Annotated in this window: 89 protein-coding genes, 5 tRNA genes and 1 other RNA gene (2 of these 95 cut by a window edge); 26 read left to right on the top strand and 69 right to left on the bottom strand. The window is 30.8% G+C overall.

The features are described 5' to 3' along the window. The 5 genes in view from murF to rsmH are tightly spaced (at most 35 nt apart) and all read right to left on the bottom strand, a layout consistent with a single transcriptional unit that may run on beyond the window. Nucleotides 1–334: the start of a UDP-N-acetylmuramoyl-tripeptide--D-alanyl-D-alanine ligase gene (gene murF / locus CBquer539_RS00705; RefSeq protein WP_500836553.1), read on the bottom strand. The gene continues 1,040 nt to the left of window position 1, outside the view; only the first 334 of its 1,374 coding nucleotides appear in the window; it begins with the start codon at nucleotides 332–334; its stop codon lies off the left edge, out of view. Next, nucleotides 331–1,836: a UDP-N-acetylmuramoyl-L-alanyl-D-glutamate--2,6-diaminopimelate ligase gene (gene murE / locus CBquer539_RS00700; protein WP_500836552.1), complete on the bottom strand. Its 1,506-nt coding sequence runs from the start codon at nucleotides 1,834–1,836 to the stop codon at nucleotides 331–333. The genes murF and murE overlap by 4 nt, the downstream gene beginning before the upstream one ends. 35 nt (nucleotides 1,837–1,871) lie before the next feature. Continuing rightward, nucleotides 1,872–3,566, bottom strand: coding sequence for a peptidoglycan glycosyltransferase FtsI (gene ftsI, locus CBquer539_RS00695; RefSeq protein ID WP_500836551.1), 1,695 nt, complete (start codon nucleotides 3,564–3,566; stop codon nucleotides 1,872–1,874). Nucleotides 3,567–3,594: 28 nt separating this feature from the next. Continuing rightward, a complete protein-coding gene (gene ftsL / locus CBquer539_RS00690) occupies nucleotides 3,595–3,909 on the bottom strand; it encodes a cell division protein FtsL (protein WP_500836550.1) in 315 nt (104 codons plus the stop codon). Further along, nucleotides 3,906–4,871, bottom strand: a complete 966-nt coding sequence (rsmH, locus tag CBquer539_RS00685) for a 16S rRNA (cytosine(1402)-N(4))-methyltransferase RsmH (RefSeq protein WP_500836549.1) — start codon at nucleotides 4,869–4,871, stop codon at nucleotides 3,906–3,908. Before rsmH ends, ftsL begins: the two co-directional genes overlap by 4 nt. A gap of 440 nt (nucleotides 4,872–5,311) precedes the next feature. Here rsmH and leuA point away from each other — a divergent pair, with 440 nt between their 5' ends. From leuA to CBquer539_RS00640, 9 genes are all read left to right on the top strand, one after another. Next, on the top strand, nucleotides 5,312–6,868 hold the full coding sequence (gene leuA, locus CBquer539_RS00680) for a 2-isopropylmalate synthase (RefSeq protein ID WP_500836548.1): 1,557 nt from the start codon (nucleotides 5,312–5,314) through the stop codon (nucleotides 6,866–6,868). Between the two features lie 20 nt (nucleotides 6,869–6,888). Then, nucleotides 6,889–7,989, top strand: coding sequence for a 3-isopropylmalate dehydrogenase (gene leuB / locus CBquer539_RS00675; RefSeq protein ID WP_500836547.1), 1,101 nt, complete (start codon nucleotides 6,889–6,891; stop codon nucleotides 7,987–7,989). Between the two features lies 1 nt (nucleotide 7,990). Beyond that, nucleotides 7,991–9,391 carry a 3-isopropylmalate dehydratase large subunit gene (gene leuC / locus CBquer539_RS00670; protein ID WP_500836546.1) on the top strand — a complete coding sequence of 467 codons (1,401 nt, stop codon included), beginning with the start codon at nucleotides 7,991–7,993 and terminating at the stop codon, nucleotides 9,389–9,391. A 17-nt stretch (nucleotides 9,392–9,408) separates the two neighbouring features. Next, a complete protein-coding gene (gene leuD / locus CBquer539_RS00665) occupies nucleotides 9,409–10,017 on the top strand; it encodes a 3-isopropylmalate dehydratase small subunit (protein ID WP_500836545.1) in 609 nt (202 codons plus the stop codon). 533 nt (nucleotides 10,018–10,550) lie between these two features. Further along, complete coding sequence (gene lptD, locus CBquer539_RS00660) at nucleotides 10,551–12,923, top strand: LPS assembly protein LptD (protein WP_500836544.1); 2,373 nt, start codon at nucleotides 10,551–10,553, stop codon at nucleotides 12,921–12,923. Nucleotides 12,924–12,998: 75 nt separating this feature from the next. Further along, nucleotides 12,999–14,258, top strand: coding sequence for a peptidylprolyl isomerase (locus CBquer539_RS00655; RefSeq protein ID WP_500836543.1), 1,260 nt, complete (start codon nucleotides 12,999–13,001; stop codon nucleotides 14,256–14,258). Between the two features lies 1 nt (nucleotide 14,259). Continuing rightward, the gene (gene pdxA / locus CBquer539_RS00650; protein WP_500836542.1) at nucleotides 14,260–15,279 is read left to right on the top strand and encodes a 4-hydroxythreonine-4-phosphate dehydrogenase PdxA; all 1,020 of its coding nucleotides are present in this window, start codon (nucleotides 14,260–14,262) and stop codon (nucleotides 15,277–15,279) included. Beyond that, the gene (gene rsmA / locus CBquer539_RS00645) at nucleotides 15,260–16,063 is read left to right on the top strand and encodes a 16S rRNA (adenine(1518)-N(6)/adenine(1519)-N(6))-dimethyltransferase RsmA (protein WP_500836541.1); all 804 of its coding nucleotides are present in this window, start codon (nucleotides 15,260–15,262) and stop codon (nucleotides 16,061–16,063) included. Before pdxA ends, rsmA begins: the two co-directional genes overlap by 20 nt. 368 nt (nucleotides 16,064–16,431) lie before the next feature. Continuing rightward, nucleotides 16,432–17,253 carry a symmetrical bis(5'-nucleosyl)-tetraphosphatase gene (locus CBquer539_RS00640; protein ID WP_500836540.1) on the top strand — a complete coding sequence of 274 codons (822 nt, stop codon included), beginning with the start codon at nucleotides 16,432–16,434 and terminating at the stop codon, nucleotides 17,251–17,253. Nucleotides 17,254–17,441: 188 nt separating this feature from the next. Here CBquer539_RS00640 and folA read toward each other — a convergent pair whose 3' ends face one another. The 8 genes from folA to ribF form a co-directional block, all read right to left on the bottom strand. After that, nucleotides 17,442–17,936: a type 3 dihydrofolate reductase gene (gene folA / locus CBquer539_RS00635; protein ID WP_500836539.1), complete on the bottom strand. Its 495-nt coding sequence runs from the start codon at nucleotides 17,934–17,936 to the stop codon at nucleotides 17,442–17,444. Between the two features lie 141 nt (nucleotides 17,937–18,077). After that, nucleotides 18,078–21,314, bottom strand: a complete 3,237-nt coding sequence (gene carB / locus CBquer539_RS00630) for a carbamoyl-phosphate synthase large subunit (RefSeq protein ID WP_500836538.1) — start codon at nucleotides 21,312–21,314, stop codon at nucleotides 18,078–18,080. Nucleotides 21,315–21,333: 19 nt separating this feature from the next. Then, nucleotides 21,334–22,476, bottom strand: a complete 1,143-nt coding sequence (gene carA, locus CBquer539_RS00625) for a glutamine-hydrolyzing carbamoyl-phosphate synthase small subunit (RefSeq protein WP_500836537.1) — start codon at nucleotides 22,474–22,476, stop codon at nucleotides 21,334–21,336. A gap of 243 nt (nucleotides 22,477–22,719) precedes the next feature. Further along, nucleotides 22,720–23,571: a 4-hydroxy-tetrahydrodipicolinate reductase gene (gene dapB, locus CBquer539_RS00620; protein WP_500836536.1), complete on the bottom strand. Its 852-nt coding sequence runs from the start codon at nucleotides 23,569–23,571 to the stop codon at nucleotides 22,720–22,722. Between the two features lie 267 nt (nucleotides 23,572–23,838). Then, a complete protein-coding gene (gene ispH, locus CBquer539_RS00615; protein ID WP_500836731.1) occupies nucleotides 23,839–24,774 on the bottom strand; it encodes a 4-hydroxy-3-methylbut-2-enyl diphosphate reductase in 936 nt (311 codons plus the stop codon). Nucleotides 24,775–24,938: 164 nt separating this feature from the next. Then, nucleotides 24,939–25,430: a signal peptidase II gene (lspA, locus tag CBquer539_RS00610; protein WP_500836535.1), complete on the bottom strand. Its 492-nt coding sequence runs from the start codon at nucleotides 25,428–25,430 to the stop codon at nucleotides 24,939–24,941. After that, nucleotides 25,430–28,261 carry an isoleucine--tRNA ligase gene (gene ileS, locus CBquer539_RS00605; protein ID WP_500836534.1) on the bottom strand — a complete coding sequence of 944 codons (2,832 nt, stop codon included), beginning with the start codon at nucleotides 28,259–28,261 and terminating at the stop codon, nucleotides 25,430–25,432. Before ileS ends, lspA begins: the two co-directional genes overlap by 1 nt. Next, on the bottom strand, nucleotides 28,258–29,232 hold the full coding sequence (gene ribF / locus CBquer539_RS00600) for a bifunctional riboflavin kinase/FAD synthetase (protein ID WP_500836533.1): 975 nt from the start codon (nucleotides 29,230–29,232) through the stop codon (nucleotides 28,258–28,260). Before ribF ends, ileS begins: the two co-directional genes overlap by 4 nt. Nucleotides 29,233–29,481: 249 nt before the next feature. Here ribF and rpsT point away from each other — a divergent pair, with 249 nt between their 5' ends. Continuing rightward, on the top strand, nucleotides 29,482–29,769 hold the full coding sequence (gene rpsT, locus CBquer539_RS00595; RefSeq protein ID WP_500836532.1) for a 30S ribosomal protein S20: 288 nt from the start codon (nucleotides 29,482–29,484) through the stop codon (nucleotides 29,767–29,769). Between the two features lie 58 nt (nucleotides 29,770–29,827). On the opposite strand, the gene dnaJ is transcribed toward rpsT, so the two are convergent. The 24 genes from dnaJ to rplU all read right to left on the bottom strand — a co-directional run bounded on the left by dnaJ (nucleotide 29,828) and on the right by rplU (nucleotide 59,798). Further along, entirely contained in the window at nucleotides 29,828–30,955 is a 1,128-nt protein-coding gene (dnaJ, locus tag CBquer539_RS00590; protein ID WP_500836531.1) for a molecular chaperone DnaJ, read from the bottom strand. Between the two features lie 125 nt (nucleotides 30,956–31,080). Further along, on the bottom strand, nucleotides 31,081–32,994 hold the full coding sequence (gene dnaK / locus CBquer539_RS00585; RefSeq protein WP_500836530.1) for a molecular chaperone DnaK: 1,914 nt from the start codon (nucleotides 32,992–32,994) through the stop codon (nucleotides 31,081–31,083). Nucleotides 32,995–33,325: 331 nt separating this feature from the next. Continuing rightward, nucleotides 33,326–34,627 (bottom strand): threonine synthase, encoded by a 1,302-nt coding sequence (gene thrC / locus CBquer539_RS00580; RefSeq protein ID WP_500836529.1) that lies wholly within the window; start codon nucleotides 34,625–34,627, stop codon nucleotides 33,326–33,328. Nucleotides 34,628–34,630: 3 nt separating this feature from the next. Continuing rightward, on the bottom strand, nucleotides 34,631–35,566 hold the full coding sequence (gene thrB, locus CBquer539_RS00575) for a homoserine kinase (protein WP_500836528.1): 936 nt from the start codon (nucleotides 35,564–35,566) through the stop codon (nucleotides 34,631–34,633). A gap of 21 nt (nucleotides 35,567–35,587) precedes the next feature. Beyond that, nucleotides 35,588–38,035, bottom strand: coding sequence for a bifunctional aspartate kinase/homoserine dehydrogenase I (thrA, locus tag CBquer539_RS00570; protein ID WP_500836527.1), 2,448 nt, complete (start codon nucleotides 38,033–38,035; stop codon nucleotides 35,588–35,590). Between the two features lie 902 nt (nucleotides 38,036–38,937). Continuing rightward, the gene (locus CBquer539_RS00565; RefSeq protein ID WP_500836526.1) at nucleotides 38,938–39,366 is read right to left on the bottom strand and encodes a DNA polymerase III subunit psi; all 429 of its coding nucleotides are present in this window, start codon (nucleotides 39,364–39,366) and stop codon (nucleotides 38,938–38,940) included. Between the two features lie 89 nt (nucleotides 39,367–39,455). Beyond that, entirely contained in the window at nucleotides 39,456–41,210 is a 1,755-nt protein-coding gene (locus tag CBquer539_RS00560) for a DEAD/DEAH box helicase (protein WP_500836525.1), read from the bottom strand. Between the two features lie 674 nt (nucleotides 41,211–41,884). After that, nucleotides 41,885–43,978 carry a polyribonucleotide nucleotidyltransferase gene (gene pnp, locus CBquer539_RS00555; RefSeq protein ID WP_500836524.1) on the bottom strand — a complete coding sequence of 698 codons (2,094 nt, stop codon included), beginning with the start codon at nucleotides 43,976–43,978 and terminating at the stop codon, nucleotides 41,885–41,887. 243 nt (nucleotides 43,979–44,221) lie between these two features. Then, nucleotides 44,222–44,491 carry a 30S ribosomal protein S15 gene (gene rpsO, locus CBquer539_RS00550; RefSeq protein WP_500836523.1) on the bottom strand — a complete coding sequence of 90 codons (270 nt, stop codon included), beginning with the start codon at nucleotides 44,489–44,491 and terminating at the stop codon, nucleotides 44,222–44,224. A 272-nt stretch (nucleotides 44,492–44,763) separates the two neighbouring features. After that, nucleotides 44,764–45,546, bottom strand: coding sequence for a tRNA pseudouridine(55) synthase TruB (gene truB / locus CBquer539_RS00545; protein ID WP_500836522.1), 783 nt, complete (start codon nucleotides 45,544–45,546; stop codon nucleotides 44,764–44,766). Nucleotides 45,547–45,569: 23 nt separating this feature from the next. Then, a complete protein-coding gene (gene rbfA, locus CBquer539_RS00540) occupies nucleotides 45,570–45,947 on the bottom strand; it encodes a 30S ribosome-binding factor RbfA (RefSeq protein WP_500836521.1) in 378 nt (125 codons plus the stop codon). Between the two features lie 101 nt (nucleotides 45,948–46,048). Next, the gene (gene infB / locus CBquer539_RS00535; RefSeq protein WP_500836520.1) at nucleotides 46,049–48,748 is read right to left on the bottom strand and encodes a translation initiation factor IF-2; all 2,700 of its coding nucleotides are present in this window, start codon (nucleotides 48,746–48,748) and stop codon (nucleotides 46,049–46,051) included. A gap of 32 nt (nucleotides 48,749–48,780) precedes the next feature. Next, nucleotides 48,781–50,295: a transcription termination factor NusA gene (gene nusA / locus CBquer539_RS00530; RefSeq protein ID WP_500836519.1), complete on the bottom strand. Its 1,515-nt coding sequence runs from the start codon at nucleotides 50,293–50,295 to the stop codon at nucleotides 48,781–48,783. A 496-nt stretch (nucleotides 50,296–50,791) separates the two neighbouring features. Next, a tRNA-Met gene (locus CBquer539_RS00525) sits at nucleotides 50,792–50,868 on the bottom strand. 68 nt (nucleotides 50,869–50,936) lie between these two features. After that, nucleotides 50,937–51,022: transfer RNA gene (locus tag CBquer539_RS00520), tRNA-Leu, on the bottom strand. 146 nt (nucleotides 51,023–51,168) lie between these two features. After that, nucleotides 51,169–51,453 (bottom strand): preprotein translocase subunit SecG, encoded by a 285-nt coding sequence (gene secG, locus CBquer539_RS00515; protein ID WP_500836518.1) that lies wholly within the window; start codon nucleotides 51,451–51,453, stop codon nucleotides 51,169–51,171. 153 nt (nucleotides 51,454–51,606) lie between these two features. Then, nucleotides 51,607–52,968, bottom strand: coding sequence for a phosphoglucosamine mutase (glmM, locus tag CBquer539_RS00510; protein ID WP_500836730.1), 1,362 nt, complete (start codon nucleotides 52,966–52,968; stop codon nucleotides 51,607–51,609). Nucleotides 52,969–52,984: 16 nt separating this feature from the next. Beyond that, on the bottom strand, nucleotides 52,985–53,830 hold the full coding sequence (folP, locus tag CBquer539_RS00505; RefSeq protein ID WP_500836517.1) for a dihydropteroate synthase: 846 nt from the start codon (nucleotides 53,828–53,830) through the stop codon (nucleotides 52,985–52,987). Between the two features lie 130 nt (nucleotides 53,831–53,960). Then, complete coding sequence (ftsH, locus tag CBquer539_RS00500) at nucleotides 53,961–55,898, bottom strand: ATP-dependent zinc metalloprotease FtsH (RefSeq protein WP_500836516.1); 1,938 nt, start codon at nucleotides 55,896–55,898, stop codon at nucleotides 53,961–53,963. Between the two features lie 63 nt (nucleotides 55,899–55,961). Beyond that, entirely contained in the window at nucleotides 55,962–56,588 is a 627-nt protein-coding gene (rlmE, locus tag CBquer539_RS00495; RefSeq protein ID WP_500836515.1) for a 23S rRNA (uridine(2552)-2'-O)-methyltransferase RlmE, read from the bottom strand. A 392-nt stretch (nucleotides 56,589–56,980) separates the two neighbouring features. After that, on the bottom strand, nucleotides 56,981–57,457 hold the full coding sequence (gene greA, locus CBquer539_RS00490; RefSeq protein ID WP_500836514.1) for a transcription elongation factor GreA: 477 nt from the start codon (nucleotides 57,455–57,457) through the stop codon (nucleotides 56,981–56,983). 330 nt (nucleotides 57,458–57,787) lie between these two features. Then, nucleotides 57,788–58,819: a GTPase ObgE gene (gene obgE / locus CBquer539_RS00485; protein WP_500836513.1), complete on the bottom strand. Its 1,032-nt coding sequence runs from the start codon at nucleotides 58,817–58,819 to the stop codon at nucleotides 57,788–57,790. Nucleotides 58,820–59,196: 377 nt separating this feature from the next. Continuing rightward, complete coding sequence (rpmA, locus tag CBquer539_RS00480; protein ID WP_500836512.1) at nucleotides 59,197–59,457, bottom strand: 50S ribosomal protein L27; 261 nt, start codon at nucleotides 59,455–59,457, stop codon at nucleotides 59,197–59,199. A gap of 14 nt (nucleotides 59,458–59,471) precedes the next feature. Next, a complete protein-coding gene (gene rplU / locus CBquer539_RS00475) occupies nucleotides 59,472–59,798 on the bottom strand; it encodes a 50S ribosomal protein L21 (protein WP_500836729.1) in 327 nt (108 codons plus the stop codon). A gap of 198 nt (nucleotides 59,799–59,996) precedes the next feature. On the opposite strand from rplU, the gene ispB reads away from it, so the two are divergent. Further along, complete coding sequence (gene ispB / locus CBquer539_RS00470) at nucleotides 59,997–60,968, top strand: octaprenyl diphosphate synthase (RefSeq protein ID WP_500836511.1); 972 nt, start codon at nucleotides 59,997–59,999, stop codon at nucleotides 60,966–60,968. Nucleotides 60,969–61,212: 244 nt separating this feature from the next. Next, nucleotides 61,213–61,746 carry an inorganic diphosphatase gene (gene ppa, locus CBquer539_RS00465; RefSeq protein ID WP_500836510.1) on the top strand — a complete coding sequence of 178 codons (534 nt, stop codon included), beginning with the start codon at nucleotides 61,213–61,215 and terminating at the stop codon, nucleotides 61,744–61,746. A gap of 71 nt (nucleotides 61,747–61,817) precedes the next feature. On the opposite strand, the gene tamB is transcribed toward ppa, so the two are convergent. From tamB to orn, 17 genes are all read right to left on the bottom strand, one after another. Further along, nucleotides 61,818–65,654, bottom strand: coding sequence for an autotransporter assembly complex protein TamB (gene tamB / locus CBquer539_RS00460; protein ID WP_500836509.1), 3,837 nt, complete (start codon nucleotides 65,652–65,654; stop codon nucleotides 61,818–61,820). Beyond that, the gene (locus tag CBquer539_RS00455) at nucleotides 65,651–67,171 is read right to left on the bottom strand and encodes an autotransporter assembly complex protein TamA (protein ID WP_500836508.1); all 1,521 of its coding nucleotides are present in this window, start codon (nucleotides 67,169–67,171) and stop codon (nucleotides 65,651–65,653) included. Before CBquer539_RS00455 ends, tamB begins: the two co-directional genes overlap by 4 nt. 46 nt (nucleotides 67,172–67,217) lie before the next feature. Further along, nucleotides 67,218–67,403, bottom strand: coding sequence for a hypothetical protein (locus CBquer539_RS00450; RefSeq protein WP_500836507.1), 186 nt, complete (start codon nucleotides 67,401–67,403; stop codon nucleotides 67,218–67,220). A 437-nt stretch (nucleotides 67,404–67,840) separates the two neighbouring features. Further along, nucleotides 67,841–68,596, bottom strand: coding sequence for a 3'(2'),5'-bisphosphate nucleotidase CysQ (gene cysQ / locus CBquer539_RS00445; protein ID WP_500836728.1), 756 nt, complete (start codon nucleotides 68,594–68,596; stop codon nucleotides 67,841–67,843). 290 nt (nucleotides 68,597–68,886) lie between these two features. Next, nucleotides 68,887–69,357 (bottom strand): 50S ribosomal protein L9, encoded by a 471-nt coding sequence (gene rplI, locus CBquer539_RS00440; RefSeq protein WP_500836506.1) that lies wholly within the window; start codon nucleotides 69,355–69,357, stop codon nucleotides 68,887–68,889. A gap of 53 nt (nucleotides 69,358–69,410) precedes the next feature. Next, nucleotides 69,411–69,638 carry a 30S ribosomal protein S18 gene (rpsR, locus tag CBquer539_RS00435; protein ID WP_500836727.1) on the bottom strand — a complete coding sequence of 76 codons (228 nt, stop codon included), beginning with the start codon at nucleotides 69,636–69,638 and terminating at the stop codon, nucleotides 69,411–69,413. 246 nt (nucleotides 69,639–69,884) lie between these two features. Further along, nucleotides 69,885–70,232 (bottom strand): 30S ribosomal protein S6, encoded by a 348-nt coding sequence (gene rpsF / locus CBquer539_RS00430; protein ID WP_500836505.1) that lies wholly within the window; start codon nucleotides 70,230–70,232, stop codon nucleotides 69,885–69,887. Nucleotides 70,233–70,406: 174 nt separating this feature from the next. Further along, nucleotides 70,407–71,153: a 23S rRNA (guanosine(2251)-2'-O)-methyltransferase RlmB gene (gene rlmB, locus CBquer539_RS00425; protein ID WP_500836504.1), complete on the bottom strand. Its 747-nt coding sequence runs from the start codon at nucleotides 71,151–71,153 to the stop codon at nucleotides 70,407–70,409. A 165-nt stretch (nucleotides 71,154–71,318) separates the two neighbouring features. Further along, nucleotides 71,319–72,617: an adenylosuccinate synthase gene (locus CBquer539_RS00420; RefSeq protein ID WP_500836503.1), complete on the bottom strand. Its 1,299-nt coding sequence runs from the start codon at nucleotides 72,615–72,617 to the stop codon at nucleotides 71,319–71,321. A gap of 155 nt (nucleotides 72,618–72,772) precedes the next feature. After that, nucleotides 72,773–73,798: a protease modulator HflC gene (gene hflC / locus CBquer539_RS00415; protein WP_500836502.1), complete on the bottom strand. Its 1,026-nt coding sequence runs from the start codon at nucleotides 73,796–73,798 to the stop codon at nucleotides 72,773–72,775. Further along, nucleotides 73,799–75,100, bottom strand: coding sequence for an FtsH protease activity modulator HflK (gene hflK / locus CBquer539_RS00410; RefSeq protein WP_500836501.1), 1,302 nt, complete (start codon nucleotides 75,098–75,100; stop codon nucleotides 73,799–73,801). A gap of 58 nt (nucleotides 75,101–75,158) precedes the next feature. After that, complete coding sequence (gene hflX, locus CBquer539_RS00405) at nucleotides 75,159–76,442, bottom strand: ribosome rescue GTPase HflX (RefSeq protein ID WP_500836500.1); 1,284 nt, start codon at nucleotides 76,440–76,442, stop codon at nucleotides 75,159–75,161. Nucleotides 76,443–76,937: 495 nt separating this feature from the next. Then, nucleotides 76,938–77,846: a tRNA (adenosine(37)-N6)-dimethylallyltransferase MiaA gene (gene miaA, locus CBquer539_RS00400; RefSeq protein ID WP_500836499.1), complete on the bottom strand. Its 909-nt coding sequence runs from the start codon at nucleotides 77,844–77,846 to the stop codon at nucleotides 76,938–76,940. Nucleotides 77,847–78,100: 254 nt separating this feature from the next. Further along, nucleotides 78,101–79,378, bottom strand: coding sequence for an N-acetylmuramoyl-L-alanine amidase (locus CBquer539_RS00395; protein WP_500836498.1), 1,278 nt, complete (start codon nucleotides 79,376–79,378; stop codon nucleotides 78,101–78,103). Continuing rightward, nucleotides 79,375–79,863 carry a tRNA (adenosine(37)-N6)-threonylcarbamoyltransferase complex ATPase subunit type 1 TsaE gene (gene tsaE / locus CBquer539_RS00390; protein WP_500836497.1) on the bottom strand — a complete coding sequence of 163 codons (489 nt, stop codon included), beginning with the start codon at nucleotides 79,861–79,863 and terminating at the stop codon, nucleotides 79,375–79,377. The genes CBquer539_RS00395 and tsaE overlap by 4 nt, the downstream gene beginning before the upstream one ends. Nucleotides 79,864–80,450: 587 nt before the next feature. After that, a tRNA-Gly gene (locus CBquer539_RS00385) sits at nucleotides 80,451–80,523 on the bottom strand. Nucleotides 80,524–80,669: 146 nt separating this feature from the next. Continuing rightward, nucleotides 80,670–81,209: an oligoribonuclease gene (gene orn / locus CBquer539_RS00380; RefSeq protein ID WP_500836496.1), complete on the bottom strand. Its 540-nt coding sequence runs from the start codon at nucleotides 81,207–81,209 to the stop codon at nucleotides 80,670–80,672. Nucleotides 81,210–81,791: 582 nt separating this feature from the next. Between orn and asd the strand changes: the two genes are divergently transcribed. Together asd and mscM are read left to right on the top strand one after the other, a co-directional pair. After that, nucleotides 81,792–82,673: an archaetidylserine decarboxylase gene (gene asd, locus CBquer539_RS00375; RefSeq protein ID WP_500836495.1), complete on the top strand. Its 882-nt coding sequence runs from the start codon at nucleotides 81,792–81,794 to the stop codon at nucleotides 82,671–82,673. Nucleotides 82,674–82,725: 52 nt separating this feature from the next. Beyond that, nucleotides 82,726–85,956, top strand: coding sequence for a miniconductance mechanosensitive channel MscM (gene mscM, locus CBquer539_RS00370; protein ID WP_500836494.1), 3,231 nt, complete (start codon nucleotides 82,726–82,728; stop codon nucleotides 85,954–85,956). 13 nt (nucleotides 85,957–85,969) lie between these two features. On the opposite strand, the gene efp is transcribed toward mscM, so the two are convergent. The 3 genes from efp to CBquer539_RS00355 all read right to left on the bottom strand — a co-directional run bounded on the left by efp (nucleotide 85,970) and on the right by CBquer539_RS00355 (nucleotide 88,655). Continuing rightward, nucleotides 85,970–86,536 carry an elongation factor P gene (efp, locus tag CBquer539_RS00365; RefSeq protein ID WP_500836493.1) on the bottom strand — a complete coding sequence of 189 codons (567 nt, stop codon included), beginning with the start codon at nucleotides 86,534–86,536 and terminating at the stop codon, nucleotides 85,970–85,972. 141 nt (nucleotides 86,537–86,677) lie between these two features. Continuing rightward, complete coding sequence (gene groL, locus CBquer539_RS00360; protein WP_500836492.1) at nucleotides 86,678–88,315, bottom strand: chaperonin GroEL; 1,638 nt, start codon at nucleotides 88,313–88,315, stop codon at nucleotides 86,678–86,680. A gap of 46 nt (nucleotides 88,316–88,361) precedes the next feature. Next, nucleotides 88,362–88,655 (bottom strand): co-chaperone GroES, encoded by a 294-nt coding sequence (locus tag CBquer539_RS00355; protein ID WP_250223288.1) that lies wholly within the window; start codon nucleotides 88,653–88,655, stop codon nucleotides 88,362–88,364. Nucleotides 88,656–89,066: 411 nt separating this feature from the next. On the opposite strand from CBquer539_RS00355, the gene cutA reads away from it, so the two are divergent. The 3 genes from cutA to metC all read left to right on the top strand — a co-directional run bounded on the left by cutA (nucleotide 89,067) and on the right by metC (nucleotide 92,298). Further along, complete coding sequence (gene cutA, locus CBquer539_RS00350; protein WP_500836491.1) at nucleotides 89,067–89,384, top strand: divalent-cation tolerance protein CutA; 318 nt, start codon at nucleotides 89,067–89,069, stop codon at nucleotides 89,382–89,384. 317 nt (nucleotides 89,385–89,701) lie between these two features. Then, nucleotides 89,702–89,774: transfer RNA gene (locus CBquer539_RS00345), tRNA-Phe, on the top strand. Between the two features lie 1,342 nt (nucleotides 89,775–91,116). Then, nucleotides 91,117–92,298, top strand: a complete 1,182-nt coding sequence (gene metC / locus CBquer539_RS00340) for a cystathionine beta-lyase (RefSeq protein WP_500836490.1) — start codon at nucleotides 91,117–91,119, stop codon at nucleotides 92,296–92,298. A gap of 215 nt (nucleotides 92,299–92,513) precedes the next feature. Here the strand turns inward: metC and CBquer539_RS00335 are convergent, their stop codons facing one another. From CBquer539_RS00335 to hldE, 3 genes are all read right to left on the bottom strand, one after another. Next, on the bottom strand, nucleotides 92,514–93,278 hold the full coding sequence (locus CBquer539_RS00335) for a 1-acylglycerol-3-phosphate O-acyltransferase (RefSeq protein ID WP_500836489.1): 765 nt from the start codon (nucleotides 93,276–93,278) through the stop codon (nucleotides 92,514–92,516). A 349-nt stretch (nucleotides 93,279–93,627) separates the two neighbouring features. Next, entirely contained in the window at nucleotides 93,628–94,284 is a 657-nt protein-coding gene (gene ribB / locus CBquer539_RS00330) for a 3,4-dihydroxy-2-butanone-4-phosphate synthase (RefSeq protein ID WP_500836488.1), read from the bottom strand. Between the two features lie 852 nt (nucleotides 94,285–95,136). After that, nucleotides 95,137–96,570 carry a bifunctional D-glycero-beta-D-manno-heptose-7-phosphate kinase/D-glycero-beta-D-manno-heptose 1-phosphate adenylyltransferase HldE gene (gene hldE / locus CBquer539_RS00325; RefSeq protein WP_500836487.1) on the bottom strand — a complete coding sequence of 478 codons (1,434 nt, stop codon included), beginning with the start codon at nucleotides 96,568–96,570 and terminating at the stop codon, nucleotides 95,137–95,139. A gap of 455 nt (nucleotides 96,571–97,025) precedes the next feature. Here hldE and CBquer539_RS00320 point away from each other — a divergent pair, with 455 nt between their 5' ends. Then, nucleotides 97,026–98,270 carry a tRNA CCA-pyrophosphorylase gene (locus CBquer539_RS00320; RefSeq protein ID WP_500836486.1) on the top strand — a complete coding sequence of 415 codons (1,245 nt, stop codon included), beginning with the start codon at nucleotides 97,026–97,028 and terminating at the stop codon, nucleotides 98,268–98,270. Between the two features lie 256 nt (nucleotides 98,271–98,526). On the opposite strand, the gene CBquer539_RS00315 is transcribed toward CBquer539_RS00320, so the two are convergent. Then, nucleotides 98,527–99,372, bottom strand: a complete 846-nt coding sequence (locus tag CBquer539_RS00315) for an undecaprenyl-diphosphate phosphatase (RefSeq protein ID WP_500836485.1) — start codon at nucleotides 99,370–99,372, stop codon at nucleotides 98,527–98,529. 129 nt (nucleotides 99,373–99,501) lie between these two features. Next, nucleotides 99,502–99,882: a dihydroneopterin aldolase gene (locus CBquer539_RS00310; protein WP_500836484.1), complete on the bottom strand. Its 381-nt coding sequence runs from the start codon at nucleotides 99,880–99,882 to the stop codon at nucleotides 99,502–99,504. A 123-nt stretch (nucleotides 99,883–100,005) separates the two neighbouring features. On the opposite strand from CBquer539_RS00310, the gene plsY reads away from it, so the two are divergent. Further along, complete coding sequence (plsY, locus tag CBquer539_RS00305) at nucleotides 100,006–100,593, top strand: glycerol-3-phosphate 1-O-acyltransferase PlsY (RefSeq protein ID WP_500836483.1); 588 nt, start codon at nucleotides 100,006–100,008, stop codon at nucleotides 100,591–100,593. Between the two features lie 23 nt (nucleotides 100,594–100,616). Here the strand turns inward: plsY and tsaD are convergent, their stop codons facing one another. Further along, on the bottom strand, nucleotides 100,617–101,642 hold the full coding sequence (gene tsaD, locus CBquer539_RS00300) for a tRNA (adenosine(37)-N6)-threonylcarbamoyltransferase complex transferase subunit TsaD (protein WP_500836482.1): 1,026 nt from the start codon (nucleotides 101,640–101,642) through the stop codon (nucleotides 100,617–100,619). 170 nt (nucleotides 101,643–101,812) lie between these two features. Between tsaD and rpsU the strand changes: the two genes are divergently transcribed. The 4 genes from rpsU (at nucleotide 101,813) to CBquer539_RS00280 (ending at nucleotide 106,343) form a co-directional block, all read left to right on the top strand. Beyond that, complete coding sequence (gene rpsU, locus CBquer539_RS00295) at nucleotides 101,813–102,028, top strand: 30S ribosomal protein S21 (RefSeq protein WP_500836481.1); 216 nt, start codon at nucleotides 101,813–101,815, stop codon at nucleotides 102,026–102,028. A gap of 164 nt (nucleotides 102,029–102,192) precedes the next feature. Further along, on the top strand, nucleotides 102,193–103,938 hold the full coding sequence (dnaG, locus tag CBquer539_RS00290; protein ID WP_500836726.1) for a DNA primase: 1,746 nt from the start codon (nucleotides 102,193–102,195) through the stop codon (nucleotides 103,936–103,938). 177 nt (nucleotides 103,939–104,115) lie between these two features. Continuing rightward, the gene (gene rpoD / locus CBquer539_RS00285; RefSeq protein ID WP_500836480.1) at nucleotides 104,116–105,954 is read left to right on the top strand and encodes an RNA polymerase sigma factor RpoD; all 1,839 of its coding nucleotides are present in this window, start codon (nucleotides 104,116–104,118) and stop codon (nucleotides 105,952–105,954) included. Nucleotides 105,955–106,268: 314 nt separating this feature from the next. Beyond that, a tRNA-Ile gene (locus CBquer539_RS00280) sits at nucleotides 106,269–106,343 on the top strand. Nucleotides 106,344–106,524: 181 nt separating this feature from the next. On the opposite strand, the gene CBquer539_RS00275 is transcribed toward CBquer539_RS00280, so the two are convergent. The 3 genes from CBquer539_RS00275 to rsmI form a co-directional block, all read right to left on the bottom strand. After that, the gene (locus tag CBquer539_RS00275; RefSeq protein WP_500836479.1) at nucleotides 106,525–107,079 is read right to left on the bottom strand and encodes a DedA family protein; all 555 of its coding nucleotides are present in this window, start codon (nucleotides 107,077–107,079) and stop codon (nucleotides 106,525–106,527) included. A gap of 528 nt (nucleotides 107,080–107,607) precedes the next feature. After that, nucleotides 107,608–108,014: RNase P RNA component class A (gene rnpB / locus CBquer539_RS00270), an RNA gene on the bottom strand. A gap of 36 nt (nucleotides 108,015–108,050) precedes the next feature. Then, on the bottom strand, nucleotides 108,051–108,944 hold the full coding sequence (gene rsmI, locus CBquer539_RS00265) for a 16S rRNA (cytidine(1402)-2'-O)-methyltransferase (protein WP_500836478.1): 894 nt from the start codon (nucleotides 108,942–108,944) through the stop codon (nucleotides 108,051–108,053). Nucleotides 108,945–109,491: 547 nt separating this feature from the next. Here rsmI and dolP point away from each other — a divergent pair. Further along, the gene (dolP, locus tag CBquer539_RS00260) at nucleotides 109,492–110,079 is read left to right on the top strand and encodes a division/outer membrane stress-associated lipid-binding lipoprotein (protein ID WP_500836477.1); all 588 of its coding nucleotides are present in this window, start codon (nucleotides 109,492–109,494) and stop codon (nucleotides 110,077–110,079) included. Nucleotides 110,080–111,309: 1,230 nt separating this feature from the next. Here the strand turns inward: dolP and rpsI are convergent. Together rpsI and rplM are read right to left on the bottom strand one after the other, a co-directional pair. Beyond that, on the bottom strand, nucleotides 111,310–111,708 hold the full coding sequence (gene rpsI / locus CBquer539_RS00255; protein WP_500836476.1) for a 30S ribosomal protein S9: 399 nt from the start codon (nucleotides 111,706–111,708) through the stop codon (nucleotides 111,310–111,312). A gap of 22 nt (nucleotides 111,709–111,730) precedes the next feature. Further along, nucleotides 111,731–112,162, bottom strand: coding sequence for a 50S ribosomal protein L13 (gene rplM, locus CBquer539_RS00250; RefSeq protein ID WP_500836475.1), 432 nt, complete (start codon nucleotides 112,160–112,162; stop codon nucleotides 111,731–111,733). A 532-nt stretch (nucleotides 112,163–112,694) separates the two neighbouring features. Between rplM and CBquer539_RS00245 the strand changes: the two genes are divergently transcribed. Both CBquer539_RS00245 and CBquer539_RS00240 read left to right on the top strand, forming a co-directional pair. Then, the gene (locus tag CBquer539_RS00245; RefSeq protein ID WP_500836474.1) at nucleotides 112,695–113,093 is read left to right on the top strand and encodes a Z-ring associated ZapG family protein; all 399 of its coding nucleotides are present in this window, start codon (nucleotides 112,695–112,697) and stop codon (nucleotides 113,091–113,093) included. Nucleotides 113,094–113,312: 219 nt separating this feature from the next. Further along, a complete protein-coding gene (locus tag CBquer539_RS00240; protein ID WP_500836473.1) occupies nucleotides 113,313–114,686 on the top strand; it encodes a Do family serine endopeptidase in 1,374 nt (457 codons plus the stop codon). Nucleotides 114,687–114,953: 267 nt separating this feature from the next. Here CBquer539_RS00240 and murA read toward each other — a convergent pair whose 3' ends face one another. Next, nucleotides 114,954–115,343, bottom strand: partial view of a UDP-N-acetylglucosamine 1-carboxyvinyltransferase gene (gene murA, locus CBquer539_RS00235; protein WP_500836472.1) — the 3' end only. 870 nt of this gene lie beyond the right edge of the window; only the last 390 of its 1,260 coding nucleotides appear in the window; the start codon falls outside the window, past its right edge — the gene reads right to left on this strand; the stop codon is at nucleotides 114,954–114,956.

Here is a 115,343-nt window from a genome sequence, read left to right as displayed (position 1 = left end):
TTTTACCGCTTGATCCGGTTATAGCAATAACCTGCAATGATACCTGTTGACGCACCCAATGAGCTAACATCATTAAAGCACAACCAGTATCAGAAACTATTAACTGAGGAACATCTAATAATAAATGATGATTTACCAGCAATGCTTGTGCGCCCGCAGCAATTGCTTGAGTTGCAAAATCATGACCATCGAAACGTTTACCCACTAATGCTATAAACATACATTGTTTATAGATAATATTTGAATTAATAGTAATTGCATGAATAACCAAATCCATACCAACGTGTTTGGCATTTAAAATTGGTGCTATTTCATGAAGACTAAACGGAATCATGATACATTGTTTTTTAAAATTTTTTTTACTATATCTTGATCAGAATGATATATCTGATTATTCCCGATAATTTGATATTTTTCATGACCTTTTCCCGAAATTAATACTACATCTTCCGAACATGCTTTAAAAATAGCAGTCCTTATCGCACAATAACGATTTTTAATAATTTTAATAATTTTATTGGAATGTGTTACACCACACATGATGTCATTTATAATTAATTGTGGGTCTTCAGTACGTGGATTATCATTAGTAATAATCACACAATCAGCGTATCTTTTTGCTACATAACCCATTACAGCACGTTTACTTGGATCTCTATCACCTCCACAACCAAAAACACACCATAGTTGACCATAAAAATATCGTCTAATGGAAATCAACACTTTTGCTAATGCATCAGGAGTATGCGCATAATCTACTATAATTGTAGGGTATCCATAAGAACGAAATACTTCCATTCTACCAGTTACTGGTGGTAACTGAGGTGATATATGTACTAATAATGATAAAGGATATCCTAACATTAACAATGCGCCTAAGGCCAATAATAAATTACTAACATTAAATTCTCCTAACAATTGACTATGAATCACTCCGCCGCCCCAACTTGAATCAAACACAATATCTGTCCCATAAATATGATAATTAACTTTAACTACACATATCCATTTACCTTTCCAAAAACATGGCAAATTTCCTGTTATTGTCACTGCGACCGCTTGAGGCAAATAATATAACCACCGACAACCAATAAGATCATCAGCATTAATCACATATTTTTCTACACATAATTCATCAAATAATCGCCATTTAACCATAGAATATTGCGTAATGTTGTCATGATAATCTAAATGATCATGACTTATATTAGTAAATATAGCGACTTTAAAATATAAAGCATCTACACGATATTGATTTAATCCGTGTGATGACACCTCCATAGCAACAAATATAATCTTATTTTGAACAAATTTAGCTAACATTTCTTGCGTATCAACGGCAGAGCATGTTGTATTATAGGACACAGACATATTATCTAACATTCCGTTTCCTAAAGTACCCATCACAGCACTTTTTTCTCCCAACAGTTGGACCCAACTAGCTAACAAATGTGTTACGGTAGTTTTGCCGTTAGTCCCAGTGACACCAATTAAATTCAAAAAACGTGATGGATGATTATAAAAACTACCTGCTATATTAGATAAATATCGTGGTAAATTATTAACACAAATTACAGGTATTTCATTTGAGTTATAATTATATTTTTTAGATATCGTTATATCATTCGAAGATTCTGATAAAACTGCCGTAGCTCCTTTTTTGATCGCATAGTCAATATACAATCTTCCATCGGTCTCAGAACCTTTAATTGCTACAAATAAATTTCCTGATACAATGTTACGACTATCTAATTGCATCCCCGTCAATGAAGGATTAATAAAATCATCAGAAATACACGGTGCAAGTAATTTATATAAATTATGTGAGTCACACATATAATTTGATTAAAAATATTTACACATTTATAAAGTTATTGTAAAAAATCTGGTGCTACATTCATTATTTTTAATGTATTACCCATAACTGCACTAAACACTGGTGCGGACACCGTACCTCCATAATAATGACCATTTTTGGGGTCATTTATGACTACTACTAAAGCGAATCTAGGACTGCTCGCTGGAGCTACTCCAGCAGTGCACGCAATATATTTATTAACATATTTTCCATGTAATCCAACTTTCTTAACAGTACCGGTTTTTACTGCAACTCTATATCCTTTAATCGCTGCTTGAGAACTACCGCTTGGCAATGATACACTTTCCATCATATCTAAAACAGTACGTACTAACGATCTCGGAAACACTTGATTTCCTAATACCGAAGAAGAATTAACTTTTACGATAGAAAGTGGCTTAGATACTCCCATTCCACCAATAGTAGCATAAACTTTAGCTAATTGTAATGGAGTAATCATTAAGCCATATCCATAAGCAAATGCAGCGCGTTCTATATCTGACCAACATCTATTATATGGATATATCCCGCTACTTTCTCCCACTAAACCTATATTTGTTGCTGTACCCATTCCAAAATTAGAATACGCATTAACTAAAACTGTTGCAGGCATAGCTAATGCTAACTTAGAAACACCAACATTACTAGATTTTTGTAATATCTCTCTAATAGTCAATTTACTGCGATACAGTACATCTTTAATTTGATGCCCATTGATCATATAAGGTGATGTATTAACAATAGTATCTGCTGTTATTATCTTATGTTTTAACGCTGCCATAATTACAATAGGTTTTACTGTTGAACCTGGTTCAAATGCATCAGTAATAGCGCGATTGCGCATAGCAGATTTATTAACAATAGATAAAAAATTATTTGGATTGTATGATGGACTATTTGTCATAGCTAGAATTTCTCCGGTATTAATATCTATCAATACTATGCTACCAGATTCTGCTTTATTTATATGTATAGCATTACTTAATTCGCGATATGCTAAATATTGCAGACGTTCGTCGATACTAAGAATAATATTTTGAGAGGCTTGACCGTTATTCAGAGCAATTTCTTCAACTGTTCGACCAAATCTATCTTTTCGTATCGCTCTTGTTTCGGCTTGACCAGTCAACCAAGCATCAAAACTTTTTTCTATACCTTCAATACCTTGGCTGTCTATATCCGTTACTCCTACCAAATGAGCAGTTGCATATCCAGCAGGGTAATGCCTTTTAGATTCTTGCTGTAAATGTACTCCTGGCAATTTAAGTTGACTAATGTATTTAGAAACAGAAGGATCAATCTGGCGTGCTAAATATACAAAATGTCCAGTATTATACTTATTAATGAGGGATGATAATTTATCTGATGATATAGATAACATTTCAGATAACGCCGTCCAACGACGTGTGTCAGCAGCAATGCCGCCATACTTATTAATTTCCTGAGGATCAACCCAAACAGAATCTGCCGGTATACTAATTGCCAATAATTGACCCATTCTATCAGTAATAATACCGCGGGTATACGGTGTACTTTGTACACGCAACGAACGCATATTACCTTCATTAATTAACTGATCAGAATAGATAATTTGCAAACAAGTTAATCTTAATAATAAAACGATTAATATAAAAAAAATACAACTATACAATAAATTGAAACGCTTGCTATTTAAAATTATTTGAAAATTATAAGGTTTAAACTTCATACAACATAAACTATATTATCATACAATTTTATTGAAACATATTATTCTGAGTTAGTTCTACGTAACACATGTGTAATCCATCTATAGCAATACGTTCAATACGCTTAGGGTGAGACAATATTTTTTCTTCAAGAATTAAGCTTCTCCACTCAGTATCTAAAATATTTTTTTCCAACATAAGTTTTTCACGATCCATAATCATGGATCTAGTTTGATGTGTTACTAAAATAACCAACATTGCTGATATTAATATCAGCAACAATAAAATCAATTGCCACTTACCATAAACATATAAATCATCATAAATGATACTAATAAGATTATATTGTTTTTTTTTCATCATGTTTGAGTAATTAATTTTTCAGCACAACGCAATATCGCGCTACGAGCACGTACATTTCTTCTAATTTCTTGCTTTGAAGGTATCAATTTTCCCATATTCTTTAGTTGACATGTATTGTTATATTTACTAAATATTTGATCATCTGTTAACGGAAGCTTGGGAGGTATAGACAAAACACAGCTATGTTCACGAATAAAGTATTTTACTAAGCGATCTTCTAAAGAATTGAAGCTAATTACCACCAATCTACCTCTCGGAGATAACATAACTAACGTATCTTGTAATACTTGCGTGATTTCTTCCAATTCATTATTAATGTACATTCTAATTGCTAGGAAACTCTTAGTTGCAGGATGCTTACGCGTCTTGCGGTACGGTATAATATCGCAGATTAATTTAGACAAAACGATTGAACGTATAATAGGTTTATATCGCCTTTCGGCTACTATAACTCTGGCGATATTTTTTGAAAATCGTTCTTCTCCAAAAGTCTTTAAAACCCAAGCAATATTTTCCTGAGATGCCTTTAACAACCATTCAGCAGCAGATCTTCCGCTGCTGACATCCATCCGCATGTCCAATGGACCATCTCGCATAAACGAAAATCCTCTGCTAAAATCACTCAGTTGAAATGTACTTACACCTAAGTCTAATAGAATACCATCTACTAATCCAATCCATCCCATATTTCTAACATGTGTATACATTTTAGAGAACGCACTATGCATAATAATAAATCTATCATCTTGTTCAGCAATAGATCTTCCAATTTTTATAGATGATAGATCTCTATCAATTGCCAATAAACGACCATGTTTATTTAATTTGGACAAAATTAACTTAGAATGACCTCCCAAACCAAACGTTCCGTCAATGTATATTCCCGTTGCGTTAACATTCAATGCCTGTATCGCTTCGTCTAGTAATACGCTTTCATGATTGTAGTTTATATTATAAAACATGCATATAATAATCAAAAATACAAATGGCCACATGTGTTTATTTTATACAACTAACACTTAATAATAAAAATTATTAAACATATGATATTCCATGATATTAAGTTTTTATAGAAATTTCGAAATTGGAATATATTGTATGTCCCATATTTAAATAGTAGAAAATCTGAATTTTTGTAGTTTAAAAAACCCACGGGACATATTATCATCACCAATAATAATAATGCAAATATTAATCCTAAAAGATTATTATAATATTTTCATGTTAATACCCTACTTCTGCTAGCATTAATAGTTGACAAACGATATTTAATAGACTTAAAATAAATTTAATGTAATAAATTATTATTTATATATAATATCATTGAATGTAGACTAGTACACCAGTAATAACGATATACTGCATATATTTATTCCTAACATTCATGCGACATGGAAAATTTATGAGTCAACGAGTCATTATTTTTGATACAACTTTACGAGACGGTGAACAAGCTCTACAAGCTAGCTTAAACGTAAAAGAAAAATTACAAATCGCTTTTTCTTTAGAACGATTAGGAGTAGATATTATGGAAGTTGGATTTCCAATATCTTCTCCAGGAGATTTTGAATCGGTGCATACAATAGCTCAACAAATAAAAGATAGTGTGGTATGCGCCTTAGCCAGATGTATTGAAAAAGATATTGACATTGCAGCAGAAGCATTAAGAATTGCAAAAAATTTTCGTATTCACGTATTCTTACCCACTTCAACTATACACATTCAATCCAAATTTAAAAAAAACTTTGATCAAATTATAGAAATGACCGTTCATGCAATACGTTATGCAAGAAAATACACTGATGATATAGAGTTTTCTTGTGAAGATGCTGGACGCACCAGTATAGATAATTTATGTCGTATTGTTGAAATTGCTATTCAATCTGGAGCAAGTACAATTAATATTCCTGATACGGTAGGTTACACCATCCCATATCAGTTTGGTCAAATTATTGCTTCTTTGTACAATCGTGTTCCTATCATTGATAAGGCTGTCATTTCTGTTCACTGTCATAATGATTTAGGAATGGCAGTTGGTAACTCTATTTCAGCTATACAAGCAGGAGCTCGACAAATTGAAGGAACTATAAATGGTATTGGTGAAAGAGCAGGGAATGCCGCGTTAGAAGAAATAATCATGGCCATTAAAATACGAGAGGATCTACTGAACGTACATACCAACATTCGATGTCAAGAAATTTATAGAACTAGTCAAGTAATAAGTCAATTATGCAATATGCCTATCCCAGCTAACAAAGCAATAGTCGGTGCAAATGCTTTCTCGCATTCTTCAGGCATTCATCAAGATGGTATATTAAAAAATAGAAAAAATTATGAAATTATGACACCAGAAAGTATCGGTTTAAAAGATGTTAAATTAAATCTTACATCGCGATCTGGAAGGGCAGCAGTAAAATATCACATGAAAGAAATGGGTTATCAAGAAAGTGATTACGACATGGACAAATTATATGATGTTTTTTTAGAATTAGCAGATAAAAAAGGGCAAGTATTTGATTATGATCTAGAAGCATTAGCATTTATTAATAATCAGCAAGAACAATCAGAATTCTTCAGATTAAAATGTTTTCATGTACATTCTAGTTCTTCTGGAATTGCTAACGCTTCAGTAAAATTATATTTCGGAAAAAACACATGTACTTATTCAACAACTGGTAATGGACCGATAGATGCAATTTATGAAGCATTAACTCACATTACTAAGTTACCTATAAATTTAGAGAAATATCAACTTAACGCAAAAGGACATGGTCGTAACGCATTAGGCCAGGTAGACATTGTTGTATCATATGAAGGACGTAATTTTCATGGAGTTGGATTAGATACAGATGTAATAGGATCTTCGGTAAAAGCCATGATTCATGTTTTGAATAATATTTGGCGTGCGAAACAAGTGATAATCCAGCGAAAACATATACAAAAAGATAATAACCAATAATTTAGAAAATTTAAATATTTATGAATAATAATTATCAGGTTGCAGTGTTACCAGGGGATGGAATCGGACCGGAAACTACAAGGCAAGTTTATAAAATTTTAAGAATGATAAAAAAACAATTTCAAATCAATATTGTTACTACAGAACACAAAATAGGAGGAGATGCAATTAATAGCGAAGGCACTCCTTTACCTAATAGTACTTTGAAATGTTGTGAACAATCAGATGCTATACTGCTAGGTGCAGTAGGCGGTCCGCAGTGGTCACATTTGAAAGGAGCGGAGAGACCAGAACAAGGGGCTTTATTAACTCTACGAAAACATTTTAATTTATTTGCTAATTTAAGACCTATATATCTTTCTGATACATTAAAAGAGTTATCTCCTTTAAATACAAACATCATTCCAAATGGAATCGATATTGTATTTGTACGCGAATTGACCGGAGGCATTTATTTTGGTAAACCGCAAGGACGTTCAGGTATAGGTGCAGATGAATATGCTTTTGATACTGCAATGTATCATCGTTTTGAAATAGAACGTATTGCTAATATTGCTTTTAAATTAGCTCAAAAAAGACGTAAACACGTGTATTCTATAGATAAAGCTAACGTACTACATACTTCTATGTTATGGAGAGAAGTAGTGTCACAGCTTTCAAAAAATTATCCAGATATTAAATTAGAACACTTATATGTCGATAATGCTAGCATGCAATTGATCAAAAACCCATCTAAATTTGATATTGTTCTATGTTCAAATCTATTTGGAGATATTTTATCTGATGAATGTGCTATGATAAGCGGATCAATTGGTACACTACCTTCTGCCAGTATTAATGAACACAGCTTTGGTCTGTACGAACCCGCCGGAGGATCTGCTCCGGATATAGCAGGAAAAAATATCGCTAACCCCATCGCACATATTCTTTCTACTGCGTTATTATTTAGATATAGTTTGAAATTAAATCATATTGCAATTGCAATTGAAGAAGCAGTTTCTGAAACATTAGCTCTGGGATATCGAACAATTGATATAGCAAAAAAACACGAAAAAAGCATAGGCACTAATGAAATGGGCAATATTATAGCTTCATTAATTCAAAATAAAAGAGAAAATTAATATGGGAAAGTCCTTATACCAAAAATTATACGATGTGCATATAGTTTATGAAAATAAAGATGATGTTCCAATATTATATATTGATCGACATTTATTACATGAAGTTACATCACCCCAAGCTTTTGAAGCGCTACGTTTAAGAAAACGTATAGTCAGACAACCAAACAAAACATTTGCCACTATGGATCATAATGTTCCCACTACAACAAAAAATATCAATGATTCTGGAAATATGGCTAAAGCGCAATTAGATAGATTAACAAAAAATTGTAAAGATTTTGGAATTACATTATTTGATTTAAACCATCCTTATCAAGGAATCGTTCATGTTTTAGCCCCAGAACAAGGTCTCACATTGCCCGGTATGACTATCGTATGCGGAGATTCTCACACTGCCACTCACGGAGCTTTTGGTGCTTTAGCTTTTGGAATAGGAACATCAGAAATAGAACACGTGTTAGCAACACAAACTTTAAAACAAATTAGATACAAATCAATGCAAATCAACCTTGTGGGCATCATCGCTCCTCAAATTACAGCCAAAGATATAATTTTAGCAATTATTGGAAAAATTGGACATGGAGGAGCATCTGGTTATGTAGTAGAATTTTGTGGTTCCATTATTACTCATTTAAGTATGGAAGAACGCATGACCCTTTGTAATATGGCTATTGAAATGGGAGCAACTTCTGCTTTAATAGCACCAGATAAAACTACTTATGATTATTTAAGGAACCGAAAATTTTCTCCAACTGGAAAAAATTGGGAACAAGCATTATTATATTGGAAAACTTTATATTCCGATCATGATGCTCACTTTGATAAAGTATTTGATTTCGATGTATCGAACGTTAACCCACAGATAACCTGGGGAACCAACCCTAGTCAAGTGATCTCTATTGACCAACCAATTCCATCACCAGAATCCTTTACAGATCCTATAGAACGTAATTCTGCTAAACGTGCTTTAATTTATATGCAACTTCAATCAAACACTTATTTAACAGATATATCTGTTGATAAAGTGTTCATAGGGTCATGTACTAACTCACGTATTGAAGATTTGCGCATAGCAGCAAAAACAATTCAAGGATGTCATGTTTCTAGCAATACACAAGCAATCGTAGTACCTGGATCTAAATTAGTGAAAAATCAGGCAGAACTAGAAGGATTAGACAAGATATTTATACAAGCAGGATTTGAGTGGCGTTTGCCTGGTTGCTCTATGTGTTTAGCTATGAACAATGATAAGCTCAATGTGGGGGAGCGCTGTGCTTCCACTAGCAATCGTAATTTTGAAGGCCGACAAGGCCGTGGGAGTCGTACTCATTTAGTAAGCCCGGCAATGGCGGCAGCTGCCGCCATTGCCGGGCACTTTGTAGATATCCGAAAAATCAAATAATATAAGGACACACACATATGACTCAATTTATTCAGCATACTGGTATAGTTCTGCCGCTTGATATTGCTGATGTCGACACTGATAGTATAATCCCGAAACAATTTTTAAAAGCTACAACTCGTGTTGATTTCGGATTACACTTATTTTTTAATTGGCGCTTTCTTGAGAATACTCCTAAAATTTTAAATCCAAGTTTTATATTAAACCAACCACAATACAAAAACGCCAGTATTTTATTAAGCCAAAGAAATTTTGGATGCGGGTCGTCTCGAGAACATGCAGTATGGGCGCTCATGGATTATGGATTCAGAGTTATCGTAGCTCCAAGTTTTGCGGATATCTTTCATAAAAACAGTTTCAACAATCGCTTATTACTTATAACTTTATCAGAACTAAAAGTTAATGAATTATTCAAAGAAATTTCAATACAAAAAAACGGTGCATCATTTACCGTGAATTTATACGAACAAATTATTTACACACATAATAAAAAGAAGTATTTCTTTGAAATAAATGACTTTTACAGACGTTATATGCTTAACGATCTTGACAATATTAATTTAACTTTACAATATAATGCCGCTATTAAGAAATACGAAGATAATCAACCATCATATTTAAAATAAATACGAACAATAGAAATATAAACACATTAGTTTACATATTTATATAAATTAAAACGCCAATAAAAACTAAAAATTATTAAAATTTATATTACAACTATAAGTAAATACATAATCAGAATATTAACAAATATTGATAATGCTCCTGTATTATTATATACAATAAATTTTAAATGATATAAAAACCAATATGAATACTAAAAATGGTATTTATACAAACAAGTAAAAATTTATAAAATAATTATATTTAATAGGTATTGTAATAGACAGGTATCGTTTTTCTTCTTGTATATAAATAAACAATATTTTGATAACGTGAAACATGCAAAAACAACTTAAAATACATATATATATTGTATATTTTTGAATTTTGATATTTGATATACATCATAGACTATTATTAATTTAATAATACAATACCTAGGAATCATGATATTTAATTTACATAAAACATTACTTAGTAACCACTGCATTATATATATTAAAATATATTTTATTAATCTGATCTCAAAAGAATTGTCATCTTTTAACAAAATATGCATCAAAATAGTATAACCCATGATATTAAGTTTTTTTTTCAAAACAGTATCATTAATTCAATTTTGTTAATATTCTGTACTCAAATTTATTTCTTAGCCCATGCATCTAATTATTTACCAATCTCCATAACTAACAATCTTTTTTTTTCAGATCAGCCCATATCCGTACAATCTGACAAATTAGAAATTTGTTATCCTAAAAAAATTCAGTTTTCTGGACATGTCAGTATGAAACAAGATAACAATATTTTAATGTCTGACGAATTAATAATATCACGTAATGAACAAGATGAACGATTATGTAATACACTGTACGCTTGTGGACATATTAACTATAAAAACGACTATATTGTATTAACCGGCACTCATGCTTGGATTAATTTTTATAATAAAAATATAGATATTCATAAAGGCACATATTATTTATTAGAATCACATATCCATGGAACAGCAAATTCGATAATGCAACGAGGAAAAAATCGTTATACCATTGTTAAGCAAGGAGAGTGTACTTTTTGTGTTGCAGGTAATAATTATTGGAATATAACAGGATCAGAAATGATTTATGATCATCATAAACATAATATAGATATCTGGAATGCTTATCTTAAAATAAAAAAAATACCAATATTTTATAGCCCCTATTTATCATTATCTTTGCGTCAAGATAATATTTTAGGGCATTATATGCCTAGCATTAAATACAGTAGTAAACATGGATTAGGGTTCAAAATACCTTGTCCTATTAATTTCTCAAAACATTACTCAGGCAGCATCTCTCCATGTTATACATCTAACCTAGGAACAAAATTAGAAACTGAAATACATTATTCAGTTAATCCAGGGACTGGATTATTAATTTTAAATTTCATGGAAAACAATAAAATGTATAATAAAAAAAATTATAATAATTATTACAACAGGTATTGGCAGTTATATTGGAAGCATAATGGCATCATAAATAAAAAATGGCATTTTCATTCTAACTATATCTCAGATACAGGTTCTAATAATTACATTGAAAATGTTAATATACCAACGTATGCGTACTCTAACAATAATTATGTAAATCAAAAAATTTTATGCAATTACAGCGATGAAAATTGGAACGCTAGCTTAGCTTATTTTGGAGTAGCAAATACTAAAAACATGACTATTCAAAATCATTGTAATTACAGCGCAGCACCTCAATTAGAATTCAATTCATATTACCATAACGTCAAATATAAACCGTTCAATCTAAAATTATTTAGTCAATTCACTCAATTTATACCTGTAAATTACTATTACCCAAAAACAATCAGAATTCACACAGAGCCAACTTTAAATTGCTCAGTAAATAATTACTGGGGTAATTTTAATACTGAAGCAAAATTAAACATAACACATTATCGACAAAAAAATATACATCACTACACCAAAAAACAGGATGCAGACTATCATTTACAAAATATAGTTAACCGTGTCATTCCACAATTTAAAATTAACGGAAAGATGATTTTTAAAAAAAAAACATACATTGTAAAAAAATATGAACATTTCTTAGAACCAAAATTACAATATTTATATGTACCGTATCGTTTTCAAGAACATATCGGTATGTACGATACCGATATGTTCCATATAGATCATAACAATTTATTTCGTACCAGTATATACAGTGGATTAGATCGTATTTTACCTCTTAATCAAATTACAGGAGATATAGCTATACGATGTTTTAAGAAAAAAAACGAATTACTTTACACATCTATAGGTTATATTTTTAATTTAAGAGAACTTCATGCCAAACATAATGTAAAAATAACTAAACATATACACAAAACTCCTAATATCATGCTATTTTCAGGAATAAGTCGTTGGAATATTAACGACTGTTGGAATATGAATACTGAAATGCAATATGATATGCAGTATCAGACATTGTCTTTTGGAACCATAATATTAGAATATATAGGAAAAAATAATCAAGTTTTGCAAACACATTATCGATATATCAATAAACAATATTTTGAAAAAATACTACCAAAAATTAATGAATCAATTTACCATAACACAATTGCTCAATTAGGGGTTCTTGCTTGTTATCCTTTATTTGATAACTGGAGAGTAAGTTGTTCACATTACCATAACATAAAAACTAACCAACTCATTGATCAAACAATAGGAATACAGTATTATACTCCATGTTGGGGAATTAATGTAGCTTGTGAACGAAAAATAGTTGATGGAAGACAACAATTATATCGTAATACATATGATAACAAAATACGATTAGACATTAAAATATATAGTTCTACAGCAGATTTCAAACCGAACCCATATAAAATGTTGAACGTAGGTATCTTGCCGTATCAGCATATGTTTTGAACTCATGTGTTTGTGTCACATGAGTTCAAAACATATACTTACAATATTATTAATTATATGAAATTTTGGAAAATATTGATTCTAATATTTACATTAAAAACAAATATTGTTTTTGGAGAATTAAAAACAGTAGATAAAATTGTAGCATTAGTAAATCATGATATTATATTAGATAGCGACGTCAGAAACAATATTTATATGATTCAAGATAACATCTGCAACATTAATAACCACGCATTACAGAATACTGCACATTATCCGGTAATTTTAGATCAATTGATCACAGACAATCTCATTTTTCAAGTAGCTGCTCAACAAAATATTAGTATTAACCATGATCAACTTAATCAGATGATTAATTGTATTTTAAATATATACGATATGACATTAGATCAATTCCGTATACACTTACATAATATTGGTTTAAGTTACGAAAAATATTATTTGCAACAATACCAAAACATGCTTAAAAAAAGCATATGCGATCGTGTTGTTTATCATCATGCTAATATGTTAACAACTGAAATCAATAAAATTACCAAAGAAACAAATGTTATTGATTTTAACAAACAATTTAAACTAAGGCATATTATATTGTCATTGCCGATACAACCAACAAAAAACCAAATAGATAACATAGAATATTTTGCGAAATTATTAACCAAAAAAAAAGAATTTAGTAATAATGTTAAAAAATTAATACATACACATTCCTATAAAAATATTATTCAAACAATTACAGCACAGAAAGCAGAATGGATTTCATGGAAAGACATACCAATTATTTTTGATAAATATTTACAAACAATACAAAAAGGTGATGTTATCGGCCCAATTGTATCTTATGATGGGATACATATTATAGAAATACAGGATATACGTTATAAACCAATTATATTACCTATAACTAAAATTAAAGCAAAAATATTTGGTATAAAAAATCCATGCGAAGATGTACACATAGTAAAGCAACTGTTGCAAATTAAAGAACGCGTGGAAAAAGGTAATACTACATTTGATATAGTTATTAAAGAAACACCAAAAAATATATGTTCTAATTATTATGAAGAAAATATAGCATATAGAGATTTAGACGATTTCGATCCATCAATTCGAAAAATTTTAATTCATTTAAAAAGAAATGAAATTAGTATACCAATATATACCTCCTGTGGGTGGTGTTTAATTCAGTTAATAGATGTATCTACATTAGATTACGACGAAATAATATATGAACGAACTTATTTATACTTGTTAAATAAAAAATTCGATGAAATTATGAAAAATTGGATTCAAGAATTACGATCAGCATCCTATGTTAAAATAATTAACTAAAATGATAAAAAAAAACGAACAATTTCGACGAATTGTCATTACTATAGGAGAACCAGCTGGAATAGGTCCTGATATAGTTATTATGAGTGCGCAAAGAAAATGGCCTGTAGAATTAGTGGTATGTGCAGATCCTAACTTACTGTTAGATAGAGCGAATCAAATAAATTTACCTCTAAAATTGCGTTCTTATCATTCTAAAAAAATAGCGTCTCCTTGTGTACCTGGAGAATTATCTATACTAAAAATGCTGCTTCCAAAACAATCTATACCCGGGCAATTAGACGTTAATAATAATAATTATGTTATTAATACTTTAACACGAGCGTCTCAAGGATGTTTAAATGGAGAATTTTCAGCATTAGTTACTGGCCCTATACATAAAGCTATCCTTAATAAAGGAAACATCTCATTCTGTGGGCACACCGAATTTTTATCTCAAATCAACAGATGCGAAAAAACTGTAATGATGTTAAGTAATAGAAAATTACGTGTTGCTTTAGCTACCACTCATATCCCTATATTATCTGTTCCGAAAATGATCACTCAAAAATCTCTTTGCGATACTATTTCTATTCTCGCAAAAGGATTAAACAAATACTTTAGTATTCCATGCCCTAAAATCTATGTATGTGGTTTAAATCCACATTCTGGAGAATCCGGTTATATAGGACAAGAAGAAATTAAAATCATTATACCTGCTTTAAATATTTTAAAAAAAAACATTAATTATAAACTAATAGGACCATTGTCAGCTGATACAATATTTCAACCGAAATATGTTCAACATGCAGACGTAATATTAGCTATGTATCATGATCAAGGATTGCCTGTGTTAAAATATTCTGGATTTGGGCAATCAGTAAATATTACTTTCGGTTTGCCCTTCATTAGAACCTCTGTGGATCATGGTACTGCTCTTGATTTGTCTGGAAAAGGAACAGCTATGCCTGATAGTATGATCATGGCTATTACAGTTGCAATTAGCATGATAAATAATTTTTATGAAAAAAATATACTATAAAAATCATCTTATAAAAAAAAAATGGAGCCAAGTATTTCTTAAAGACCAAAATACTATTGACACTATTATTAAAACTATCAATCCTAAAAAAAATCAAAAAATAATAGAAATTGGACCTGGATTAGGTGCATTAACCAAACAAATTTTAAATACTACAGATCTCGATTCACTAATATTAATAGAACGGGATTTCAATTTAGTCACTCGACTAATTCAAATGTTTAAAAAAAAAGTTAATGTTTTTTATCAAGACATAATGACAACAAACTTCTTTGAGTTATCACACCAATTTGGACAAAAACTACGATTGATAGGGAATTTGCCTTATAATATAGCCACAGAATTAATCATACATCTATTTAGATACATTAATGTAATCTATGATATGCATTTTATGTTTCAGAAAGAAGTAGCTACACGACTCTGCGCTAGCCCTAATAACAAGAAATACGGAAGATTAAGCATAATAACACAATATCATTGCAAAGTTATTCCATTATTATCAATACCAGCAACTGCATTTGTTCCTATACCAAAAGTAGAATCTATAGTAATACGTTTACTTCCACACACACATACTCCTTATCCGATAATTAATACACAACAACTATCATTACTTACACGATTAGCATTTAGCCAAAGACGCAAAACTATTCGCAATAGCCTATCTACATTTTTCAATGAAACAGAAATAACACAACAAGGAATCAATCCAGAATTACGAGCAGAAAATGTTACTATTGATCAATACTGCATACTAGCAGATATGTTAAAAAGGAAATAGATCTATTTATATAATGTTGTATCATAACATATATAATTATTTACAGTTGTATTTTAACTACTTAAATGCTATTATTTATGTGTATTAGTTGTGTTGTCACTTATTAATTTATTTCTACCAAATATACGATAATTAAACAACAAAATGGTGTAAAACTTTTTGGTTAAATTAGAAGATATTTAAAACAACATGCCGTCATTATAATTGATGACCTGTTATTAACAGAAACATATTTTCATGTTTTTATAAAATAGTATAGTATAAAATACTTTTATTACAGGTAAAAGTTTATATCTTCATATAAAGTATGAAAATTTGTGATGTATGTATTGATTAATTTTTATTTGAAACAAAATCTATAACAGAAAATGTCTACTTATTTCATCGGAGATGTCCACGGATGTTACCAAAATCTAATAACTATACTAGATCGTGTATCCTTTAATCCTAATGTTGACACCCTGCATTTCACCGGAGATTTAGTCGCTAGAGGACCAAATTCATTAGAAGTATTACGTCTAATACATACATTTAAAAACAGTGCTTGCCTAGTATTAGGCAATCATGAGTTGCATTTATTAAAAATATATTTTGGAATAAATCATAAAAAACATAAAGATTACTTCGATGCCATATTAAATGCTCCGGATCTAGAAGAATTAATTCATTGGTTACGTCATCAACCTATATTGTATATAAATGATAATAAAAAAATATTAATGACTCATGCAGGTATTAGTCCTAATTGGAATATTAGTGATGCTAAAAAATATGCCCGAGAAATAGAAGAAATTTTAGTCAGCGACTATTCTTTTCTACTTTTTAAAAAAGATATACATGAAAATATATCTAATATAACTCGAATAAATATTAATCAATTAAAACAAATAAAAAACAACATTAATATATTTACGCGAATGCGTTATATTGATTTAAATGGACAATTAGATTTAAAATACAAAGGAACTCCTAAACATGCCCCAAAGAATATATATCCGTGGTTTTATTTACCCAGGTTAACTGATCCTACATATGATATAATCTTTGGTCATTGGGCATCATTAGCGGACACACAAATTCCATCTGGTATTTATGGGCTAGATTCTGGCTGTTGCTGGGGAGGAACACTTACTTTATTACGATGGGAAGATAAAAAAATTATATGCGTACCCTGTACCCCACCAGCTTAATACTTCAAAAAATGATAATCCAGTTCAAGTTGAATGTAATAGTTCTTTATAAATATTATAAATAAATCAAAAATAAATTATCACCATATTTTAATTAGTCACTATTCTTTTTAAAGAGACATAATTTACTGATTTTCAATATTATTTCATTAATACAGAAAATTTATAATTCCACTATAATGTCGTCGTTAACAGCGCTCAAGAATTTTAAAATTTAAATAATCAAAACAATCTTCATTAATTTTGTAAAAACTATTAAATATAGATTGCCATTCTCTTACATCATAATTGGGAAACCAAGTATCGCCATCAATATCAATAATATTATGAATATATGTTAAATATAAACGTTGTGCATAAGGCAAAAAAATATTGTATACTTCACTTCCTCCAATTACCATAACTTCATATGCATCTTGTATTAAATATAAAGCATCATCTGTATTATCTACTATAAAAACATCATTGTAATTATTTAATAAATTACGACTTAAAACAATGTTCAGTCTATTTAATAACGGCTTATTACCCATAGACTCAAATGTTTTACGTCCCATAATAATTGGTTTGTATAAAGTATGATATTTAAACCACTTCATATCTATAGGCAAATGCCAAGGAATAACATTTTTTTTTCCAATTACACGATTGATGGTCAATGCAACAATTAAGCTAATAATCATTATTATACAATATTTAAGGTATATTAAATTAAATAAAACATTTTTAATAATATCTCTGATAATTACATACACAATACACCAATACCAACTTAACTAAAAGTATATAAATAATTATAAATTATATTAATATATTACTGCTTATTATAGTTGACACATTATTTTAGCATGCATATCTTGAATCGACACCACGTGTTCAGTAGTATCAATAGTTAGTGACGTGGCTGCAGCAAAACTACCATTTATTGTAGTAACATAATAAACATTATGTTGTAATGCGATACGGCACAACAATGTATTATTATTATTATTATTAATTTTATCTGTTAAAGTAGTATCAACAACGTAACTATATTCACCATTTTTAATCTTTTTGTGAATGTATGCATAAGTTATATGTACTGGTCTAATCATTTGAGAAACAATACCAACACTCTTTAACATCTCCGCTGTTTCATGTGTAACATCCAACATAAAACCATTTTGAATAAATTTAGCAACTAAATCTGCTGCTTTATCTACATCTCTTTCAGATAGTGATAACAGTACATCACCATGTTTTTTTATATTAAACTGACTACCTAATGTTGCTTTAGCAAATGCTTCCTCAAAAGTACGCCCAATACCCATTACCTCTCCTGTAGATCTCATTTCTGGTCCTAATTTCGGATTCACATCAATAAATTTATTGAACGGTAATACCACTTCTTTCACTGAAAAATAAGGAGGAATTACTTCTTTTAAAATACCTTGATCAGATAAAGACTGCCCAATCATTACTCGAGTGCCAATTTTTGCTAACGCCATACCAGTAGCTTTAGATACAAAAGGAACCGTACGTGATGCCCTTGGATTAATCTCAATAATGTAAATCTCATCTTTTTGTATTGCAAATTGTATATTTACCAAACCTTTTACATTAAATTTAAATGCTAGTTCTTTTACTTGACAACGTATCCTGTCTTGAATATTTTCGCTCAATGTATAAGCTGGCAAAGAACACGCTGAATCTCCAGAATGCACCCCTGCGTGTTCAATATGCTCCATAATTCCTCCGATAAACACCTGTTTTCCATCACAAATAGCATCTACATCTACTTCTATAGCATTTTCTAAAAAACGATCTAACAAAACCGGTGCATTATTAGACACTTTTATAGCGTTTTTAAAATAAAATAATAATTCTTTTTTGTTGTACACTATTTCCATAGCCCTACCTCCTAAAACATAAGAAGGCCTAACTATTATGGGATATCCTATATGTTTAGCTTGTTGTAAAGCTGACTGTATGGATACAACGGTAGCATTATCAGGTTGCTGTAATCCTAAACATTTTATTGATTGTCGAAATCGTTCTCTGTTTTCTGCATGGTCAATTGCATCCGAACTAGTGCCTATAATAGACATTCCAGCTGTTTCCAGTTCTTTAGCCAATTTTAATGGAGTTTGACCTCCATATTGAACAATCACACCTATTGGTTTATTAATACGTGTAATTTCTAAAATATCCTCTAATGTGATTGGTTCAAAATAAAGAATATCTGATATATCATAATCAGTAGAAACAGTCTCAGGATTACAATTCACCATCATTACGTTATATCCACTTTCACGCAATGTCAATGCTGCATGGACACAACAATAATCAAATTCAATACCTTGACCGATGCGATTAGGTCCCCCTCCTAATATCATGATAGATTCATGTTTTTCATTAAATTGAAATTCACATTCACCATCGTAAGTAGAATACATATAAGAAGTATCAGTAGAAAATTCTGCCGCACACGCATCTACATGTTTATATACAGGATGTATGTCATACATAAATCTTAACGTACGAATCTCATTTTCTGTCACACCTGTCAATTGCCCTAATCTTGCATCAGAAAATCCTTTCTTTTTAAGAAAATGTAACCGATGTCTATCAAGATATGATATACCTGCAGATATTACATCATTCTCTAATTGTACTAATTCTTCAATCTGAGCTAAGAACCAACGGTCAATATTAGTTAAATTAAAAACTTGTTCTAAAGATAGACCATAACGAAAAGCATCAGCAATATACCATATTCGATAACTGCTAGCATTTTTTAATTCATATGCTATAACATTAAACGCTTTAGGGTGATTTAAATTAACTTTAGGGTCTAATCCCGTTAATCCTATTTCTAATCCACGTATTGCTTTTTGTAAAGATTCTTGTTGACTTCGACCAATTGCCATCACTTCGCCCACTGATTTCATTTGAGTTGTCAATTTATTGTGTTGTTTTGGAAATTTTTCAAAATTAAAACGTGGAATTTTAGTTACTACGTAATCGATTGATGGTTCAAAAGATGCTGGGATATAACCACTCGTAATATCATTTGATAATTCGTCTAGAGTATATCCTACCGCCAATTTAGTAGCTATTTTTGCTATAGGAAATCCAGTTGCTTTAGACGCTAACGCTGATGAGCGAGAGACTCTCGGATTCATTTCAACAACAACAAGTCTCCCGTTATTTGGATTCACCGCAAATTGTACATTAGCCCCTCCAGTTTCTACTCCAATTTCACGTAATACCATAATTGCAGCATTTCTCATAATTTGATATTCTTTATCGGTTAAAGTTTGAGCTGGTGCCACAGTAATGGAATCACCAGTGTGAATACCCATAGGATCAACATTTTCTATAGAACACACAATTATACAATTATCTTTAATATCACGTATTACTTCCATTTCATATTCTTTCCAACCGATTAAAGATTCATCGATTAAAATTTCATGATGAGAAGATGAATCTAATCCATATATACAAAGTTTTTCAAATTCTTCTTGAGTATAAGCAACACCACCTCCGCTTCCTCCTAAAGTAAAAGAAGGACGAATAATACAAGGTAATCCTATTTCTTTCAACACCGTTATAGCTCCATCTATATCGCGTGCTACACTAGATCGTGCTGTTTCCAAGCCAATTTTTTTCATAGATTCCCGAAATTTTTGGCGATCTTCCGCTTTATAAATAGAATCTATCGTTGCTCCAATTGTTATAACATTAAATTTTCTTAAAATTCCGTGGCGTTCTAGATCCAAAGTGCAATTCAAAGCAGTTTGTCCGCCCATAGTCGGTAACAGTGCATCTGGATGCTCTTTTTCAATAATCTTATATATTATCTGCCATTGAAGCGCTTCAATATAAGTAGCATCAGCCATATCAGGATCTGTCATAATTGTAGCAGGATTAGAATTTACTAAAATAATACGATATCCTTCTTCACGTAGTGCTTTACAAGCTTGTGCGCCAGAGTAATCAAATTCGCAGGCTTGACCGATAATAATTGGACCAGATCCCAATAGCAAGATGCTCTGTATATCAGATCTTTTCGGCATATTACACTCCTCAAATTTATTATTGATTGCGGTAGTTTTTAATTAATTCAATGAAACGACCGAATAATGATGATGTAGCATCATGAGGCCCAGGACTAGCCTCGGGATGTCCTTGGAAGCTAAATGCAGGTTTATTAATATGACGAATACCCTGAAGTGTGCCATCAAACAATGAAATATGCGTTATTTTCAACGTATCAGGCAACGTTTCTTTATCTACGACAAAATTATGATTTTGAGTAGTAATTATAACTTTGTTCGTTTCTATATCTTTTACCGGATGATTAGCACCATGATGACCAAATTTCATTTTTATCGTTTTCGCTCCACTGGCCAAAGCCAGTAATTGATGACCTAAACAAATTCCAAACAGTGGGATCTTGGTTGTATTTAAAAAAGCTTGGATAGAATTAATTGCATATTCGTATGCATTTGGATCTCCAGGACCATTAGCTAAAAAAACACCGTCTGGTTGCATATCAATTATTTCTTGCGCTGTAGTATGTGCGGGAACCACAGTTAATAAACAACCGTAATCTACTAATATACGCATAATGTTGCGTTTAATACCAAAATCATATACTACAACACGATAAGGTAAATTTGATGGAGCAACAAATATTCCAGATTTAATATTCCAAGTACCTTGATTCCAAATATATTGTCGAGAAGTGCTTACTTTATGAGCAAGATTAAGTCCACGCAATCCAGGAAATTTACGAGCTTTATGTAATGCCAATCTGGCATCAGGCATATCGTGAGCAACAATACAGCCGTGTTGTATTCCTTTTTCTCGTATTAGCCGCGTTAACTTACGTGTATCCACTCCAGCGATGCCAACAATATTTTGTTGTACTAAATAATCTGAAAGAGTCAATGTATGACGAAAATTGCTAACAATAATCGCTAGATTACGAATAATAAGCCCTCTTATCTGAATGCAAGAAGATTCATTATCAGATTCATTGACGCCAACATTTCCAATATGGGGACAAGTTAATATTACTATTTGGTATGCATAAGAAGGGTCAGTGATTATTTCTTGATATCCAGTCATAGATGTATTGAATACTACTTCCCCTACCGTTTCTCCCTCTGCTCCTATTGAATGACCATAAAATCGATGACCATCTTCTAATACTAACAACGCCGGTTTCATCAAAGTACCTCTATTTTGGCAGTCAATTAATCATTAAATATATAATTTATATTTAATTTATTAGGTGAAATTGATGAGTCAGATATTAAATTATAATTACTATTATATTAGTTTAAAATAAAACATGTGTAAATAAAATTTACACATGTTTTATTTGTTATTATCAATATTAAAATTTTTTAAAAACATCAAATTATAATTACAAATGATACATAACCATGTTATTGTACGATTCTATCCGGTCCATCACAATAGTGTATTCATTTCCAAGATATCACTTATATCAAACAATCCTATTTTATTACGCCCTAACCAAATAGCAGCACGTAATGCTCCATGAGCAAAAATTGTACGATCCGATGCTTTATGTGCTATCTCTAAACGTTCTCCTAATCCTATAAATAAAACAGTATGTTCTCCAACAACATCTCCAGCACGTACCGAATGGATTAATATATCATTATCAGAAGATATTGATGAATGCGTCGTAGAATCAACATCACAATTCACACTTTTATCAGCTCGAGTAGATCGCAATGCCTGTGCAATAATATTTTTCATCATTAAAGCAGTCCCAGACGGTATGTCACGTTTCTTATTATGATGAGTTTCAATAATACTGATATCTGAAGTGCTACCTATAATTTGTGTAATCTTATATAATAATTTTGATACCAACGCTACACCTATACTAAAATTAGAAGAATAAACAATTCCTATTTTTTGAGATGTGTTGATAATAAAATTTTTCTGTATCTGGTTAAAACCAGTAGTACCAATCACTATATTTTTATTATTATTTGCACAAAATTTCAAATATTCTATGGATATATCAGGAGCAGTAAAATCAATCAAAACATCAAAATCATCTTTAATTAACTCAAGATTATCAGTAATTGTTACACCCAAAGTATTAGTTTTTGTCAATATCCCCACATCCATTCCACAAATTTTAGTATTTAAACGTGCTATAGCAGCTCCTAAAACAATTTCTTGACTAAATTGATTATCTCCTCCTTTCACAATACACGTAATTATTTCTTTACCCATACGACCAGTTATTCCCGTAACGGCAATACGAAGAAGTACATCGCCCATAATTTTTATATACCTTACATGATATTTATTACATACAGAAAAAATTTATGACTCTGATTGATTCTCATATAAAATATTAAATATACAATATATGAAATTTTTTAATAAATTTTAGTAATTAATTATTATTCTACTGAACACAATGTAACTAAATAACATTTAGCATTTTTATGTAATTTTCTATATCACTTTTCTTTTATCGTAATTTTGCTATTACCATAAAAATTAATGAATACATTATCGTCATGATATATATATATATATATATTAAATTTTAGGTATACCAAAAAACACATTTTCCTTTTGTCCAATCATTTCTTCAACAATAATATGATCTGAACTTAATACACGTAGTTTTTCAATAACTTGGTGTACTAAAATCTCTGGAGCTGATGCCCCAGCAGTAATACCAATATTATTCATCCCGCGTAACCAATTTCTTTGAATGTCGTTAGCACGCCCAATTAAATATGCAGTTTTGCCTATACGATGTGCTAGCTCCATTAATCTCACAGAATTAGATGATGTTCTCGATCCTACAATAAATATCATCTCTACCGTTAGAGCTAAATTTTTAAGAGCGTTTTGTCTATTAAATGTTGCATAACAAATATCATTTTTTCTAGGACCCATAATCTTTGGAAATCTTTGATGCAAAATTGATATAATCTCTTCAGCCTTATCTACCGATAAGGTTGTTTGTGTTACAAAAAATAAATTATTTGGATAATTAACCTGAAGTGACCGAGCGTCTGATGAAGATTCAACTAAATATATTTTTTCTCCATAATTTTTAGGAATATACTGTCCCATAGTACCTTCTACTTCGGGATGACCAGCATGACCTATTAATATAACCTCCATATTGTTATAATTAGCTCGGGAAACTTCCTTATGTACTTTAGTTACTAGCGGACAAGTAGCATCAAGTATTATTAAATCTTTAATTTTTGCTTGTTCCCGTATCTTTTTTGAAACTCCATGAGCAGAAAAAATTAGTACCGATCCATTCGGTACTTCATCTAGTCGTTCAATAAAAATAACACCTTTTTTAGATAATTGAGTAACCACATAACTATTATGCACTAACTCGTGTCGCACATAAACTGGGGCGCCATATATCTGTATAGCGTTCTCTACAATATTAATTGCTCTGTTTACCCCTGCGCAGAACCCACGAGGATTAGCCAATACGATTCTAATATCTACACCTTTATATACAAATAAATAAAAATAAATTAACCAGATTTGACACTTATATAAAATATAACAATTGATTTTCAAGAAATTTAGGTAATTAAATGCACTAAATGTGATAACACATATCTACCGCGTTATGAACATCGATATATATCGATGTTCATAATTTAAACTATTTGCACACAATCATAATAGCTTTTTACCATTAAAATAGCAATCCCTATACAAATTGTTGTGTCTGCAACATTAAAAGCAGGCCAATGCCAACTTTTAATGTATACATCAATGAAATCAACTACTGTTCCATGTAATATTCTATCACATAGATTCCCTAATGCCCCTCCAATGATCATAGCATAAGATATATTGCACCACTTAGAACTCTCAGTCAATCGACATAAAGTTATAATAAATACCGCAATGATCAATATTGTTATCCAAATGAATATCCAACGATAATGTAAATTAGCACTAGTAAATAATCCAAAAGCTAGTCCTGAGTTACAAATATAATAACAGTTAATACCAGGTAATACTGGTAATACCTCGCCAATCAAAAAATGCGTCTTTATCCAATATTTGGTTCCTATATCTAAGAACATTAATAATATAGATAACCACAACCATTGTAAATTTTTATAATTATATTTTTTATTCATTAAAAGAACCTACGTTTTTCCCCTGAACCAACTATGTTATTGAAGCAACGTGCACAAATATTTGAATAATTTTTATAATGATCAATATCCAATCTATAATGCCAGCAACGCAAACACTTTTTTCCTTTAGCTTTTTCTAAAAAAATTTTTAATCCTGGTGTTTCTTCTCGTTTGTCTTGAATTGTATTACATCCATTATAATAATCTAAAACTATAGCTGACGACGTCATTAATCCAAAAGAAAGTTCATTATCTAAGATACGTAACTTATTCGCCAGTTCTGGAGTAGCATATAAAACAACACTGGCATCTAAAGACCCACCAATAATACCACTAAGACGTGCTTGTTCAATTATTTTATTTACTTCACTTCTAACATATAAAAAAGTATTCCAATAATCACTATTCATAGTTTGTTGCGAATTTATACTAAATAATCCATCATACCATTCTTCAGTAAACACATATTTGGATCTATTTCCTGGGATATACCTCCAAATTTCATCAGCGGTAAAAGATAAAATTGGAGCAATCCAACGTACCATAGATTCAATGATATGATATAATGCAGTCTGGCAGCTGCGACGTGCTTCGCTATTTTTTTGTGTAGTATATAGTCGATCTTTAATAACATCTAAATAAAATGAGCCCATTTCCACTGAACAAAACTGCATAATCCGTTGTATTACATTATGAAAATTATATTTATTATAATCTGATATTACTTCTAATTGTACAGATAAAGCGCGATCTACCGCCCAACAATCTAATGCGATCATATTTTCTGGAAGATAAACGCAATCTTGTTCTGGATTAAAATCACTAATATTGGCTAAACAAAATCGGGCAGTGTTACGAATACGTCGATACACATCAGTGGTATGTTTTAAAATAGCATCCGAAATAGTCATATCTTTAGAATAATCAGAAGAAGCTATCCATAATCGCAAAATATCTGCTCCAAAATCCTTTATTATCTCCTGAGGACTAATGACGTTACCAAGAGATTTAGACATTTTGCGTCCCTGAGCATCTACGGTAAATCCATGAGTTAATATTTCTTTACAAGGGGCTTTACCTGTAATTGCAGTTGATACAATTAAAGACGACATAAACCAACCCCGATATTGATCTGCCCCTTCCAAATATAAATCTGGTAACTTTTGGTGATATTCTGATCTTTCTGGTATCACTGAATAATAAGTAGAACCAGAGTCAAACCACACATCAAGTGTATCCAACACTTTTTCATATTGATCTGCTTCATTTCCTATAATATCCTCAGATTTCAAATTCCACCACGCTTGTATTCCACGCTGTTCTACATGTTGTGCAACTATTTCCATTAATTCAAACGTACGCGGATGTAATATCTCAGTTTTTTTATGAATGAAAAGAGGTATCGGTACACCCCAAACACGTTGTCTTGAAAGACACCAATCAGGTCTATTAACAATCATTGTCCTAATATTAGATTTACCCTTATCTGGAATCCAGTGCACTTTATGTATTATTTGTAATAATTTATCTCTTAAATTATGTTTATCCATGCTTAAAAACCACTGTGAAGTAGATTTAAAAATAACAGGAATCGCATGACGCCAACAGTATGGATAACTATGTTTATAGTTGTAGTTCACATGTAATAAAGCACCCGACTGGCTTAATAAACTTATTATTATGTTATTTGATTGAAATACTTGTACACCATCTAACATAGGATGTATATTGGATATGTAGTAACCTTTATCATTTATTATATTAGTAGTGATTTTGAAATTATATTTTCGAGCTACAATATAATCATCCACGCCATGATTTGGAGCTATATGCACCACTCCCGTTCCAGAATCTAATGATACATGGCAACTCAATACGACAGGTATATCGAAAGGCATAAATGGATGTTGAAATCTTAACGATTCTAAAAAATTACCTGAAGTCTCCCCTAAAATCTTCCAAGAAGAGCATTGTATGCGTTGCATCACAATATCCACTAAATTAGCTGCAACAATTATATATTTATTATTGTTTATCGCAACTAATTGATACCTGTAATCCGGATGCACAGAAATCGCTTGATTAGCAGGTAATGTCCAAGGAGTAGTAGTCCAAATTACCAATTCAATGATTTGTTGACACAAATCAACATTAAATATTTTAGAAATACGAACATTATCTACCGCAGCAAAAGCAACATCAATAGCAGGAGAAAAATGGTTATTATATTCCACTTCTGATTCAGCTAACACAGAACCACATTGAAAACACCAATGTACAGGTTTAATTCCTTTATAGAAATAACCCTTAGATATAACTTTGCTTAAAGTACGAATAATATTTGATTCAGTCTTAAAATCCATAGTCAAATAAGGTTTCGTCCAATCTCCTAAGACACCTAACCTCATGAAATCTTTTTTTTGTATTTCTATTTGCTCCAAAACATAACTACGACAGATATTACGAAATTCATTTGGATTAATATTCATTCCCGGTTGTCCTATTAATCGTTCTACTTGTAGTTCAATCGGTAATCCATGACAATCCCAACCCGGGATATAAGGAGCATTATACCCCATGAAACTCTTATATTTAAGAACGATATCTTTCAGTACTTTGTTTACTGCATGACCTAAATGAATATTCCCGTTTACATAGGGTGGACCATCATGTAATAAAAATAGTTTTTTTTTGTTTTTCTTATGACGAATTGCTTCATATAAATTATCCTTATACCAACGTTCTAACACAACAGGCTCACACACAACTAAATTAGCACGCATAGAAAATGGTGTATGTGTCAAATTCAAAGTATTTTTATAGTCAGTCATTTATAAATTATTCCGTTTTTATAAATTTTGTTGATATTATTTTTGTTATGAAAATAACTACGTACTTTTATCATATCGTTCTTAATTTGATGCTGTAATGTTTTCACAGAATTGAAATATTGTTCATCACGTATTTTAACTAAAAATACTACTTTAATATGATAAGTATATAGATTTATAGATATATTTAACAAATGTACTTCTAATTTTTGTTGATTTTTTCCAGTAATTGTCGGGCGCATTCCCACATTAGCTATGCCCGGTAACGGAAGATTAGAGATGCCATATACTTCCACCGCGTATACTCCATGCACAGGTAATCGTTTACCTTGCAATGATATATTAGCCGTAGGAAACCCAAGCTTACGACCTAATTCATCTCCATGCACTACTCGACCAGAAATACAATAAGAATGCCCAAGTAACAATTCAGCATCTACAATTCTATTTTCTATTAAAGCCATGCGTATCGCAGTACTACTTATTCTTTGATTTTTTGCATCAAGATAAGTGGCAGTACGTATTACTTTAAAACCCTCATGTTTACCCATTTTTTTCAACAAAATAAAATCTCCTTTCCTAAAAGCACCAAACCTAAAATCATCTCCGATATAAACAAACCGCACTCCTAATTTACATATTAATATATTTTTAACAAAATTGTATGCTTCAATAGAAGCAAATTTTTTATTAAAAGTGATACACAAAATCACATCTACACCTGCTGTATATAAATAATTAACTTTATCTCTTAATCTAGTTAATCGTATTGATATTATATTAGATAGATATTCTCTAGGTTGTGGTTCAAAAATCATAACTACAACGGGTAATTTCAAATTTCTCCTTTCTTCTTGTAATGTTGAAATTAATGCTTGATGCCCGCGATGAAATCCGTCAAAATTACCAATAGTAAGTATACAACCTTTATGACGGGACTTTATATTATGTAATCCTCTAACAAATTCCATACTAAATTCAAATAAATTCTTAAGAAACATCATGTCATTAGTATATTTTTAAAATTATTGACTTATTTTATTAATTTAATTAAAAAATAATATAAATAATATGTCTTAAAATAGATTTTTAAAACAAAATATACTGAAAATATAATAGCAATCGTATTCGAACTATAAATAGTAATTGTAATATAGAATACAAAAATATAATATAGAATGTGCAATGTAATTAAAATTTAACACTTAGGAGTATTATAATTGGCTAACACTAAATCAGCTAAAAAGTCTTTTATACAATCAAAAAACCAACGTAGACACAATATTAGCCTCCGATCTATGTTACGTACTTTTATTAAAAAGGTATATACGGCGATTAAAACTAAAGAGAGAACAACGGCAATGACCGAATTTATTTCTATGCAAAAAATAATAGACCGCCAAGCCTGTAAAGGTTTAATTCACAAAAATAAAGCTGCTAGATGTAAATCTAGAACATATGCACGTATTAAGTCTATGGTTGTTTTATCAGAATCAGAAGATAAATAAAAAATATAAGTAATATTTAACATTGGTTATAAAATTACGACTATACCACATTCATTAATTAACTAGTGAGATCGTCGAAGAATTTTTTTACCCCATCAAAAAAGCTTTTAGATCTGGGGCTATTGCGATTCCCATGAGGCCCCCCTAAACTATCCGATAAATCTTGAAGTAGTTGTTTTTGTGTATCATTTAATTTAACTGGAGTTTCTACTACCACTCTACATAACAAATCTCCATGCCCGCCACTTCGCACTGATTTTACACCTTTTCCTCTCATACGAAATAATTTTCCAGTTTGTGTTTCAGGAGGAATTTTTAACTTAACTCTGCCATCTAAAGTAGGTACCTCGATTTCCCCCCCTAATGCTGCCATAGAGAAACTAATTGGTACTTCACAATAAAGATTTTTTTCCTCTCTATCAAAAATTGGATGTTTTCTAACTTGTACTTGAACATATAAATCTCCTGAAGGCGCACCATTTTTCCCAGATTCACCTTCACCCGATAAACGTATACGATCTCCTGTATTTACACCCGCCGGAATTTTAACAGAAAGATTCTTAGACCGTTCTACTCGTCCATTTCCACGGCATCTATTACAAATTTCTTTAATAATTTTTCCATGTCCATGGCATGCGGGACAAGACTGCTGCACAGAAAAAAAACCTTGACGTATCTGAACTTGTCCTTGACCATGACATGTCATGCAAGTAACTATTGCCGAATTAGATCTCGCGCCACTCCCGCAACATTTCTCACACGTTAATAAAGTTGGTATACATATCTCTTTAATAATTCCACGTACAGCGTCCTCTAAACTTAACTCTATGCTATAACGTAGGTCTGCACCTCTACCTGCGCGATTCCGTCTATTCCCTCCAAATATATCTCCAAATACATCACCAAAAATATCGTTAAAATCTGCCCCGCCTGAATTTACTGTCGACCCCATACTCCCTTGTTCAAACGCCGCGTGACCATACTGATCATAAGCTGCTCGTTTTTCTGCATCGCTCAATACTTCGTATGCTTCTTTAATTTCTTTAAATTTTGTTTCGGCTACAGTATTTCCTGGATTTCGATCTGGATGAAATTTCATTGCCAGGCGTTTATAGGACTTTTTGATTTCACGCTCATCCGCATTTTTGGAAACGCCCAAAATCTCATAATAGTCTGATTTAGCCATGGTTTTTCTTTATATCCCTCCGTATACCTCTTTATTAGGTATGTAACATATTTGTTTAATACAACATTTTAATTTACAATTTTAATATTGTTTTTCTGTTTCTACAAATTTAATTCTTTTAAATATCATTTTTTATTCTTTATTTCTTCAAATTCTGCGTCTACCACTTCTCCATTTGGATCAGCAGTACTATTAGAGGTTTGAGATTTAGATTGTTCCTTATTCTTTTGACTTGCTTCTAATAATTTTCCAGAAACTTTAATTAAAGACTGAATTTTAGATTCAATTTCATTTTTATCTTCATTTTTTACGACTAATTCTAGTTCTTTCAATGCATCTTCTATAGAAGATTTATCATCTAATGATATACTGTCACCTACTTCTTTTAATTGTTTTTTTGTGCTATGTAACAAATGATCAGCCTGATTACGAATTTGCACCAATTCTTCGAATTTACGATCTGATTCGGCATTAACTTCTGCTTCTTGAACCATTTTATTAATTTCTTCTTCATTTAAACCAGAAGAAGCTTTAATGGTAATTTTTTGTTCACGCCCGCTATTTTTGTCTTTAGCAGATACATGTAAGATACCATCAGCATCAATATCGAAAGTCACCTCAATCTGAGGTATACCACGCATTGCCGCTGCTATTCCATCTAAATTAAATTGGCCTAATGATTTATTATCACTTGCTCTTTTTCTTTCTCCTTGCAATACATGAATAGTAACAGCAGATTGATTATCTTCAGCTGTAGAAAAAATCTGACTGTGTTTAGTAGGAATAGTAGTATTTTTAGCAATTAATGAGGTCATGACTCCTCCCATAGTTTCAATCCCTAAAGACAACGGTGTCACATCCAATAACAATACATCTTTTACATCTCCAGACAATACTCCTCCCTGAACCGCCGCTCCAATAGCAACTGCTTCATCAGGATTGACGTCTCTACGTGGTTCCTTTTGAAAAAATTCAGTTACTTTTTTTTGCACAAGAGGCATGCGAGTCTGTCCGCCTACTAAAATAACATCATTTATATTAGATACAGATAAATTGGCATCCTTTAGCGCTACTTTTAGTGGTTCCACAGTACGATTGACTAAATCTTCTACTAGAGATTCTAATTTAGCACGAGTTACTCTAAAATTCATATGCTTCGGTCCAGTATTATCTGCTGTAATATATGGTAAATTCACATCAGTTTGATGAGAAGTAGATAATTCTATTTTTGCTTTTTCTGCTGCTTCTTTCAATCGTTGCATTGCCAAAGGATCATTATACAAATTAATATGCTGATCTTTTTTAAATTCATCTGCTAAATAATTTATTAAAAAACTATCAAAATCTTCTCCTCCCAAATGAGTATCTCCGTTAGTAGAGAGTACTTCAAAAGTTTTTTCTCCATCAACATCATCAATTTCAATAATAGAAATATCGAAAGTTCCTCCACCCAAATCGTATACTGCAATAGTACGATTACCCCTAGTTTCTTTATCTAAACCATAAGCTAATGCTGCAGCAGTCGGTTCATTTATAATACGTTTCACTTCCAAACCAGCAATACGCCCGGCATCTTTAGTAGCTTGACGTTGCGCATCATTAAAATAAGCCGGAACTGTAATAACTGCCTCAGAAATTTGCTCTCCGAGATAATCTTCTGCAGTTTTCTTCATTTTTTTCAAAATTTCAGCGGAAACTTGAGGAGGCGCCATTTTTTGACCTTTAACATCTAACCAGGCATCTCCATTATTAGCAGAAATTATTTTATACGGCATTATGTTAACATCACGCTGCACCTCTTCATCTTGAAACCGACGACCAATCAGTCGCTTAATAGCAAACAAAGTATTTTTAGGATTAGTAACAGACTGCCGTTTGGCTGGTTGCCCGACCAAAATCTCACCATCTTGTGTATAAGCAACAATAGAAGGAGTTGTACGATCACCTTCACTATTTTCTAATACACGAGGTTTATTCCCTTCAATAATTGCGACACAAGAATTGGTCGTGCCCAAGTCTATTCCAATAATCTTTCCCATCTAAACATCTCCACTAAAAAAATCGATTTAATCACACTATGCAACCTGATATGCGGTCGAAACTGTACTTTTCAACCTTAAAACAAGTTTGTTTTCAAAACTTTTCAAAAAACATTATACGAATTAAATATAATTCATGTTTTATGAATGTATCACTACCAAATCACTAAAACGAACCATATGGATGCGTAACAACAATATATTCACATAATTGCGACATAACTAATTATGTATTTATCATGATAATATATCAATATCAATTGCGTGCACCAACATAAACATACTAAATTTTAATATAACACATATACATTTGTAGTTTGTATATAATGTTTTAAGATGTTATTTTTAAAATTAAGCTACGTAACGAAGAAAAACATTTAGATATTTCATATGATAAAACAGGTAATTGCATACGTTCTTTTAATAAATCTGGTAATATTATTTGTATCTCTTTTCTTAAAAAAGACTCTACTAATTCTTTGAATTTGACGGGATGAGCAGTGCCAAGACATATACCAAATTCATCAGAATGCAATTGATCAGACAACAATCGATATGCTACAGCAGTATGAGGTTCAGAAAGATATCCTAAATCTGCAATTTCTTGTACCGTTTTTTTTGTAAGAACATCGTTAACACAACCATATTCTAATTCTTTAATTGATCTATTTTCTCGACGAAATAATTCTTCTATCCTGGGCCAATTATTAGGAGAACTTATGTCCATTGCGTTAGAAAACGTTGAAACAGCAGGATGAGGCTCCCAATAACCATACTTCAAAAATCTAGGCACAGTATCATTAATATTAGTAGCGGCAATAAATTTTTTTACTGGTAATCCACAAGATTGAGCTAACAATCCTGCGGTTAAGTTTCCAAAATTTCCACTAGGAACCGAAATAACTAATTTATCACGCATTTTATGGGGTAACTGCGATATTCCTTCAAAATAATAACAAATTTGAGCTAATAACCTACCAATGTTAATAGAATTAGCAGAATTTAAATCTAATGTTCGTCGTAGTATGTTATCATCAAAAGCTTGTTTAACTAAACGTTGGCATGAATCAAAATCTCCGTCCACCGATATAGTAGACACATTGCCTCCTAAAGTACAAAACAATTTTTCTTGTAATACACTGATTTTGTCTTTAGGATAGAGAATTATAACGTATATATTGCTTAATTTAAAAAAAGCATTGGCTACAGCTGCTCCTGTATCTCCAGAAGTAGCTGTAAGAATGACCATAGGCTTATCGAACCGATGATTAATTTTATTTAACATTTGCGCCATCAATCGGCTTCCAAAATCTTTAAAAGCTAATGTTGGCCCATGAAAAAGTTCCAAAATCGCAATATTCTTATTTACAAATACTAATGGCGCTGGAAAATTAAAAGCATTCCGAACACAACTTAATATACTATTTTTTGATAATTCAGATCCAATATATGTAAATAAGATATGCGCACTACGTTCTATAAAATTCATTTCCAACAGAGAATTTATTTCAAATATAGAGAATTTTGGAAGATCTACTGGAAAGAATAACCCCCTATTTTTCCCTAATCCTTGCAAAAGAGCTTGAGAAAACGTAACTTGTTCACTATGTTGCTTAATATTATATAATTTCATTAATTATTCCGCCATAATACGTGCTCCACGCCTATCTAGAGAACAAATTCGAACAAAACCAGAATCATTTTGTAAATAAAAATACGATAACCAATTAGAAATATCTTCTACCACATCGTAAGTATTACACAATACAAAAACTGTTGGACCAGATCCTGATATACCGCAAGATATAGCACCTTTTTTCAGAATGTTATGACGTATATCAGATAAATCAACTGGAAACAACTGCGCTCGATAAGGCTCCGCGATTATGTCTTGCATGCATCTAATTGCTAAATATTCTTGTTTAGTATGACAAGCATGTATAAATCCGGATAAATATCGACTATGATTAACACAATCCTCTCTATTATATTTATTTGGTAGTACTGATCGAGATGCCGCGGTAGATATTTTAATGCCTGGATACGCTATAATCCACAACCAATTATTGAAACTAGGAATTATCTGATCAACAGTATCACAATTCTGTAAAATCAAACGCGTGCTTCCCAAAAAACAAGGAGACACGTTATCAAAATGAATTGAGCCAGAAATTTTACCTTCCATTTCTCCCATTAATATAAGCAATTGATCTTTATTAAGCGGACGACCACAATGATAATTCATTGCTACGAATGCAGCCACTATAGAACAAGCACTAGAACCCAAACCAGAAGAAACAGGAACATTTTTTTCTAACTTAATACTGAAATAATATGTTTTTCCTAAAATTTCACAAAATTTCTTCCAACATTGGAATACGATATTTTCTTCTAATTGTGTTGGGAGCTGACTATAAAAACACCCTGTATTTTTTAAACTGAATGTATCAGCATTTTCAATACTGATACAATCTCCGAGTAAACTCTCATTTATTGGGGCGATTGCCATACCTAATGTATCAAATCCTACCCCAATATTACCGATAGATGCTGGGGCATAAACTCTAACCATATTCACACGTCCTTACTATTTTTATGACAAAGTGCGTAATAAATCTGCAAATACTCCTGCTGCTGTAACATCATTTCCTGCGCCGTAACCACGTAATACTAATGGTAACGGCTGATAATATCGTGTAAAAAAAGCAAGAGCGTTTTCTCCGTTTTTTACTTTAAATAACGGATGATTGTTATCTATGGATTCAATTTGAACGCGACATCGTCCTTGTTGTATATTCCCGACATAACGCAATACGTGTCCCAATTCATATGCTTTTTGAGCTTTAGTAAAAATAATATCATCTAATAAAGATAATTTTTTAAAAAAGCCACTCGTATCATTTTTACTTATAAAATTAAGTGGTACCACTGGATCAATTTGAACATCGTTTAACTCTAATTCATATCCAACTTCTCGTGCTAAAATTAATAATTTCCTAGCTACATCTATACCAGAAAGATCATCTCTAGGATCTGGTTCAGTGTAACCTTTCTGTTGGGCTAATAAAGTCGCAGCAGATAACGATAATCCCTCATCTAATTTCCCAAAAATAAATGATAAGGATCCAGATAGAATACCGGAAAAACTGATTAATTCATCTCCGGCATTTAATAAATTTTGCAGATTTTCTATAACTGGTAATCCAGCTCCGACATTAGTATCGTATAGAAATTTTCTTCGAGATTTTATCATCACATCTCTAAGTATTCTATACTGTTTCATAGATCCAGTATTAGCTTTTTTATTTGGTGTAATCACATGACAACCATTTAACAAGAAATCTACATAACAATTAGCTACATCGATACTACTAGTGCAATCCACAATAACTGGATTTAATAAATGGTTTTCTTTTATAGTTTCTATTAATTTCTTTAAATTACAAGATTCACACGTTCTTTTTAAAGATGACTGCCAACGATCTAAGTCTATCCCATTAATATCGACACACATAACTCGTGAATTAGTAATACCGCATACTCGTAAGTCAACATGTTTATTTTTTAACCAATGTCGTTGACGTCGAATTTGTTCTATTAAAGCAGTACCAACACCTCCGGATCCAATAATAAATACTTCTATCAATCGATCAGTGCTAAATAACATTTGATGCGCTACCCTAATTCCAATAGCAGTAACATTATTTTTTACCACCACTGAAATAGAACGTTCTGAAGATCCTTGAGCAATTGCGACAATGTTAATATTAGCACGAGCTAATGCTCCAAACAATTTGTTAGACAAACCCAGTTGAGTACGCATTCCATCACCCACAACTGAAATAATCGCAAGATCTCGTATCACATCTATCGGTTCTAAAAGTCCGTTTTTTAATTCTAAGTTAAACTCTTCATTTAATGAAGTACAAGCTTTTGATAATTCTTGATAAGGCACGCAAAAACTTATACTATACTCAGAGGACGATTGGGTAATTAATACTACTGAACATGTAGCTTTAGACATTGCAGAAAATACACGAGCAGCCATACCAATCATCCCTTTCATTCCTGGCCCAGAAATATTTAACATTACCATATCATTTAAATGCGTAATTCCTTTAACTATATTAGTTGAATCATTATTAATTGGTCCAATTAACGTTCCAGGGGCATTAGGTTTGAAAACATTTTTTATTAAACAAGGTATATGAAACTGAGCGATCGGTACAATAGTACGTGGATGTAAAATTTCAGCACCAAAATAAGAAAGCTCCATGGCCTCTTGGTAAGATAGTGAATGTAATAATTTTGCGTTAGGCACTTGATGTGGATCACATGTATAAATACCATCTACATCTGTCCAAATTTCACAACGACTAGCGCCTAAACAAGCTGCTAAAATCGCAGCCGAATAATCAGAACCATTGCGTCCTAAAGCAACTAATTCGCCCTGCTCATTACCCGCAGTAAATCCAGCCATTAACATAATATCTATATGAGAAATAGGTATATTTTTAATACGCCGAGCAGATTCTTCAATATTTACCATAGAGGTAAGATATTCTCCTCCTTGGGATATAAGATTATCCACTGGATTAATAACAGTTATTTGGAGATTTCTTGCGATTAAAAGATCTTGCATTAAGATAATAGACAATTTTTCCCCTAAACAAATAATATTAGCATTGACGTTATCTGGACAAAATTTTAATAACGCAATTCCATGTAGTAAATTTTTTAAATAAATAAATTCTTTTTCTAGTATACCCCGCAAGGTTACATGATTAAATCCTGATTGAACCTGAGCTATATCTTTCAACAAATTATTAAAAATAGTTTCTATATTATGAATATATTCACATACAGAAGCCCCATTTAATGCGAGATCAATGACCGATACTAAATAATTAGTAATCATTGCAGGTGCTGACAACACTACTGCTATTCGTTCTTTTTGAGCATTTTTTTCAAGAATATTGGCGACATGAATAAACTGATTTGCATTAGATAGTGAAGTTCCGCCAAATTTTAATACTCGCATGTTTTGTCTCCTAAATATGACTTTTATTGTCCGAAATCTTCATTAATAAAAAATAGACACGCACAAATCACGTAATATCTCTCCATATTATTACTGTATTTTTATGGATAAATATTATAACAAAAAGTTAAAAAATAGAATAAACACACATTATAATCAATTATATCATTATATGAATTAATATAATACTATCTATAATAAAAAATTTTATTAACAGATAATCAACTATTATTTAAGTTATATTAAAATTTTATTAGTGCAAAATATTTATTTTTGATATGAAAATGCTTAATACACATTTAAATACATATGTATAAGTACTTGTATAAAATATATATATGTCTATTAAAAGTGGATTATCTATGAAAATAGCGCGGTTTCATGTGGTATTTATACATTTGTACACTCAAATTTTCTTATATTGCACAAAAATATAACACAATACATTCTCATAAAAACATCAATAAAGAATAACATTCTATGGTTCTTTATAAAAGAATATTTATTTTTAATATAAAATATACTCTTGTGTTATTTGATATAATAATTTTTATTTCATTAATAAAAATTAAAAACTGGCAGGATTAATGATTAATAAAATCATTATGATTCACCTTTAATATCGTTGTAATTTTGTTGAACTACGTATAATATCAATTTTATATTTGTAAATAATTATAGACGTTTTTAATCAAAATGGTACACATACCCTTTCATTTATATTATAAATGCTTTTTAGTTTAACAATTATCGTTAAAAATTAAAATAATTTAACAGAACAGTATCTGCGATACAAATTTTGTTTATGTACCGATACATTATAAGTCAATTGATATTTATATATGACTATGTATATTATTGTACCCTCTGTTTTTCTACTGACACAATATTTACTAAATGATTTAAGCATTAAACCTAATGCAACTAATTTGTCGCCATAAATCACACTTGGCATTAATATTAGATTTTAATATCGGTAATGATGGTGTACTTAAAGATATACCATGAAAATCACTTAATACTGCAGTCCCAACCCACCAACAATAACAAGAAAATTCTTCTGGAATAATTAGGGTTTTAATTTGATTAATAGTTAATGCACATACTTCTCTAATATTAAACCGCATGGCATGTATCACATCTTTAACAAAAGGATCATCTAATGATAACGGAAAATCCGACGATATTAATAATAGACGCAGAAACGGCCATAACTTAATGGGATTTTGGTTATCTAAAAACACAGGATATCGCAACTTCCAAAATATAATACCTAATTCCTGAAAAACAAGATTATATTCTTTATTTCTATTATTAATACGTATGCTCATCCACATTCAACATATTATGTTATCATTAAAGCAACTGAACACAAAAAAATTGTTTTAACACAATATTTGTGCATATATTAAACAATAATCTATTTAGAATGTTGTTCTTTTATCTGATTCATATGTATTTTTGACAAACGTTTATGATAATTTATATCATTGTATGAATACATATTGCCTAAAAACTTCATATTTATTGGTTTATTTAAAATACATGTACGAGACAACTGCGTTAATATTTTATTACTAGGTAACTCTTTAGATAACTCAATAATAGCGTGAGAAGAAAATAATCGAATATTACCTATTTCATGGAAACGGATATTGTCAATTTTATTCGAAAGCAACTTAATGATATGACGTATTTTAACTCCATCATTACGGCCTACTGATATGCGATAAATATCCATATTATCAGAAATTTTAGATTGTGATCTAGTCTTGACAACTTTAATACGACAATAATTTTGACGGACACTATTTATACGTATCTTACAAGTTGATTTACTTTTAGTAACTGGATCTGGGGGTAATACCAATGGACGATTCCCTTGTGCTATTTTCAATAAAACAGCTGCTAAATTTTCTGTTGTTAAATCTTCTCTAGGTTTTATCTGAGTTAATAAAGATCGATATGTATCCAAATCATTATCGATACTCAATCGATGTTCTACTTTATTAGTAAATTTAGCTAAACGACAAGCAAGCAAAGTTTTAGGAGTAGGATGCCGAACCTCTGGAATATTTAAGTTGATTTTATGTTCAATATTACGTAACAAACGATATTCCTTACGCTCTACAAACAACAGTGATTTGCCAATGCGGCCTGCTCTACCAGTCCTGCCTATACGATGTATATAAGCATCAGAATTTATTGGTATATCATAATTTATTACTAAACTAATACGATGGACATCCAATCCACGAGCAGCAACATCAGTAGCTATAAGAATATCTAATTTCCCATGTCTTAATCGATCTAACGTCTGGTGTCGTACTTTTTGATGCATATCTCCGTTCAAAGCTGCACTATTATAACCAAATTTCTCTAATATTTCAGAAATTTCTAATGTTGCATATTTAGTACGAACAAAAACAATGGCCGCATCAAAATCTTCTGTTTCTAAAAAACGCATTAACGCTTCATGTTTAGCTATTCCATGTACTAACCAATAACTTTGTCTAATATCAGCACACATATTGGTATTAGAATGAATATATACTTCCTTTGGGTTATTCATAAATCGATAACTTATACGGCGAATACCCATAGGTAAAGTAGCAGAAAATAATGCTGTTTGATGTTTAATTGGGATACTTTTAATAATACGTTCCACATCTTCAATAAATCCCATACGTAACATCTCATCAGCTTCATCTATTACTAAGGTTTTTAATCGAGACAAATCAGCGGTACCACGATTTAAATGATCTATTAATCTGCCCGGGGTACTTACTATAATATGAGGTCTTTTATTTAAAGCGCTCAATTGAATATCATAACTTTGTCCTCCATATAAGGTAACAACGTTTATTTTTTGCATATATCTTGCAAAATTAGAACATACTCTCCCAATTTGAATCGCCAACTCTCGAGTAGGCGTTACAATCAAACCCTGAGAAAAAGAACTGTTAATATCAACATTATGTAACAACGGTAAAACAAACGCCGCAGTTTTTCCACTACCTGTATGCGCCATTCCTAATACATCACGTCCAGCTAATAAATACGGAATACATTGAATTTGAATAGGTAAAGGTTTTTCATATCCAATATCACGTAAGACATTAATTATATGATAATTTAATCCTAAATCCACAAAAGAGTTTGCGGTTTCTAACATCTGTAATTACCTCATTTTTAATAAATAATAACTATATAAGTTTAATATCAAAACCCTTTTTTTTAGAAATAGTATTTCTTTAACATAAAAATACACGTACTCATGAATGAAGATTCATACAACAACAATGTTGCCTTCATATATATCATGCACTATATAATAACTACAACGAAAAAAAATTTACCAGTATTATCATAACTTTGCATTGATACAAATATAAATGCCACCGTTATAAAGGAGAAAAATATTAATTCTTGAGCGTATTAAATATTAACTACATAATAACGTATGCATGATGATGCACCGTCAATTAATTTACTTGTTTTTCCTTAGTGTATCTAATACTTACTTTTATTTTGTAGTATACTCTACTTTGCTGTGTTCTAGATCATTTGAGCGACACTACTTATAATAATGATATAAATTCTATTTTATAAAAATAAGTGTATATAAATAGCTACCTATATATTTCTTTATTTATATCATACAGATTAGAACACAATTAAATTACTACAAATTTCACTGCCAAATCTTAAGAATATAAAATAATAGTCAATCTACATAAAACGTATAAACTATATACATCATACATACACAAATATATATATATATATATATATATCAAATAAGCACCATCGTGTTAAAATATAGTATAGATGCTATCTATATATCTGTCATGATGCGTTTATTCCTCTCATACTCAAACGAATTCGTCCCTGACGATCTATTTCCAACACTTTTACTAAAACTTCTTGTCCTAATTTCAAGTAATCAGCCACTTTACTTATTCTTCTTTCAGAAATCTGGGAGATATGGACTAATCCTTCTTTTCCAGAGAGGAAACTAACAAATGCTCCGAATTCAACGATATGAGTAACTTTACCAGTATAAATAGCTCCTAGTTCAACATTTGCAGTAATATCATTAATTCTACGAATAGCTTGTTTTGCTTTATCATAATCTAAAGAAACTATTTTTATAGTACCGTCATCTGAAATATCAATAATAGTATTAGTTTCTTCAGTCAATGAACGAATAACCGATCCTCCTTTTCCTATAACATCTTTAATTTTATCTGGATTAACTTTAATGCTATATATCCTTGGAGCAAATTTAGAAATTTCCTTTCTAGGGAATCTAATAACCTGTTCCATAATATCTAATATTTGAAATAGAGCATGCTTTGCTTGTTTTAATGCAATACTGATAATGTCATAAGTAATACCATCTGTTTTAATATCCATTTGCAACGCCGTTATACCTTGACGACTACCAGATATTTTAAAATCCATATCTCCAATATGATCCTCATCGCTGACAATGTCAGATAATACTACGAAATCGTTGCCTTCCTTAATTAATCCCATAGCAACGCCAGCAACTGCTGCTTTAATCGGTACTCCAGCATCCATTAATGCCAAAGATGCTCCACAAATAGATGCCATAGAAGACGATCCATTAGATTCAGTAATTTCTGATACTACGCGTATTGTATAAGGAAACTCATTAGCATGAGGTATAACCGCTAACATACCACGTTTTGCTAAACGTCCATGTCCTATCTCTCTTCTTTTTGGAGCACCTATGATACCTATTTCACCTACACAATATGGTGGAAAATTATAATGTAATAAAAATCTATCAATACGAGCTCCAATCAATCCATCAATGTTCTGTGCATCACGTTCCGTCCCAAGCGTAACGGTGACCAACGCCTGAGTATCACCTCTAGTAAATAATGCTGATCCATGGGTACGTGGTAATATACCTGTTTTTATATCTATTTTCCTAATTGTATCTTTTGAACGTCCATCAACACGTAATTTATTATTTAAAATACGATAACGAACTGATTGAATTTCTAAGTAATTTAAAAGACGTATTATTTCTTTTTCGTCTATAGTAGTGTTACTATAGTCATTTAGAGCAATTTTTACTATATCTTGCTTAATACTATCAACTTGATCATGACGTTCCTGTTTATCGAAACAGCAATATACATCTTGAATACGAGTCTCATATAATCCAGATAAATACGTTTTTAAAGATACGTCTACTTCTTTTTCTTTCCAAGAACACTTAATTTTTCCTGATTGTGTAACTAATTTATTAATATTATGAATTACTGTTTGTTGTTGTTCATGTCCAAATACAATAGCATTTAATATTTCTTTTTCACTTAACAAACATGATTCTGATTCCACCATAGAAATATTAGATTCAGTACCTGAAATAACCAGATTTAACTTACTATTAGATAACTCTGTCGTTGTTGGATTTAATACGTATTTATTCTTAATATAACCAACTCTAGCGGCTCCAATTGGCCCAAAAAATGGAACATCAGATAAACTCAATGCAGCAGACACTCCTATTATTGCTACAATATCCGGATGTACTTCTGGATTAACTGATACCACTGTAGCAACCACTTGTACGTCATTAATAAATCCTTTGGGAAATAACGGACGAATAGAACGATCAATCAGACGAGAAGTTAATATTTCGCTTTCACTTGGACGGCCTTCTCGACGAAAAAAACCTCCTGGAAATTTTCCAGCAGCATACGTACGTTCTTGATAATATACAATAAGAGGAAAAAAATCTTGTTCTAATTTTACTTGATTAGAACTAACTACTGTCACCAGAACTGTAGTGTCACACATGCTCGCTATAACTGCAGCATTTGCTTGACGAGCTACGGTGCCAATATCTAAAATTACAGTATGCGGTCCATATTTGAATCTATGAATAATCGGATTTAACAAAATAATATCCTTTTTATGTTTAATATATAATTTTTTGATGTATTTAATAAGTCATAACGATTAACTAATAAATGTTCTTCACTATACCTTTTTATATTTTTTAAATTTACGAACCATAAAAATAAATATTATGATCTTAAGTATAAAATTAAAAACCTCTTTTTTAACTTATACTCAACGTTCAAGAATACCCCTGATAAAGAAAGATGTGCTAAAATATTTTCATCTAACCACAGATTTATATTAGCGACGTAACCCTAAATTCTTTATTAAATTAGTATAACGTAACACGTTGTTTTCTTTTAAATATTTCAATAATTTTCGACGATGGGCGACCATTTTAAGTAACCCGCGGCGACTATGATGATCTTTTTTATGTTTTAAAAAATGACATTTCAGATAATCAATGCGTTCAGTTAGTAAAGCAACCTGCACTTCGGTTGAACCAGTATCCTTGACATCACGACCAAATGTAGAAATTATTTCTATTTTTTTTTCAAGACTCCAAGACATGTAAAACACCTTTTTATTTAAAAAATTTATGTTTAATTTAAAGATAAATTATATTTAAAACTTAATCTAAATCAAATTGCAGTCAATATAATATTCAATTTTTTATTTCATCCTTCTATATTTACTAGCAATTTACAACACCTTTTATAATAATTAAAGGCACAACCAATAACATGTACAATAATATTATACATTCAGTAATTTCATTTACAACCAATCAACACGTGTTTCATTTCATATTCTTTATGAAGCTGATAATATATACAATAATTTCAACATTTTTTATTGAATGTCTTAGTAAACTTCAAGACAACTTTGTTCATGGGTATCAATAATGCATCTAATTTATAAAATGCTTCTAAATCATTAAAAGAATCATTATAAAAAATAGATTCCAGAGTCGTCAAATTTATCATAGAAGAGGAAATATATTGTCCTACTGACAAACGACGCAATGCTGTAACATGCGCTCCACAACCTAAACACTTCCCAATATCATTTATCATACTACGAATATAAGTTCCTGTAGAACAATGAACATCTAATTCAATAATATTTTCTGCTTTTTTTAGAAGATTCAAGCTATATATATGAACCATCCTGGGTTTCCTGGGAATATATATCCCTTTTCTCGCATATTTATATAAAGGTAATCCTCGGTATTTTAATGATGAAAACATAGGAGGAATCTGATTTTTTACTCCCCTAAAAGATTCTAAACATTGCTCTAATTTATCATCATTTAACTGTACGGATGATACACGAATAATTGCCCCATCTGAATCAAAAGTATCAGTACTTATTCCTAATTGAGCAATCACTCTATATCGTTTATCGGAATGTAATAAATATTTAGCAAACTTGGTTGCTTTTCCGAAACAAATAGGAAGCATTCCCGTTGCCAACGGATCTAAAGTGCCAGTATGCCCTATTTTATTAGCACTAAACAATTTTTTGATCTTATTCAATAATGAACTAGAAGATATTCCCTTAGGTTTGTCTAATAATAAAATACCGCTAATATCTCTATTTATCACTTTCTTATGTCGATTCACTAAGAACTCTAATGCATTAAAATTTAATTTAATTGTTCTATCACAATTTTTTCTGTAGTAGCAATTAAACTACATACTTTTACGCTTTTTATAAATGAAGAATCATACTTAAACAATAACACAGGTACTACACGTAAACACGTAGCATTAGCCAATAAAAAACGAATAAACCGTGAGGCACGTTGTAATATCATAATGGCCGCATCGATTTCCTCCGGATTATCTTTATCAATAAAAGTAACGAAAATATTAGCGTTTTTTAAATCTTTAGACACCTGAACTTCTGAAATAGTAGGGATACCTATTCTTACATCATCTATCTTATGTTGTAAGATAACAGAAATTTTTTTGTGTATTTCCTGAGAAATACGCTGAGTACGATAGCTGTCTTGAAAATACATTTTTTCACCTTATTCAGAAATAAACACATACCCATAGCGTAAATATAAAAAAATCCTAATTAAATTTATTCAATAATAAATCACACTTAATCAATTTAAGATCATACATGAGAGATTTTTATCACCTCAAATACTTCAATCATATCTCCAGAACGAATATCATTATAATTTTTTATACCAATGCCGCATTCTACTCCATTTTGTACTTCATGGACATCGTCTTTAAAACGACGCAATGACTCTAATTCTCCTGTATAAATGACTACATTATCTCGTATGACCCGAATCTTCTTATGACGTTTTATCATCCCCTCAATAACTATACAACCAGCAACGTTTCCATATTTTGGCGAACTAAATACATTTCTTACTTCTGCTAAACCAATAATTTCATGTTTATATTGTGGTATGGACATACCATGTATCGCTTGTTTTACTTCATTTATCAAATCGTAAATTACTGAGTAATAACGCACATCTAACTGATCTAACTCAATTATACGCCGTGCAGAAATATCTGCTCTAACATTAAATCCTAAAATAACCGCATTAGAAGCTGCTGCCAATGCAACATCAGTTTCAGTAATACCACCAATAGACGAAGACAAAATTTTTATTGTTACATCTCCAGTTGATAAATTTTCTAAAGATTCACGAATAGCTTCAGAAGAACCTTGTGTATCAGATTTGACAATTAGATTGAACTCAGGAATCATATTAATATTCTTAATATTATCAAATATATTTTTTACGTTAGGTTCTTCTTTTTGACGAGCCAATTTTATTTCACGAGATTTTCCTTGCCGATACAGAGCTACCTCTCGAGCTTTTTTTTCATTGCGAACCACAACTACAATCTCTCCAGAATCAGGTGATCCTGATAAACCCAATAATTCAACCGGAATTGATGGTCCAGCTGAAGTAATCTCACAACCAAATTCATTACGCATAGCACGCACACGTCCGTATTCTGTCCCGCATAAAATTATATCACCACATTTTAATGTGCCTTCGCGCACCAAAACAGCAACTACAGGACCACGTCCTTTATCTAAAAAAGATTCAATAACTATAGCGCTTGCCATTCCATGACGCACTGCTTTCAATTCCAATATTTCCGATTGTAATAAAATAGCATCTAGTAAATCATCTATTCCATATCCTGAGACAGCAGAAACATTTATAAATTGTGTATCACCACCCCACTCTTCTGGAATAAGACCATGGTTATTAAGATCATTTTTTATTCGATCGGGATTAGCTTCTGATTTATCGATTTTATTTATCGCTACCACCACAGGAACATTAGCAGCCTTAATATGCTGGATTGCTTCAACAGTTTGTGGCATAACCCCATCATCAGCAGCTACTACTAATACTACAATATCCGTTAGCTGAACTCCACGAGAACGCATGGCAGTAAATGCGGCATGTCCTGGAGTGTCAAGAAAAGTAATCATACCATTATTAATACGTACATGATATGCGCCTATACTTTGAGTAATACCTCCTACTTCAGCAGATGCTATTTTAGTTGAACGAATACGATCAAGAAGAGAAGTTTTTCCGTGATCTACATGACCCATAATAGTAACTATTGGTGCTCGCTTTTCAAGCGAGCCACAACTCGTCATATTAATATTACGATCATTCATAATCAATTCTTCTAGTTCATTTTCACGACGTAAAATAACATTATGCCCCATTTCTTCTACTACCAATTGAGCGATATCCTGATCAACAATTTGATTAATAGTTGCCATAATGCCTAATTGCATCATCACTTTAATAACATGCGAGCTTTTTATTGACATCTTATTAGCTAACTCAGCTACACTTATAGTTTCTCCAATAATAATATCACGAGTAATTGTTTGAACAGGTTTGTTAAAAACTTGTAGCAATGCACTTTGTTTACGTCTACTTTTGTTTATGCGATTTGGAGTATACAATTCTTCTTCTCTGCCGAACTCATCAGGCATGACTGCACCATATAAACGATGATGATTATTACTTCTTTTATGTGGTTTAGTTAATTTTCCACCACTTCTATATCGTGCGCGTACTCGAGAACGATTTCGTCGTTCATTTTCCAATTTTTGATTATTGTGTTTTTCTACCGACGCAGGAGCAGGTATAGAACACAATTTACTATTACTGCGATTATCTTCTTCTAAATTAGAACGAACTAGATTTATATGTGATTCAATGTTCCAACAATCTTCAGATCTGTTTTTAAGCAGCGATTGTGTTTCACCTGACGCTTGTAAATGTTTTCCTGCAACTTTATTACGACACACTTTTTCTATTATTTTTTCCTTGTATCCCGTTACTTCAGAGTAACGATTATTTTTTTTAGCAGTTTGTGCTAATGATGATGGGTTTACAGTATTATCTATTTTTTCATTTACTAATCTATTCTTTATAGTTAAATCAGAAATTTGATGATGAACATCAGACATTACTTTACTATTTACATCAATAAGCTCTGCCTCCTGTGAAGTAGATTGTATATACGTAAGTTTCTTGCGTATTTCTATTTGTACTTGTTTATTTTTACCTCCGATGCTAGATATACTTAAAGTACTACGTGTTTTTCTTCGTAATGTTAATTTGTTCGATACACCGCTTTTATTATAATGCATATGCTGCAATAAAATTTCTTTATCTCTTTGAGTTACAACATCTGTTTCTGTTTTAAAAATGCCAAGATATGAAAACCATTGTATTAATTGATCTACTGGCATTTTCATTTCCATAGCAAACGACCGTATTTGTATAGTTGTATCTATATCTATCATGGCTTTCCTTAATCATTACTACAATAATAATATTAATGGGCGTTATTACTATCAAACCAACAAATATTACGCGCTTCCATAATTAATTCTCCAGTTTTTTCTTCATTCAATCCCTCAATATCGGAAAGACCTGCAATATCTTGTTCAGCTAAATCTTCTAACGTAGAAATACCACGTTCGACTAATTTTAACGCTAACTCATATTCAATATTAGACAATCTCAATAATTCTGTAATAGGATGAACAACAGAAACATGATTATTGTCCTTAATATTTTTTTTATTATGAGATACAGAAAAATTTCTTAAAGCATTCTTTGCGCTATCCCTAATCATTTCTACTGTTTTTTCATCAAATTCTGTTATTGAGAACAATTCTGTTATAGGCACATAAGCCAATTCTTCAATCGAAGAAAATCCTGAATCAATTAAAATTTTAGCAGATTGTTCACTGATATTTAAAGTATGCATAAAAACATTAGTAACAGCAGATATTTCAACCTGACGCTTTTTTTCCAACTCATCTACAGTCATAACATTTAATTCCCAACCACTTAATTGAGACACTAGACGAATATTTTGTCCATTTCTTCCAATAGCTTGAGCTAAGTTAGATTCCTCTACTGAAATATCCATTGTATGTTTATCTTCATCTATCACAATAGACGCAACATCAGCAGGAGACATGGCATTAATAACAAATTGCACAGGATTATCATCCCATAATACAACATCTACACGTTCCCCTCCTAATTCACTAGAAATAGCCTGAACACGTGCTCCTCGCATACCCACGCACGCTCCCACTGGATCAATACGCTTATCATTTGTTTTAACAGCAATTTTAGCTCGTGAACCAGGATCCCGAGCTGCAGCTTTGATCGTAATCAATTCTTCTCCAATTTCAGGTACTTCAATACGAAATAATTCAATCAACATTTCAGTCCTCGTACGACTTATAAGTAATTGAGGACCTTTAAAATCTGGTCGCACTAAATACAGAATACCTCGAATCCTATCTCCCAATCTAAAATTTTCACGCGGCAACATCTCTTCCCTATGAATAATTCCTTCAGCATTATTTCCTAGATCTATATTTATACTACCTCTACTAATTTTCTTTACTATACCCGTAACAATATCGCCTTGGCGACTTAAAAACTGTTCTATAATAATTGCACGTTCCGCTTCACGTACCTTTTGCACGATAACCTGTTTTGCAGTTTGAGTTGTAATACGATCAAAAGTAATAGATTCAATAACATCTTCAACATAATCACAAATTTTAACTTTTGGATTCTCAAGCCTAGCAGCATCTAATGTAATTTCCTTAGTAGGTCGAGTTACTTGTTCCACTACAACCCACCTACGAAATGTGTTAATCCGACCTGATTTTCGATCAATTACAACACGCACTTCAATATCTTGTTCATATTTTTTTCTTGTAGCAGCAGATAATGCTGTTTCTAACGCCTCAAAAATTTTTTCTTGAGGTACAGCTTTTTCGTTAGAAACCGCTTCTATAACAGCTAGAATCTCTTTATTCATCCCAGTTGTCTCAAAATGCCATTTTTAATAGCTATGTATATATTATTGTTATTTAAATAAAATTTTAAGAAACGAGCCATGACTCATGCGTATTAAAAATAAAAAATTACTGTACTTATTTATTCACAATTACAAAAAACTGTGAACAATTTATACAAACCAATTTATCGTCCTATTCATGCCAGACAACCTTATAATATATAACAGAATTTTATTCGATATTACGAAATTCATAAACCTTGAGAAAATTTCACAAAACAATCAATGATCTACTCATTTGGTAAATTTATTCTAAACATTAAATCCTAATGTTTAGAATAAATTTATTAAGATTCTTTAAATAGACAGTAACGCCCACCATAACTAATTTAATAATTGGTACCATACGTTTTTAATCTCATTCAACTTTTTATTATGATGATATTAAAATATAGAACTCAATTAATACATAAACACCGATTATTAACTTAAGTATAAATAAAACACTTACTTAATGTGGTTGCGGGGGTCGGATTTGAACCAACGACCTTCGGGTTATGAGCCCGACGAGCTACCATACTGCTCCACCCCGCGCCTATATTAAAATAATAAGTGTACACCATGTGACTCTAAAAAAGCAAATTATTTATATCATGAACAATTACCGAGGACGGGATTTGAACCCGTAATCTCAAATAAGAGAACTACCACCTCAAAGTAGCGTGTCTACCTGTTCCACCACCTCGGTTATTGATGTGTATAGTCAGTCACACTATGATTATTTTATGATTGATCACTAGTTACATATACCGTTTTATCATATACAAACGAAGTACATAATTAGTCAATATATTGTTAAACAACACTATCTGAAAAATTTTCATATAATTTTCTTTATTTTTTTTGGAACTGACTATTTTGCATCTTGCTTCCAATATACTTTTGATTTTGTTTGCTATTCATATTGCCCAGCAATAAACTAAACAAGAAAAATAATATAGCTAAAATTACTATCAGGCACGTTACACCATCATTAATACCTCCTGAACCTAGCATATCTCCTAAAGAACGACTACTAAACATTCCTCCTGAATCATTACCTTTATTTTGCTGTAACATAATCAACGTGATTAAAGCTACTGCTATAATCAAAAATGTAACTAAAAAAAATTGATACATAAAATTATATCATCCTTATATAAGTACATATTATTTCTAATTATATAGTATCTACATCTATTAATATTAAGCTAAAATTTTATGTATGAAATTAATTACATAACTTACCAATATTACAATTGCATGATATACATATGTAATATGTAAACTTAATTATTGTTGTATTGATTTTATTTCTGATCTTATTATAGAAGCAATCCTATTAGCTAAATATAATATTTTATCATAGCATTTTCCTTCTACCATAATGCGGATATACGGTTCAGTACCAGACTGACGTAATAATACACGCCCTTGTTCAGATAACTCTTGTTCCACCGCTTTAGTTTCTTTTTGAACCAAATCAGATTCTAAAGGGTTCTTAATACCAGAATAATATACATTAACTAAAATTTGAGGTAATAGATACATATCATTACATAATTCATACAAACTTACGCAATTATTTACCATTGCGGATAATATTTGAAGAGCAACAATAATACCATCTCCTGTAGTAGTTTTATCTAACAATACAATATGACCAGAATTCTCGCCCCCAATATACCAACCCCTTTTTTTTAACATTGCAAGAACACAACGATCACCAACATTAGAACGTACGAAAGGAATGTTTAACTGCTTTAATGCCGATACAAGCCCCATATTGCTCATGTGAGTTCCTACTATACCTCCTTTTAATTGCCTACGATACAATTTTTCTCTGGCAATAATATACAGCATTTGATCGCCATCTACTTTATTTCCAAAATGATCCACCATAATTACCCTATCGCCATCCCCGTCATAAGCAATGCCTAAATCTGCTTTTTTTTCTAAAACATGAGTACGCAATTGCCGAATATCTGTAGTACCACATTCTTGATTAATGTTTACTCCATTTGGGCGGCACGCAATTGTAACCACATTAGCTCCCAACTCACGAAATACACTCGGAGCAATATGGTAAGTGGCACCATTAGCACAATCTACAATTATTTTCAATTTTTTTAAACTAAGATGAGCAGGAAAAGTTCCTTTACAAAATTCTATATAACGACCAGCTGCATCAACTATACGGCTAGCCTTCCCTAAGTCTTTCGGTTCAACGCATGTTAAACATTTATCTAATTCTATTTCTATAGAACGCTCTACTGCATAATCTAATTTTGCGCCCTTAATAGAAAAAAACTTAATACCATTATCATAAAAAGGATTATGCGAAGCAGAAATTACAATGCCAGCTTCAGCTCTGAAAGCACGAGTTAAATATGCGATCGCTGGAGTAGGCATGGGACCGGTTAATGCTGCAGATAGACCTGCAGCAGCCAATCCCGACTCCAATGCTGATTCTAACATATATCCAGAAATACGAGTATCCTTTCCGATAAGGATGTGGTTAGACTTGCCGCCGCTAATACGACTTAACACTTTTCCTGCAGCCCAACCAAGCCTCAGAATAAAATCTGGAGTAATTGGCTCACTTCCCACTCTGCCTCTAATACCATCAGTACCGAAGTATTTGCGGTGCTTCAGGTGCTTCATATCAGTTTTATTCCTTGATTTGTTGTTGTTGCAACATAATTCGCACTACTTTTAATGCTTCTGCTGTTTCCTTAACATCATGTACACGAATAATTTGCATACCTTGCATGGCTGCAATCACTGCACAAGCAACACTACCTATTAACCTCTGTTTAGGACCACATTGATTACAACTAATACTAAGCATAGATTTACGCGATATACCTACTAATAAAGGTAACCCAAAATGATGAAAATATTTCAAATTAGCTAATAATTGATAATTATGTGCTAAATTCTTTCCAAAACCAAAACCAGGATCAAGTAATAACCTATTTCTGTTAATACCCTCCGATTCCAAACGAGCAATTTGTTTAATAAAATACTCATTTACTTCAGTTACAACATTAAAATAATTAGGACAATTTTGCATTGTCTTAGGCTCTCCTTGCATGTGCATCAAACATACCGGTAGTTTACAATACAACGCAGCTTGAATCGCTCCTGCAGTAGTAAGAGAGCGTACATCATTAATCATATGCGCTCCAATGGCTGCACTCTCACGTATTATTAATGCTGATGATGTATTTATTGAAATAAAAGTATCAAAACGCTGTGCTATAGCGCGCACTACAGGTATAACACGATCCGCTTCTTCTTCATCACTGATGATATCGGCTCCAGGTCGTGTTGATTCTCCACCGACATCAATTAAAGTAGCGCCATAAGTAATCATATTAAACACATGATCAATTGCTTTAGAAAGAATACAATAGTTTCCTCCATCAAAAAAAGAATCAGGAGTAACGTTCAAAATTCCCATAATTTGAACATCAGAAAAATCTAAAACACGGTTACTTGCAACTAACGTCATAAATTTAAAAACATCTCCAAGAATTATTTAAAATTAATCTATATTCAACATATTCGTGTAATCAATACAACACTATGTTATCTTGATAAGTAACATTAATCTTTTATTTTTTGTATGAAATTATTACATATTATTGTGACGCAGCATCAGGATTATCATTGTAAGACTCTCTATCTACTGATTTCGGTTTTTTTTCAGAAGAAACACAAACATCTTCTTTACTGTCATTAATATCAGATACGCTATTTTCCCATCCAGATGGAGGCTTAACTGATTTTCTATCCATCAAATCATTTATTTGAGACGCGTTAATAGTTTCATATTTTATTAGCGCGTCTTTCATAGAATGAAGAATATCTACATTTTCCGTCAAAAGCTTATGGGCGCGTACATAATTTCTTTCAATCAAAAATTTAATTTCCTGATCAATAATACGAGCGGTCTCATCAGACATATGTTTTGCTTTAGCTACCGAACGCCCAAGAAATATCTCTCCTTCTTCCTCTGCATACAATAACGGCCCAAGCTTTTCAGAAAATCCCCATTGAGTTACCATATTTCGTGCGATAGAAGTAGCCACTTTAATATCATTAGAGGCACCAGTAGAAACTTTGCTAGGACCATAAATTATTTCTTCAGCAAGTCTACCTCCGTATAATGTAGAAATTTGACTTTCTAATTTTTGTCGACTAGTGCTAATTGCGTCACCTTCTGGTAAGAAAAATGTTACTCCTAAAGCGCGTCCTCTAGGAATAATAGTGACTTTATGCACTGGGTCATGCTCCGGGACTAATCTACCAATAATAGCATGACCGGCTTCATGATAAGCTGTAGATTCTTTTTGAGACTCTGTCATCACCATAGAACGACGTTCAGCACCCATTACGATCTTATCTTTAGCTTTTTCGAACTCTACCATCGATACCATATTTTTACTATCACGAGCAGCAAATAATGCCGCTTCATTTACAAGATTAGCTAAATCTGCCCCTGAAAATCCCGGTGTGCCTCGAGCAATTACTAATATATCTACATCTGATGACAGCGGTACATGACTAATGTGTACTTTTAATATCTGTTCTCGCCCCCGAATATCCGGTAATCCTACAACTACTTGACGGTCAAATCGACCTGGTCGCAACAAAGCTGGATCTAGTACATCTGGACGATTAGTAGCAGCTATAACAATAATACCTTCATTTCCTTCAAACCCATCCATCTCTACTAACATCTGATTTAAAGTTTGTTCACGTTCATCATGTCCTCCCCCTAAACCTGCGCCTCTTTGACGACCAACTGCATCAATTTCGTCGATAAAAATAATACATGGTGCCGCTTTCTTGGCTTGTTCAAACATATCTCGCACACGAGACGCTCCAACTCCGACAAACATTTCTACAAAATCAGAACCCGAAATGGTAAAAAATGGAACCTTTGCTTCTCCAGCAATTGCTTTCGCTAAAAGTGTTTTTCCTGTTCCAGGAGGCCCTACCATTAATACTCCTTTTGGAATTTTTCCTCCTAATTTTTGAAATCTACCAGGTTCACGCAAATAATCTACCAATTCTTTTACCTCTTCTTTTGCTTCATCACATCCTGCTACATCCGCAAAAGTAGTTTTGATTTGATCTTCAGTTAACATACGCGCTTTACTTTTACCAAAAGACATAGCTCCTTTGCCACCTCCCTGCATTTGACGCATAAAAAAAATCCAAACTCCAATCAATAATAACATCGGAAACCAAGAAATAAAAATAGATGTAATTAAACTAGGTTCTTCTGGAGGCTCTCCAACAACTTTAACTTTTTTAGTTAAAAGAATATCAAGTAATTTCGGGTCATTTACTGGAATATACGTAGTATAGCGATTACTGTCCTTTTTTACAACTACGATTTCACGCCCGTTGATACGCGCTTCTTTCACTTGATCTTGGTTCAAATCATACATAAAAGTAGAATAATCTAATTTGCGACTACCTGAGTCGCTAGGCCCAAAACTCTGGAATAAAGACATCAAAACTACCGCAATAACTAACCAGAGACCGAGATTTTTCGCCATATCACTCAAAAGACTAACCTCGCACAGTACAACAAAATTTAAATAATTTTAACATGCTACATTTCAATATACTTACTTACGTTCTTTCGCTACAATATAAACCTCACGAGAATGAGACCTAGAGGCATTTGGCTTACGAATTTTTACTATGTTAAATAAGGAACGCACATCACACAAGTATTTATCTAAACCCCTGCCTTGAAAAACTTTCACTAAAAAAGTGCCTCTACCCATTAAAACACTACGGCATATATCTAATGCCAAATTTCCAAGATATATAGATTGACTTACATCAATTATTGATATACCAGTTACATTAGGAGACATATCAGATAAAACAACATGAACCTTTTTCTGTCCTATCCATGAACACAATATTTTTAAAATATTAGGATCCGAGCAATCTCCTTTCAAAAAATTCACTCCAGGAATTCTATTCATAGACAATATATCGCACGCTATGATATGTCCTGTATTTCCTATTTTGTTTTTTGCATAAAGCGCCCAACCACCAGGTGCTGATCCTAAATCTACCACCGTCATACCAGTGGAAAACAACGCATCCGTGCGGTTTATTGAATCAAGTTTAAACCAAGACCGTGATCGCAGTTTCCGTCTTCGCGCTTCTCTCACATACTGGTCTTTGAGATATTTTCGTAGCCACCCTGACGAACGTATAGAACTCTTTCTATTTTCCATACCAGGTTACTTCTCAAATATTTATACATAAAAATAATAAACAACACTATGAAACAGCTATTGATTTTTATATTTCTTTCAATTTTACCTAAATAAAAATTTTTTGCATAAAACAGGTTAAATTTACGTATATATCTAATTAATATATTTCTCCAAACATTGTTAAATAACACGTATAAACGAATATATCTAATTCGAGCAGTTACATCAAAAAAACACACTAAAATTAAAATATAAACCTGCACCGGTTACAATATTGATCGCACCATACACTTATGCTAAAACGTTAAGTAATATAAGTTTGCGTTGTAAATAGAATTTAAATGTTTAATTTCATAATTACTATTCTATAAAAATTTTTTGAAAAAAATAAAATTTAAAAACATATTATATTAATCATATTCAATCTGGATTATTTTATATTTTATCTCGCCTTTTGGAGTATCAACTGTAATAACATCTCCTTTTTTATGACCGATTAACCCTCTAGCGATAGGGGAATTTACAGAAATCATGTGTTCTTTGAGGTTTGCCTCGTCATCCCCTACAATGCTATATGTTTTTCTATGTGTTGTATCTAAATTTTCAACACTAACTGTAGCACCAAAAACTACCTTATCACCCGTAGTTAATTTGGTAATATCTATGATATATGCGTTAGAAAGTTTAAACTCTATTTCCTGAATACGACCCTCACAAAATCCTTGTTGTTCACGAGCAGCATGATATTCAGCGTTTTCTTTTAAGTCTCCATGTTCACGTGCTTCAGAAATATTTTTTATAATTTCCGGGCGACGAATATTTTTTAAATAATCCAGCTCTTCTCTTAACTTTTCAGATCCACGTAAAGTCATTGGTATGCGATTCATATTTTACCTTCATCATATTGCGTATTCTTTAAACACAATAAAAACTCATCTATATACAATAAATGTGCTATAACCAAATATTACATATCTTTATCTTTTTAAATAATAAAAAATCATTATATCTAACTTTTAAAAGTTTGATCTACATATCTTCCTTATACATCCACACCATCTTATAAAGAACATTTGCTCTGTAAAAACATTACGAATTAGGAATGCCGCTTTATTAATATTTAAAGCTTAATAATATATTATGTGTATTATGCTAAAATATAAACAAAATCAGTTAATATTACTATCCTATTTTCTCATCTTACGTATATGTAATAGTTATCGTTCTTTGTTTTGAGTGTAACGAAGAATAAATTGCATAATGCTATCACACAGCGATAATACATTTGTATTACGTGTAGACGATATGGAATAATAGCGTCCTTTCCATTTTAAGGAACTAATAATATATGCAATCTTTTTTTCCGCCACATATTTATCCAACAAATCTATTTTATTAAATATTAACCAACAAGGTTTACAAATTAAATTTTTATTATAGTTATTCAATTCATGTTGAATAGTAATAATATTTTCTAATGGATCAGAGTTGTCCAAAGGCGCAATATCAATAAAATGTAATAATATTTGACAATGCTCTACATGTTTTAAAAACCGCATTCCTAATCCTAAACCATTAGAAGCACCTTTAATAATACCAGGAATATCTGCAATAACAAACCTATCATAATTATTAATCTGTACCACACCTAAACATGGCACCAATGTAGTGAATGGATAAGCTGCTACTTTTGGTTTAGCCGATGATATTACTCGAATAAAACTAGATTTCCCAGAATTAGGTAATCCAAATATTCCAACATTTGCTATTAGAAGTAATTCCAAGGATAAACGTTGCAATTCTCCCGCTGACCCATGCGTGTTATAAAGTTCCTTACGCCGCAAAAAAAATTTAAAATGACCATTTCCTAAACCATGACTCCCTCCTTTAGCTACCATTAACCGTTTTTGGTGATTACCCATGTCACCCAACAACTTATTTGTTTTTTGATAACTCACTCTAGTTCCCCACGGAACTCTCAAGATAAGATCTTGGCCTCTTTTACCGGTACAACCACGGCTGCGACCACATTGTCCGTGACCAGCTTTAAAAATACGATTAGAATGAAAATAACTTAAAGTATTGATGTTAGGATCTGCCAATAACCAAACATCTCCGCCATTGCCCCCATTACTACCGTTAGGTTTTTTCATAAAAGGAGCTCTCCTTCCTGTTTTTTTAAAACTTATACACCCATGCCCACCATTACCAGCAATAACTGTGATGTTAGTCATGTCGACAAACTTCATAATATACCTCTAACATATCGTCTATATTTTATGGTATATACAACTTATCATTTAATAATCTAGTGTAATGTTTTTAACAATCAATTCTTATTCCATACACTCTAAATCAGCATGTATCATGTATTTTACTTACTATGTCCATTATTTCCATATCTAATAATAATAATACAATAATCACTGTATCTTGATTAAGCTACATGAATATTTAATTTTATTTTTTAATATTTCTTGGATCCATAGAATATATTACACAGTTAAAACCTCAATACAATCATTTGTCGTAATCGTAAATATAATTGCAAATAACTTTGCATAGTAATTTCTTACTTTTATGAAATAAACAACTAACTATTCGGTAAGATTAACACATTACATTCTCATACATTAGCAACTATGCTAATGAACGTACGACGGAATGCCCCCCTTTTTTCAAACAAAACCTTTCCAGATTTTAAAGCAAAAAGAGTATAATCTCTCCCGCAACCTACATGCTTTCCTGGATGAAATGTATTGCCACGTTGACGCACGATAATAGTACCTGAAGATACAAATGTGCCTCCAAAACATTTAATTCCTAAACGCTTACTATGTGAGTCTCGACCATTACGAGTAGACCCCCCAGCTTTTTTATGTGCCATTTTATTCCCTATTGCTAATTATGTGGATCGTACTTACTTATACTTATGATTTTTATTGTTGTAAAACGCTGACGATGTCCTTGAAATTTACGAAAATGTTTACGACGACGAAATTTAATAATTTCTATCTTGCGATCAAGACTTTGAGCTACAATTTCTGCTATAATCTGCCCATCTTGTATAAAAGGACTCCCTATTTGAATATACTCATCGTGTTTAATCAGTAATACTTGATTAAAAACAACTTTATTACCAACATCAATATCCAGTCGTTCTACATGAATCAGTTGGCCTTCAATAACACGATACTGTTTGCTACCAGTTTGAAAAACTGCATACATAAATAATAATCCATCTTTTGTTTGTAATCTGATATTATTTCCATACATATTCTTATACATCAAAAAAAAATGTTTCTCAACACAATAATAAATTTTAAACGCATTCTCATACCTGTGACTTAACTTAACACAAATCATTGAACGTGCATAAAATAATATACAAATTATATCTGACATTTAATAGTTGTAATAATATCAATGGACATCGATCAAATCTCCAAATTAACTGCACAAGATATAGCGGATGTAAATGCAGAAATTCGCACACGATTATCATCTGATATTGCTTTAATCGATAAACTTGTTCAATATATTATTAATAGCGGTGGAAAACGAATTAGACCCATGATAGCGTTGCTAACCGCAAGAACGTTATGCTATAATAAGACACAACATGTTACTATTGCTACTCTAATAGAGTTTATTCATACTGCTACTTTATTACATGATGATGTAGTAGACAAATCACACATGAGACGCGGTAGAGTAACTACTAATGTAATTTTTGGTAATGCTGCTAGTGTATTAGTGGGAGATTTTATATATACACGAGCTTTTCAAATGATGACCGAATTAGAATCCTTACGAATATTATCTTTGATGGCAGATGCTGTTAATATAATTGCAGAAGGGGAAATACTACAATTAACAAATTGCAATGACCCAACCATTACTATTGATAGTTATATGAAGATTATTTATAATAAAACCGCTCGTTTATTTGAAGTAGCTTCTCAATCATCTGCCATTTTAGGTGGTGCTGATGCTTATCAAGAAGAAGCATTACGTAATTATGGACGATATGTGGGAATTGCATTCCAATTAGTTGATGATTTATTAGACTATAATGCTTCAAAAACAACATTTGGGAAAAATATTGGAAATGATTTGTATGAAGGAAAACCGACTCTTCCTTTGCTACACGCTATGCATCATGGCACCCCAAAACAAGCATCATTGATACGTCAAGCTATTAAACAAGGCAACAATCATCATTTGTTAGATATAATTTTAGGCACAATGCGTCAACATGGGTCATTAGAATACACTCGACAATGCGCTGAAACAGAAATTAACAAAGCTATTTCTTGTCTGAATATTTTACCTCCTTCTCCGTACCGGCAAGCATTAGCAGGTTTAGCAGCTTATATAATTCAAAGAATCTATTAGTTTTCACCTTTAAAATCACAAATATATTTAACGCCAAAAATTATATATACAATCATAGAAAATATGATTACGATATTTACTAAAAGTAATCCACTGTATCTTCATAGAATACGCAAATACCTTATTATTACGATTATAATATAAATAAAATAACATCCGTATTAATAAATGCATTGATAATAAAATATAGATAACATATAATCCATCTTTAAAACCTATTATTTATACATACATGGCGATATAAATGTATTTAAACCAAGTGCCAGCTGGCGAAAATATTCCAGAAGATATATATGTTATTATTGAAATTTCAGCTAATTCTGATCCAATTAAATATGAAATTGATAAAAAAACAGGAGTGATATTTGTTGATCGTTTCGTATCAACACCTATGTTTTACCCTTGTAATTACGGCTATATTAATGATACTTTATCACTAGATGGAGACCCAGTAGATGTGTTAGTACCGACTCCATATCCTTTAAACTCAGGTTGTGTAATACGTTGCCGTCCTATAGGTATACTTAATATGAATGATGAATCTGGAGAAGACTCTAAAATAATCGCAGTACCTCATAATAAAATATCAACACAATACTCACTAATACAAGATATAAATGACTTTCCAAACTTATTACGTAACCAAATCAATCATTTTTTTGAAAATTACAAAGATTTAGACCCTGAAAAATGGGCAAAAATAAAAAGTTGGGGCAATGTTGATACTGCTAAACTAGAAATTTCAAATGCTTTTGAACGTTTTAAAAAAAATATATAACATATAAATTATACTTTATGCTGAATTTATACACTGCGAAGAAACTTAACTTGTATATCAATATAAACAAGTTAAAAATTAAATTTATGTAATACATCAACCGCTTGATTTCTTCCAGATGTAACCTCTAGGTAAAATTGTGACCACAAACAATAACGCATGGTTATTGTTGTCAATAAATCAAAAATACTAACTCCATATTTAATTTGTAAACCAGGAGCAATGTATCCGCTTAGCGCAACCAACGGCTCGGTACCAATATCTTGAGTGTTTAATGTCAAGTCTTGAACACCAAATACCTTGCCTATTTTATTAATAAATTTTTCACTGTTTCTAACACTTGCTCCAATTAACAAAGATGTTACTATGTTCGTATCTGTATTAAAAAATGTTACATTTCTACTGCCACCCAATACATAAGATATCACTTTTTTTGAAGAGAGAGATGACAAATTAGAGAAAGTTTCTATTTTTGACTGACCAAAAATACCAGTAATCCGTACACCAACTATACTTCCATCTTTAATACTAGAAGGATCACAAATTGCTTCAATATCAATATATGGTTGATTTATCGCTCCAGAAAATAGTAATTGTCCCTTTTTTATTATTAAATCTTGCCCATATACTTGAAAACGACCAGAGGGTATACCGATATACCCTGTCAATACTAAGTAATTTTTGTTGTATCCAATTTCTAAATTACCTCTTAATTTCATGCATAAACCCAATCCGTTAAAACTTACATCATCACCAAGATATACATTAACATTAGAAGATACAGAAACAGACAAATTTTTAGAACTATCTAAAATCGGTTTAAAATTGTCATCTAGCAAAATTTCTTCTGAAGAAATCCTTACTATGTCTTTTGAATATTGCTTAACTTCAATATGAGCCCAAGGGATTTCTATATTACCTTGTATATGAATATTTTCTGAAGTAATCTTACAAGTAATATCAGGAGATATTTTCATTTTTATTTCTGGAGACACACAACAATTAACTTGGTTTCCTCGTATTTTTAACAATGCATATATATTATTAGTAGAATCAAAATTAATAATATCACCATTTAAATACAACCTGCATCCGTCATCTGTATCTATTGTTCCATTTAACACCGCATGGTCTCCACAGAATCTTACAAATAATTGGCCATTTTTTACAAAAAATGGTGTGTCAGGTTTATTAACATTAAAACCTTTTAGTTGAGCTACGCCATACATTTTAAAGTGATGTTGATGTTTACAAAAATGAATGTTTAAATCTAATAATCCATTTACCGGTTCTTTTAATGAAATCAATGAATTATAAAAAGGGGCTAACGAAATATTTTTAATCTGTACACATCCTATTATTTTAGATATATTGTGTAACACAGTTATTTTAAATGATCCATGGTTTTGATCATCATTACCAATATTCATAAACCACTGTAAATATGAAGTATTTTTCGTTAATACAATTTTTGTAGTTATGTTTTTTATCTCAATAGGAGCGACTCCTACCTCCTCAATAGAAGACATTGCTTTAAGTTGTTTTCCTATAAAAGAAATTCTACCTCTAGGTAATAACCGTCCTAATGTCCAATGACAATTCATACAATATACATAAGCAGTATGTATTTCTATTAATTTTGGCAATAAAATTTTTAAAGAAACCACGTTACAATTTTTAAATAAATCATTCATTTTGTTCAATATGCTTGTCTTTAAAATTTTAGAAACAGGAATTACACAATCAATAATTTTCCAATAATGTGAATCTACGATAATTTTTCGTGTTAAATATTGATAAGTAAGGACAATATCTTGCATCAATTTCCATGTTCCTATTGCAGTGGTAATACTTGTTTTATCAATTCTACTATGCCAAATTTTATGAAAAAGATCTAAATTACCACAAAGTTTTACTGTCCCAGACAACATGTCGCCGTAAGCCATAAAATTTAAATAATGTTGTGTAATATTACCTTGACCTTGTATAATTAACCGACGTAACTCTAAAACCCCATACTTTATCTTATCTACTTGAAAAAAAAATTTACTTTGTGTAACAGCATCATAACAAATATCACCATTTACTATTATCTTATCGATATCAAAGTTCTTATCGCGCCAATACAAGGAATGTGCATCAATACTCAACAACAATCTAGGATATCTAATAGGCCCATACAATTTAAATTTCCCGTATACTCTGCCATTTAATCCAGGTATGATTGCATTGCAATCTGGCGCTGAAAGCCTAATATTAAAAATAGAATCTTTTTTTAAGTTTAAGTCTTCTTGTATCTCTAATACGTTAGATCCCCATTTAATTAATAATGTAGGTATTTTTAATTTACCAATAGAATCTCTATATAATGCACCTGTACACGAGATACTATTATTTTCTATGCACCCATTAAGATTTAAGTCAGATACTGTTATATCCCAAGCATTAGGACATACATGCCCTTGAGTGGTGATACTACCTGACAATGTTATAGGACGTTTTAACCATTTTTGAAAAAAATTAATCTTATTTAATACAAATACACTATGCCAACTAATCACGCTATCCCAGTTAACAACTCCTTGCATATCAAGAGATTCTTCTAACGCAATTATGCTTAATTTAGAAATAGAACAACTATTAACATCTCCTTGAGCGTTCATAACTATGTATATTGGTGGAAATTTAACGCTACTTAATTGCGATGTTACTTGAAGATAATAATTTTTTATTCTACCATTTAAACACAAATTAATCTTTTCTACTGAATAATCATCCTGTCCTAATAAATAAAGTGGTATTTTCCTTCCAACCACAGATATATTTACGAACGTACCAAATTGCATGATCTTAGTTTTTAATAATACATGTATTGTCGATATAACACCTAAAAAATCAAAACAAAGACATATCTCGTTATATAATTCTCCTGAAACAACTAATTGTATCTTACTGGCATCATTCTGTTCTATATTGACAGAACTGTTACTAACATCAGTAGCATACACAGTACAATTGGCTGTTATATTTATTGGATAATACTCTTTAAGTATTACGTTACCTATTGCATCAAGATATCCACATGGTAATTTAACGTGCAATTTTATATTTGCAGCTTGGTTATATAAATATGTCTGTAAACAAAAATGATTAATAACATAATAATTATTGTTATTATCAAAAATATAAAAATTATCTCCTTTTATATCTTTTAAATCTAAATTTATAGGAATATTGAAAACAGGTAATGTTATTAATAATTTCTTAGATAATGATTTTAAAAAATACTTTATGTTCCATTTATTACTATACCGACACATATCTGTTACATTGGTTTTTATATTCGATACATTTACATCAAAAATCTTTAAAACTGCGCCCTTAATATTTATAGGTGAAACTGTCAAAAAATTATCTTGAAATATTAATTCAGTATCTAATTTCATTAATTTAAATAATGCATTATTTAAATTAATATGAATATTATGCAATACTGCATTTTTCAATATTATGGGAAACGGAATAGAAAACACATTATCTGTTTTTACTCTTTTATATTTTTTATGTTCTTGTTTTATCACATCGTTTTTTTTTGTTTTTATATAAACATTTTCCAAAAAAAGATTATTAATATATATTTTTTTATTCCATATATGTTTTAAGTTTAAAAAAATATTACATTTACCAATATCAATTATACCTATCGACGTTTCATATACTACATGAGTTATATTGAAATTACCCCAACTCCCAGAAACAGAATCAAATGCTAATCCAGGAATACAATATGTGATGCCTGTAAGAGTTATATATGTTCCTGCGTTAGTACCTAATAAAAACATAAAAATTCCACATATTATTGATATCCATGACAATAAAATAACACAGATTTTATTTATAAAAATCATAAATCTGGTCCTAAATTAACGTATAAATATACAGATCGATGATTTATATTACTTCTATGCACCAATGGCGTTGCCACATCGAATTTAATAGAACCTATTGGTAATTGCCAGCGTACTCCAATACCTATACCAGATTTAAAATGCTTCCATTTGACATCATTAGTGATCTCTCCTGCATCTATAAAAATAACTCCCCACCATTTACTCATCATATTATATTGATATTCGAACGCAGCAGTGATCAGTTTAGTAGCGACTTCCATAAAATGTTCAGGATTATTATCACAAGGATATGAAGATGTATATTTACATCCACGAATACCGTTATCTACGCTGGAAAAGAATCGCAACATTAAACCAACAAATGGAAAATTATTAGTCTCTATCCAACTTAAATTTCCACGAACTAAAAAACGATGCTTTTTCAATAATGTTCGAATCCAAATATTTTGTGCTTGCACGGTAATAAAATTAACATCTGATTTCCAACAATCGTTAGATATATTTATTGAGTAACGTTGACTATCTCCCCAATATGGCGTTACATCACCACGTTTTCGAACACGATATATGCTTACCCCTGGATAAATTAACATTATATTTTTAGTTATATAATTATTAGAATAATAATGATTAAAATACCAGTGCACATTAATTGAACGTTGCCACTTATGGGAACAATTCCAGTAACGAGCCATATTTATAGTCACAATACTAGACTGAATATTATATGTATCCCCATGTATTAACCCTCCTTGCAACAAATAATATTGTTCTAATGGATTAATAAAAAGTGGAATTCTATAACTTAAATCTATAACTTGCTCTGACATAGATAAACTTAAATTACTTTCTAAACTATGTCCATGCGCATTAATCCATGGTTTTTTCCAAATTATCTTAGTTCTTGGACCTGTATCTATAGTATAACCAGATCCAGTCTCAAAATTATTTTTTGGACAAGGATAAAACAAAATATCTAATATTATTTTTTTTTGTTGACGACGTATGTAATCTGAAGATATAGATACTGATTCAAACCAATTAGTAGAAGAAAGACGGCGATTTAATTCCATAATAGATGTAACACTGTAATATTCTCCCGAGTGTATATTAGATATATTTTTTAAATAACTTTCCTTAATTTGGCTGCCATGAAATTTAATTTCTTCAAAAACATAACGATGGCCGCTATAAAAATTTATATTCCAAATACTTTGACAACGAGAAGGTATAACAATAAGTTGACTATTTTGGAATTTAGCATCAAAATATCCTTTGAATAAAGCTAAATTGTACAGTTTATTTTTACACTGTTCATAATCGTCATGATTTAATCTTTTTCCGATAAAAGATTTGCTGTATTTTATTATTTGTTGATAATCGACATCTTCGCTGCCATCTCCTTGTATGAACACATTTACTTCAGTAACTATTATTGGGACCCCAGGTTCAACTTTAACAACTAGTAGATCAGAATCTCTATTTAAAGACTTAACAGAGGGATAAAAAATCAACGTGGGCGCATAATAACCTAATGGACGCAATCCAGCTCTAATGGCATTATCTATTTTTTTTTAAATCTGCATCCATATTCTTTATATTGACATTGTTGATATGTACATCAGATAATTTTTTACGTACATTATAATCTAATTCACTATTTAGTCCTTCTACTCTTAAAATAACACCGCTATTACATATTAGAGGTATAACAAAACAAATTATCAAGCCTAATAACCTAGGCATTGTATATTTTCTAAAATCCCTGAACATATATCAAATCCTGACTATATTAAAAATTTTTTAAATGAAAGCATATAATACATCATTCATTTATTACAAAACGTGTACATAAATACATCTGTACGAACATCTGTATTTATTACCATCTATTACATGTAATAGATGCAGTCACTAACTTTTTACAACACACAACTATCTCAGATTATAACATTAACAACTAAAAAAAATATAGTCACATTCGTAACATAATAATAACCATGAATGGTTATTATTATGTTACGAATGAATATACAAAACCCAACATACTATATCTCTCATGTAAATCATTAATTTATTAATAGAAACTCTGTCAAATAATACTAGAAATTTAAAAATTTAAATGCTGACAACAATTATTTATATCAACACATAAATAATTAAAATATAAATATATAATTAAATCAACATGATGAAACTTGAAAACCTGGATTTAAAAAAGACCGATTAATATTTTTATAGTGCAAAGGATTCCCATTCCAATCATTAACCGCAGCGCCAGCTGTTATAGCTATCACATGGCCAGCAGCTGTATCCCAGATTTTAGTACAAGAAAATCTCGGATAAAATTGAGCACTGCCTTCTGCTATTAAACAAAATTTAAATGATGATCCAATATTGATAATTTTATAGTTTTTCAATCTTTTTAAATAACTATGCAAGTAATATCTATTAAAACAAATGTTACTACGACTCATTACTATAATTGGATAACGAGACATATTTACTGCAATATTTATACGCTCCCCTCTAGCATTAATCTTCCACACTTGCCCATTGTCTGCTGCATATAATAAATTATATGCAGGAACATATACCACTCCCATAATAGGTTGACCATATTCAATAAAGGCAATATTAACAGTGAACTCACCATTGTGTAACAAAAACTCCTTAGTTCCGTCTAAAGGATCTATCAGCCAAAAGCAAATTCTATCTCTACATTCCTGCCATTTAGTAATATCTTCTTCAGATAAAATTGGAATTTTAGGTGTCAAAGTCTGCAACGAATGCATGATAACCCGATGAGAACATAAATCAGCATTAGTTACAGGGGATGCATCTAACTTTTGGTATGCATTTAACTTCAATCCCCCATTATAAATCTTCATAATTTCTGATCCAGCTTCACGAGCTATACAACTTACTTTTTCAATCATTTCACAATGAAATATCATAATATACATCCTGCTAATTTTCATGCGCTCGTAGTATAAACTTAAAAAACATAACATGTTTATAACGAACGCATTCATAGAATGCTATACTTAGTTGGAACAGTTATATATACTATAATGATTAATTGTATAAAAACGTACGCAAATTTTTGATTTATATATCTTATAACAAATATATATGCTTTATATTTTTTATATTATTATAATTAGTAGTACATAAAAGTATTTTTATTTTAATAATAGTAATATAAAAATCACTATATCACTCATAATTATTTATTATTAGACGTTTTACTAAGAACAATAACGTTTATTTTAGCAAAAATCTCATTATAAATATGAATACTTATGCTATATATGCCGGTACTTCTCAATACATCATGATTAGGCAATCTAATTTGAGATTTAGAAATTTTAACACCAGAAACTGTTGTAACTGCAGTAGCTATGTCACGAGAACCGATAGAACCAAACAATTTCCCTTCAATACCCGATTTAGCTCTAATAGTAACACTACCGAGTTTATTAATCTTATCCGCACAAAATTCAGCCTGAGTTTGAGCCTCTATAACTTTAGTTTGTAACTCAAGTTGTTGTTTTTTAAATACTTCAATATTTTTTTTTGTAGCCGACATTGCTTTAGATTTTGGTATTAAAAAATTACGAGCGTAACCCGAACGTACAGAAACTTCTGATCCCATATTTCCAAGTTTGTTAATATTACTTAGCAAAATAATCTTCATTTTGTATTTCCGTTATAATACACAAAACTATATTAATCATAAAAAACTACAAATTACTGATGATGATCAGTATACGGTAACAAAGATAAATAACGTGCTCTCTTAATAGCACGAGCTAACTGTCTTTGGTACCGTGCTCGTGTCCCAGTAATTCTACTTGGAATTATTTTTCCACTTTCTATAATAGAATGCTGTATTGTAAGAAGATCTTTATAATCAATATTAACACATTTCTCTGCTGTAAACCTACAAAATTTACGATGACGAACAAAACGCCCCATAATTAACTCCATACTTTATTATACATATTTACATAAATTTAACTAACTTATCATAATTGTTATATTACACTTCTCCATCAGATACAAAGCAACACGTTCCTATATTGACAATTACGATTTATTGTTAAAAATCCACAAAAATTTAATGCAACAAACATAACAACTTGAATATATCTACACTATATTTCCAGTTTACTTCGTGCTTACACACATACATACATGTAGCTTTTCTTTTATATGCACTAATCAGTCACATAATACCTCTTGGTTCTCTTCTTTCTTTTTCATCATAGGAGATGGATCAATTACAGCATGTTTAGTTCGTATGATCATACTACGTATAATAGTATCATTAAAACGAAAAGCATTACTCAACTCTTTAATGGTGTCTTGAGATACCTCTATATTCAATAATACATAATACGCCTTATGTAACTTCTTAATCGGATATGCTAATTGACGACGTCCCCAATTTTCTATGCGATGAACTTTTCCTTGGGCATTAATCACGATTTCTGTGTAGTGATTAATTACACTAGATATTTGTTCACTACAATCAGGATGTACCATAAAGATTATTTCGTAATAACGCATACTGTATTCCTTTCATACTAAAATCTTTCGCTTTATTAAAACTAATAACATTTTAAAAAATTATAAGATATTTACATTATTTACACGTTCTACCTCTATACAAACTTCATGCACATAAATTTAAAAATGCCAACTTTTCACAATTAACACCATACCATATAATATTAATCTGCACTATTTATATTTCTCACGTTGTCTTAATGCTTCAAACAAACATATTCCTGTAGCTACTGAGACATTAAGCGATGTAACAGCTCCTAACATAGGGATAGTAACTAGTTCATCACAATTTTTCTTGGTCAAACAACGAATACCATTTCCTTCGGAACCCATTACAAAAGCTAATGGTTTATTTAATTCACTATCAAAAATAAAACGTTTAGATTGAATTACAGTTCCAATAATCCAAATATTATGTTTTTGAAGTAATCGTAATGTCCTAGTTAAATTAGTTACTTGCATAAAAGGTATATTATCTACAGCTCCACTAGCTACTTTTCTAACTGTGCCATTTAACCGCGCTGAACGATCACATGGAACAATAACCATATGCACCCCAGCTGCATCTGAGGATCGTAAACATGCCCCCAAATTATGTGGGTCAGTCACACCGTCCAATATCACTAATAATGGTGTAGTTTTACATTCCATTAAAAAGTTTGGCAAATCATTTTCTTTCGTATAATAATATTTTGGAGCTATTTTAACAACAATACCTTGGTGCAACGCGCCTTGTGTTCGAATATCTAACTGTCGATTACTACATGTTTGAATGCTGATATTACATTGTTTTATCTGATCAACTAACGATTTTAAACGTAAATCTTTAGATTTATGCGTAATATACACAGATAAAATTCGCTGTGAGTGATTATCTAAAACAGATTTTACAGCATGTATACCGTATACTAATTCACTCATTTTATTTGCTAAAATAATTTATTTTATTACACAGTGTTAACTAACTTTAAAAATACTTTATAACAAGATCATTATAAAAGTTATTAATTTTTTTAAATATGTTTAATCTATCACCAGACAAGTAGTCTTTTTCTATTTACAGCCAGTATTAATTGCCTTATTGGATTAAAAATTAAATGGATTACTTAATACTATTATTGCAGAACGTTCTGACCCAGTAGAAATAATACTTATAGGCACTTCAATTATTTCTTCTATACGCTTAATATAATACTGTGATTCCTTAGGAAGTTGCTGGAACACCGTGATGCCTACAGTGCTTCTCATCCATCCAGGTAATGTTTCATACACAGGCTCTAAATTTTCTAATTCTTCTAAAGAAGATGGAAAATTATGGATTACTTGTCCATTCTTACTGCAATATGCAATACAAATTTTAATCTCTTTCAAACCATCTAAAACATCAAGCTTTGTTAAACAACACGAAAAAAAAGAATTAATTTTTACAGAATACCGTACTGCTACTGCATCAAACCAACCAGTACGACGACGACGTCCTGTAGTAGAACCAAATTCATTTCCATTGATGCATAACCAATTACCTATATCATTTGACAGTTCTGTGGGAAAAGGACCCAATCCAACACGAGTGGAATACGCTTTTACAATCCCTAAAACATAATCAATACAGCTAAATCCAATTCCCACACCAACACTGACGCTTCCAGAAACAGTGTGGGTAGATGTAACATAAGGATATGTTCCATGATCAATATCCAACAAACTACCCTGAGCGCCTTCGAATATAACTGAATCACCTTGTTTTAAAGCATCATGTAATAACTCAGGAACATCAACAACCATATCTGTCAATATATCAGAAACTGACATAATCTCATCTAAAACCATCTGATAACTAATGGGATGCACCTTATAATAATGAACTAATTGACAGTTATAATAATCCACTACATCTTGTAATTTATTCTTAAATTTTTTTGGATCATATAAATCACCCACTCTTAACGCACGCCGTGCGACTTTATCCTCATAAGCTGGACCAATACCACACCCCGTAGTACCAATGGCTTTAGAAATCTGATGATTTTCTCTCGCTAAATCCATTGCTACATGATAAGATAATACCAAAGGGCAAGACGCAGAAATAAATATACGTTTATATATTGATACACCTAATTTTCGCAACATTTCCATTTCTTTAACAAAAGAAACTGGCGATAACACAACGCCATGAGCAATAACAGCGGTGACATGATGATGCAAAATTCCAGAAGGAATCAAATGTAAAATAATTTTTTTTTGCCCTACCATAATAGTATGGCCAGCATTATGTCCTCCTTGATAACGTACTACATATCGAGCTTGTGAAGTTAACCAATCAACTATTTTTCCTTTACCTTCATCACCCCATTGAGCTCCTAACACAATAACACTTCTAGCCATTTCTCAAGTTATCCATTCATTAATTCGTATAACTACTTCTATCAATTAAATATATATAATCTATTTCATATACCATAAAACTCATTATTTTATTATATCAAACATAATAACGATGACTACTCATAATATATAAATAACCCCTTAATTCATACATATCAATTGTTGATATCGGTGGTACTTTTTGGTGATTTCATAAAACGTAAAAAATCAGTTTCTGCGCCTAACACCATAAGATCATTATTATTTTTCTTAAAACTATTTTCATATGCACGTAAAGTACGTACTAACGCATAAAACGACGGATCTGCATTAAAAGTAATAGCATATAGTTTAGCAGTTTCTGCATCAGCTTCACCGCGAATAATTAAGGATTGACGCTTGGCTTCAGCTAAAGTACGTGTTACCTCATAATCTGCTGTGGCACGTAATTTTTCTGCCTCTTCTCGTCCCTGAGATCTATGACGTCTAGCAACTGCATCACGCTCTGCACGCATACGCTGATAAATAGCATCGGATACTTCCGCCGGTAAATTAATTTGCTTGATCCGAACATCCACTATCTCAATACCCAAAGCGGCCATGCTATTTGGATTAACTACATCAGAAACACGGTATTGTTTTGGTGTTAACGTATCATCATTTTTTAAATAAAAATTAAATTTTTTGATGTTATTGGAATGAAATTCTGATGCTTCCTCCCCTGCAGTACCATTGTTTAACGATTCGCGTACATCAGTCATTAATTTATTTCGAGAATCTGTCACAATGCCTTGAACATTTAATCTACCCAACTCCGAACGCAAACGATCAGAAAATTTTCGTTTTATTAATACTTCTGCTTGAGCAATGTCACCCCCTCCTGTTGCTAAATAATATCGACTAAAATCACTAATGCGCCATTTAATGTAAGAATCAATAATCAAATCCTTTTTTTCCATAGTAACAAAACGATCTGCCTGATTATCCATAGTTTGAATACGTGAATCTAAAATTTTAATTGTCTCAATAAATGGAATTTTTATATGCAATCCCGGACTATAAATCAATGGATCATTATCTGTGTCACGTAACACTTTGCCAAAACGCAATATAATACCTTTATGCCCCTCTTCTATTGTAAACAAAGAAAAAAATAACACTACTACTATACATGTAATAAACAAAAAAACGTTTCGCATCATCTACGACTCTCTCCCTTTGCGCACAATATCAACACGTTGTATATTATCCTGTCTTTGGTCTAATACTTTTTCTTCTGGTATAGTATTTATATGACGAGACAATTGACTACTTTTTGATATTAACTGTGAATTATGAATGTTAGCATCACTAGTGGCACATATTCGATTTAAATTAAAAGTATCATCAGTATTATCAATACTATCAGAATATTCAACCGTACTATCATTGTCTTTGATTTGTTTTACTTGGCCTGAGGGTAACAATAGTATGTTCTGTGTATTTTTTGAATTTACGAATATTTTTCTGGTATTACTTAATACACGCTCCATCGAATTTATATATAGTCGCTCACGAGTAATTTCAGGAGCTGCTTTATATTCTGGCAAAATCTTAGAAAATCTTTGTACCTCTCCTTGTGCTTCTAAAATAGTACGTGCTTTGTATGCTCGTCCTTCTTCTAAAATACGTTGAGCGTGTCCATTAGCGCGTGGTTGTACTTCATTGGCATAGGCTTCGGCTTCACGAATATATTGTTGTTCGTTTTCCCGCGCAGCAATAGCATCATCAAACGCTGCTTTTACTTCTTCCGGAGGACGAGCTGTTTGAAAGTTTACATCTAATAAAGTAATACCCATATCATAGGGATATATTGTTTGCTCTAACACTCTTCGAGTATCACTGCGTACCACCGTACGTCCTTCTGTTAAAATACGATCCATATTATACTTTCCAATAACCCCACGCAAAGCACTATCAGTAGCTTGACGCAGGCTATCATCAGCATCAATAACATTAAACAAATAGTTTTTTGGTTCAGTTACACGATACTGTACATTCATCTCTACTCGGACTACATTTTCATCTGAGGTTAACATCATCCCAGAGGCTGCTAGTTCACGTACTGACTCTACATTCACCGGAATTACAACATCAAAAAAAGTAGGCTTCCAATTTAAACCTGGTTGTACTAAATGATGATATTTGCCGAATCTTAAAACTACTCCACGCTCTGCTTCTTTGATAGTGTATAAACCACTAATAATCCACATAAAAACAACAATAATCAACGCTAGGATTATATAAAGATTTTTATTTTTAGGAAATTTATCTAAATCTTTGTTTTTATTACTAAATACATTTAACTTATCAGTTATTTTGTCTAAAAATCTGTCTGAATCTAATATATTAAATTCAGATTGATTTTTATCTTTAGAAGAAGAACGATCTATATCATTCTTATCATGATGCCCCCATGGATCATGAATACACTTATTATGATTATTGAAATAATTAAAAACCATATTTTCCCTCACACATTACATGAGCGATTCAGACACTATCCTTTTTATTTTAAAAACATTAAACAATATAATCCACCAATAATTTATTATTTTTTAGTAAACGAGACCAATCTGCAGAAGATAAATGTATTTTCAATCTAATATAATTATGATCTTCGACCCAATATTGTTTGACAACTTGTAGCTTATATAATTTTTGGCATAAATCGTGATTCATAGGCATTCGTAATTCATAAGAAATCATATCAGCTGATAGTAATTCATTAATAGCTTGCATTAATAAAGAAACACCCAATTTATTTTTAGCTGATATCCACACTCGTATTGGGCAACCATTATTATCTCGATCAATATGTGGTGTTAATTTTTTTAATTGATCTATCTTGTTCATCACCAAAAGCATTGGAATATTATTAACATTCATACCGCTCAAAATATAATGTACCGTATCAATATTTTGTTCAACTTTTTCATTAGCAACATCCACGACATGTAACAATAGCGTTGCTTGTATTGTTTCTTGTAAAGTTGTCTTAAAAGCAGATATTAAACCTCGCGGTAAACTTTGAATAAAACCCACCGTATCTGCTAATATAATATTATGCGCTCCTTTATATACAATACGTCTACATGTGGGATCTAGAGTGGAAAACAGTTGTTCTGCTGTACGAACATGTGACTCAGTCATTACATTAAACAAAGTAGATTTTCCAGCATTAGTATATCCTACCAAGGAAACAGTAGGCACTCCAATTCTAAAACGATGTCGTCTGCTCTGTTCTCGTTGATTTTCTATTTTTTTTAAACGCAATAGGATTTGGGTAGTCTCTTTGCGCAATGCACGACGATCACTTTCTAATTGCATCTCCCCCGATCCTCCTCGTAAACCAATCCCTCCCTTTTGACGCTCAAGATGACTCCATTCATGTGCTAAACGAGAATTTAAATGCTTCAGTTGAGCTAACTTCACTTGTAATTTACCTTCATATGTGTGTGCACGTCGTGCAAAAATATTGAGAATCAGCTGGTTTCTGTCAATTATCCTGCATTGTAACGCACACATAAGATTTCGCTCTTGATGTGGAGATAAAATACAATTGAACAATATAATAGATACGGAATAATGTTTAATCATTTGTGTAAGTTCCAATACTTTTCCAATTCCAATAAAATATTTAGCATTGCAAGTCTTACAATTGCTAGTAAGCACATCCAATATTTTCATTCTTGCCGTAGATGCCAAAGACAAAAATTCCTGTAAATTAAAATTTTTATCTTCTTTTTTAGAAAAAAAAGTATTAACTACAATAGATTGCTCATGAGAATCATCTGAAGCACACAATAAAAACTACCCCGTAAATAAATTATACATATACAACCACATATAATAAAATTATCAAGTATATCAAAGTATACTATACTTAATAATATTTGATAAGACTAAATTTAATATATAATCACACATAAAGAAGATATACAAATCTCTAAAATACATGAACAGAACTTATTTTATTGTAAGCGCGACTAACATAATATGAAATGACACGAGAAGGAACATTATAGATATGCATATTTATACATCATTTGATTAACTGTATTTTTAATCAATATTATAAATCTATCAAAAGACTCAATTTTTTTCTTACAGTTTAATACGTTTGTCAAATTAATAAAAAAACAGGATGCGTTATCAATATGGTACGTGCAAACATAAATTTTGTAATGATTGAACTTTGTTCATTTTTCAATTTCTTTAAGAATTAATTTTATATCCTTTCAACAGCCACAAATTAGATAACCGCAAATTTAAATTTTTTAAATTTCATAATATATCAGATTATTGTTTATCTAATATCTTTGATATGCTATCAATTCCTGCAGATAAACTATCACTATCTAACCAACGTAAATTAGGCCATTTACGTAACCAGGTTAATTGACGCTTAGCAAGTTGTCGAGTAGCACAAATTCCTTTAAATATCATCTGATTATAATTAATATCCCCAGATAAATATTCCCACATCTGACGATATCCGACGCAAGAAATAGATGGTTTTAATTCTTTTGTACGCAAATCAACTCGATTAAATAATTTAATAACTTCATTTTCAAATCCAATCTCTAACATTCTATGAAAACGTTGCTCAATTCGCTTATTTAATATGTCACGACTTGACGGAACAATAGCGAATTGGTACAATTTATATTTGAATTTTTTATTAGTAATTAATTTTAATTCTGTCCATGTTTTTCCAGAAATAAAAAAAATTTCTAACGCTCGTACTATTCTTTTGTGATCGTTTAAATGGATTTTGTTAGCTGAAACAGGATCAATACGTTTTAATAGACCGTGCATATTTGTCCATCCCGTTTTTTGTGCTTCATATTTTAGATCATCGCGAATTCCTTGATTAGTTGCTGGTAAAAAAAATAGCCCTTCTAATAAAGTTTTAAAATACAACATTGTGCCTCCTACCAACAAAGGTATATGCCCGGATTTTATGATTTTTTCCATTTCATTATATGCATCGCAACAAAAATCCGCTGCTGAATAACATTCAGCTGGATCACGAATATCTATTAATCTGTGCGGAGCTAATTTTAATTCTTCAGTAACAGGCTTAGCTGTCCCGATATCCATATCACGATATACTAAAGCTGAATCAACACTGATAATATCTATTTTTAATTTTCTTTTTTTTAAAGCTATAGCTAAACTTGTTTTTCCAGAAGCCGTAGGACCCATTAAGAATATAGCTGATGTCTGATATTTAATACTATTCTTCCTTACTTTTTTAATAATTAAAATATTATTCTTCTAAATTATTTTATAGTTTATCAAGATCCTTAATTATTTTAAAAATATTATATTAATGCTTACATATGCATATGTAAGCATTAATTTTTAAAAAATAACTGCTTAAAAAGCCAAGTCATGTGATAATTTAATTTAAAATAATACTATTATTTATTAATTTACAGTAATACCTATTTTCAAATTTATGAATGATCTAATGGTTTGTTTTGTGATCTTATGAAATAAGAACGTAAACCTTTGTATAAAGCATTAGCAATTTTTTCTTGGTATCCATTATTAGCAAGCAGAAACTCTTCTTTTACGTTACTAATAAAACCAGTTTCTACTAAAATAGATGGAATATCAGGAGATCGCAATACACCAAAACTAGAATACTCAGGTATATCCTTATGCAAAGGAGTAATATTTTTCAATTGATGCAACACATGTGCCGCAATATCATACCCCACCCGTTGAGCATAACCAAATTGCAAGTCTAAAACCAAACGATTAAAATACGGATCGTTGCGATAACTAGTTAATATATCTCCTAGCCCTCCCAATAACTCTGAATGTTTTTCGGTGCGTTGCAACCAATGTATCATTTCAATTTTAGCTCGACGATTAGACAGCACCCAAACTGAAGCCCCTCTAACATTGGTATTTAAAGCAGAATCTGCATGAATAGAAATTAATACATTTGCTCCTCTTTTTCGAGCCAAATTAGAACGCTCCGTCACCGATAAAAAATAATCTCCATCTCGTACCATAACAGCTCTAAAACTCGGATCTAAATCCAACAATATTTTTAGTTTCTTAGCTATATTAATTGTAATATTTTTCTCATATATTCCATGACGCCCTGTAGCTCCTGGATCTTGCCCTCCATGTCCAGCATCGATAGCTACAATAATAGGAGATAGTGTCTTCCTGTAATGCTGGTTTGTTCTAAATTGTGCATCTATTATTCTCTTTTGATTATTTATAGCTTGGCTTGAATTAATATAAATTTTATGATGCGCAATGGATGATATCTTACGAGTATTTACATCAGCTACAGCAAATACCTTTTTTTTTAAAATTGTTAATATAATACGGTAATTTTCTTTTACTTTCTTTTGTGTTACTGTTCCTATATTTGCAGGACAGGTTAGATCTAATACTATACGTATATTTTGATGCTTAATAGATGTATTTACTCGGATGCATTTTACTAAATTGGTACCATTGAAATATATTGGAAAAACGTGCTTTTGGACTTTAGATGTTTTTAAAAGATCTATTACAATCCTTTCCGGATTGTGCAAAGAAAATACCACATACGCAGGAACAGCAGCGCTGTCCAACATTACTGTGGCTTGATTTGCATTATTTGTAACTTTTACTGCATTAAGAGTTGATGCTATAACTGATTCAACACATAAATATTTCAAGAATATGATCATTACGAAAATTATTTCGTATCTCAACCTCAACTTCATGTATCTAATTTCCAATATGCTAATAAGGCATCTAACATTCTGTGACCTAATTTACTAAAAGATTCTATAATTACTTGCCTAGATTCTTTACGTTTATAATAATTTATAGTCACCGAAATATCTTCTTTCGGTAAAATGCCCATTCCTTGTTTTGGCCACTCTATTAAACATATAGCACGCCCATCAAAATAATCTCTTATTCCCATGTACTCAAGTTCTTCTGAAGAATTTAACCGATAAAAATCAAAATGGTACACATGCCATCGCGCCAAAATATAAGATTCAATCAAAGTGTACGTAGGACTGTTTATGTGTCCAACATATCCTAATGCGTGCAAAAATCCTTTACAAAAAACAGATTTTCCTGACCCTACATAGCCATTCAAATAAATTACACAACCTTGAGCGCAAACAGAAGCTAATGTAGCACTTAATAATAGGGTTTTTGACTCATCAGATAATACTAATACACATTTCTTCATCATGAATACAATTCAGAATCTTATACGCTCAAAATATCTTATAAATAAAATAAAATAAAATAGAAAATTTTGCGTAATCGTTTATTGCTCAAGCATTTGTATGAATAGATAGCAATACACATAAAAACTTTATACTCTGTATAAATTCAGACAATATACTAATATATCTAAAATAAACTAGATCAAATTAATATTAAATTAAAAATAACAATATACACATGTTAAAAAATTAATTCACACTGTTGTCAAGTACATCGACAAGGTATTGATTTTTTTTAGATTAAATATATGTATAAATATAAAACAATAAGTATCCAATCAAATATATAAAAAATAAAGCCATAGTACCAATATTTTCATAAAAGCTAACGTACGCAAACTTATCATATTCACATACATCAATTACAAAACTCATTTCCGCATTAACGAATATGTATTATAATAAATTTTAAACGATCATAACAATTTATGACATAATACATAATGAGCTATAATATAACATTATTGACATTACGTTCCCGTGAGCTATTTTGAAATAAATACATAATACAGTCAACAATACAAAACTTAAACGCCACAATAAACAATAAAGCGGGAAACGAGATTCGAACTCGCGACCCCAACCTTGGCAAGGTTGTGCTCTACCAACTGAGCTATTCCCGCTTATTTAAAATAATAACACAATATAATTACTTATTCAGTTATCTACGTATTACTGACAATAGCAAAATTTATACTTAATTAACTACTATTCGTAATAATATCTCTATATTTTAAAAAATATCTAAATTAATACCTTATTACGTATCTTATAACTGTATAAAATGCCTACGATAGTACATCAATTCTGAAATAGATTCACGAATATCCTCCAATGCACAATGGGTTCTATGCAGATGTAATCCAGATATCAAATCCGGTCTCCAACGAATCATTAATTCTTTAATCGTGCTAACATCTAAATAATGATGATTAAAATATGATTCTAATTCTGACATATATCGGAATAAAAATCGACGATCCTGAGCTATACTACTTCCACATATCGGTGATTTTTTAAAATCAACCCAATTTCTTAAAAATTTTATTGTCAAATTAGATGCACTAATCTCATCTAATTTACTAGATCTTACTTTTTCCAATAATCCGGTGGCACTATGAACACGTGTATTCCAATCGTCCATTAATGATAACTGGGATTCAGATTGATGTATTGCTATAACAGGCCCCTCCGATAAAATATTTAATTTACTATCAGTAACTAAAGTAGCTATTTCCAAAATACGATCCCGCTCTGGATTTAATCCAGTCATCTCTAAATCAATCCATATCAAATTATTATCACGCATATAACCCCTACTTACCTTACCTATGTACTGAATTTTCCCCTTAACACACAATATTAATATTGCTATATTGGAATATATTCTTATCTACGTTATTTTTATTCTATGTCAAATCTCAGTAAAATTATAAAAATATTCAAGATAAATCACTACATTATTTCAACAAAATTTACAAGATTTATTACTTACAAATTTCATTTTAGAATTTTACAGAATAATAAAAATTAATCACTAGTAAATTATAGAAAACTTTTCAACTATGGTTTTATTATACTGCCACCGTTAATAATTACTTCTTTATCTCGAATTTAAGATAAACTCATAATTTATAAAAAGTCCACTTACTACACAATCACAGTTATGAAAGAAAATAAGACTTCACATGTCCGTAAGATTAAAAAATATAAGCTTAACTGTATTTTTAGGTGGAACTAAAACAACTTTTATACAATTAAAAACATATAATATGTTATATTGATGTTTGAAAGAAATATAAATTTCCAACATAAACTAACAACACAATATATATAATCTAAATCGCTAATCATTGACTAGGAAATTAATAATCTAAATTAGGTACGAATTATGTTAGAAAAAATACAAATTTTATTACAATACTTACTACCAAAATACTGGATTACTTATTTAATAGGACTAGGAGCTTCATGGAAAGGTGGATGGATAACACGTTATGCTATTCTGCTATTCATTCGTATCTATGAAATAGATACGAATGAATCCGATAACTCTAATTTAGCTGATTATGCAACATTTAATGCATTTTTTGCTCGAAAATTAAATAAAAATGCTCGACCTATCGATACCAATCCATCTACGTTAATTATTCCAGCTGATGGAATCATTACCCAAATAGGGAAAATAAATCAAACAAATATCTTTCAAGTAAAAAACGTCCCTTATCATTTAGATGGTTTATTAGCAGGTCATGATAACATCATTGACTATTTTAGTAACGGAAGTTTCGTTATTATTTACATACCTCCACAAAACTGTCATCGCATTTACATGCCTTGCACAGGAACACTCCGTGAAGTCTTATATATACCTGGAGATTTATTTTCAGTACACCCAAAAATTACTAAAAATATACCTAATATATTTTCTCGTAATGAAAGAGTAATCTGTTTGTTTGAAACAGATTTTGGTTATATGGCTCAAATTTTAGTTGGAGCTATAATAGTAGGGAGTATTGAAACCGCATGGTTAGGTACAATCACCCCGCCACGAGAAGGTGTTGTTAAACATTGGCGTTACCCCGAAAATGCTACAAATACCGATAATTCTATAGTATTACAAAAAGGGCAGGAAATGGGGTTATTTAAACTAGGGTCCACTGTTATTAATTTGTTCAGTGACAAAAAAGTTATTTTAAATAATCTGCTAAAACCACGTGACATCACTCGTATTGGAATGCCCCTAGCGTCAGGATATAGTCAAAAACAATAATTACAGCGCATTATATATTTTACAAACTTTGTAATGATATTTGCACACATATATGGGCACTATTCAAAAGAAAACTATATTTTTAAAATATTTTTTTTTATTGACATATATAGTAAAATTGCTATTTTCATCAATAGCATTTTCTTATAATTTTTCAAATAATCAAGAAATAAAAAAATATTTACAATATACACAACATAAAAAACATATTACCGATCATCAAAAAACCATTATATGTAATTTACAACCTACGTTGCATTTTATTTCAGAAACAAAACATTCTACCATTAACATTGAAGAATATCAAAAAATTATGGACGATTTTTTATATATAACTTTCCAATTACGTAAAGAGCATGACAATATATCTCATCAAAGTATCAATATTAATAAAGACCTTTCAGGTTATACACTAAAACGAAAATTATTCCAAATTAATCATCAATTCACAGATCTATCAGAACAATCAAAACAAACAATTAAACAATTAAAAATGATCGAACCTAAGTTTCATCAATTCAAGACCAACAATAGCAACGAATTATCTCGATTTAGTGTATCATTACTTCCACAAAAATACAATCACATAGACAATAAACTACAAATACTAAAAAACCAATTAAACCATTTATGTAAAACTGAAACTAATCAACCCATTCAATATACAAAAAAAACATCAATAAACCAAGATAATACACTACCAAAATCTATCAAAAAACAATTAAAAATCAATCATGACCTTTCGTTTCTGCTTAATAAACAAACACACTACATGAACGACATCACTTCAAAGAAACAAGAAGTTGCATCATGTATATTGCGAGTACGTCAAACTTTCGACAACTTACTCGAACAAGCGCAATGGCTAGATAAATCCCCAGCTCTTGGAGAAACCCTGCGCTCTCAAGTTTCTAAGTTACCAGAAATACCTAAATTTCAACAACTAGATCATAATATGGCGCAATTAAGAGCTGAACGTCTACAATATGAAAATCAATTAAATACACTAACGCCTTCACTGTTGTCACACATCAAACAAGACGACGGTAGTCCACTAACATTGTTCCAAAAACATATTCTTGAAAAACAGATCACTACACAACGTAACCTCATTACTTCATTATTAAATAGTTTTGACGCACAAATCCTTGAATTAACAAAATTAAAGGTTGCATATGAAGAACTTAAGGAAGCATTACAAAATGTACAGAAAGCTACACGTCGACATTTATTTTGGGTTGCTGATGTTCATCCAATTACCGTATCCTATCTGCTAGACATTTATCAAGATTTACACAGATTATTAATCGCGCATAAATTTAATTCCCAAATAATATCTTCATTAAAGATAATTTTTACTAATCGCAAAACACTAACACTAATAATATTATGTATCATCACATCAATTGGATTTCATTTTGGTACACGTCATCATTATCAAAAATTTTTGGAACAATCTAGTAAAAAAATAGGCAAAGTCAATCAAGATAATTTTTTACTCACTTTTCATAATATATGGTACTCAATGTTGATAGCTTTACCAGTTCCAATGTTATGGGCGATCATAGGATATAGTTTAAGTTATGCTGCTTGGGTATATCCTATTTCTATTGCAATTAGCGACGGAATTAATGCCACAACTTTTATATTATGGACGTTTATAGTAAGCGCTTATTTTGCGTCTTCAAAAGGATTGTTTATTACCCATTTTGGTTGGCAAAAAAAAAGAGTTCAACAAGTTTTTTCGCGTCATTACGCCTGGGCTGTTGGTACAATTGTTTTTTTAATAATGATGCTAACTATATTTAATAATTACAACGATAGAGAATTTTCTAACACTTTAGGGCGTTTATGTTTCATTCTATTATGTATTTATTTAACTTTCATTACTAATAACCTCAAACATTCTGGATTACCTTTATATTTAAATAAATATGATTCCTCTAAGAATGTTATAAATCATTCTTTATGGAATATAATGATATGCGCACCAATAATAGCAGCAATTTCCTGTATTTTAGGCTACTTGTTTGCTGCTCAAGAATTATTAACACGACTAGAAACATCATTATTCATTTGGATTGTATCATTAATTATATACTATGTTATTCGTAGATGGACATCTATTCAACGACGACGTATTGCTTTTGAACATGCCAAACAAAAACGAGGCGCACTTTTAACTCTAAGAACACGTAATAAATTAAATTCTTCTCAATTGCAGACTAACAAATTAACACCGCATGCCCATGACGAAAATAATAAAAAGATTTTAGATTTAGATACCATTAGCACACAATCATTACAATTAATACGATCTATCATTACTATTGTTGCTATATTATTAATCACTTTATTATGGTCTGAATTGTATTCTGCATTTTCTTTTTTGGAAAACATTACACTATGGGATGTTACATCTACTATAAAAGGAGTTGAAAATATTCAACCTATAACATTAAATTCATTTCTTATTGCTGTTTTAGTGATCATCATTACTACAAAAATAGTAAAAAACTTACCAGCATTTTTAGAACTTACTTTTTTACAGTATCTAGACCTTACACCAGGAACAGGATATGCTGTTACCACCTTAACTAAATATATATTGATGTTCTTCGGAGGAATAATAGGATGCTCTTTAATAGGTATAGAATGGACTAAAATACAATGGTTGATAGCAGCGTTAGGTGTTGGATTAGGTTTCGGATTACAAGAAATCTTTGCTAATCTCATCTCTGGATTAATGATACTTTTTGAAAAACCAATTCGTATTGGTGACACTGTCACCATCAATAAATTTACTGGAAACATTACCCGAATCAATACTCGTGCAACTATTATTACTGATTGGAATCATAAAGAAATTATCATTCCAAATAAAGAATTTATTACAAAAAAATTCATCAATTGGTCTTTGTCAGATACATTAACACGCGTAGTATTACGCGTTCCTGCCCCGTTGAAAACAGATATGAAAAAAATAGTCAAAGCTTTATTACAAATAGTAAAAAATTCCTCTTTTTCCTTAAGCACTCCATCTCCAGAGGTATATTTAGTGGACTTACAACAAGGATTACCTATATTTGAAATACGAATACATATATCAGATATAAAGTTTCGTATGCCTTTATGTCATCAAATACATATGTTGATTATAGAATATTACCAAAATAATGGATTAGAGTTACCATATACACCTATATATCTTTATAATAACCAATCATCCATTAATAATTTTGATTCTAACTATCCTAATGAAAATTATTACACAACAAAGTAAATATTATTATGACTTATTTCGTTCGAGAGATATATGTGCCCAAACGAGTATTAATTTTGATTAAATCTCCTAATTGAATAAAAAATGGTACTTTAACTAAAGCGCCAGTACTTACAGTAGCTAATTTAATTCCAGACGATCTAGTACTATTCTTTTTGACTGGAGTAATCTTGACAATTTTTAATTCTATACACTCAGGAGGAGTTACAAGAATTGGTATTTCATTCCATAAAGTTACCACATAGTGTAGTTGAGGTATAATCCACTTAATGTTCATTCCTATTGTTTTTTCAGAAATAGGGATCTCTTCAAAATTTTTTTCATCCATGAAATACCAAAATTCACTATCATGATAGACATAAACCAAGCTGATATCTATGATATCAGCTGATTCTAAAAAATCTCCAGACTTAAAAGTCTTTTCTAAAATTTTTCCAGAAACTATTTGTCTCAACTTCACGCGAGTAAAAACCTGCCCTTTACCAGGTTTTACAGATTCATTACCCACAATAATACACGGTTCCCCGTTTTGAATAATCTTAAGTCCAGCTCTAAATTCATTAATGTTGTATAATACCATAACAAATTAATTTTCAATAAAATTAGAAACATCCAATTAATTAACTACTTTTAGAATACAGCACCGAAATAAACAACCCTAGTCTTGTAAATTAGACTAGGGTTGTTTATTTCGGTCACAATTATTTATTGTGATGACAAACTACATCATACCACCCATGCTACCACCCGCTCCTGAGTTTCCTAAATCTGGTTTATCTTCTTTAGGTAATTCAGTCACCATACATTCAGTAGTAATCATTAAACCTGCAATAGACGCTGCATATTGCAAAGCAGAACGAGTTACTTTAGTAGGATCTAGAATTCCCAACTCGATCATATTACCATATTTTTCAGTAGCAGCATTATAACCGGTATTGCCTTCTCCTGATCTAACATTGTTAGCAATTACTGATGGTTCTTCTCCAGCATTTGCCATAATTTGACGCAACGGAGCTTCCATTGCACGACGAGCTACCTTAATACCAACATTTTGATCCTCATTATCGCCACATAGATTTCTAATAGCATTCGCTACGCGAATTAAGGCTACACCACCCCCTGCAACTACACCTTCTTCTACAGCAGCACGAGTTGCATGCAATGCATCTTCTACACGCGCCTTCTTTTCCTTCATTTCTACTTCAGTAGCTGCTCCAACTTTAATTACTGCAACTCCACCAGCTAATTTAGCAACACGTTCTTGCAACTTCTCACGATCATAATCAGAAGTAGCTTCATCACGTTGTTGATTAATTTGTGCTACACGGCTATTTATAGCAGACTTATTTCCTACTCCATCAATAATAGTAGTAGCATCTTTAGTGATCACTATACGTTTAGCCTGACCCATATCTTCTAACGTTGCTTTTTCCAATTCCAATCCAATTTCTTCAGAAATCACAGTTCCTGCGGTCAGTATAGCTATATCTTGTAACATAGCTTTACGCCGATCACCAAACCCTGGTGCCTTTACAGCGGTTACTTTTACTATACCACGCATATTATTTACCACCAAAGTAGCTAAAGCTTCACCTTCAACATCTTCAGCAATAATAAGTAACGGTTTTCCTGCTTTAGCAACAGACTCTAATATAGGTAACATTTCCCTAATGTTAGAAATTTTTTTATCTGCTAACAAAATAAAAGGATGTTCTAACTCTACTGTACCACTTTCAGGTTTATTAACAAAATAAGGAGACAGATAACCGCGGTCGAATTGCATGCCTTCAACTACATCTAATTCATCCTGCAAACCAGACCCCTCTTCTACAGTAATAACTCCCTCTTTTCCCACCTTATCCATTGCCTGTGCAATAAGTTTACCAACAGTTTCATCAGAATTTGCGGAAATAGTACCCACTTGAGCAATAGCCTTAGGGTCTGAACAAGGCACAGACAACTTTTTCAGTTCTTCTACTGCTGCAACTACTGCCTTATCAATCCCACGTTTCAAATCCATGGGGTTCATGCCAGCGGCTACGGCCTTTAGTCCTTCATTAACTATAGATTGCGCTAACACAGTGGCAGTAGTAGTTCCGTCACCCGCAGAATCATTTGCTTTAGAAGCAACCTCCTTCACCATTTGAGCACCCATATTTTCAAATTTGTCTTCCAATTCAATCTCTCGTGCCACAGACACTCCATCTTTAGTTATAACTGGAGCCCCAAAAGATTTATCTAACACCACATTTCTACCTTTAGGCCCAAGAGTAACTTTCACCGCGTCGGCTAACACATTCACACCGCGCAGCATCTTGACACGAGCATCATTTCCAAACTTCACATCTTTAGCTGCCATTTCATTTTCCTTAAAAATTTAGTTCAATTAATAAGTTAGTCGCGAATTATTTCTCAACGATAGCAAGGATATCGCTTTCTGACATAATTAATACTTCTTCATTATCAATTTTCTCCACTTTTACACCATACCCGTCATTAAAAATAACGGTATCACCAACACGCACATCTAGAGCTTTTACTCCTCCGTTTTCCAAAACGCGGCCATGACCAACAGCCAATACTTCTCCACGTGTAGATTTTCCTGCTGCAGATCCAGTCAACACGATACCTCCCGCAGATTTTGATTCAACCTCTTTACGTTTAACAATTACACGATCATGCAATGGACGAATTTTCATTTAATGCTCCCTAATTATATTATCTACTAACTATTTGCATTCTACATTAATAATTTCTTACATTGGACATTAGATGCAAATTTTATTAATATTCACCACTTCAGGACAACATTTAAATGGGGGCATTCAAGATTGCTTCAAGGGGGGGCAAAAAATTTTTTACATATATGCATACATCTGAGTCTTTATGAATACACCTTCTGATTATTAATAAAAGTTGATATTTATTTACTTATAACTATACACATAATCATCGTTTAGTATAATGAAGAAAAATAATACGCATTAATATCATCACAAATCAATATACATCATGAAATGATTGACAAAATATTTCAAAAACAAAGCATAAACATTTTTCTGTAGAAATAGAACTGATAGATGTTTAGCTGAATTATTTAAAGAGAAAAAATGATAATAATTTTATGTACTACACCTAATGACATGTCTGTTGTTTTAAATATAACAAAAACCTTATTACGCCATAAACTAGCAGCGTGCATCACTTTATTACACGAAGTACGCTCGTTTTATTATTGGGAAAACACCCTAAAGGACCATTATGAATTACAATTACTAATCAAAACACATAATTTTTTAAAAGAGCCAGTATGGAACACAATAAAAAAACTACATCCTTATAAAGTTCCAGAATTATTAGTGCTCCCCATCACAGACGGGGAACCAAATTATTTATCGTGGATGCAATCTGTATTAAAACAACATTAATATTTCGAAGATACAGTAAAATACATATCGCATGATCCTTGATAATGTGTAATACTCGTAATACCATGATGTTCACTCATACTTTATAAGCTAAACTTTATGAAAAACTTCATTGCAATAATTATGTGAAAAATTAACAAGAAAACACAAACAGAATTCTTATGTTAATCTTAAAATCTCCTTAAAATTCGGTATGAATAAAAAACAATATAGAAACCTATTAACCAACAAAATATATTGACGAAATCAAAATAATAAAGATAATACGATTAAATTTTATTCGTGCAGATGAGATGATATACATAACAAACTAACAAGCCCGGATAGCTCAGTTGGTAGAGCAGAGGACTGAAGATCCTCGTGTCCTTGGTTCAATTCCAAGTCCGGGCACATATATCCAAGATTAAAATTAATCGATTTTTTTTAAGTTTAGACTACAAAACAATATTTTTTAAATATTGTATGAATTTTCAACGAAATTTACATAAAATTCCACATATTATATTGCACATACTTCTGTAAAAAAATAAGTAAAACTGAATGGCCATAAATTATTCATAAAACACAACTTGTTTAAATGAACGAAATGAAACAAATAAAACACCGTCACAATTCAAATAAAACCATTGATTTACGATAAAAGACAACATAGACGACACATTTATAATAAAGTATTTATGTGTGTAAAATAAAAATAATTATAAATTATTTTTATTTTACACACATAAGACGATATCTGAATAACACAAACTACATTTTTCAATCCAGTTATTGGAAGTTTTAAAGAATTAATAAATCAACAATATTCAATAGATAATCTTATCTTAACTAAAAACGATCAAAAATTATACCCACTTATAATATACCATAAAATCAATAACTAACGTTTAATCCAGAAATAACATATTAAAAATTAAATTTAGAACTATATTAAACAACAGGTAAGCCCCAAAATTCAAGTTGATGGCTAACTATACCAAATACAACTGAACTGACATTATCCAAATATTTAATAATTACTACGGTTATTTTTAAAATATTATTCTATACACATAGAATTTACTGTCGTAAGATTTATGGAATCAATTTTATTTTGTCGATACAACCAATCATCCTCTATTACCACAAATAACAATTATATCAACCCTAATCATTAAGGGCGCAAATAATTGCCATTAAACAACATTTACTCGCTCATTTTTATTAAATTCTGTATATCATATAAACAATATAATAATTCGATTTAATATATACGCTTATAAACTTATGACAACTATTTTTTTTTCAAAAACTAGTGTAACAATGACATTGCGTCATAGCATATACTATAAAACTAATAAATAAAGTTTATGTAATACTATCTGCATAAATTTAGACACATGCATATATATATATTCTAATCGCTTTATCATCAGCGATGATAGCTTAAATAGTTTAATTAAAAGTATATTTTATTGTAAATAAAAATTGATTATACTGTATTATATCCTATCCTATGTAATTGTTTTAAATCCATTTGATCTTATATAATAAGATAAATTAACATTATATATCAAATAAAATAACTAGACATCGTTACTGACTTTTATTAAAATCAGAAAAATTAGAATTATTGTTGTATTAAAATTTTAATTGAAGAACATGCATATAAATATATGCAAATAAAATATTCTACTACATAGTAGAAAGCTGATTTGTAGTTTTTGTGATTAATCGTTCAATACAGTAAATCATGATAAAAATTGAAACTAAGCTAGTTAACTCTGGAAGAGATGAAAAATATACATATGGTGCAATTAATCCTATTATTCAACGAGCATCCTCAGTAGTATTCAATTCCATTGAACAAAAAAAACAAGCTATTAAAAATCATAATACAACCGATAAGTTATTCTATGGTAGATATGGAACCATCACCCATTTTTCTCTACGCCAATCAATGGCTGAGTTAGAAAATGGCGTTGGTTGCATGCTATATCCATGTGGTACAGCAGCAATTACTCATACAATCCTATCTTTTGTACGTCCAGGTGATCATATATTAATGACAGGATCCGCATACGAACCAACTCAAAAATTCTGTCGAAATATGTTAAAAGACATGAATATAGACACTACTTGGTTCGATCCATTAATCGGAAATGATCTTTCTCTATTAATTCAACATAACACTCGTTTGGTGATATTAGAATCGCCGGGATCAATCACCATGGAGGTACAAAATATTCCTGACATCGTAAAAACAGTACGCGAAAAAAAATCAGACATTATCATATTATTAGATAATACTTGGTCGGCGGGAGTTTTTTTAAAAGCACTAGACATAGGAGTAGACATTTCTTTGCAATCAGGCACTAAATATATCATAGGCCATTCTGATGGTATGATAGGAACCGCAGTTTCCAATGCACGTTGTTGGGATCAACTGCAAGAACAATCTTATTTAATGGGTCAAATAGTTGACGCTGATACCGCTTACATGGCATCTCGTGGATTACGTACGTTACATGTTAGATTAAAACAACATGAAGAAAATGGGTTACATGTCGCTCATTGGTTAGCCCAGCACCCAGCAATAGAACGAGTAAATCATCCGGCCTTAACTACATGTAAAGGACATAAATACTTTATAAGAGATTTTAGTGGATCTAGTGGATTATTTTCGTTTATTTTGAAGAAACGTTTAAATGACATACAAATGTCTAATTTTATTAATAATTTTGAACACTTTAAAATTGCATACTCCTGGGGTGGATTCGAATCTTTAATTTTAGTTAATCAAGTAGAAGAACTACGTCCTATACGTCCCGTCGGTACATTAGATTTTACGGGAACATTAGTCAGAGTCCACGTAGGATTAGAGCATCCTAGTGATTTAATTAATGATTTATCGAATGGCCTTAACCGCATATAAATTTATATAGTCATACAAATACATATCCTCATTAATTTCAAGATACTTTAAGTTTCTAGTTCTCATAACAAAAACTCTAATAACTATATAAAGTTTATTCTAACCATCTAATCGCAACAACATCGTTGTTGTAACATTTTATACATTATATCTGTAATCCCTACATATCCCAAGTAACAAATGACAAACACTGTATATTTTAATATATTTAAAAATTATTTTATACAATGCGTTTTTAATGATCTAGCTATCTGTGTTTCATATTCAATTACTTCTTGATTTAATGAATCAATTTTCATCTTCATAACCTCATAACAATACTTAGTCATATCACGCACCTTATTGGGTTCATATTGTTGAGTTTCTATAGGGGGCATAATTTCAATAATCACTAAACCGTTAGACCAACGGTTTAATTTTATTTTATGATTAGAAATATTAGATACACAAACAGGTACAACTGGTACTTTAGCAGAAATTGCAGCATGAAAAGCACCAATTTTAAAAGGTAATAATCCCCTACCAGCGCTACGTGTACCTTCTGGAAATACCCAAATAGAAATATCATGTACTCTAATAGCTTTAACTACTTTTATTAAAGTATTATGAGATCTAATCTGTTGACTACGATTGATCAATATATTTCCACACAACCAATACAGTTGCCCAAATAATGGAATCCATAATAAGCTTCTTTTACCTACCATTATTGTACGTGGCTTTACAACACAAGCCACTGTAATCATATCGTAATTATTTTGATGATTAGCAATATATATACAATGCCTCGGCAATTGATTACCTGGCAAATTTCGTATTTTAACCTGAATACCAAAAATAGGAGCCATGCTCCCAAACAAACGACTAAAAAGAGCAGTATGATATGATTGACGAAATCTTAATAAACAATAAATAATACCAAATATACAAATACTCATTGACAGTATCAAGACTAAAATAACACGTATAATGGCAAGCATACTTTCTCCTTGAGCGTATCACTGCGAACTTCTTATTAAAAAAGTTTGTAATTATTTGTATTTGTGTATTTGATTGTAATTACATTATTTTTCGCATAATTATCATTACCTAAAACAGTTATTAACTGTAATAAGTTACAACCAAAAAATACTATCTTTATCCATAAAAATAGATTTCATTTACATAAAAATATTATCGTATAAATAATGCTATTTTATATATAAAGAAAATTTCTAACATTAAACATATTAATACTTTATTTATATTCAATATATATAATTTGTTGTAAAATATATTATTCAAAATACTATTTAATTTTGGTATTTAATTAATACCCATAATTTATTATTAAGTTGTATGAATACGATAAGTTAGTAAATCTGAAATAGTTAAAACTGACATTCTATGTTTATGCGCAAATGCGATGATTTCTAATATACGCGCCATGCTTCCATCATCATTAATTACCTCACACAACACCCCACATGGTTTTAGTCCGGCTAATGACGTTAAATCAACTGCTGCTTCTGTATGACCAAAACGAGCTAGTACTCCCCCATTTTGGGCGCGTAAAGGAAAAACATGCCCCGGACGATTCAAATCAGAAGGCTTTGCGTTATCTTCTATAGAAGCTCTAATGGTAGTTATTCTATCTGCGGCTGAAACCCCAGTAGTTACACCTTTTGCTGCTTCTATCGTAATAGTAAAAGCAGTCCTATAACGATTGGTATTATTCTCCACCATCATTGTTAAATTTAATTGCTTACATCGATCCTCTGTCAAACATAAACAAACTATTCCGCTGCCATAGCGAATAGCGAATGCCATTTGTGCAATTGTCATATTTTCTGCAGCAAATATCATATCACCTTCATTCTCACGATGTTCATCATCCATTACTAAAATACCACGACCATTACGTAACATTTTTAACGCATTTTGGACACGCTCTATGGGTGTACCAAATTCAGATAAAAAATTCCGCCAACGCACGATTAATTTCATCCTCATCAAATGTTATAATTTAGCGAAATAAAAGTAAAAATTAACTATAAATAAAAACATAATTTAGAAAAACAAATACGTATCAGTATCAACTATAATCTGTACTTTATCCTTCCTTATGAAAGCTATCGTCAGTAATATCTAAATCCTTATTAAATCTGCCATGCACAAACAAGCCATCCTCAATCTAAGTAAAACTTACCTTTGATTTGAAGATACACGTTTAAACATTATCGTTATCACAATACCAACAACACATGCAACATATGCCACGTCATGACATATACATACCAAAAATTTATACTAAAAATCATCCGTTATACGCAACAACCATAACAATTAAAAAATAATTAATAAAATTTATTATATTAAATTTAGAAATTAAAAAAATTATTCATTATTTATATAAATTCATTCTCAAAAATCATTTAAAATTTTTAAATATAATTGGAACAGAAACATTTAAAAATCATTGCAAACTTAGATAGATAATCGCAAATTATAGGTAGTCAATAGGTGATATACCGCTATTCCCTATTTAAAATATAATAAAAATATTATAATTATGAATATCTAAAGATGCGAAAAACAATATAAGCCAAACTTAACAACAAATAAAACTAATTATCCTAATGACGAATAAAGTTAGAAACAAACCTGTTGTAACTACTTCCCCCCCCCCGCAAACAAAACAACTATATTACGACCACCTCGACAAATACATTGTATTTTATTTATATTTAAGGATCACAATTATTGTAACATACAATATCTCGTATCTTAAACGCTTATTTCCATATTCTTAACATCATTTATTAAAATGCATATTTAATAATGATAATCACATTATTTTCAATTTTTACGTTTAATGACATTAATAATATTACTGCTAGAGCAACCAGCTTGAAAATTTAATACATGCACTTTCCCTCCCCTATTAAATACTTCTTGACTTCCTTCAATATCACAAATACGATAGTCTCCTCCTTTTACTAAAAAATCTGGAGACAAATCTGCAATTAATCTTGCGGGGGTATCTTCATAAAAAGGCACCACCCAATCTACTACCGTTAACGCAGCTAATATAAACATACGCTTTTCTAAAGTATTTATAGGTCTTGTCTTGCCTTTTAAACGTTTTGTTGAAGCATCACTGTTTACAGCTACAACCAACCTATCTCCAAGTTTTTTAGCATTAGTTAAATAGCTTACATGACCAGAATGCAATATATCAAACACACCATTAGTCATGACTATCTTTTCGCCTCTATTGCGAACTAAAGGTATTATCTGCTTTAATGTTTTTTCATCTAATATACCGAAAGGCATATTAGTATATATGTGGCTATTCATAATATTTTTTATTTCAGTTACATTAGTAGTAGAAGTTCCTAATTTTCTTATTACCGCACTAGCGGCTAAATTAGCTAAAAAACATGCCTGCGATAAACTATTGCCAGAAGACAATGCTGCTGACAGTACGCCAACTACTGTATCTCCAGCACCTGTTACATCGTATACTTCTTTTGTCTGAGCTGGGAAATGTAATGGAGCGGCGTCTCGTGTACATAAAGTCATACCCTTATCAGAACGCGTAATCAATAAAGCTGATAAATCGTAATCAAATATAACTTCTTGAGCGCGATTTATTAAAATTTTTTCATTACGACAAAACCCCACTATCGATTCAAATTCTGATATATTAGGAGTTAATAAAGTAGCTCCTTTATAACGAGAAAATTGTACACCTTTGGGATCTATTATAATTGGTATATTAGCACAACGCGCTAATTTAATAATTTCTTCTATACAATTTAAAGAACCCTTAGCATAATCAGATAGTACTAGTACCTTATATTTAGGTAAATGCAATTCAACTTGTTTAAGCAAGTTCGTAGTATCAACATTATTGAAATATTCTTCAAAATCTAATCTAATGAGCTGTTGATTACGTGACATGACTCGTAATTTAATTATAGTAGGACATGTACTAATTGGGATAAAATTCCATTTTATATTTGATTCGTCGAGTTGTTTTTTTAAAATTTTAGCTGCCTCATCAACTCCAGTTAATCCTAATAATTTTGATTGAGCACCTAAAGCAGCAATATTCATTGCAACATTGGCTGCTCCACCTGGTCGATCTATAATTTTATTAATCTTAACAATGGGAACAGGTGCTTCTGGAGAAATTTTATCAGTAGACCCATACCAATATCGATCCAACATGACATCTCCTACAATTAATACACTAGATTTTGAAAAATTTGGAAAAATAACAGTCATAATTTACCTGGTAAACATCCTAAACTAATAAAAACATCGTTTGTTCTATATTGAGATCAATAATAAAATTATAATACATTAAATTATTCAATAAATAATTAAAATCTACAATAAAAATAACTCTTAGTATGTTGATACTACTATGATGCTGCAAATACAGTTAAATTATACATTTACTTAAAAGTTAAGAAATAATATTTTTATATTGGACTACAAGACTGGCATTAAGTTCTTACGTATGAAATTATTTGTACTATATATAATCTTATGTATCCTGATTGATTGATTTTTCATTACGTCGAAACAATTATTAAGCATTTTTATTAATGCAATTAATAAAAATGAAAAAATCACTATATTGCTTTTAAACAATTATGTTTCATATGAAATAGTTTTATTTTTTGATTAATCAACATTATTTTTAATAGTAAAATCATTCATTTGAGAATTGCATAATGGAAAAATATTTAGTGGGCGGTGCTGTACGAGACACATTATTAAAACTACCAATTCAAGAAAAAGACTGGGTAGTAGTAGGCTCTAGTCCCCAAGAAATGTTAGATATAGGTTACGAACAAGTCGGAAAAGATTTTCCAGTATTCTTACATCCAGAAAGTCACGAAGAATATGCATTGGCACGTACTGAACGAAAATCTGGTCAAGGATATACTGGGTTTACGTGTCATACAGCTCCTTCAATTACCATTGAAGAAGATCTGAGTCGCAGAGATTTAACTATTAATGCTATGGCTTATGATTCATATGGTAATCTCATAGATCCATATCACGGCCAACGTGATATGCGATTGCGACTGTTGCGGCACGTTTCTCATACATTTAATGAAGATCCCTTACGAGTATTAAGAGTCGCCCGATTTGCTGCTCGATTCGCGCACATGAATTTTACTATAGCTCCAGAAACATTGATATTAATGAAACAAATGATTCATGAATTACTATCATTATCTCCAGAACGTATATGGACAGAAACAAAAAAAGCTTTAATCACAGATAACCCGCAAGTATATTTTACAGTCTTGCGTCATTGTGGAGCCCTGAAAATTTTATTCCCCGAATTAGATGCATTATTTGACGTACCTGCTCCAATACAGTGTTGTTCAGAAATTAATACTGGGTATCATACTATGACAACACTTGCTAAATCTGCCAGATTAACAGATGACCTTAATGTACGTTTTTCTGTTTTATGTCGTGATTTAGGCAAAGGCATCGCGCTTAATAATACAAATAGGCACTCCAAATATCGCTGCTACAGAAAATCAGGAATCGCTTTAATAAACGATTTATGTAATAGATTTAAAATACCGCATGACATTCGCAATTTTGCAAAAATTATTTCGGAATATCATGAGTATTTATATAATACTAAAACATTAGCACCTGAAATGTTAATGACCTTATTCCATGTTTTTGATTGTTGGCGCCGCCCAAAAAGAATAGAGCAAATTTCTTTAGTTAGTCAATCCGATACATTAAGATGTGTAAATTGTAAAGGTTATTCACCTAATCAATATAATTTTCTGCGTACAGCCTTTATTATTACCAAAAAAATTTCCATCACAGATATTATTTCAGACGGATTCACTGGAATAAATATCAGCAAAGAATTATATACTAGACGTTTATATGCTTTAAATTCATGGAAAAATAAATCAACATGTAAAGTTACTGATATATAGAACTTTTAAACACTATAAACAATTAAATAATTTAAAGCAAATAAATTCGACTAAAAATTAAGTATAAAGTACACATAATATAACTGTTTAATAATACTAACTTATCTGAAAAACAACATTTTTTTGAATACATCACACTTATGTTTGTCTTATACATAATAATAATCCTATTATTTAATACGCAACACAAACATATCAACTATTGTATAATATACATGTGTATAAATTAAACTTTAATAAAAAACATTAACTTTCATCATACCATTAATCCCCAATAAATACCTCCGGCTAACAAAAATCGATATATAGCAAACGGAATTAAAGAAATATTTTGAACCATTTTCAAGAAATATCTTACGGTAAATAACGCTATAATAAATGCTACAACACTACCCCCAATAAATAACAAAGCATCTGTCACGCTAATAAAAGATCCATAATGATACAAAGTTAATACTGAAGAACCAAATATAATAGGCACCGCTAAAAAAAATGAAAATTCTGACGAAATACGTCGATTTAACCCAACTAATAAACCACCGCCAATAGTAGCGCCTGCACGAGAAAATCCCGGCCAAAAAGCTAAACACTGGAAACATCCAATTAAAAAAGCTTGTAAATAAGTTATATTATTAATATTTGATACACGTGATTCTTGATGTAAACATAATTCTCCAAGCAATAAAAATAACCCTCCAATTATTAACCCATACATGATGTATGTTAATTCAAAAATTAATCTAATTTTTTCATAAAAAACTATACCTAACACTATCCCAGGAAATGTTCCTAACAATATATGTCGAACACATAAATGACTGTCATCATAATGTTGTTTAAGAAATATTTTTCTTACACAAATTACACTCATACTATATAATCGATCCCCAAAAATTTTTGTTATAGATAAAATAGCACCCAATTGAATAACCACAGTAAAAGCTTGAACTGAATCGTCCATACAACTTAAGAGACTTTCTACCAATATCATATGCCCTGTTGAAGAAATAGGAAGGAATTCTGTTAAACCTTCTACTGCCCCTAAAATCAATGAAATAACTAATCTACGTACATCTACATAATAATCCAATATAAACAACATTATTATAATATTTCCCTAACATCAATTATTTGTATCTCAAGCCCTATATCATTCATAAAATACAAAGAACAATGATGCTTATTTAAATGCTTTGATTATATACAAATGCATCACATATCGCTCAATAAACTAACTCTCTTTTAGAGATCTAAAAAGTATTTCATTTTTTCGTTCAATACATATACCAACATTAGAAGCATCACGCATGGCCCCAGGTTTACTCACTTTCACTCGAATCCAATAAATACAAAACTTTCTGATTAACGTGTTTGCTGTTAAATTAGCGACGTCTTCTATTAAGTAAAAATGTTGTTTGCTTATTAAATTAAGTATAGTGTGCCTTACGTGAGTATAATCAATATAAGACATCATACTTTTATTATATGAAACAAATTCGGCATTATATGACAATTGCAAATCAAAAATTAATTTTTGCAAACATTTTTTTTCCCAATCATGTATACCTATATACGCCATTACTATCAATCGCTCGATAAATAAGATATCCATTGTACATTACATTCGATTGCATAAATAATTTATTTATTTAAATAATATTAACTGTTAAATATACACACTATATATAAAATATGTACAATAATTGTTATTTAATATCAACAAAAAAACAAATTTATGATTTTTTTTTCTATTTTAATAACTATATTTGCTTATTTTTTAGGATCAATATCTAGCGCGATCTTGATGTGCAGAATATTACATTTTCCAGATCCAAGAAATTTTGGTTCCAAAAATCCCGGTGCTACTAATATTTTTCGCATCGCAGGGCATAAAATTGCAATCAGTGTAATATTATTTGATATTTTAAAGGGCGCAATTCCAGTATGGTTAGGATATTATTTAAAAATTTCACCCATTTTTTTAGGAACCACAGCTATTTTTGCCTGTTTAGGTCATATGTATCCTATATTTTTTAAATTTCACGGAGGAAAAGGTGTAGCTACCGCATTTGGAGCGTTTGTGGCTATAGATTTTTATCTATCCATTGTTATGATAAGTATTTGGGCATTAACCGTGCTATCTTTTAGATACTCCTCACTAGGATCCATCATTGCCGCACTAATTACCCCTTGTTATGCCTGGTATTTTCAATATCAATATTTACTTCCAATGATCATAATATCTTTTTTGGTTATAATAAAGCATACAGCTAATATTAAACGACTATGGTATCATCAAGAGAAACGTATTTGGCGCAATTAATATAAAAGTATACTAACACATAATTATAATGACTGTTTTATTCTTGGCAGAGCTTCTAAAGACCAACGTGGTCTTACTAAAATTGGCAAATCACTAAACAATCCAGCTTGTAGTCTAATTAATCCAGTGTAAGCCACCATTGCGCCGTTATCTGTACAAAACTCTGGTCCAGGATAAAACAAGCTTCCTTTTAAGATATACATCATCTTTAAAAGATACGATCTTAACGCTTGGTTGGCACTAACACCTCCAGATATCACTAAACATTTTAATCCAGTTTGATCTAATGCACGGCGACACTTGATCGCTAATGTTTCAACAATTGCATCTTCAAACGCACGTGCGATATCAGCATGAGTTTGAGCGTCATGAGAACTGGCCATAATAGTATTTACCACAAAAGTTTTTAATCCAGAAAAACTAAGATTTAAACCAGGTCGATCAATCATAGGACGGGGAAATGTATAACGATTCGGAATACCCTCTCGAGCCATTTGTGATAACAAAGCACCCCCAGGATATTTTAATCCCAACAATATAGCAATCTTATCAAATACTTCTCCAACAGCATCATCAATGGATTCTCCTAATATTTTATATTCCCCTATGTTGCTCGCAGACACAAGTTGAGTATGCCCACCGGATACTAATAATGCTACAAATGGAAAAGTAGGAACCTTTTTTTCTAACATTGGAGCTAATAAATGCGCCTCCATATGATGGATAGCAACAGCAGGTATTTTCCGAGCATAAGCCAATGTCCTAGCAACAGTTGCTCCTATTAACAAAGCGCTTACCAAACCAGGTCCAGCAGTATATGCTATTCCATCGATGTCCTCAAATACCAAATGAGCTTGATCTAATGTAGATAAAATTAAAGGAATTATTTTCCGTACATGATCACGAGCTGCCAACTCGGGCACAACCCCCCCATAATCAGCATGCAATGCATTTTGACTATATACTTTGTTAACTAATAATCCTTTATATTGATCATAAATTGCCACGCCGGTTTCATCACATGAGGTTTCAATACCTAAAACACGCATATAATACTCCATGTTTGATGAATAATTGTAAAATACTTCACACTAGTTTTATATTTCATGTCATAATATTCAGTATTATATTACAAAATAGTAAAAATTATAGTTATATTTATTATATTATATTAAGATAATAATCTTCTCGTCGAAGATTAAATAATAGAGACAAGTATATGCCAATAATCAAAGTACGTGAAAACGAATCATTCGACGTGGCGCTACGTCGATTTAAAAGATCTTGTGAAAAATCGGGAATTTTATCTGAAGTGCGTCGTAGAGAATTTTATGAAAAACCAACTACAGAACGTAAACGAGCCAAAGCATCAGCAATTAAACGTCATACAAAAAAATTAGCCCGAGAAAATTTAAGACGTATTCGCTTATATTAAATGATCCTTACATACTTTTTGGTACAGAAAATAAATGATAAAAACTTATATTTCCGATTATGAAAACTAAATCAAATACATATTATATATATACAATATTAAACTCATAAATGATAATAATAGTTTTAGTGTTATCTATACTCAATAACATAAACTAAGGAGATATAATTACTCGAATCCCAAATACAGTAATTCGTGAATTGATAGCACGTACTAATATTGTCGATTTAATTAGTACACGCATCTCCTTAAAACGACAAGGGAAAAATTTTTTGGCCTGTTGTCCATTTCATACCGAAAAACACCCATCATTTACTGTTAATATCGAAAAACAGTTCTATTATTGTTTTAGTTGTGGATCACATGGAAATGCAATAGATTTTTTGATGAATTATGATCGACTTACATTCATTGAGTCTGTTAAAGAACTATCAATCATACACGGCATATCAATAGAAAACGATCTAAACATTTATAAAAACAATAATAATCAAAAACATAACTTATATCAGTTAATGAATCAATTATGTGCATACTATCAGGATATTTTAACCCAAAAAAAATACTTGTACGCTTATAAATATTTGCAAAATCGTGGACTCAATCCAAAAACTATTACTGATTTTAATATTGGATTTGCTCCGCCCGGATGGAATAACATAATACAAAAATTTACTCCTACATTATGCGATCAAACACTACTTGACCAATCAGGCATGTTGATTACTAGTAACACAAAATATAAATATGATCGATTTCGTAATCGACTCATGTTCCCTATACGAGATACAGCAGGGAGAATTGTAGCATTTGGAGGCCGCGTAATTACACAAAAAAAAATACCTAAATATCTAAATTCTCCAGACACTGAAATTTTTAAAAAAAGTCAGCATTTATATGGCTTACACGAAGCACGTATGCAACGCAAAAATCTCTCTTGCATACTTTTAGTAGAAGGTTATATGGATGTTATCACATTAACACAATTTGGAATTAATTATGCAGTAGCTTCTTTGGGCACTGCTACTACTGCTAATCATATTCGATTATTGTATAGTATTACTGATCAAATTGTTTGTTGTTACGATGGAGATTATGCTGGTAAAAAAGCTGCTTGGCGTACATTAAATACCACTTTACCATATCTTACTGATGAACGTCAAATACATTTCGTATTTTTACCTCATGGAGAAGATCCAGACACATTAATACGTAAAATAGGAAAAGACAACTTTTTAAAAAAGTTAACACATACAGAAGACTTATCAAATTTTTTATTTGAAACATTATCACAAAAAATAAATTTACAAACATTAACAGGACGAGTTAAATTAAGCAGCCTAATGTTACCTATGATTAACAAAATTCCAGGACAAACACTAAAATTATGTTTACTACAACAATTAGGCAACAAAATAGGAATCTTAGATGATAACAAGTTAAACCAACTACTTGTAAAAAAAACTTTTATATCTACTAATAAAGTAACAAAATATTACGCCAATAACAACATAGAACACATATTGATAGGATTATTAATACAAAATCCACGACTTGCTGAATTAGTACCAAATGCACAAGGATTGGAACAATGTAAACAAGACAACATCGTAATTTTCATTAATTTAATTAAAACATGTAAAACTTATTCAATATCAACCTCTGCGCAATTATTAGAACATTATCGTGGGAATAAATTTTATTCAAAACTTGAAACACTGGCATATTGGAACCATTTGATTACAAATGATATGATAGAGACTACTTTTATTGATGCACTAACCAAATTATATAATTCGATTCTTGGACAACGTCAAGAAATGCTTATTGCTCGTGATCGCACATCTGGGCTAACACCACAAGAACGTCAAGAATTATGGTTATTAAACAAAACGTTATCAAAACATTAATATAAAAAACATAAACTTTTTTTTTGGATTCAATTCACTAATGAAAACAATTATGAAAATACCTCCTGAATGAATTATTTTTTATAGTTTTATTTACATATCATCAATAGATGGGATACTACACCACTATTAAACTTTTTTAATATAAATATTACTTCGAAACGTGGGAGTCTTTTTATGGAACATAACCCACAATCACAACTTAAGTTACTCGTCACACTTGGTAAAGAACAAGGATACTTAACTTTTTCTGAAGTCAACGATCATTTACCAGAAGATATTGTGGATCCTAGTCAAATCGAAAATATAATCCAAATGATGAATGATATGGGTATTCAAGTCATGGAAGAAGCTCCTAATTCCGACGAGTTTTTATTAGTCGAACACACTCATTCTACTAATGACGAAGAAGATGCAACGGAAGCAGCTGTGCAAGCATTAACTAGCGTCGATTCAGAATTATTAGGCAGAACAACTGATCCAGTACGGATGTATATGCGAGAAATGGGTACTGTAGAATTGTTAACGAGAGAAGGTGAAATAGATATCGCTAAAAGAATTGAAGACGGAATAAATAAAGTGCAATGTTCAGTTGCTGAATATCCAGAAGCAATTACTTATCTTTTAGAGCAATATAAACGTGTAGAAACCGGTGAAACGCGTCTTTCAGATTTAATTACAGGTTTTGTTGATCCTAACGTAGATGAAAATATATCAATACATTCAAATATAACCCACATAACTTCTGAAGTTATTACTAAAACAATATCCGATGACGATGAAGAAGAAAATAATGATGAAAATAACATTGATCCAGAAATAGCTCGTAAAAAATTTACAGCACTACGTAACCAATATGAAATAACACGGAAAACAATCAAATATAATGGACGTAATCATATTCAAGCATCAAAAGAAATTTTAAAGCTATCTGAAATATTTAAACAATTTAGATTAGTTCCAAAACAATTTGATTATTTAGTCAATAATATGCGCTCTATGATGACAAGAGTGCGTATACAAGAACGCTTGATTATGAAGCTATGCGTTGAAATTAGTAAAATGCCAAAAAAAAACTTCATAGAATTATTTTCAAAAAATGCAACTAATAAAGCATGGTTTGATACAGCTTTATCTATGCATACCCCATGGTCAGAAAGTTTACATAAAGTTGATGAAGATGTACAGCATAGTTTGTTAAAACTACATCAAATTGAAAAAGAAACAGGACTAACAATAGAACAAATGAAAGATATTAATCGTCGTATGTCTATTGGAGAAGCTAAAGCTCGAAGAGCTAAAAAAGAAATGGTTGAAGCTAATCTTCGTTTAGTTATATCTATTGCTAAAAAATATACAAATAGAGGATTACAATTTTTAGATTTAATACAAGAAGGTAACATTGGTTTAATGAAAGCTGTAGATAAATTTGAGTATCGTCGTGGTTATAAATTTTCCACTTACGCTACTTGGTGGATTCGTCAAGCAATTACTAGATCAATAGCAGATCAAGCACGAACTATCCGTATTCCAGTTCATATGATAGAAACCATTAATAAACTTAACCGGGTTTCTAGACAAATGTTACAAGAAATAGGACATGAGCCGACACCAGAAGAATTAGCAGAACGTATGCTCATGTCGGAGGATAAAATTAGAAAAGTATTAAAAATTGCTAAAGAACCTATTTCCATGGAAACCCCTATAGGAGATGACGAAGATTCTCATCTTGGAGATTTTATTGAAGATACCAATCTGGACTTACCTTTAGATTCAGCTACCTCAGATAATTTACGTACTGCTACTCATGATGTACTTGCTGGATTAACTCCAAGAGAAGCTAAAGTATTGCGTATGCGATTTGGTATTGATATGAACACTGACCATACTCTAGAAGAAGTAGGTAAACAATTTGATGTTACTCGTGAGCGTATTCGTCAAATCGAAGCAAAAGCTTTAAGAAAACTACGTCATCCTAGTCGATCTGAAATATTACGAAGTTTTTTAGACGATTAAATGAATTTGATTAATTAAAACAACACAATTACCCAATTTATTATATAGCATACAACTATCTATAATTAATTTTATAAAACATTATTTATGTATATAAGATCAAAATGATAATTATTTTTTGTAAATAATATAAAATATGATATATATACTATAGTGGGGGTTACGTGTTAATAACAAAAAATATGTAACATAACGAACAGATAAAACCATTAAAAATTATGTGCATGCCACTAATGTTTTCATTAAATAAAATTCAGATTACTGAATACACAGATAATACAGGTTAAATTGAAATTATCTATAAATTATAATCAGGCCCCTTAGCTCAGATTGGTTAGAGCAGGCGACTCATAATCGCTTGGTCGCTGGTTCAAATCCAGCAGGGGTCATGTTTTTATAATATCGAAAAGTCATCTTATCTTATAATCTGTAAGAAAATAAAAAAAGATCTGAGATTTTTTGTTAAAAAAAAATATACTAAATGATTTATGAACATTTTTTCATCAAAAATAGCAAAAACAATATTTTTCTTCTTCTTATTATTAATGAATTATTAATTCTTGTTACATATTATAATGTATACAAAAATTCCAATCGCTCTAAAAAAAAACCTAATACAATCAGCACAAACACCCACACAAATGAACTGACCCAATTGAATAACTGAAAACGAAAAGAGTTTAATCCAGAGACTCCTGCAATAGTAGGCAGCACTGTTCGCGCAAACGCTATAAATCGACCAATAAAAAGCACGGACAATCCATGTTTATTAATCATATAATTCGCTCTTTGATAAGATTCATTAGGTAATCGAGATAACCAATGTTTTACAATTTTGTTATTTTCTAAAAATTTACCTTGTAAATAACTCATCCAACTACCTAAACCTGCAGCTATTGTTAAAACTCCCAAAGTAATAGTAAAATTCAAAATACCTTTCGCAATCAATACTCCCAATACGACTAATAAACTATCTCCAGGTAAAAAAACAGCCGGAAGGATGGCATTTTCTAAAAACAGAATAAGAAATACTAATGAATAAATAGCTAATACTAATTCTACATCAGGAAATAATGTAAAATTATTTTGCCATATTACATTGAACAACTCTTTGAAAATATTCATCACTTACTTAATTCCATAAAACATAACATATATAATTAATTTACACAAACATAATTTATGTTAATACATTTAACTGCATTAAATCACTTTTTTACTAAAAAATTGAAATATTTGCTGTCACTAAAACTAACTATATAATACTCTAATTACAGTTTAAGCTTAATAATTGCTAATTTAAAAATATAATTTCAATTTTTTAGAAATATTTTTATAAAAATCATTAAAGTTTATAACTAAATATTAATTATTAATATCAATATATTTATACTAATTGTTAACAATATCAAAATTAACTAAAAATATACGCAAACATATCTATTAAAATAAATAACAACTAATGCATATATAAAATCATCATCTATCAAATAACTATAAGCTATCCATGTAGCATGAGTCCATGTTCATTATCAATATGATTACGACAACTAACCTCTGCAATAAATATTATTGCGATATACAAGCCCCACAATGTTTTTATCATGAAAACAACGAATACATGTATAGTACACAATTATATTTAATTTTTTAACAAGAAGTCAGCCGTTAAGCCGGGTTCTGTCGTGGACAATCATTCATCTAAACTAATGTTCACACATTAGTTTCAGCAGCTTACCCAAGTTCAGTACGGACCATACTATAGAACTTCTATTTAGCCTTGCTCCGAGTGGAGTTTACATAGCACGAACTGTTACCAATTCGCATGGTATGCTCTTACCATACCTTTTCACCCTTACCCATACCATTTTACAGTTTATTATGAAAAATAGTATGGGCGGTTTTCTTTCTGTTGCACTTGTCGTAGATTCATATCTCCCAGGCATTACCTGGCACCCTGTCCTATGGAGCCCGGACTTTCCTCCCCTCCATTTGTAATTATATCAATTATATTGTAATCATTATAAATACAAAGAAGCAGCGATTGTCTAGCCAACTCCTTGAAATATTATAATTATTATTTTAACAATATGTCATCAATCAAATAACATTTCATCATTAACATTGTCTGATTTTTCACTCAAATATTTCTTATAAAGTATATTTTTTTTTACACCATATATGTATGCTACCAAAGTCACAGCCCTTTTTGTAGATAACTCAGATGCTAACAATTTCATAACATGAGATATTTTTGGTGATAATTCATTCTTTTTTAGACAATTACCTGCTACAACTAAAACTATCTCCCCTTGGATCCGAGAATTGTCTTTTTGTATCCAAGATAACAATTGACCGATAGGAGCTCCATAAATAGATTCCCATATTTTAGTTAATTCTCGAACTAATACAACATAACGTTCTAGCCCAAAAACACTAGCCATATCTTTCAAAGTATCTATTACACGATGTTTTACATCATAAAAAATTAATGTACGGGGTTCTTCTAATAAAGCTTGTAAACGACTGATGCGTACACTATGTTTATGCGGTAAAAACCCTTCAAAACAAAAACGATTCGTTGGTAAGCCAGATCCACATAATGCGGTAATAGCTGCACATGGGCCAGGCAGTGGAATAATTCTAATTCTTGATTTCTGACAAGATTTTACCAAACAATACCCCGGATCATTAATTAACGGCGTACCCGCGTCGGAAACTAAAGCGATGCTTAATCCTGATTGTAATTTCGAGATTAACATTGGTATTCTTTTGTGTTCATTGTACTGATGTAATACATACAAAGATGTGCGAATAGAAAAAAAATTCAACAATATACGAGTACGCTGTATATTCTCTACAGCAATACAATCTACTTGACGCAACACTGATAATGCTCGACATGTAATATCTTGCAAGTTTCCAATAGGAGTCGGAACTATATACAACGCAGGTACACAATCAAGGTCGGATGATAACATATTACTCATACACCAACAACTATTTTAATAAATATCATTTTTTAAAAAATAATCAAAAAATATTTATACGTTCTTTATTAAAAAGAATCAACACCAATTTATTATATTCGTGTGCATCGAGAACAACAAAATCATCGCATCATCTATAGCAACCAATTAAATTACAAACACATTCTCGATAATGTAAATAAATTAATTATCACATTTTATTGTTTTCAAAAATATAATATATTCCTAATTTACATCTTTTAAAAAGTGTGTTTTTCATTAATATAAAAATACTAAATAACATAAATCTGTTCATATAATGTATCTATGAAACAGCAATTTTTGCTAGTATGGTACACTCTAAAAAACACGTTGTAAACATAATTAAACAGTAAAAATAATTTTACAGATACATTATAATTTTACATACATTTTAATGATTACACTGTATTAGACTACATAAAATTAAATATATTTTAATAATATAATGGTTGTCACTACTTGATAGACAAGCTAATATTAGTCATATATATATATATGAAATTATTGAATACATAAACATATATAAATGAATATTAAGTATCGTATACTTCAGATATTATTAATTTTATTTTCTATGTTAACATTGCAATCTTGCTGTTCAAGTATATTGGCTATAGGAACTGCTGCGGTTATAACTACAGTATGGCATGATCCCCGTACTATAGGTGCTCAGTTAGATGATAATATCTTAGAAGCTCATATTGCTCATGCTCTTAACAAAAACCAATATATTAAAAAATCAGCAAGAATAAAAAATACTGTATACCAAGGTAATGTACTATTAACTGGACAGACTCCTTCCATTGCTTTTGTTGAAGAAGTCATAAAAATAGTAATGAAAATAAATGGAACAAAAAATATTTATAATGCTATTCGTCAAGGAAAACCAATATGCATGCAATCTATTTTGATAGATACTTGGATTAGTAGTCAAATACGTTTAAATTTCTTTATGAAAAGAGATATACATGCCTCTAGCATTAAAATAATTACAGAAAATAAAGAAGTATTTCTTTTAGGACAAGTTACTCATGAAGAAGGTAAATACCTTGAAAAAATTGCGAATTCAATAGACGGGGTAAAAAGTGTTTTCACCGCATTCTCTTACATATAAATATGTAAGAGAATGCGGTGAAAACACTTTCGTTCTGAAATTTCTTCATATATAATATATATATATATTGAAAATATAAATAATACTTGCACGGTTTATATCAAATATTTACTCTTATACATGCTTTTCAGCATATACCGCGCGCAAAAAAAAAGTAATTGATATACTAAATTTATAAACACAAATTCATATTACTTATAAATATCTTAATCTTAAAAAAAATACATCTATCACTAAATTTTAATCTTTTAAATTTTACATCATACTCTCTATGCAAACCATAAACAACACTTGAAGTAGATTTCAAAACTTTAATAAAATATGTAATATGATAGAAAATAATTTCTTATAGATACTGATGTACTTATAGAATTTATAAGAATAACAAAAAATTAAATAATAAAAATTGTTTATATCCTACTCATACACAATTTATGACTTATGAATTACTATCTACATAAGTTAAATTCCATTCACCTAATTGATTAAACAAAATTAATAACACCATGGTTTTTTTGATATACTGCATGAGTAAACTAATTATATTACATTGTTTTATGATGTTAAAACACAATAATTTAAATAATAATATTGTTATTTAAATATAATCAGGTTTACTGCATGTAATATAACAAAAATATTAATAAAAATTCATATTTATAAAAACACGATTTATTACACCAGTTAAAATGCACATCATTAGATAACAATCATTATCCAATAATTATATTTTTAAAAAATCTATTTGCTTGTAAGAAACATGTTCTTATTGCTAATCATATTTAAAGTATGATTAAATGAATAGTTAAAACCTATGGTATTTTTAAATACAATTAATTTTTTATTTATAGTTTAAACTATAAATAAAACAACATTTAAGTTTAAATACTGCGCACTGCTTGCAATTCAGCTTAAAATATTACGATAGACAATAAATAAAAACGCAAAAACATAAATTCTGATGTTTTTAGGAAATATTCATCCGTTCATTATAATCAATACTTTATTCATTTAATACACTAAAACTTACGATAATCAAATGAATATAAAATCATCTTAGTTTAATTCACTAAGCCATACCCACTAAATTAAGCTTAATACTGATTATAATTTTTCGTTATTACATCACAATTACATATTCTATCTTAAATTCTGTCTAATTATACAAAACTCACATCATACTGACGATTCAATTAATACAAAATGCACACATTGAAATTGAAATAAATATCAACGCTTAGAAAACTGAGGACGCCTTCGTGCTTTACGCAAACCTATCTTTTTTCTTTCTACCTCTCTAGAGTCCCTTGTAACTAATCCAACTGCACGCAAAGCACCACGTAATTTCTCATCATACTGCAACAATGCACGTGTTATTCCATGGCATATCGCACCAGCCTGACCAGATATACCACCACCTTTTACAGTAATATATATATCTAATTTGTCTAATAAATTAGCAATTTTCAAAGGTCTTGTAATGATTGACTGCGTATTATTTTTGGGAAAATATTGGTCTAATTTACGTTTATTTACAATCACTCTACCGTTACTAGTATCCGATTTGATAAATACTCGAGCAGAAGCACTTTTTCTTCGTCCAGTACCATAATATTGATTAAAGTTCATACTTTATTTGCCATTTCATTTTTCATTGATAATCTATACATTGAGGTGCTTGTGCAGAATGTACATGTATATTCCCTGAATATACTCTAAGTCTACAATACATCATACGACCTAAAGGGCCTTTAGGTAACATGCCTTTTACTGCAATTTCAATTACCTTCTCAGGATGTCTATTTATCATGCTTTTAAAATTAGATTGTTTAATTCCTCCAATATGTCCAGTGTGATGATAATACATTTTACAATCACGCTTATGGCCACTCACAGATACCTCTTTTGCATTTAAAACGATCACATAATCTCCAATATCAACATGAGGAGTGTATTCCACTTTATGTTTGCCAATTAAATATCTAGAAATCACAGTAGATAAACGGCCGAGTATTTTATTTTTAGCATCAATCATATGCCATGTTCGCTTGATTACATTTGATTTTGCCATAAAAGTTTTCATAAAAATAAAACCTAACTCAATATAAAAATTCAATCGTATTGGCTAAATAACAGTGATTAAATATCAAAAACAATATCACTCATATATAATAACATATTATACTACTATTAACACTAAAATTTCTCTAGTATTTTAACACCTAAACTAAATATAGCTAATACTTAGTTCCCTAGAATATCTTAGGCCATATATTACGAATTGAATGAAATAAATAATTGATTATAATTAAAATATTTTAACATCATTTCAATTTTATAGAATTGCTTCAATATTTATTTAAAATGTCACTATACTAAACCATCTATTTGATTACTCATAGTATTCACATGAATATTTATTGATAAAGAAAATTAAAGAGAATAAAATTCAATTAAACAACATACGCATTTACTAATCAGATAACTATGTTCTAATCATTTACACATATTTATATGATCGTCATATAAATATGTGTAAATGATTACGTATCGATCAGTGAACACATAAAAAGAAATACATCAAATAAAATAAAACAAATTTTAGGAGTATTATCATGGTATGGATGTGTATACTTATAAGCTTAATAGTTGGAATTATTACGGGGGCAACTATAATGTACTACAAAGCACGTTACTTATTACATAATCAAAAAACTTTATATAACGAATTACAAGATAAAAAAATTAAACTAAACGAATACCAAAAAGAATTAAGTAATCACTTTATCTATACCATAGAATTATTAAATAAAATGGCAGATGATTATCGTCACTTATATAATAATGTCAAAAAAAGCGCTAATTTTTTTTTACCAAATATACATATACAAGATGATATAAACACATTTAATATAAAGAAAACTCACATAAAAAACGAAAAATTACCAATAGAAGCGCCGTTAGATTATTCCGAAAATACAGAAAGTACTCTAAAAAATCATGATAATAAATAACATAAGCAAACTTTCACTACTTCATATAAACTACTTGACATATTATGCTATATATAGCATCTGCGTACAGTACCTTATCCACCCAACCTGAGGCAACTAAAAATTAATTTAGATCTAGATATAACAAATGCACACGATTTAGTCGTTAAATTTTTATGACCATTTTAATAAAAATATTATTTTTCTTAAAAAAAATACAACTAATTAAATTAATTATCTATGAAAATAACACACTTACTTAATATATTGGGTATATTATTCACATTGGGGATTTCATATACTGAATCTTCTGTAAATCATACAACATTTTCTACAGAAATATCAGGATTATTACCAAGTTTAGCCCCTATGTTAGATACAGTACTTCCAGCGGTAGTAAGTGTGCACGTAGAAGGTATTCAACCTGCCAGAAGACTAACGCTACCTAAGGAATTCAAATATTTTTTTGGACCAGATATCCCTGGAGGTAACTTTGGATCTAGACCTTTTGAGGGATTAGGGTCAGGAGTAATCATTAATGCTAACAAAGGTTATATTATTACTAACAACCATGTTGTTAACGGTGCGGATAAAATTAAAGTACAACTTAACGATGGTCGAGAATTTAACGCTAAATTGGTAGGACATGATGAACAAACTGATTTAGCATTACTTCAATTATCAAAATTCAAAAATCTTTCTGAAATAAAAATGGCTGATTCAGATTTTTTAAAAGTTGGTGATTTTGCTGTTGCAATCGGTAATCCTTTTGGATTAGGTCAAACCGCAACTTCTGGTATCGTATCAGCATTAGGAAGAAGCGGTCTAAACCTTGAGGGATTAGAAAATTTTATACAAACTGATGCTTCTATAAATAGAGGAAATTCCGGAGGAGCCCTGGTAAACTTACATGGAGAATTAATCGGAATTAATACCGCTATTTTAGCTCCTGGAGGAGGAAATATCGGTATTGGTTTTGCTATTCCTAGCAACATTGTAAAAAATTTAAGTCAGCAACTAATCGAATTTGGAGAAGTAAAACGAGGGCAATTAGGAATAAAAGGAACAGAATTGACTGCTGATATCGCTAAAGCACTGAATATAGACGCGCAACGCGGTGCATTTGTTAGCGAAGTTTTGCCAGGAACTGCGGCTGCTAAAGCAAATATCAAAGCGGGAGACATTATCGTATCTATAGAAGGTAAACCAATAAAAAATTTTGCAGAACTAAGGGTTAAAATTGGTACTACCACTCCAGGTAAAAATATAAAACTAGGGTTATTACGAGATGGAAGAATACAAACAGTATCAGTCTTATTAGATGATAGCACCTCTGTAAGTACCAGTGAGGAAATGTTAACTCCAGCGTTACAAGGAGCTGCTCTAAGTAATGGATATTTAAAAGATGGAACAAAAGGAGTACAAGTTGAAGATGTAGTGAAAGATTCTCCAGCTTATTCCATTGGTCTACAAAAAGGCGACGTAATTGTCGGACTAAATCGTACCAAAATATATAATTTATCTCAATTACGTAAAATTTTGAACGAAAAACCGTCAGTTATAGCACTTAATATTGTTCGTGGCGATACAAATATATTTTTATTACTTCGTTAATTTTGTAATCTGTTTTTACAACACAATGCTTATGATAACAAAAAAAATAATAAATCCATATTATTTTAAATATTCCGATAAAAATTATAGTATGCAGAATTGCAATTCTGCATACTATACATACTAATAATTTTAATTAATACTTTTGAAAAGTATCATGAACTGTATTATATCCCGATAATATTACTATATATGCATATATACATGGTATAGCTAATCAACGCAAAATGTATATTTCAAACATCACTAAAAACTAATATAAAAAAGTTATTTATCAGTGACCCGTTTAATATGAGCCCCCATATTTTCTAATTTTTTTTCTATATGATCATATCCACGATCAATGTGATATATGTTATCAACTATCGTTAGTCCCTCCGCAATACAGCCAGCTAATACTAAACTGGCAGAAGCCCTCAAATCTGTTGCCATGACTCGGGTACCAATTAAGGAATTAACACCATAACAAACTATCATATTAGTTGATATTTTAACACGAGCTCCCATACGAACAAGCTCTGGTACATGCATAAATCTATTTTCAAATATAGTTTCTATAATTTTTCCTGTTCCTTCAGACACTATATTTAATAAAGTAAATTGTGCTTGCATATCAGTAGGAAAACCTGGGTACGGTCTAGTGCATATAACAATAGC

It is taken from the genome of Blochmannia endosymbiont of Camponotus quercicola (assembly GCF_059935335.1).
Note: the sequence above shows the minus strand (reverse complement) of the source record. Positions and strands in the feature narration are given on the sequence as shown.

Coding starts and splice junctions, on each gene's coding strand:
- plsY (WP_500836483.1), top strand. CDS start 100,006: ATGATTTTTTTTTCTATTTTAATAACTATATTTGCTTATTTTTTAGGA.
- miaA (WP_500836499.1), bottom strand. CDS start 77,846: ATGGGTCCTACGGCTTCTGGAAAAACAAGTTTAGCTATAGCTTTAAAA.
- greA (WP_500836514.1), bottom strand. CDS start 57,457: ATGAATCGCATACCAATGACTTTACGTGGATCTGAAAAGTTAAGAGAA.
- hflK (WP_500836501.1), bottom strand. CDS start 75,100: ATGGTTTTTAATTATTTCAATAATCATAATAAGTGTATTCATGATCCA.
- groL (WP_500836492.1), bottom strand. CDS start 88,315: ATGGCAGCTAAAGATGTGAAGTTTGGAAATGATGCTCGTGTCAAGATG.
- leuB (WP_500836547.1), top strand. CDS start 6,889: ATGAATAATAATTATCAGGTTGCAGTGTTACCAGGGGATGGAATCGGA.
- carB (WP_500836538.1), bottom strand. CDS start 21,314: ATGCCGAAAAGATCTGATATACAGAGCATCTTGCTATTGGGATCTGGT.
- cysQ (WP_500836728.1), bottom strand. CDS start 68,596: ATGATTGAAAAAGTAAGTTGTATAGCTCGTGAAGCTGGATCAGAAATT.
- CBquer539_RS00310 (WP_500836484.1), bottom strand. CDS start 99,882: ATGGATATCTTATTTATCGAGCGATTGATAGTAATGGCGTATATAGGT.
- tsaE (WP_500836497.1), bottom strand. CDS start 79,863: ATGATGAAGAAATGTGTATTAGTATTATCTGATGAGTCAAAAACCCTA.
- folP (WP_500836517.1), bottom strand. CDS start 53,830: ATGACGTTAGTTGCAAGTAACCGTGTTTTAGATTTTTCTGATGTTCAA.
- CBquer539_RS00240 (WP_500836473.1), top strand. CDS start 113,313: ATGAAAATAACACACTTACTTAATATATTGGGTATATTATTCACATTG.
- rplI (WP_500836506.1), bottom strand. CDS start 69,357: ATGAAGATTATTTTGCTAAGTAATATTAACAAACTTGGAAATATGGGA.
- rpsF (WP_500836505.1), bottom strand. CDS start 70,232: ATGCGTTATTACGAAATAATCTTTATGGTACATCCTGATTGTAGTGAA.
- obgE (WP_500836513.1), bottom strand. CDS start 58,819: ATGAAGTTTGTCGACATGACTAACATCACAGTTATTGCTGGTAATGGT.
- thrA (WP_500836527.1), bottom strand. CDS start 38,035: ATGCGAGTATTAAAATTTGGCGGAACTTCACTATCTAATGCAAATCAG.
- secG (WP_500836518.1), bottom strand. CDS start 51,453: ATGTATCAATTTTTTTTAGTTACATTTTTGATTATAGCAGTAGCTTTA.
- ileS (WP_500836534.1), bottom strand. CDS start 28,261: ATGACTGACTATAAAAATACTTTGAATTTGACACATACACCATTTTCT.
- rplU (WP_500836729.1), bottom strand. CDS start 59,798: ATGTATGCAGTTTTTCAAACTGGTAGCAAACAGTATCGTGTTATTGAA.
- rsmI (WP_500836478.1), bottom strand. CDS start 108,944: ATGAGTAATATGTTATCATCCGACCTTGATTGTGTACCTGCGTTGTAT.
- pdxA (WP_500836542.1), top strand. CDS start 14,260: ATGATAAAAAAAAACGAACAATTTCGACGAATTGTCATTACTATAGGA.
- hflC (WP_500836502.1), bottom strand. CDS start 73,798: ATGATGCGAAACGTTTTTTTGTTTATTACATGTATAGTAGTAGTGTTA.
- thrB (WP_500836528.1), bottom strand. CDS start 35,566: ATGGTTAGAGTTTATGCCCCAGCATCTATCGGTAATATTGGGGTAGGA.
- ispB (WP_500836511.1), top strand. CDS start 59,997: ATGGACATCGATCAAATCTCCAAATTAACTGCACAAGATATAGCGGAT.
- CBquer539_RS00275 (WP_500836479.1), bottom strand. CDS start 107,079: ATGAATATTTTCAAAGAGTTGTTCAATGTAATATGGCAAAATAATTTT.
- cutA (WP_500836491.1), top strand. CDS start 89,067: ATGATAATAATTTTATGTACTACACCTAATGACATGTCTGTTGTTTTA.
- CBquer539_RS00355 (WP_250223288.1), bottom strand. CDS start 88,655: ATGAAAATTCGTCCATTGCATGATCGTGTAATTGTTAAACGTAAAGAG.
- rlmB (WP_500836504.1), bottom strand. CDS start 71,153: ATGAGTGAATTAGTATACGGTATACATGCTGTAAAATCTGTTTTAGAT.
- metC (WP_500836490.1), top strand. CDS start 91,117: ATGATAAAAATTGAAACTAAGCTAGTTAACTCTGGAAGAGATGAAAAA.
- mscM (WP_500836494.1), top strand. CDS start 82,726: ATGGGCACTATTCAAAAGAAAACTATATTTTTAAAATATTTTTTTTTA.
- rplM (WP_500836475.1), bottom strand. CDS start 112,162: ATGAAAACTTTTATGGCAAAATCAAATGTAATCAAGCGAACATGGCAT.
- rpoD (WP_500836480.1), top strand. CDS start 104,116: ATGGAACATAACCCACAATCACAACTTAAGTTACTCGTCACACTTGGT.
- CBquer539_RS00320 (WP_500836486.1), top strand. CDS start 97,026: ATGGAAAAATATTTAGTGGGCGGTGCTGTACGAGACACATTATTAAAA.
- ftsL (WP_500836550.1), bottom strand. CDS start 3,909: ATGATGAAAAAAAAACAATATAATCTTATTAGTATCATTTATGATGAT.
- rpsI (WP_500836476.1), bottom strand. CDS start 111,708: ATGAACTTTAATCAATATTATGGTACTGGACGAAGAAAAAGTGCTTCT.
- rsmA (WP_500836541.1), top strand. CDS start 15,260: ATGAAAAAAATATACTATAAAAATCATCTTATAAAAAAAAAATGGAGC.
- lptD (WP_500836544.1), top strand. CDS start 10,551: ATGCATCAAAATAGTATAACCCATGATATTAAGTTTTTTTTTCAAAAC.
- ribB (WP_500836488.1), bottom strand. CDS start 94,284: ATGAAATTAATCGTGCGTTGGCGGAATTTTTTATCTGAATTTGGTACA.
- leuA (WP_500836548.1), top strand. CDS start 5,312: ATGAGTCAACGAGTCATTATTTTTGATACAACTTTACGAGACGGTGAA.
- ribF (WP_500836533.1), bottom strand. CDS start 29,232: ATGGAATTTGTTAGAGGATTACATAATATAAAGTCCCGTCATAAAGGT.
- CBquer539_RS00395 (WP_500836498.1), bottom strand. CDS start 79,378: ATGAAGTTGAGGTTGAGATACGAAATAATTTTCGTAATGATCATATTC.
- CBquer539_RS00245 (WP_500836474.1), top strand. CDS start 112,695: ATGGTATGGATGTGTATACTTATAAGCTTAATAGTTGGAATTATTACG.
- hldE (WP_500836487.1), bottom strand. CDS start 96,570: ATGACTGTTATTTTTCCAAATTTTTCAAAATCTAGTGTATTAATTGTA.
- leuD (WP_500836545.1), top strand. CDS start 9,409: ATGACTCAATTTATTCAGCATACTGGTATAGTTCTGCCGCTTGATATT.
- rpmA (WP_500836512.1), bottom strand. CDS start 59,457: ATGGCACATAAAAAAGCTGGGGGGTCTACTCGTAATGGTCGAGACTCA.
- rbfA (WP_500836521.1), bottom strand. CDS start 45,947: ATGTATTTTCAAGACAGCTATCGTACTCAGCGTATTTCTCAGGAAATA.
- rlmE (WP_500836515.1), bottom strand. CDS start 56,588: ATGGAAAATAGAAAGAGTTCTATACGTTCGTCAGGGTGGCTACGAAAA.
- CBquer539_RS00315 (WP_500836485.1), bottom strand. CDS start 99,372: ATGTTGTTTATATTGGATTATTATGTAGATGTACGTAGATTAGTTATT.
- leuC (WP_500836546.1), top strand. CDS start 7,991: ATGGGAAAGTCCTTATACCAAAAATTATACGATGTGCATATAGTTTAT.
- asd (WP_500836495.1), top strand. CDS start 81,792: ATGTTAGAAAAAATACAAATTTTATTACAATACTTACTACCAAAATAC.
- thrC (WP_500836529.1), bottom strand. CDS start 34,627: ATGAAATTATATAATATTAAGCAACATAGTGAACAAGTTACGTTTTCT.
- tamB (WP_500836509.1), bottom strand. CDS start 65,654: ATGATTTTTATAAATAAAATCTGTGTTATTTTATTGTCATGGATATCA.
- orn (WP_500836496.1), bottom strand. CDS start 81,209: ATGCGTGATAATAATTTGATATGGATTGATTTAGAGATGACTGGATTA.
- CBquer539_RS00565 (WP_500836526.1), bottom strand. CDS start 39,366: ATGAGCATACGTATTAATAATAGAAATAAAGAATATAATCTTGTTTTT.
- rpsO (WP_500836523.1), bottom strand. CDS start 44,491: ATGTCTTGGAGTCTTGAAAAAAAAATAGAAATAATTTCTACATTTGGT.
- efp (WP_500836493.1), bottom strand. CDS start 86,536: ATGGTATTATACAACATTAATGAATTTAGAGCTGGACTTAAGATTATT.
- folA (WP_500836539.1), bottom strand. CDS start 17,936: ATGATTATTAGCTTAATTGTTGCATTGACCATCAATCGTGTAATTGGA.
- nusA (WP_500836519.1), bottom strand. CDS start 50,295: ATGAATAAAGAGATTCTAGCTGTTATAGAAGCGGTTTCTAACGAAAAA.
- CBquer539_RS00560 (WP_500836525.1), bottom strand. CDS start 41,210: ATGTTAGAAACCGCAAACTCTTTTGTGGATTTAGGATTAAATTATCAT.
- rpsU (WP_500836481.1), top strand. CDS start 101,813: ATGCCAATAATCAAAGTACGTGAAAACGAATCATTCGACGTGGCGCTA.
- dapB (WP_500836536.1), bottom strand. CDS start 23,571: ATGGGCGATGTACTTCTTCGTATTGCCGTTACGGGAATAACTGGTCGT.
- ftsI (WP_500836551.1), bottom strand. CDS start 3,566: ATGAAGTTTAAACCTTATAATTTTCAAATAATTTTAAATAGCAAGCGT.
- infB (WP_500836520.1), bottom strand. CDS start 48,748: ATGATAGATATAGATACAACTATACAAATACGGTCGTTTGCTATGGAA.
- murE (WP_500836552.1), bottom strand. CDS start 1,836: ATGTGTGACTCACATAATTTATATAAATTACTTGCACCGTGTATTTCT.
- CBquer539_RS00420 (WP_500836503.1), bottom strand. CDS start 72,617: ATGGCTAGAAGTGTTATTGTGTTAGGAGCTCAATGGGGTGATGAAGGT.
- CBquer539_RS00450 (WP_500836507.1), bottom strand. CDS start 67,403: ATGCCTAGGTTATTAGGCTTGATAATTTGTTTTGTTATACCTCTAATA.
- rsmH (WP_500836549.1), bottom strand. CDS start 4,871: ATGTTTTATAATATAAACTACAATCATGAAAGCGTATTACTAGACGAA.
- dolP (WP_500836477.1), top strand. CDS start 109,492: ATGAATATTAAGTATCGTATACTTCAGATATTATTAATTTTATTTTCT.
- tsaD (WP_500836482.1), bottom strand. CDS start 101,642: ATGCGTGTTTTAGGTATTGAAACCTCATGTGATGAAACCGGCGTGGCA.
- dnaJ (WP_500836531.1), bottom strand. CDS start 30,955: ATGGCTAAATCAGACTATTATGAGATTTTGGGCGTTTCCAAAAATGCG.
- ppa (WP_500836510.1), top strand. CDS start 61,213: ATGTATTTAAACCAAGTGCCAGCTGGCGAAAATATTCCAGAAGATATA.
- lspA (WP_500836535.1), bottom strand. CDS start 25,430: ATGAATAAAAAATATAATTATAAAAATTTACAATGGTTGTGGTTATCT.
- CBquer539_RS00640 (WP_500836540.1), top strand. CDS start 16,432: ATGTCTACTTATTTCATCGGAGATGTCCACGGATGTTACCAAAATCTA.
- rpsR (WP_500836727.1), bottom strand. CDS start 69,638: ATGGGGCGTTTTGTTCGTCATCGTAAATTTTGTAGGTTTACAGCAGAG.
- CBquer539_RS00335 (WP_500836489.1), bottom strand. CDS start 93,278: ATGCTTGCCATTATACGTGTTATTTTAGTCTTGATACTGTCAATGAGT.
- dnaK (WP_500836530.1), bottom strand. CDS start 32,994: ATGGGAAAGATTATTGGAATAGACTTGGGCACGACCAATTCTTGTGTC.